The organism is Methylophaga sp. (assembly GCF_009711715.1).
Lineage (GTDB): Bacteria > Pseudomonadota > Gammaproteobacteria > Nitrosococcales > Methylophagaceae > Methylophaga.
This window is the reverse complement of sequence record NZ_VENF01000011.1, coordinates 112394-227736: the sequence shown is the minus strand read 5'-3', so window position 1 is coordinate 227736 and position 115343 is coordinate 112394. Positions and strand designations below refer to the sequence as shown.

The window sequence follows — 115343 nt, the reverse complement described above, 5'->3', positions numbered from 1 at the left end:
AACGGAAAACGTTATGGAACAGATGAATGACAGGGTTAGCGTTTGTAGCCATTTCATAATGAATTCCTTGTTTCAAATTCGCATTAAGCACTGACAGAATAATCATACAGTTGCACTTGCCTGTGCAATTCTTGCAAGCGCCAACGTGTCGGACCTGGATTGCTTACTTACGTTCGCAGTAACAATAAAGAGGCCGGTTGTCTGTCGCCTGAGGCCTTGTCTCTAGTCAACGACAGGCTTCGGGCAGCTCAGACTCAACACACAAGCCGTCATTGCGAGCGGAGTGAAGCAATCCGCTGCCGGAGTGAGGCAGTGCAGCCGTTAAGAACTGCAGGACAACATGGAGCAACCGGGGCGGTTGCGCGCCCAATCGGGTCGCTTGGCCGCATACTGCTGGTATTTAGGCTGCTCGTCATAGGGCTGTCTCATCACATCCAGTAATTCATCGACCAGTGAATAATCGCCTTGTTCCGCTTTATCAATCGCCATTTGTGCCAGATAGTTTCGCAGCACATATTTGGGATTGACCCGGTTCATTTTTTCTTTTCGCGTTTCATCATCAATGCCGTCCTGTTTGACGCGCTCGAGGTAACGTTTTAACCAGGCCGTAAAATCATTTTTATCGGCTTTGCTGAGACTATCCGGTGCGTAGAAAGCAATCATCAGCGGGGCCAGCAGTTTGTCCTCATCGGCGTTGATATCATCGACGCTGACATCAGCCAAATGACGATAGAACAGGGTCATATCGGTTTCCGTCAACTGCATGATTCTGTTCAGTTCCTGGTTGAGCTCTTCGTCTTCCGCCTTGAATTCGCTCAAGCCGAGCTTGTCAGCCCGCATCTGTTGCCATTTATCGGTGTAAACCGTGACGTAATCATTGAGGATATTGCGCAGCGCTTCAGCATCATCAATCAGCGGATAAATGGCATTGGCCATCTGTAATAAATTCCACTGGGCAATCTGCGGCTGTGCACCGAAGCGATATCGCCGGCCAACGGCATCGGTGGTATTGGGTGTCCAGTCCGGATCATAATCATCAATCCAGCCGTAGGGACCGTAATCAATCGTCAGGCCCAGCACTGAAGTGTTGTCAGTGTTGAAAACGCCATGAACGAAGCCGACCCGCATCCAGTCCACCACCATATCAGCAGTGCGTTCACAAATTTCCCGGAACCAGGCGAGGTAGGTGTCTTTACCGGGCTCACCCAGATGCGGGAAGTCAGTTTCCAGCGTGTAATCGACCAGCTGTCTGAGGGTGTCGATATCGCCACGCGAGGTGAAGATTTCATAGCTGCCCAGCCGCAGGAAGGACGGCGAAACACGGCAGACTACAGCACCGGGTTCGGCTTTGGGACGGCCGTCATAGAACATATCCCGGGTGACATCCTCACCGGTGGCGATGATGCTCAGCGCCCGGGTGGTGGGGATACCCAGGTGATACATGGCCTCGCTACAGAGGAACTCACGAATGGAAGAGCGCATCACGGCGAGCCCGTCTGCCATTCTGGAGTAGGGCGTTTCGCCAGCGCCCTTAAGCTGCAGACAAAAACGTTTGCCTTCCCTGTTAATCACTTCACCGAGATTGATGGCACGGCCATCGCCGAGCTGTCCGGCCCAGTTGCCGAACTGATGCCCCCCATAACATTGCGCATGCGGTTCCATGCCAGGCAGCAGTTCATTGCCGACAAACACACGGGTAAACTGTTCGCTCTGACATTCCGCTTCGGTGAGTCCCAGTTCGGCTGCCATTTCCCTGGAATAGGCAACCCGTTCAGGGGCTTTTACCTTGCGGGGTTTGACAAAGGAGTAGCAGGCACCGAGCACCTGGCGTCGATGGTTATCTGTTTCCGGATCGGCCGGTAATTCACGGACAAATTTATTGTCGAACCGGAAGTCGAGTTCACTGCTTGTTTCAGTGGCTGTTTGTGCTATATGTTCAGTCATAGGCCTCATTCTACCAACATAAAACCGGAGAAATTGATGTTAATCGGTGTACCCAGGGAAATTAAAAATAACGAGTACCGCGTTGGTTTGACACCGGCAGGCGTGCGAGAGTTGAGCAGTGCCGGACATCAGATCCTGATTGAGAAAGATGCCGGCACTGAAATCGGGCTCAGCGATGAAGACTACCGCCAGGCTGGCGCCGAACTGGTGGATGACCCGAAGGAAATATTCCGACGTGCTGAACTGATAGTCAAGGTCAAGGAACCGCTGGCAGCAGAGCGACAACAGCTCAGTGAGAACCAGACCTTGTTTACCTATCTGCATCTGGCGCCGGATGCAGAACAAACCCGCGATCTGGTGGCGTGTGGTGCCACCTGCATTGCTTATGAGACGGTGACCGATACAGCGGGCGGATTACCCCTGCTGGCACCGATGAGCGAAGTAGCTGGCCGGATGGCGATCCAGGCTGCCGCCCATGCCTTGGAAAAGACGCAGGGCGGCATGGGCGTGCTGATAGGCGGTGTGCCGGGTGTCGCCCCGGCCGATGTCTATGTGATTGGCGGCGGCGTGGTTGGTGTCAATGCCGCCCGTATGGCGATGGGGCTCGGGGCCAATGTCACGATTCTGGATAAATCCATTCCCCGGCTGAAAGCTCTGGATGAGCAGTTTGGTCCGCAACTCAAAACCATTTACTCCACTTCGGAATCGATAGAACAGGCAGCAAAAACAGCCGACATTATGATCGGTGCCGTATTGTTGCCGGGCGCGAAAGCACCCAAGCTGATTTCCAGCGCGATGCTGAAACAAATGAAAAACGGCGCCGTGCTGGTGGATGTTTCCATCGATCAGGGCGGCTGTTTTGAGAGTTCACGTCCGACGACGCATGATGAGCCAACCTATCAGGAACAGGGCGTCATTCATTACTGCGTGGCCAATATGCCCGGGGCGGTAGCCAGAACCTCGACTTTTGCCCTGACCAACGCCACTCTGCCTTTTGTGCTGGCACTGGCGAATAAAGGGGTAGAAAAAGCGCTGAAAGAAGACCCGCACTTACTCGCCGGATTGAATATTTATCGTCGCCAGGTGACCTACCAGGCCGTAGCCGAAGCGCATGGCTATGAGTACGTCAGCCCTGAAACTGTGCTGAGATAGACTGATGGAACCAAATGAGCAAGGAGGGCGCAGGGTGAATAAAAAGCCATCCGCAGATTTCGCTGATTTGCGCAGATTAGAAGTGGTCCAACGAAGAAGTTGTTTAACAACATGACTTCACGCTTGTGAGCAGCGCCGCCTCTACTTAATGTAATCTGTGTTCATCAGTGTAATCTGCGGATGATGATTCTAAAAGCTCTGTGACCTCTGTGCCTCCGTGGTTAATAACTAGCGATTAAACCCCGGCCCGAAATCAAACTGCACCGCCGGGTTCCATATCCGCTGCCAGACCCAGCGGATACCCTGTTCGCGGTTGGACTCGACTCTGACACGATTTGGCGTGGCGGGCACAATGCCATGACCGTGATTCTCAGCCAGATTGAAACGGAAAAAGTAGGCGGGCTCCATACCCATTCTGAGATCGGTCGCTATAATCTGCTCTCCTTGTTTTTCCAGCTTGAACAGACCGTTGGTAAACCAATCTATACGCTGAAAGGCAGGGAGTTGCTGAGTAGCTTCAATTAAATCGCCACCGCGATCGTAGCGGCGGAAAGTCAGTTTCTGACCGTCATCAAACAGCGAACGGAACCCCTCGTAATAATAGTCATCGCCGACCACGATAATGCGCCACAGCAGCGTATTAAAAGCGGTGGCCGAGACCTGCATATTTTCATATTCGATATTTTGCTGAGCGAGCGTCTGTTCGGTTTGCTGCATTATCCATTGTTGTGCGCCAAGACCCCAGAGCAGATAGACACAGCTGAATGCAAACCCATAGCGCATGATGTTGTGGCTGCGTCGACGCTGCGGCCAAAACAGGATGACGATAAAGCCGGCCAGCAGCGGCAGGGTATAGGTCGGATCGATAATAAAGACACTGCCACCGGAAACCGGGGGTGGCATAAATGGCCAGAACAACTGCGTGCCATAAACGGTTAAGGCATCCAGTCCGGCATGCGTGACCAGTACCAGCCAGATCATTAACCACCAGAGAGCGAAACTGAATGTTTTATCAAAGCGATGCAGCAGCGCGGCCATCACCGGCGCCACCGCGGTGTGAACCAGCCAGGAGTGGGTCCAGCTGCGGTGAAAAGTCATCGAATCGAGATCATTATCGTAGGGGATAAAGACATCGAGATCCGGCAGCACCGCGATACCGGCGCCCCATAGCATGGCTTTTCTGCGGGAATGCTTCCCGCCTACGGCATAACCGACAGCGCCGCCCAACAGGGCCTGAGTGATCGTATCCATCTGATTTTCAGTTAACTATTCTGTCTTTGTGCAGTGCATCTATTGAGAATGGCATATGCACGGTTGCGGGAAAAAATTCCCTGATATACATTCAGGGTTTGATTAAAGCAGGCTCAAGACCTGTACCGCCAACCTGCAAAGCCAGACTCACCATGAAAAAGAATGCGCAACTGAGACAACCAACGCAAGCAGAAATTCAACCGGTTCTGAATGCACTCAATAACGGCCAGCTGGCCGTGGCCGAATCCACCGCCAGAAAAATGCTCAAGCAGTTCCCCAATGCGTTTGTGTTGCATAACCTCTATGGTAATGCGCTGGCAGGGCAGAATAAGTTCAGGGAAGCGGTGGACGCCTTCCGTAAAGCACTGAAAATCGATCCGGGGATCGCCGAATTGCATTTTAATGTCGGTATTCTGCTGACCAATCTCAATCGCACTGAAGAAGCGATTCAGAGTTATAAAAAAACCGTCAGCCTGAAACCGTCTCTGGTCGATGCGCATTACAATCTGGCTGCAGCCTATCAGAATCAGCGCCAGTTTGAGCTGGCTGCCAGCAGTTATCAGAAAGCGGTTGAACTTGAGCCCGGTTTTTATGAAGCGATGGCGAACCTGGGTGTGGTGTTACAGGAACAGGGACAGTTGGTCGAAGCGGTTGAAGCCTATCGACGCGCCCTGGCCATTCATGAAGATGCACAGACCTGGTTCAATCTGGGCACCGCACTGAAAAATCAGGGCAAACTCGGTGACGCGATTGATGCCTATAATCACGCCCTGGCGATCAATCCCGATTACCCGGAAGTACACAGCAATATCGGTGAAGTGCTGCGTGAACAGGGACGCTACGATGAATCAGTCAAAGCCTATCAGCATGCGCTTTCGCTTGATCCGGCACTGCCGCTTGCCAATTACAGCCTGGCAGTTTACCTCTACGATAGCGGCGATCTGGAAGGGGCATTAAAACACTTCCAGCAATCGCAATATGCCGACTGGCAGGAGCGGTCGCTGTATTGTCTCTATAAAACCGGTCAGTTTGATGCCTTCAGGCAGGGGCTGGATGAGCTTAAACGCAGCAAGGATAACTCGCCGTTTCTGGCAACGCTGGCAGGGCACTACGCGGAAAACTTCGGCGTTGAGAATGACTATAACTTCTGTAAAAATCCGCTGGATTTTGTCTTCCACACCGAAATAGCTGAACTCAAAGGCGACAGCGAGCTGTTGAAACAACTGCTGCACGATATTGAAACCTGCGACGCTGAAGAAAAATCCCAGGGCAGGCTCTATAACGGTGTGCAATCTTCCGGCAATTTATTCAAACGTCCGGAAGCCTCTTTCAGAAAACTGGCGGAATGTGTAGCGGATGCGGTAGAGCGCTATCGTCAGACTTTCGCTGGGGAAAACTGCCAGTTTGTTAAAGCTTTCCCAAAAAACACCGAATTTGCCAGCTCCTGGTATGTGCGGATGAAAATCGGCGGCCATCTCAACTCGCATATTCATGAAGAGGGCTGGGTCAGTGGTTCACTGTATTTGTCACTGCCGACCAATAAACAGCACGAACACGAAGGCAGTATCGAGCTCAGCACCCATGGCGATGAATACCCGAAGAAGCATGATAACTTTCCTACCAAGACCATCGCGCCTGAAGTCGGCGACCTCGTTATGTTTCCGTCCTCGGTATTCCACAGAACCATCCCATTCAGTTCTGATGAAGAACGCATTTGTATTGCGTTTGATCTAAAGCCGGCGGTGTAGGTTGGGGTGAGCTTTTACGAAACCCAACAATAATGCTGACATTGGGCTTCGCGCCTCAGCCCAACCTACGGCAGTTTGAATAATCTGAAGACTTATCGCCACTTCAGAGCCTGCTACAATCATCGCGCCTGTGCGCGAAACACAACAAAACAATTCAGAAGGATAGCTAGATGACAAATTTTGGCCTGCTCAGAAAAAATAATTTGACTCCGGCCGAAATCATTCTGGCAATCGTATTTCTAATTGCCCCGTTTTATTATCATGACAACATTGGCGGTACGGGCCTGAACCTTCCTACTAATATTACGGTCTGGGCATCGGTCAGCGTTTTTATCTGGTTAGCCGTCAAAAAAGTGCTGCAGCAATCGGAATTGCTGCTGCCACATAGCGTAATGTTGCTACTGGCCTTTCCTGTGCTTGCCACAATCAGCGGTTTTATATCTGGGGTAGCTGAGCCGATTGAGTGGGCTTTCAGGCTGCTGTTTATTTGGGGTGGTGTCTTTTTCCTGCTGGGCCTTTTCCAGTTTGACTTCAACCGCGCCCAAAAAGACAAACTTTTATTCCTTTTGATCATAGCCGGGCTGCTGCATGGTCTCGTCGCCTGCGTGCAATACTTTCAGCCTGAGGGCATGACCATTTTTCTCCCCACCTCCAAAGGGACCAATATTGCCACCGGTGTTTTCCAGCAGATTAATATTCATGCCTCTTTTCAGGCGACAGTGGTGCTCATTGCCTGGTATTTGATCAATCGACCTTTGGCGAGATTTAACACAATCGTAAAAGGCCTCATTCTTGTCACAGCCTTTGTCTCGACATTTATCGTTCTCAGCAGTGGTTCCAGAGTAGGGTTCTTGTCTCTGCTGATAGGCTTGATTCTGCTACTGATGATCTGCTGGCCAGTGATTAAACGAAATAAGAAAAACAGTTTAATGATGTTGGCAGTCGTGGCGCTGGCATTATTGACGAGTCTATTTAGTGATGGCTTCAGCCGTCTCGCAGACAAATCTGCAGAGGTTCATACAGAATATAAAGCCAGTGAAAGAATTGGTATTTTCCTGATTTCTGCAGAACTGGTGAAGCAGGCGCCCCTAGTCGGCCATGGTCTGGGAAGTTTCGAGTCAGTCTGGCAATATCAGAAAGCGGATTTTCAACAGCGACATCCTGATTATGAGCTGATTGATGATTATGTCAGCCATCCACACAACGAGCTTTTGTTCTGGCAGGTTGAAGGCGGTCTGCTGGCGAGTGCAGGAATTCTGGTTAGCTTCTTCACCATTTTGCTCATTGCCTGGCAGTCTAGAGCAAGATATGCGATAGCCTTGCTATTTCCTTTTGCCTTTCATAACCAGGTGGAATTACCGTTTCATATTTCAGCCACAGCCTGGTTTGCTTGTCTGTTTCTGATCTTTATCGCCTTATCGCACTCAACCAAAAATACCTATAAGGAATTTTTATCAGTGCCAATGACAAAGGCGATGAAGCTGGTGAATCATATTTGGTTGATACTGGCGATCTTATTCTACGGTCACACTGCCTGGGCTAATTATCAACTTGAACTAGCCACCACACCCAATGGCAATGCCAATCTTACGATTCCTTTGATGAATCCGTATTTCACTAAAATTGCTGAAGATTTCCGGATGCAACAAATATTCAGAATGAGTTCTATTGAGCGAAACGTGGACATGATGCGCGTTTTTAACCAGTGGCAGCAGGAAAGCATTTTGGTGCGCCCGACAGATTTTAATTTCAAAATGCTGATTGCTTCTTATCAGAATCTGAAAAATAGAGAGCAGGCCTGTAAAACTGCTGAAATAGCCAGCGATATGTATATTGATAACGAAGAGTTCAGGCTTTACCGGGAGAGCTGCCAGAAGTGACAAAAATTGTCAGGAAGTGACCAATTTCTTAGTGGTAAAGTTTGAAATTAAAATTAATTCAATAAATATCAATATCTTAATAACTGGTATGAATGCTGCTTATAGCTCTCTTGCAATTAATTGCGTTTCTTTAAAGGAGTAGAAAATGAAACAAGTTCAAAAAGGTTTTACCTTGATCGAACTGATGATCGTTGTAGCGATTATCGGTATTTTGGCGGCGATCGCGATTCCGGCTTACACTGACTACATTACCCGTTCTAAATGGGCTGATACAGTGTCTTCAGTTGCTTCAATGAAAACAGGTTTGGCGGAATGTATTGAGGACCACGCTAAAAATCCTGATGGGAATTGTGAAGCAGCTGCCGATGTTGCTGAATACGGAATCAGTGCGGACGCCTTTACTGCGGGCAATTTAACCACAAAATATGGTGCGGTAGTTACTATTGACGCTACCCCATCTCATGGCAGTGTTGCTATCCAGTTGGACGCAACTAATGCTACAGAGTTAGGTACTGAGGGATGTATCTTTGAACTTATACCAACATATAAGAGCAATACTTACATTGAGTGGGTCCCGGTTGAAGCAAATAATGACACAACATGCTTCAAATATGTCAAAGGTGCTTCAGATGGTTCAGCTATCTAATGATAAGCTATGAAGTCAGACGCTAATCAATGGGTCAGACACGATTGATTTAGCTTTGACCTGAAAGATGCGAAAGAGCCTCGGTGTAACAACCGGGGCTTTTTTGTTTGTAGGCGAAGCGCTAAGTTTTTATCGAATGTTTCAAAAGGATTTGAGCATGGAGTTTCTCAAGGTTTGAGATATTGGGGCAACCGCAACATGTTATTGTCCACAGCAGCAATCGCCGGAGTATTTTTGTTGCTGATATTGATAAGGTTCTTTATCTGGTAATTGGCTAGGGCGTATCGGTGATATAAAGTCGAGCCAGATTCTGATGTGCGTTAGATCGGCTATTTAAAGGTAAAGAGAATACCGACCCAATAGCCTGTCATCGCGAGAAACCGTGGCGGTCCAGTCCTGATTCAGAAGGGGGATAGATTGCTTCGTCGCAGTCTCCTCGCAACGACAGACCAGTGCGGGTTAATGCGCTCCCTGTGCCTCTAAGATTTAATCCAGAATCACTTAACCCGCATACCCGGCTGTGCACCGTCATCCGGGTTCAGAATAAAGAGATCCTTGCCGCCGGGACCGGCCGCCAGCACCATGCCTTCTGACAGGCCAAACCGCATCTTACGCGGTGCCAGGTTGGCGACCATCACGGTCAGTTTGCCGATCAGGTCTTCCGGCGCATAAGCCGATTTAATACCGGCAAATACCTGTTTTTCTCCCAGCCCGATATCCAGCGTCAGTTTCAGTAATTTATCGGCGCCCTCGACATGCTCGGCGTTAACGATTTTGGCGATGCGCAGATCAATTTTGGCAAAATCATCAAACTGGATTTCATCGGCAATCGGATCGAACTGCTCAGATTGGGCAGCGGGTTCAGCTTTGGGTTGTTCTGCTGCCATCGATTGTTTTGAGTCGGCCACAATGGCGTCCAGTTTGTCTTGTTCAATACGGGTCATCAGCGGTTTGAACTGATTGATTTGATGACCCAGTAACGGGCTTGATATATCAGACCATTGCAATGGGGCGATATTGAGGAAAGTTTCTGCCTGTTCAGCCGTGCGTGGCAGAACCGGTTTGAGGTAGGCAATCAGCACCCGGAAAAGGTTAATGCCCATACTGCAGATGGCCTGCACTTCATCCTCTTTACCTTCTTCCTTGGCAAGCACCCAGGGTTTCATTTCGTCGATATAGACGTTGGCGCGGTCCGCCAAAGCCATAATTTCACGCATGGCCTGACCGAATTCACGGGCTTCATAACGCTTGGCAATGGCTTCAGCCTGATTAGCGAAGTCTCTGAACAAAGCAGGTTCACTCAATTCATCTGCCAGTTGGCCATCAAAGCGTTTGCTTAAGAAACCGGCACAGCGGCTGGCAATATTGACGACTTTACCGACCAGATCGGAATTGATGCGGGTCTGGAAATCTTCAAAGCTCAAATCGATATCATCAATACCGCTGCCCAGTTTGGCGGCAAAGTAGTACCGCAGGTATTCCGGATTTAAATGGTCCAGATAAGTGCGGGCTTTGATGAAGGTACCGCGCGATTTGGACATCTTCTTACCGTCGACGGTGAGAAAGCCGTGGGCATAGATATTATCCGGCTGACGGAAACCGGCACCTTCCAGCATGGCGGGCCAGAACAGGGCATGGAAATAGATGATGTCCTTGCCGATAAAGTGCACCATTTCAGTGTCACTGCCGGGCTTCATAAAGCTGTCGAAATCAACGCCTTCGCGGTCGCAGTAATGCTTGAAGCTGGCAAGATAGCCGATGGGCGCATCCATCCAGACATAGAAAAACTTGTTGTCAGTATCAGGGATTTCAAAGCCGAAGTAGGGCGCATCGCGGGAGATATCCCAGTCCTGTAATCCGCTGTCGAACCATTCGCCCAATTTGCGGGTAACTTCCGGTTGCAGATGATCGCTGTGGGTCCATTCCTGCAGGGTTTTTTCAAAATCGCCCAGTTTGAAGAAGTAGTGCTCGGATTCTTTGGTAATCGGCGTCGCGCCGGAGACAGCAGAGACCGGGTTTTTCAGCTCGGTGGGCTCGTAAGTGGCACCGCAGGCTTCACAGTTATCGCCATATTGATCGGCGGCCCCACATTTAGGGCATTCACCGCGGATAAAACGATCCGGCAGGAACATTTCTTTTTCCGGGTCATAAGCCTGGCTGATAGTGCGGGCTTCAATATGACCGGCATCACGGTTGGCCAGGTAAATCCGGCTGGCCAGTTCACGATTTTCGTCACTATGGGTGCTGTGGTAATTGTCAAAGCCAATCGCGAAGTCGGCGAAATCAGTCTGGTGTTCTTTACTGACTTCACTGATCAGTTGTTCCGGCGTGATCCCCTGATTTTGTGCCCGCAGCATGATGGGCGTACCGTGAGCATCATCGGCACAGACATAATGCACTTCATGGCCACGCATTTTCTGAAACCGTACCCAGATATCGGTCTGAATATATTCAACCATATGGCCCAGGTGAATCGAGCCGTTGGCATAGGGAAGGGCACTGGTAACCAGAATTTTTCTTTGCATGGTGGGGGCCGTGTTTTTCGCGATGGGAAAAACGACAAAAGATACCAGAAATCGGGCGCTGACACCATGTAAGCAACGTTAGATGAACCACAAAGGCACAACAAACACGGAAAATAATTTTTTGCTTATCAGGACCACTGCTTTGGAGAACAAGCATGTGATTGAAAGGCACGAATCACCGAAGCATTTAGGTCAACTTGCGGCTTCGGGGACTGGATTGCTTCACTGCATTCGCAATGATGTGCGGGTGGAGAGCGGTCATACACTTATTAAAACTTCGATCACAAGCCACAACGGAAACTTTATTTATGTTGTAAGGAACGAAGCAATCCAGCATTGTTCTCAATCAGCACGGCAGACTCAATGGATTTGATCTCTGTGAGCCCGGTGCCCCCGAGGCGAATTTATGATCCAGAGCTATTGAAAGTTGCCCGGCTTTAGTCTAGATTGAACTAAACAACTCTTATATAAGACTTGCAGTTTGTGAGGGATTTGATGGAGCTAGACCTACACGATATACACCCCGATTCTATTGAGCTTGCGCTTGATAAGGCTCGTCAGTATCGCTCTCTGCACGAGCCTGAAATTGCCGAGAGTATCTGCCTCGATATCCTGCATATAGAGCCGGAAAATCAAAAAGCGCTGGTGCTTTATATTCTGGCGCTCAGTGATCAACTGCACCATGCCGGCAAGAAAACCCAGGTACAGGCGATTGAGCAGGCGATTCAGAAACTGCAGAGTCGTTATCAGCAGCATTACTACACCGGGCTGCTTCATGAGCGCCGCGCTCGCTTTATGTTGACCCAGAGCATGGCCCGGGTGTTTGCCTATGACTATTTCATCGAAGCCCTGCAGTTTTATCAAAAAGCAGAGAAAATCCGCCCCGAGCACAATGATGAGGCGATCTTGCGCTGGAATAGCTGCATACGCACCATTGAAAAAGAGAAGCTGAAACCGCGACCGGATAATAAAGACGCCAGACTGGATATGGAAAGTTAAGTCATGACGCTATTGCAACTCAGAAAACGCACGATGACGTTGGCGGGCAGTGTGATGACCGCTTATCTGATTTTCCATATGCTGACTAACCTCAGCTTTTTTTCTGCCCCTGCTTTTGAACAATTCTATGCGTTCTACAATCAGGTCTGGATTCGCTGGCCGTTGCTGGCTCTGGTGCTGATTGCCCTATTCATTCATGTCAAAGCCGCCATGGCGATTCGAATCAAGAACAGCCAGGCCAGGCAGGTCGGCTATAAAAAGCATGACAAACTGCATATTCCGGCACCGTTGGTGTCACTGAGCATCGTGCTGCTGCTGATTTTTATTCTGGTGCATATCGGCCAGACGTTAATGCTGGATACCAGTCAAGTCAGGCAAGCCATGCTGGACTGGTTCAGCTCCGGCTGGATGCTGTTGTTTTATCTGGCGGGTCTACTGATTCTGGCCATGCATTTACTGCATTCACTGGTCAATGTGTTGCAGACATTAGGCATAAGCTCCAGCATGCATCGACTGTCAATCAGTTCCGGCGTCGTGCTGCTGACAATCGGATTTGCCGCCGTTCCACTTTATATCTGGATCACCGCATGAGTGAATTTGAACTCGACAGTCACGCGCCCAAGGGCCCATTGCAGGATCGCTGGAAACAGCATAAGTTCAATTCCCGCGTGGTGAGCCCGGCCAATCGTAAAAAATACACGGTAATTGTGGTGGGAACCGGGCTTGCCGGTGCCTCTGCCGCGGCTTCTCTGGGTGAGATGGGCTACAACGTCAAAACCTTCTGTTTTCAGGACAGCCCGCGCCGTGCCCACAGTATTGCGGCGCAGGGTGGTATCAATGCCGCCAAGAATTATCAGAATGATGGTGACAGTGTCTGGCGTCTGTTCTACGACACGATAAAAGGGGGAGACTTCCGGGCGCGGGAATCCAATGTGTTCCGTCTGGCCGAATTGAGCACATCCATCATTGATCAGGCTGTTGCCCAGGGCGTGCCTTTTGCCCGTGAATATTCAGGCTATCTGGCGAACCGTTCATTTGGCGGGGCTCAGGTGTCACGTACCTTTTATGCCCGTGGTCAGACCGGGCAGCAATTACTGCTCGGCGCCTATCAGTCGATGAGCCGCCAGATTACTGCAGGCAGTGTGACACATCGCTCACGCTGTGAAATGCAGGATCTGATCATGGATGGCGACCGGGCGATCGGTATTGTGACCCGTGATCTGGTGACCGGTGAACTGGAAAGTCATCTGGCAGATTGTGTCGTGCTATGTACCGGCGGCTACAGTAATGCTTTTTATCTTTCCACCAATGCCAAGGGATGTAATGCCTCAGCTATCTGGCGGGCACACAAAAAAGGCGCATTGTTCGCCAACCCCTGTTTTACTCAGATCCACCCCACCTGCATACCGCAGCAGGGTGAGTTGCAATCCAAGCTGACGCTGATGAGTGAGTCGCTGCGTAACGACGGCCGGGTATGGGCACCCAAAAATAAGGCTGATGCCGATAAGCGGCCGGAAGAGATTGCGGAAGACGAACGCGATTATTTTCTGGAACGGATGTATCCCTCATTCGGTAACCTGGTCCCAAGGGATATCGCCTCGCGGGCGGTCAAGCAGGTTTGTGATGAAGGACGCGGTGTCGGTGCTGAAATTGATGGCCAGAAGCTCGGGGTGTACCTCGATTTCGCTGACGCCATCAGGAATCAGGGGCTGGAAGCGATACGTGAAAAATACGGTAACCTGTTCCAAATGTATCAGCGGATCACGGCTGAAGATCCCTACCAGACGCCAATGCGGATTTATCCGGCAGTACATTACACCATGGGCGGGCTCTGGGTTGACTATAACCTGATGACCAGTATTGATGGTCTGTTTGCCGGCGGTGAAGCTAACTTCTCCGATCACGGCTCTAACCGGCTTGGGGCCAGCGCCTTAATGCAGGGCCTGGCTGATGGTTATTTTATACTGCCCACGACGGTTTCGGATTATCTTGCCCGGCACAAGCCCATCAAAGCGGATCAGTATCAGGCTCAGGCGAGTGCTGCAATTGAAGAGGCACAATCACGCATAACACGGCTGATGAATGCCCCCGATGCCTCTGTCACCGCAGACGATTTTCACCGCCAACTCGGCCAAATTCTCTGGGATGCCTGCGGTATGGCGCGTGAAAAGCACAGCCTGCTGGCGGCCATCGATAAAATCAAGGCACTCAGGGACGAGTTCTGGCAGAAAGTCAAAATTACCGGTGAGGCAGAGCAACTCAACCAGACCCTGGAACGGGCGGGACGCGTTGCTGACTTTTTTGAACTGGCCGAACTGATGTGTCTGGATGCACTGGACAGGGAAGAGTCCTGTGGTTGCCATGCCCGTGAAGAACATCTGACTGACGACGGTGAGGCCAGGCGCAATGATATGGATTATTCCTATGTCGCAGCCTGGCAGTACAGCGGTGATACCAGCCAGCCGGTGCTGTTCCGTGAATACCTGCATTTCGATTTTGTTCGACCCAGCATAAGAAATTATCAGTAATCCTGAAATCCTCAGTTGACCGCAAGACATGATGAAAGATACTGAATTAACAAACAGATACTGGTACGCAGATAATGACGCTGCCAGACAAATTTGTGCTGGCCCCAAAGTTGCAATACGGCGTTGCCGCTCCTGGCAAGGGGAGCGGCCCCTGCCTGCGAACGCCACCTTGTCTTGTCCACTTGGTTCTCAGCACAAGTATGGTGTTCAACAGAGGTTCTCAGGATGATATTTAAACTCAATATTTGGCGACAAAATGGCCCTGATGCCGAAGGCTTTTTCGAAGCACATGAAGTCGATGCCAGTGAGGATTCATCATTTCTGGAAATGCTGGATGCACTCAATGAGAATCTGATTCTGGCCGGCAAAGAGCCGGTGGCGTTTGATTTTGACTGCCGGGAAGGCATATGTGGTTCGTGCAATCTGGTTATCAACGGCACGCCGCATGGTAAACACAGGGCAACCACCACCTGCCAGCAGTACATGCGCGATTATAAAAATGACAAAGAACTGTGGGTCGAACCCTGGCGGGCTACGGCTTTTCCGGTCATTAAAGACCTGATCGTAGACCGAACCGCCTTTGATCGTATTATCCAGTCGGGCGGCTATATTCCGGTTCGAACCGGTTCTGCCTGCGAAGCCAATACGCTGCCAGTTGAAAAAGAAGTGGCTGATAAAGCTTTTGATGCTGCTACCTGTATAGGTTGTGGAGCCTGTGTCGCGGTCTGCCCTAATGCTTCGGCCACCCTGTTCGTGGCAGCGAAAGTGGCGCACCTGTCTACCTTGCCCCAGGGCCAGCTTGATAAGGAAAGGCCGGCCAAGCTCCTCAAGGCAATGGAAGAAGAGGGCTTTGGCAGCTGCAGTAATTACCGTGAATGTGAACGCGTCTGCCCCAAGGAAATCAAGGTGACGAACATCACTAAGATGAATCGTCTTCTGTACCGCGCAGGCTAGAGATTCTCTGCTGGCTATTTGCAGTGAAAATGCGTTAATCTCAGTTCAGGTTTCAGTATTCGCTAGGGAGAGTGTGGATGGAAGTGGCCCTCTTTATTCTTATTGTCGGTGTGCTTGCCGTTTATTTATTGCTTATACGTAAGAAAAAACCGGAATCCCCGGTACCTGAAATTCACAAGCATCCTTATGCTGCGGTACGAATCAAACCTCATCAGCATGCCTGTAATGCCGCGTTCGATATGTCTCACCGGGTGTTCCTGGTTTCAGAGGCACCGACCCTGCCGCTCAATGACTGCAATAAAGCCGACAGCTGCCGTTGTGGCTATGTGCACTATGACGATCGCCGCAATGGACACGATCGCCGTGGTGAGAGCATTGTGATGCGGGATGCCTACAGCAAAAAAGAAAGAAGAAACGAAGAACGTCAGGGCCGCCGCAAGAGAGACTGAACACCCTGTCTGCGCGTCAAATCGCCACCACAACAAGCCTGCTTCAGACCGCATTTTATTCACGCTGGCCGATGCCAGTGCTATCCTCGACATCAGAGACCTGTTTCCGGGAGGACAGACTGATGCTCAGGGTCATTTTTACACACCTCTATGTGATCGTGATGGCGATCATTGTCATCACCACCAGCCAGATTCTGGCTGACCGGTATGGCGATGATATCGTCAATGGCCTCAAAAACCTGGTCACCAGTGCCGACAGTGGCATGAACGAGATGCAGGAAAACGTCAAAGACTGGAATAAAAATATGTTGGACTGAGTCGTGAATAACAACAAGCAAGCACAAACACAACAAGCAGTGACCGTAGGTTGGCGCGAATGGCTTTCGCTGCCGCAACTGGGTATCGAACGCATCAAGGCGAAAGTGGACACGGGTGCCCGGACTTCAGCCATTCATGCCTTTGAAGTTACCCCATACGAAAAAGACGGTAAAACCCGGGTAAGGTTCGGTTTGCACCCCAAGCAGGGAGAAACTGAGACCGTTGTCTGGTGCGATGCCGAGGTCATTGATGAGCGTAATGTGACTGACTCGGGTGGCCATACGGAAAAGCGTTATGTCATCCTGACCGAGGTCAGTCTGGGTAATAAAACATGGCCTATAGAAGTCACGCTGACAAACCGCGATAATATGCTGTTTCGCATGCTGCTCGGTCGCACAGCGATGACAGCCGGCAATATTGTGGTTAACCCTGCCTTGTCATTTCTGGCCGGGCAGAGCAACGCTGAAGCGAATGTAGAACCACGCAAAGAAATCCTTGACGGAGAAAGTGAATGAAGATTGCCATCCTGTCGCGTAACTCGAAACTGTACTCAACCCGCCGACTGGTTGAAGCAGCAGAGGGACGCGGTCACGAAGTCCATGTGCTGGATGTTTTGCGCTGTTATATGAATATCACTTCCCTCAAACCGGAAGTGCACTACAAAGGCGACATTCTGACCGGTTACGATGCGGTGATTCCGAGGATTGGTGCTTCGGTGACATTCTACGGCACCGCCGTGCTCAGACAATTCGAGATGATGAGCGTTTATCCGTTGAATGAATCAGTTGCTATCAGCCGTTCTCGTGACAAGCTACGTGCCCTGCAGTTGCTGTCACGAAAAGGCATTGGTTTGCCGGTGACCGGTTTCGCTCATCGCCCTGACGATGTGGATGATCTGATCAAGATGGTCGGCGGTGCGCCGCTGGTCATCAAATTGCTGGAAGGCACGCAGGGTATTGGTGTGGTGCTGGCCGAGACGGAAAAAGCGGCAGAAAGCGTTATTGAGGCTTTCCTCGGCATGAATGCCAACATTCTGGTACAGGAATTTATCAAGGAAGCCGGTGGTTCTGATATCCGATGTTTTGTGGTTGGCGATAAAGTTGTGGCCGCAATGAAACGTCAGGGCAAGGAAGGGGAGTTCCGCTCTAACCTGCATCGCGGCGGCAGTGCCAACCTGATCCGTATTTCTCCGGCAGAGCGGGCGACCGCCGTTAGAGCCGCGAAAACAATGGGACTGAATGTCTGCGGCGTCGATTTACTGCGTTCAAACCACGGTCCGGTGGTGATGGAGGTCAACTCCTCGCCGGGACTGGAGGGAATTGAGAAAGCGACCGGGAAAGACATCGCGAATCAGATCATCGAGTTCATCGAAAAAAATGCCAAAGAGGGCAAAACCCAGACTCGCGGAAGAGGTTAGCCGTGGCAGAACCTTTGATTATTGCCGGTGAGGAAATCAAGCCGGGCCAGAATCGCACTATCGAAGTCCCCTTACCCGATCTCTATATGCACACGGCGCTGAGCATGCCGGTACAGGTAATCAGTGGTCGCCGTACAGGTCCGGTTATGTTTGTGTCCGCTGCGGTGCACGGTGATGAAATCAACGGTGTTGAGATTATCCGCCGACTGGTTAAAAGCAAGAGCCTGAAAGGTCTCCGTGGCACCCTGATTGCGATCCCGGTGGTGAATGTTTACGGCTTTTTGAACCAGTCTCGCTATTTGCCAGACCGGCGTGATCTCAACCGTTGTTTCCCCGGCTCGGATGAAGGCTCATTAGCTGCCCGTCTGGCGCATTCCTTTATGACTGAAGTGGTGCAGCACTGTACCCATGGTGTTGACTTGCATACCGCGGCCATTCACCGGGACAACCTGCCACAGATGCGGGCTGATCTGTCCAATCCGGATGTGGAAGCCATGGCCAGAGCCTTTGACGCGCCGGTGATTGTTAACTCGGGCCTGATAGAGGGGTCTTTGCGCTATGCGGCACTGGAAGCAAATGTGCCGGTAATCGTCTATGAGGCGGGCGAAGCGCTGCGTTTTAATGAGCTCGCCATTCGTGCCGGTGTGAAAGGCGTGATCGAAGTCATGCGTAAAATCGGTATGCTGGCGCCTTCCAGGCAAAAAGCCAAAAAAAGGGACCCGTTTGTAGCCCGATCCAGTGTCTGGGTTCGGGCACCACAAAGCGGTATTTTCCGGATGCTGGTGCCGATGGGAGCCAGTGTTACCAAGGGCGATTTGCTGGGCATGGTGGCTGCGCCCTATGGCAAGGATAATTCGGAGACGGAAGTCTTTGCCAGCAGCTCGGGCGTCATTATAGGCAGAACCAATATTCCCCTGGTGAACGAGGGCGAAGCCCTGTTTCACATTGCCCGTTTCAGCAAGCCTGACGAAGTGGCTGAGGGGGTTGAAGCCTTTCACTCGGGACTGAATCCGGCGACTGACAGCAGTATGCCAGAGGAAATGCCGATTATCTGATCTCTGTTTGGGCGCAAAAAAACCTCGCCGGTACCGGCGAGGTTGTTAAAAGGATGCATACAAGCCTGCATCATACCTCAGAGAGATGATGCAACTCAGATACCTATCAGGATACTTTGCTCACTTGGAATCTGTCACCACCCATTCTCGCGGTTGAGGAAAAGCTTTCCGGTAAAACCAAAGTCACCCGGCAACCACCGCTGGTGTTTTTTTCCAGTTCCAGGCGACCACCTATTTTGCCGGCTCGGGACTTCATGCTGTTAATGCCGTAGCCCCGGTCTATGGCTTCTGATTGTGGATTAAAGGTGCCGTCATCTTCTATGCTGATAATAAAATCCTGTCCCTCGCGGTAGGCGTTGAAGTCTATCTGGCTGGCGCCGGCATGTTTCAGAATGTTGGTAAAGGCTTCCTGCAAGATACGTAACAGGTGCAGCCCGGTTTGAGGTTTAATGCCAAGTTCATCGGGCTGCGCATCGATCTGCCAGTTAAGTTCAATATCCAGCTGCTCCAGCTTTTTGCTGGTGCGGTATTTGAAGTCGGCCAGCAAGGATCCCATCACACTGTTCTGCAGACTCAGCGAATGGATGATTAACCGCAAATCATTCAGGCACTCTGTTAATACTGCATGGATATTCCGATTGACCTCGGAGTCTTTCTCAAGCTCGAGTATGGCCAGTGAAGCAACCAGCTGACCACCAATGCCATCATGCATATCACGCATGATACGTTCGCGTTCTTCCAGAATTGCTTTACTGCGCTCCAAGTCGATGGTTTCCTGGCGTTGCTGGGCCAGCGCTTTATTTTTCTCGGACAGGGCTTCAACGGTGTAGCTCAAAGAGGCCGTGGCAGCATTCACTTTGTCCTGTAACTCGGCATCATTACGTTCCAGCGAATCGATCATGCTATTGAACGTGCGCTGGAAATTCAGCAGTTCGCCGCTGCCATTTTCTTTGACACGGGCAGCAAAATTTTTCTGTTCCAGTTTCTTGGCAGTGGTCATCAGAGCATTGATGGCATTACTCAGGCGACGGCTGAACAGATATACCAGCAAAATACCCAGCGCGAGAGCCAACAGGGAAATTCCCAGCACTTTGGTGTAAGCATCAAAGCGCTGTGTTTCAGCACTGTTATTGGTAAAGCCGATTTCGATACTGCCCAGCGGGACTTTGCTTATATTGCTGCCGCCGGCATCAGAAAAATCATCCAGATTGGGACCGTGTGAGTACACCGGAAATTGAAACTCTCTGACTTTTCCCTTGGCCTCATTGCCGGATTTTTCCAGTAATAACTGGCCGGTCGAGTCGATAAAACGGATGAAAGACAGCTCATGGGTTCTTATCATCAAATCAGCGACTTTATTCAGTGCATCGACATCACCGGTGTACAGCGGAAATTCAGACATTACAGAGGCCTGGCTGGCAATACTCTGACTCCGCTTGACCACTGCCGATTCAATATTCTCCAGTACATCAAACAGGATGAACAGGGACACTACTGAAATCGTCAGTAGCAGGGGGAGAATGGTGATAAGGAGTAACTGGGTCTTGAGTTTAGTCGGAAACATCAGTTGCAGCACCTTGCCTCATGCTATCTGGTATCTCAATTTCCAAGGCCCGGGCGATGTTGTCATTGATGGAAATACTGTAGGGAGGGTAAAAATGTCGCTCCTGCATCACCCAACCCTGATAATCATGCCAGTAGGTGATAAGGTTCGCCGTTTCCCTGACGGTATCAAACAGGCTGGCATAGACGGATATCAAGGCGCCCGCCTTGAGGAAGCTTTTTGAGTAACCCACTACAGGCACCTTGTATTTATAGCTTTGATACAACATCCATTTGGCGTGTTCACCCGACCAGACCCGTGAGTCACGAACCGCAATCAAGGCCCCCGCATTCTGCAGGACACTGTCAATAACCTTGGCCGGCTCCTCATCACGGCCCACGACCACGATGTCCAGCTGTATGCCGATGGGCGTGGATAGCCGGGCAATTTCGTCGCGTATCAGTTGATTGTCCTCCGCGACAGCGATCACCAGTCTGTTGTTAATGCCGCGCTCAACAATCTGGGTGGCAGTATCAAGCAGAAGTTGCAGCGGTTGATCCAGCAACACGGCGACCCAGTTATCTGAGAAATCAGCCTCAATGACTTTTTTATCTATAAAACTGTACAGGTGGCTGTTCTGCGGATACTGACGTTTACTAAGATGAACAGCTGCCTCGCCGATACTGACAATCAAATCAGAGGGGGCGACGCTCTTTGAATCCGTGCTGTCGAGTGTGTGGATCTGAGCTGTCGTGCGCAGTGTTTTGTTGCCAATGTGATTCTTGATGTCTTCGGCCAGCTGGTGGTAAGCCACATTGTCTTCAGACAACAGGATGTGCACGCTGTCCGCTTGCGCTGTCCCCAGCATAAAAAACAGCAGACTGATGACTGTCAGTAAACGTCTCATCGAGCGTAACGGGCCGGAACAGGGAAAACCTGGCGAGCTTTTAATCGGGGCAGGTGAACAACAGTCTGCTCGCTATGAATAATGTTTGTCATCTTTTGCCCTCCTAGCCGAACTCATATCTCTGAGCGCTGGTGCTGCTTCGATTATCAGCATGGTTATTTATGTCTGAAACACCGGCCCGGAAGTTCAGCCAGCCTGCCCAGTTCCATATCCTGCTGTTCAATATATTACACCTTGTTATCAATGGTCAGGATAACGTCTTTTATTTCATGAACATAAGTCAGTCATCGCGACAATCTTTTAATACTAAATAATGCCCAGTAAGGTGGCTTCACTGACAGCCTGCATTTTATTTTTTACCGAGAGCTTTTTATACACATTGGAGACATACTCCCTGACAGTGTAATAAGAAAGATCCAGGGTTTTGGCTATCTCTTTAGAGGTGTAACCCTTGCTGACAAGCAATAGTACTTCTTTCTCCCTGGGGCTCAGAATGCTGTCAGCGGGTTTTTCTTTTTCTGTTGCTGTCTCTGCCATCGACAATTCATTGAGCAAATAACGCGCAATGCTCGGACTGATGGGGGCACCGCCCTCAACCATTTGAGAAATGGCCTCGTTGATGTCCATAAAATTGTCGTCTTTCAGCAGATAACCCGAAGCGCCGGCTTTCAGTGCTTCGATCACGTGATAGCCATCACCGAATACGGTAATGACGATAGCAAGCTCGGTTCTCACCACAGGCAGGTTGATCAGCTTGATAAGATCGACACCATTGCCGTCCGGCAGATCAAGATCGGTCAGCAGAATATCCGGTGGTGTCTGGCGAATGAAGCTCAAAGCTTCATTATAGGTGCTGACCGAACCGATAAGTTCAAACTGCCCGCCCCCTGTTATCGCCTCTTCAAGACGATGACGTGTAGCTTCAGAATCTTCGACAATCAGTATGGTTTTCATTGTTCTGGAAATATCACTCTGATTAAGGGCAGAATACCCACCTGTAAGAAGTCTCCATCACGTTTGTTTAATACGCTGACAGATCAGGTCACATACACGCTAGAGTATCAGTTGGTCAGCATAACATTATCCCCTAGATTGAGGGGGGGGGGCGTCTCTGAAGCACCCTGCCGGGCTGGGCTGATGGGTCGATTGCCCGGCTGACAGGAACCGTCTCTAGGTATGCGCGGTCATGCTACTGTAAAGTGACATTTGTAATTTTGTAATTATTCTTTGCATTTTCCTGCCAAAGTAGTGAAAATCGCGCACTTTAATCATCACCATTAGGGAACGCCGCCGATGCAAAACCACCTCTCCTCAATGCTGGACAAAGACCTGGACTTGAGTGCTGAGTGGAGTGCCGAACATAGTGCCCGTTTATACGGTGTGCGTGATTGGGGCAGCGACTATTTTGATGTCTCTGAAGACGGAAATGCCGTTGTCTCTGTGCCGTTCGGCGAGAAAACGACACAGGTGCCGATCATTGATATCGTCAACGGGATGCGCGAGCGTGGTCTTGATATGCCGGCCGTGCTGCGCATCGAAAACCTGCTGGACCAGCGCATTACCCAGATCAATGAAGCCTTCGGAAAAGCCATCAGCGATGCGGGATACCAGAATCACTATCGTGGTGTTTTCCCGATCAAAGTAAACCAGCAATGCCACGTTATAGAAGAGATTGCTGATTACGGTAGCCGTTATCATCATGGACTGGAAGCCGGCAGCAAAGCTGAATTGATTATCGCGCTGTCGCAACTGCGTGATCATGACAGCCTGATTATCTGTAACGGCTATAAAGATGAAGAGTTCATTGAACTGGGTCTTTATGCCCGTCAGATGGGGATCAAGTGCTTCTTCGTGCTGGAAACCGCGATGGAGCTCGATATCATCCTCGAGCGCAGTCGGGCGCTGGGTATCGACCCGTTAATCGGTGTACGAATTCGCCTGGCTTCGATGGTCGAAGGTCACTGGAATGAAGACAGTGGTGACCGTTCAATTTTCGGCCTGTCCACCAATGCCCTGCTGGGTGTAGTAGAAAAGCTTAAGCAGGCCGATATGCTGCACTGCCTGCAGTTGCTGCACAGTCATCTTGGATCACAGATCCCCAATATCCGTAATATCCGCAGCGGTGTGATGGAAGCCTGTCGTTTTTATGCCGGCTTGATCGAAGAGGGCGCACCGATGGGCTATATCGACCTCGGTGGCGGGCTGGCTGTTGATTATGAGGGCGCCCGTAGCAACAGCACACACAGCATGAACTACGGTCTCGATGAATATTGCTACAACATTGTCGAAACCTTGCAGGAATGCCTGGACCCACTCGATATTAAGCATCCGATCATTATTTCCGAATCAGGCCGTGCCCTGGTGGCCTATTCATCGATGCTGCTGTTTAATATTCTGGAAGTGCGCGAACACAAACCGGGTCCCATCCCGGCCGAGCCGCCCGAAGACAGTCATGATCTGATTGTGAATCTGTACGGCGTGATGGACTACGTCAAGGTCGAGCATCTGCAGGAATGCTATAACGACGCCCTGTATTACCGTGATGAAGTCCGTGAACTGTTCCATCACGGCCAGGCCACGCTGCGAGATCGGGCCTTAGCAGAAAATGTCATGCTGGCGATACTGGAGAAAATCTCTAATCTGCTGCCGCAAGCCAGACGTGTGTCGCAGGAACTGGAATCCTTGCCGGAGCTGATGTCAGATATTTACTACGGTAACTTCAGCCTGTTCCAGTCACTGCCGGATATCTGGGCCATCGACCAGCTATTCCCGATTATGCCGATTCACCGGCTTAATGAAGCGCCCGTGCGTGATGGGGTGTTGGCCGATATGACCTGTGACTGTGACGGCAAGATTGACAATTTCATCTCACCGGATGGCGTACGTAAAACTTTACCGCTGCATCCATTAAAAGAAGGCGAGGAATACTACGTCAGTGTATTTCTGGTCGGTGCTTACCAGGAAACTCTGGGGGATCTGCACAATCTGTTCGGCGACACCAATGTGGTCAGCGTCCACATCAATGAAGATGGGAGCTTCGACTTCCGTCGTGAGTTCCATGGCGATAGCATTGCCGATGTCTTGAGCTACGTTGAATATGATCCGAAACTGATCCATGAACAGTTCCGTCGTATTGCAGAACAGGCGGTTCGTGACGGCCGGATTTCAGTGCCGATGCGCCAGCAGATGTTGCGTGCCTTCCGTGACAGTATGAACGGTTATACATTCTTCGAACGTTAAGATTCTCGGGTTTTCCCGAATAGTTGAACAGATAAGGAAAGGTTCTTGTTATGTCTAAAGTCGTGATTATCGGCGCCGGCGGCGTCGGCGGTGTGGTGACACACAAATGTGCGCAACTGCCGGAAGTGTTTTCGGAAATCGTGCTGGCCAGCCGAACCGAAGAAAAATGCAAAGCGATTGCAGCGCAACTGGACCGGCCGATCAGAACCGCCAAAATCGACGCTGACAATGTGGCTGAACTGACGGCTTTTCTGGAGCAGGAACAGCCGGATCTGGTGATCAATGTCGCGCTGCCCTATCAGGACCTGAGCATTATGGATGCCTGTCTGGCTGCCGGTATCGATTATCTTGACACCGCCAACTACGAGCCATTGGACACCGCCAAGTTTGAATACAAGTGGCAGTGGGCCTATCACGACAAATTCAAACAGGCCGGCCTGACCGCGTTGCTTGGTAGTGGCTTTGATCCAGGTGCGACCAATGTGTTCACGACCTGGATAGCCAAACATTACTTCGATGAAATTCATGAACTGGACATCATCGACGTCAACGGCGGTGATCATGGCTATCCGTTTGCCACCAACTTCAACCCGGAAATCAATATCCGTGAAGTCACGGCCGAATGCCGTCACTGGGAAGGCGGCGAGTTCGTGACCACGCCGGCGATGTCGAAAAAGGCAAGCTTCACCTGCCCGGATGAAGTTGGTACCTACAATATCTATCGCATGTATCACGAAGAGCTGGAATCGCTGGTCAAGCATTTCCCGACCCTGAAACGGGCCCAGTTCTGGATGAGCTTCGGTGATAACTATCTCAAGCATCTGGAAGTGCTGGGCAATGTCGGCATGACCGGCATCGAGCCTGTGGAATTCCAGGGCCAGCAAATCGTGCCGATTCAGTTCCTCAAAGCCTTGCTGCCGGATCCGTCAACGCTGGGGCCGCGTACCAAGGGCAAAACCTGTATCGGTTGCGTGGTCAAAGGCATCAAAGACGGCAAGGAAAAAATCGTCTACGTCTACAACATCAAGGATCACCAGGACTGCTACAAAGAAGTCCAGTCACAGGCGATTTCCTATACCACCGGTGTACCGGCCATGATTGGTGCCAAAATGATTCTGGAAGGCAAGTGGAAACAGCCGGGTGTCTGGAATATGGAACAGTTCGATCCGGATCCGTTCATGGAAGATATGAACAAATACGGCCTGCCCTGGCAGGTGGTTGAACTGGATAATTTCAATCTGGATTAATACAACCAAAGAGACACAGAGAACACAGAGCAGAATAAGTCATTGCGAGGCCGCAAGCCGAAGCAATCCAGTCCTGATGTGGTAAACGGACCTTATCCTTCGAGTGCCATGACTGCTATCTGTTTTTTCTCTGTGACCTCTGTGTCTCTGTGGTTTAAATTAGGTTAATCAATGCAATTCACCGATTTTTCCAAGCTGGATCTGTCACGCCTGCCATCGCCATGTTTTGTGGTCGATGAAGTCGCGGTTGAGCGCAACCTGCGGATTCTGAGCGAAGTCGCCGAGGCCAGCGGGGCCAAAGTATTGGGAGCGCTTAAGGCCTTTTCCATGTGGTCGCTGGGCGATTTGACCGGCAAATATCTGAGCGGTACCTGCGCCAGTGGCTTGCATGAAGCGCGGCTCGGTTATGAAGAATACGGTGGTGAAGTGCATGCCTTTGCTGCGGCTTTCAGCCAGGCTGATATTGATGAACTGCTGACTTTTGCGCATCACATTGTGTTCAATTCCTGCGGTCAGTGGCTGCGGTTTCGTGAGCAATGTCTGGCGGCGAGGGAAAAACGGCCTGAGCTTCATTTCGGGCTGCGAATCAACCCGGAACATTCGGAAGGCACGGTGCCGATTTACGACCCATGCTCACCGGGCTCGCGTCTGGGCATTCCACTGTCGCAGCTGGATGAGGCGGCGCTGGAGGGTATCACTGGCCTGCATTTCCATACGCTCTGCGAACAGGGCTTTGACCCCCTGGCCAGAACCGTCGCCGCAGTTGAAGACAAATTCGGGCATTTGCTGCCCAAAATGCAGTGGATTAACTTTGGCGGTGGTCATCACATTACGGCTGATGGGTACGATATCAATGGGCTGGTCGATCTGGTCCAGGCATTTAAACAACGTCACGATGTCGAGGTCTATATGGAACCGGGCGAGGCGATGGCGATCGGCACCGGGATATTGAGCTGTGAAGTACTGGATATTACCTGGAATCAACTCAACCAGGCGATTCTGGATACTTCGGCCACCTGTCATATGCCTGACACGCTGGAAATGCCTTATCGTCCGGATATCACCGGCGCCGGTGAAGCTGATGAATTTGAACATACTTATCGCCTTGGCGGTCTTACCTGTCTCGCCGGTGATGTGATTGGTGACTATAGCTTTCCTGAGCCTCTGAAAATCGGGCAACGACTGGTGTTTGAAGATATGAGCCACTACACCATGGTCAAAACCACTACTTTCAATGGCACCAAATTACCGGCCATCGCGATCTGGAACTCGGAAACGGATGCGCTGCGAGTGGTCAAACAATTTGGCTATCAAGACTTTAAACACAGGTTGTCCTGAAATGAAACAACTCGAATATCCCATTTTCCTCGGTTCGGAAATCGATCAGCCGGCACCGGACAAGGCGATGTTTCACGTGTTGCCGGTGCCGTTTGAAAAAACGGTATCTTACGGTGGCGGTACCGGTCTGGGGCCGTCTTCAATTCTGGATGCGTCATGGCAACTGGAACAGTGGGATGGTTACAGCAAACCCTGTGATGCCGGTATTTATACCTGTGAGCCCGTTGACTGCAGTGTCGATGCCGGGCAGGTTATCGACAATATCGCTGGTGCCACCGCTAACATTGTTCGCCAGGGGGCATTGCCGGTGGTTCTGGGCGGCGAACATACTGTTACTTATGGTGTGATTAAAGGCCTGGTGGACGCCGGATTAACTGATTTCGGTGTCGTTCAGATCGATGCGCATGCCGACTTGCGCCAGGCCTACGAAGGCGATTTACTGAGTCATGCCTCGGTGATGAAGCGCGTTGTCGATATGGGTATTCCACTTTACCAGCTCGGCATCCGCGCTTTCTGCGAAGAGGAAATGGGCTTTCGCGAAGAGTTTGGGGTGCATTTTAAAGACGCGGATGAGCTGGTTCAGAACAATATTCAGCACATCACGCTACCGGATGACTTTCCGCAGAAAGTCTTTTTCACGGTCGATATCGATGGCCTGGATCCGTCCGTGTTTCCATCCACCGGTACGCCGGTCCCGGGTGGCCTTGGCTGGTATCAGACACTGAACCTGTTCGAGTCGGTTGCCAAACAACGTGAAATCATCGGTTTTGATGTGATGGAATTTGCGCCAATCGAGGGGTTCCATGCCTATGATTTTGCCGCTTCGATGCTGACTTACAAACTGATGGGCATCGTGCAGCGCAATCAACGCTAGCTTTCTCATAAAGCAACCACAGAGGCACGGAGACCGCAGAGGAATAATTAAGCGAGTCATTGCGAGGTCCAAAGCCGGAGCAATCCAGTCCCGGATCGGGGGGATGTTCCAGATGCCCCGGCTTCTGCCCCCTGGTATGCACCTGCAGTCTGATTATCTCCGTGCCCTCTGTATCTCTGTGGTTAAGCAAATGGCCTTAAACAAAATTTATGCTTTTCATTGAAGCATTTACGAGCTAAAATCCGCCGTTTTTTCTCTTTGGGATTTTGACCATGAACCAAGCCACTGTAAAACTGCTGCAAGACTACTACGATGCTTTCAACCGTCAGGATATGGATGCCTTTCTGGCGATGCTGACTGATGACGTGATCCATGATGTCAACCAAAGTGGCCGTGAAGTGGGTAAGGAAGCCTTTTCCAAGTTCATGGATCGCATGAACGCGCATTACAAAGAGCAAATCGTTGATATCTCTATCACCACCAACGATGAGGGCGATCGTGCTGCGGTTGAGTTCACTGTGCTGGGTGAATACCTGTCAACCGACGAAGGTCTGCCGGAAGCAGCTGGTCAGACTTACCGTCTGCCTGCCGGTGCTTTCTTTGTGATTCGTGACGGTAAAGTTGCCCGCATCACCAACTACTACAACCTGGAAGATTGGATCGCGCAGGTCGCAGGTTAAATCTGCTGCAGTGCCTTTTTCGTCAGTGAAGACGGGAAAGGCACTACCGCTTGAAATGAAGATTGGAAAATTTATGCTGAAACTGGAACGACTCTCCGGCGATAAGCTGAACCAATATATTCCGGCGCTGGCAAGGCTCCGCATTCAGGTATTTCGTGACTGGCCCTATCTTTATGATGGCGATCTGGCCTATGAAGAAAAATACCTGAAAACCTATATCGAAGCCCCCGACAGCGTGATTGTGCTGGCTTTTGATGGTGACAAGGTGGTGGGTGCGTCGACCGGTATTCCGCTTAAGCACGAAACCGATGAGGTGAAGGCCCCGTTTATTGACGCCGGCTATGATGTCGACAGGATTTTCTACTGCGGTGAATCGGTGCTCTTGCCTGAGTATCGTGGTCAGGGTGCCGGTGTCGCTTTTTTTGAACATCGTGAGGAACACGCCCAGCAAGTCGGCGGCTTTGACTACAGTTGCTTCTGTGGCGTACAGCGTCCTGACAATCACCCACGTCGTCCGGCAGATTATGTGCCGCTGGATAATTTCTGGCGTAAGCGGGGTTATGAGAAATATAACGATCTCAATACGACCTTCAGCTGGAAAGAGCTGGATGAGGACACAGAATCGCCCAAGCCGATGACTTTCTGGATGAAGAAAATTTAATGAGTAAGCTAAAAGCAGCGGTCGCACAGTACGATATTGGCTATTTCAACCAATGGAGCGAGTTTGAAACCAAACTCACTCACTGGGTTAAGCAGGCCGCATCACACGATGCCAAGCTGCTGGTATTCCCTGAATATGGCAGTATGGAACTGGCATCTCTATTTGGTGAGGAGATCTACAAAGATCTGGGCAAGCAGTTGCATGCGATGCAGGACGTCTATCAGGATTACGAAGCTTTATATACGGAATTGGCGCGTCAGTTTGATGTGATGGTGCTGGCCAGTACCTTCCCGGTGCTGCAGGAAGATGGCAGCTTCCGTAACCGCGCGAATCTTTACGGTGTTGAAGGACTGATTGGCTATCAGGACAAACTGATTATGACCCGCTTTGAAAATGAGCAGTGGCTGATTCATGCAGGCACTGACATTAAAGTGATCGACACCGATGTGGGTCGCATCGGCATTAATATCTGCTATGACACCGAGTTTCCGTTGATTGCCCATCAGCAGGTTGAGGCGGGCGCCGATGTGATTCTGGCCCCCAGCTGCACCGATACCCAGGCAGGCTTTTACCGGGTCCGCATCGGTTGTCAGGCACGGGCGCTGGAGAATCAGTGTTATGTGCTGCAATCGCCGACTTTTGGCAATGCCGAGTGGTCAGAGGCTGTGGATTTTAATACCGGTCGTGCCAGCGTCTACACACCGGTCGATTATGGCTTCCCGGATAACGGTATTCTGGCAGAAGGCAGTGCTGAAACGGCACAGTGGGTTTATGCCGATCTGGATCTGACAGAAATCGCCCGCGTGCGTCAGGCCGGCCAGGTCTTTAATTATCGCGACTGGCCCTTGCAAAACAAACTTCGGGGCCCCAACTAGTTATTAAGAGCCGAAACGCCATCATTGATGGCGTTTTTTTTGCCCGCTGCAAAACCACAATAGCTGTATGGATGAAGCAGTCGTTGCCAACCGTTAAAATAGCGTTAACACGTATTTACAGTGCACGCACTGAACAGACAGGAGTGAGGAATGTTAGACAAAAGCCAAGTTCAGGAAATCATCAATGATTTCGTGGACCCCGCCACCGAGATCAAACTCGGCGAAACCAAACCTGCTATCAAACTGGAACAGGATGGCGACAAACAGCAAATCACTGTCACGCTTGGCTACCCGGTAAAAGGTTACGCCACCGAGTTGCAACAACAGCTCGCGGACAAACTGAACCAGGCTGGGGCCGATAATGCCCAGGTGACTGTCATCAGCAAAATCATCAAACATAAAGTCCAGCAGGGTGTTCCGGCGCTGGAAAATGTCAAAAACATTATTGCTGTCGCCTCCGGCAAGGGTGGCGTCGGCAAATCCACCACAGCCGTTAATCTGGCTCTGGCCCTGGCAGCAGAGGGCGCCAGTGTTGGGGTGCTGGATGCCGACATCTACGGTCCCAGCCAACCCAGGATGCTGGGTACGACCAAACGTCCTGAGTCCAATGATGGTAAAACCATTGAGCCGATCGAAAGTTATGGCGTGCAAAGCATGTCGATTGGCTTTCTGATAGATGAAGAAGAACCGATGATCTGGCGTGGCCCGATGGTGACCCAGGCGCTGCAACAAATGCTGGGTGATACCAACTGGAAACAGCTTGATTACCTGGTGATTGACCTGCCGCCGGGTACCGGCGATATCCAGCTGACGCTGTCACAGAAAGTCCCGGTCAGCGGTGCTGTTATTATCACCACGCCACAGGATATTTCACTGCTCGATGCCCGTAAGGCCTACAAGATGTTTGAAAAGGTCAAAGTACCGGTACTGGGCGTGATCGAGAATATGAGCACTCATATCTGCAGCCAGTGTGGGCATGAAGAGCATATCTTCGGCAGCGGTGGTGGTCAGAGCATGGCGGATCAGTACGGCATTAATCTGCTCGGCAGTCTGCCGTTGAATATCCGCATCCGTGAAGATGCCGATGGCGGCCAACCGAGCGTGGTGACAGACCCGGAAGGTGATATTGCCATGGCCTATCGCAATATTGCCCGTCGCCTGGCCGCTCGCCTTGCAATGCAGGGTAAGGATTATGCCAGTGCCTTCCCCAATATTGTAATTAAAAACGATTAGCAAAAGATCCGCAGATTTCGCAGATGAACACAGATTAGATTCGCTATTGCATCCCGGTAAATACCCGTTCGCGGGGTAGGCGTCGCAAGCCTAATGCAACATGCGAGATGGCTTGTTTCTCCGCCAGGGAGAGAAGGATTATATGTACGAACCTTCGGGTTCTTCGCGGCTTTCTGATCAGGTTCAATCTGCGATAATCTGTGCCATCTGCGGATTAAAATAAATGACTTCTGTTAAGTTGCTCATAAACGTTATCATTAACTTTTTTTACCAAGGCTAAGCGGCTCAATTATGATCAAATCGGACAAATGGATTCGCCGGATGGCGGAGCAGGGCATGATCTCGCCCTTTGAACCCGGGCAAATTCGTTATCATAACGATAACCGTATCATTTCCTATGGCACCTCCAGTTACGGTTACGATGTTCGTTGCTCCAATGAGTTCAAGATTTTCACCAACATCAACTCGGCCATTGTCGATCCGAAAAATTTCGATGAGAGCAGCTTTGTTGATGTCTCGTCCGATGTCTGCATTATCCCGCCCAACTCTTTCGCGCTGGCTCGCACGGTGGAAACCTTCAGGATTCCGCGCAATGTCCTGACGGTATGTCTGGGTAAATCGACCTATGCCCGCTGTGGCATCATTGTGAATGTCACGCCGCTGGAGCCTGAGTGGGAAGGCCAGGTCACGCTGGAGTTCTCCAATACCACGCCGTTGCCGGCGAAAATCTACGCCAATGAAGGCGTGGCACAGATGCTGTTTTTTGAGTCAGATGAGGTCTGTGAAACCTCCTATGCTGATCGTGGTGGTAAATACCAGGGTCAGTCCGGTGTGACCCTGCCGCGATCCTGAAAACGGGGCATGGAATACGGTAAATCAATTTCAAGATTTTTCAGGCTGTCCCTCGCCAGCACTCTGCTGATAGCCTGCAGCAGCGAAAAACCGCCACTGCAATCCTGGCAGCATAGCCAGTACGGCAACTATGCTGCCGCCTTCTCACCTGATAAACGCTTCGCGCTGGTGGGAGATATCGATTTACCGGCCAAACTCTGGGATATCGAGGCCGGTAAAATCCGTTACAGCTGGCAAAATCAGCCGGGTGAGGCGGCCACCGCCACCGATGTCGCTTTTTCGCCCGATGGCACTGTGGCCGCCACCTGCGAGTCCAATACCGTCGTACTCTGGCGTATGACTGACGGCAAACCCATCAGTCGTTTGCAGTTTCCGGTCACAGTGAAGGATATGGCCCTGTCAGCCAATGGCAGCCATATCCTGATGGCATTACAGGACCGTACAGCAGTCTATTTCGATGTCGGCGCTAATCAGGTACGGCAAATCTTTGAGCATGATGGTGCACCGGTAAATTCACCGATTAATCAACTGATTAACACCGTCGCCTTATCTGCTAATGGTAAGCTGGCCCTAACCGGCGGTGATGATCAGACTGCCCGCTTGTGGGATTTGCAGAGTGGTGAGCAAATCCGTCAATGGAAACACGGTAATACGGTGACGCTGGTCAGTTTCAGTCCGCAGGATGATTATGTGGTCACCAGTGCCGGCAATGATCAGACCCGCGTGTGGGCGTTGCCCAATGGTGAAGAAATCGCCGTACTCAATACCTCACCGGTTCCGGTCGATGGTCCGTGGGGAGATTTTCCGGTTTTCAAGACCACCACCACGGCGATTGGTTTTTCCAGTGACAATCGTTTTATTGTGACCGGTCATCCCAATCAGGAAATCTGTATCTGGCGCGCCAGAGACGGGGAAAACATCAGCTGCTGGCTGGCACCTCGCCGTGATTCGCTCAAGCCCGGGGTGCTATTGCAGGCGCTGACATTCAGCCCGGATGGACAATCAATCTATAGTGAGACCGGTAACGGTCTGGCACAGAAGTGGAGTTTTCAACATGACTGAGCCATTACTCAAATTGGTTTTTTTCGTACCTGAATCACACAAGGAAACGGTCAAACAGGCTATTTTTGCCGCAGGCGCCGGACGCTATGAAGGCTACGACTGCTGCAGCTGGGAAAGCCAGGGCAGGGGCCAGTTCCGTCCCCTGGAAGGTAGTGACCCCTTTATCGGCAGCCAGGGTGAAATTGAACGTGTTGATGAATTCCGGGTAGAAACGGTTTGCCCCGAGTCCCGCATTAAAAGCATTCTGCAGGCCCTGATCACGGCGCACCCATACGAAACCCCGGCCTATGAGGTCTGGTCTGTAAAAACATTAGACGATTTCTGAATCAAGAGCGTAAACCATGGATACTTCTACTACCGAAGCCTCGCCGAAGGTTACCTTACTGGCTGATTATCAAAAGCCGGCTTATCTGGTCGACCAGGTCCTGCTGCAATTTGATCTTGACAGTGCCAGGACCCGGGTAGTCAGCACCCTGACAATGCGTCGAAATCCAGAAGGGGCCGGCGGTGATTGTGTTCTTGATGGTGAACAGCTGGATCTGATTTCAGTCAAAATGAATGGCACGACATTGTCTGCCAGCCAGTTCCAGCGCTCAGACAGCCAGCTACTGATTCCCAATACGCCGGATAAGTTCGAACTGGAAATCACGACGGATATCCACCCGGATCAGAATACGGCACTGGAAGGCCTTTACCACTCCGGTCGCATCTTATGCACGCAGTGTGAGGCTGAAGGTTTCCGCCGTATTACCTACTACCCGGACCGGCCTGATGTGATGTCCGTATTCACCGTGACGATTGTCGCTAATCGCGAAAAATGGCCGGTTTTACTCGCCAACGGCAATCTGGAAGATCAGGGCAGATTTGACGACGGCCGTCACTGGGTACGCTGGCATGATCCACACCCCAAGCCCAGCTATCTGTTCGCGCTGGTGGCCGGGGATCTCTATGTTCAGCAGGATAAGTTCACCACCATGAGCGGTCGCGAAGTCGCGCTCAGGATTTATGTTGATCCGGAAAACAAGCATAAATGTGAGCATGCGCTGAATTCGCTGAAACAGGCGATGCAATGGGATGAGAAAGCTTACGGCAGGGAATACGATCTGGACGTATTTATGATCGTCGCCGTGAACGACTTCAATATGGGGGCGATGGAAAACAAAGGCTTGAATATTTTCAATGCTGCCTGTGTCCTGGCCAGTCCGGAAACCGCCACCGATCAGGATTTTTATACGATACAGAGCATTGTCGGCCACGAGTATTTCCATAACTGGTCCGGCAACCGTGTGACCTGTCGCGACTGGTTCCAGTTGAGCCTCAAAGAAGGCTTTACCGTGATGCGGGATCAGAGTTTCAGTGCCGATTTGAACTCTGCGGCAGTAGCCCGTATTGATGATGTCGATAAGCTTCGCAGCATGCAGTTTGCTGAAGATGCCGGTCCCATGGCACACCCAGTGAGACCGGATTCCTATATCGAAATCAGTAACTTCTATACGGTGACGATTTACGAGAAAGGAGCGGAAGTTGTCCGCATGATCAAAACCCTCGCCGGTGACGCTGGTTTCCGTAAAGGCACCGATCTATATTTTGACCGCCATGACGGTCAGGCAGTGACTACCGACGATTTTGTCAAAGCGATTGAAGACGCCAACGGTCTCGACCTGTCACAGTTCAGACGCTGGTACAGCCAGGCAGGAACGCCGGAACTGACGGTTGAAACCGACTACGATGCGGTTGAACAGCGACTGACAATGACCGTCAGTCAGCACTGTCCCGCGACACCCGGGCAGGATAAAAAACAGCCATTTCATATTCCTTTCGCCGTCGGGCTTCTGGATAAGGATGGTGACAGCCTGCCATTGCAACTTGCCGGCGAGGCCAGGCCTTATCCCGGTGAAACTCGCGTTTTGTCGGTGACCGAATCCAGCCAGACTTTTGAGTTTATCAACGTAAACAGCGAGCCGCTGGCTTCTGTATTGCGTGGCTTTTCTGCACCGGTCAAACTCAATCACAAACTCAGCAATCATCAGCTTGCGTTTCTGATGGCAAATGACAAGGACAGTTTTAATCGCTGGGATGCCGGGCAGAAACTGATAATTAACATCCTGCTGTCGCTGGTGGCCGATATTCAGCAGCAAAAACCGCTGACCCTGTCACCGCTGCTCGTCAATCAGTTTGATCAGGTGTTGACGGATAAAAAGCTGGATCCGGCGCTTATCGCCAAAATGCTGACTTTGCCAACTGAAAATTACCTGGCTGCCCAGATGGATACACCGGATGTTGATGCAATTCATCAGGCCCGTGAATTTGTTAAGCACCAGATAGCAGCGGCTTTGAAGGAACGGTTTGATCAAACCTATCAACGGTTGAGTTCAAGCAGGCCTTATGAATTCACTGCGACCGAAATGGCGCGTCGCAGTCTGAAAAACCTCTGCCTGTCCTACCTCGTTGCCAGTGGCGACCCGTTCCAGGTTCAGCGATGTCTGCGGCAGATGAAGCTGGCCGACAACATGACTGAACTGCTCGCCGGCCTCAGACTGATGGCCGATCAAATCGGACCGGAGCGTGAGCATGCTTTACGTGCTTTCTATGAGCAGTGGAAACACGACAAACAAGTGGTCGACAAATGGCTGGCAGTGCAGGCCGCTTCCAAGCTGCCTGACACGCTTATTCGCGTCAAAGGTCTGATGCAGCATGAAGCTTTCAATATCAAGAATCCGAATAATGTTCGGGCCCTGATAGGTATGTTCTGCCGCAACAATCCGGTCAACTTCCATGCGAAAGACGGCTCCGGTTATCAGTTTCTTGCTGAGCAGATCCTGATTCTGGACAAACTGAATCCGCAAGTGGCGGCACGCATGCTGGGGGCGCTGAACTCATGGCGCCGTTATGATGCCGGACGCCAGGCCCTGATGAAGCAGGCGCTGGAAAAAATTGCGGCAGAAAAATCCTTGTCTGCGGATGTCTACGAGATTGTGACCAAGTATCTGGCTGCCTGATATGTACGAGTTGCATCCGAAACTGGCACAGGACACCTTCAGCATCGGTGAGTATGAGCTCAGTGAGGTGCGCTTGATGAACGATACGCGCTATCCCTGGGTGATTCTGGTACCAAAGCGGTTTAATGTGGGGGAGATTTATCAGCTCAGTGAGGAAGAACAGCAGCGGCTGATTTATGAATCGAGCTTCACGGCACAGCAGATGATGGAACTGTTTTCAGCAGAGAAAATGAATGTGGCGGCGATAGGTAATATAGTCGAGCAATTGCATCTGCACCATGTGGCACGTTTTACCACTGACGTGACCTGGCCACTACCGGTCTGGGGCATTGGTGAAGCACAAGCCTATTCGGATGTCGCTGCCAAGGCGATGCTGTCGCAGCTTCGAAGAGTGCTGGATGACCTGCTGATTTAATTTATGACCGAGCTACGGTTTCGCCTGCATCTGCCGCGGCAAGAGGCACTTCGTTATTACCAGGGCCAGGTCAGCACGGTTGTTGTGCGCGCCCACAACGGTCAAACCATCAGTTTTCCTGCTTACCACATCCGCCCGTTTGTGGATGTCGCCGGTGTTAACGGACTGTTCCGGATTCGTTTTGACGAGAACCATAAGCTGCATTCTCTGGAAAGGATTGGGCCTTAGGTTCCTGACCTGGAGTTTGGATGCCCCATCCCAATCTTTCCCCGCAGGGGGAAGGAGTCAGAACCTGACCCGAAATTAAATATATTCTCTCGCCTCTTGCGGGAGAGGGCTGGGGTGAGGGGAAGCATTAAAACAATTCGCCAAGGCTGCTGCCATGCCGAGAATGCTGGGCTGCCTACCGCCCCACATCAGGACCTTCCACACAAATGCGAAGGTGATATGGTTTTGGACGAACTGAAATTTTTTAGGCTGAAATGACGCCTACTTCTTCTCAATCTTATGCACAATCAGCTGCGTGCCTGACAGCAAGTCATGCCAGCTCAGTTTGTCCTTGCTGAGCCACTGCCAGAGAAAGCCCAGTCCGAAACAAAGCCAGGACATGATGGCCACAGCAAAGCGAATCGATGCCTGCTTCCAGGTGATCTGCACCTGGGTCTGTCCGACCAGGTAAACCTTCCAGGCCCGCATGCCCAGCGTCTGGCCGCCGTGGGTCCAGAACCAGCCGTAGAAGAAAAGACTGACCATCAGCAGATAAAGCAGAAATATCGGGTTGCCTGCCTGGATGGCTTCGCCCTGATTCAGCGCGACAGGAATCACGGTGGCCAATAGCAGGGCAGAAAGCAGAAGCAGGATATCGTAAAGCATGACCATAAGCTGTCGCAACGGGCCGGGACGGGTATTTGTATCTGTCATATAAAACCTGAGAAAGACGCATTTTATTTGGGCGTTAAACCCCACTTAAAGTATCATTATCGCTTTAATTTATCTTTAATTGGGTTCCGCATGCTGCAATTGATTGGCCGTCCGGCTTTTTCTGCTTTCCGACTGGAGAAATTACTCAGCGCCGTTCAGGCGGAGGTCGCTGCTGTCAGCGCGATCAGAACTGAATATCGTTACTTCGTGGAAATTGAAGGCGAATGCATTCTGCCTTTGCCGGAACTCAAACTGGTTGAAGCCCTGCTGGAAGCCAAGGTCGGTGATACGGAGCCGGAAGCAGATGAAAGTTTTTTCCTGGTCACACCGCGCCCGGGCACCATTTCACCCTGGTCAAGCAAGGCGAGCGATATCGCCGAAAACAGCGGTGCGGCGGATATTCAGCGCATTGAACGCGGTGTTGCTTTTTTTGTTAAAAGCAGTCAACCGCTGACTGCCAGAGAAAGACAAAAAGTTGCCCGCCATCTGCATGATCGCATGATCGAATCGGTGTTCGAAAGTATTGATGATGCTGACCGCCTGTTTATGCACGGTGAATCGCGTCCGCTGGTGAGCGTCGATATTCTCAATGGTGGCCGTGAAGCGCTGGTTGCTGCCAATCAGCGCATGGGCCTGGCGCTGGCTGAGGATGAAATTGATTACCTGTTCGACAATTTCACTATGCTCGAACGTAATCCCAATGACATCGAGCTGATGATGTTTGCCCAGGCAAACTCGGAACATTGCCGTCACAAAATTTTCCGTGCTGACTGGATCATTGATGGCGAAACACAGCCGCACACCCTGTTCAACATGATCCGTAACACGCATGACAAAAACCCGGAAGGTGTGGTTACTGCCTACTCGGATAACTCCTCCGTGATTGAAGGGGCCCGCAGCCACCGTTTCCAGGTGGATATGGCGAATGGGCAGTATCACTACGAAGGTGAAGTTCAGCACATCATTATGAAGGTGGAAACCCATAACCATCCGACTGCGATTTCGCCGTTTCCGGGTGCTGCCACCGGTGCCGGTGGTGAAATTCGTGACGAAGGCGCGACCGGGCGTGGTTCCAAGCCTAAAGCCGGCCTGACCGGTTTTACTGTGTCCAACCTGGAGATCCCCGGCTTTGAACAACCCTGGGAAACCCCCTATGGCAGACCGGCCCGCATGGCCTCAGCACTGGAGATTATGACTGACGGGCCACTCGGTGGCGCCGCTTTTAATAACGAGTTCGGCCGTCCCAATCTGTGTGGTTATTTCCGTACCTTTGAAATGCAGGTGGAATCGAACCAGGGCTTTGAAGTCCGTGGTTATCACAAACCGATTATGGTCGCGGGCGGGATGGGCACCATTCGTCCGCAACACGTCAAAAAAGGCATTATGGACCCGGGCATGCAACTGATTGTGCTGGGTGGGCCGGCGATGCTGATCGGTCTCGGTGGCGGGGCTGCCTCGTCGGTGACTTCGGGCACCAGCGATGAGGGGCTCGACTTTGCTTCCGTGCAGCGAGGCAACCCGGAAATGGAACGTCGTTGTCAGGAAGTCATCGATCGCTGTGTCGCGCTGGGTGATGATAATCCGATCATTGCTATTCATGATGTTGGTGCCGGCGGTCTGTCCAATGCGTTCCCTGAACTGGTCGATGACAGCGGTCGTGGTGGTCGCTTCGAACTGCGCTTGATTCCCAATGACGAATCCAGCATGTCACCGATGGAAATCTGGTGTAACGAGTCACAGGAACGCTACGTGCTGGGCGTCCACCCGGATCGGGTCGATGAATTCCAGGCCATATGTGAACGTGAACGCTGCCCATGGGCCATTGTCGGTGAAACCACCGAAGAAGAGCATCTGCTGCTCGGTGACGCCGATAATGAAAACCTGCCCATCGACATGCCATTGTCCCTGCTGCTCGGTAAACCGCCCAAAATGCTGCGTGATGTCACGCATGTCGACAAGACTTACCCTGAGCTCGACTTCAGCGAGATTTCGCCTGAACAGGCGCTGGAGAGGGTGTTGAAACTGCCGGCGGTGGCCAGCAAGAACTTCCTGATTACCATTGGTGATCGTACGGTAACGGGGCTGGTGGCCCGTGACCAGATGGTGGGACCATGGCAGGTACCGGTGGCGGACTGTGCCGTGACGCTGGCGGATCACCATGCACTATTGGGCGAAGCCATGGCGATGGGTGAACGCACCCCTCTGGCCCTGGTTAATGGGCCGGCTTCAGGCCGCATGGCAGTGGGTGAAGCTATCACCAATATTGCGGCAGCCAGAATCGAGAAACTGAGTGATATCAAACTGTCCGCCAACTGGATGGCCGCCTGTGGTCACCCGGGTGAAGATGCCGTTTTGTATGACACTGTCAAAGCTGTCGGTATGGAACTGTGCCCGGAACTCGGTATTGCCATTCCGGTGGGTAAAGATTCACTGTCGATGAAAACGGTCTGGGAAGAAAAAGGCCAGACCAAAACCGTCACCTCACCGTTATCACTGATTATCAGTGCCTTTGCACCGGTCACTGATGCAGCCAATACCAGTACACCGCAATTGCGAACGGATCTGGGTGATACCGACCTGATTTATATCGATCTGGGCCGTGGCCGTAACCGTCTGGCGACCTCAGCACTGGCACAGGTATTCAAGCAGGTGGGCACTGAAGGGCCTGATCTCGATAATGCCACTGATTTGAAGAATTTCTTCAATGCGATTCAACAGCTTAAGGCACAGAATAAAATGCTTGCCTACCATGATCGTGGAGATGGTGGTCTGGTCGTGACTTTGGCAGAAATGGCTTTTGCCGGTCGCTGTGGTATCGATGTTGAACTGAAAGGATTGGGTGAAGCGCTGCCGGTGCTGTTCAGTGAAGAACTGGGTGCCGTAATTCAGGTTCGCCATGATGATCTTGATGAAGTGATGAACCTCCTGGCTGACAACGGCCTGGAGTCACTGTCCTTTGTGATTGGCCAGGCAACTGAAGAACAGCGTTTACGTATCAAGGTTGATGGTCACCAGGTCATCGATCAGTCACGTGTCACCCTGCAGCGCTTCTGGGCTGAAACCAGCTACCAGATGCAGGCATTGCGGGATAACCCGGAATGCGCCAGGCAGGAATTCGACACTATCCTGGATGAATACGATCCGGGCATGTTTGCCAAGCTGAGCTTTGATATGGCAGAAAATGTTGCCGCGCAGCTGATTGTCAGCGGTCAGCGTCCGAAAGTCGCCATCCTTCGCGAACAGGGGGTTAACGGCCAGGTGGAAATGGCGGCTTCATTCGACCATGCCGGCTTCTGTGCCATTGATGTTCATATGAGTGATGTGCTGGAAGGCCGGGTGCAACTGGCCGACTTTGTCGGTCTGGTCGCCTGTGGTGGCTTCTCTTATGGCGACGTTCTGGGCGCCGGTCGTGGTTGGGCCAGCACGATTCTGCATAATGATCGTGCCCGCAAGCAGTTTGCTGACTTCTTCCAGCGTAAGGATACCTTTGCACTAGGGGTCTGTAACGGCTGTCAGATGCTGTCTCAGTTGAAGGAACTGATTCCGGGCAGTGATCACTGGCCGCGTTTCTCTCGCAACCTGTCAGAGCAGTTCGAGGCACGTTTCTCTCTGGTCGAGGTGCTTGATTCACCCTCTGTACTGCTGCAGGGCATGGCGGGTTCTATCATGCCGATCGCGGTGGCACATGGTGAAGGCCGCGCCGATTTCTCAGAAACCGGCTCCGAATCACAGGCGATTGCTGCGATGCGTTTTGTTGACCACTACGGCCATGCCACTGAAACCTATCCATTCAACCCTAATGGTTCAAAAGGCGGCTTGACAGCACTGACCACAGAAGATGGTCGTGTCACGATTATGATGCCTCATCCGGAACGGGTAACCCGTGCTGTTCAGCACTCATGGCACCCGGATAACTGGAGCAAGGAAGGTCCATGGTCCCGCCTGTTTCAGAATGCCAGACGCTGGGTCGGTTAAAACGAATGATGCCTCGCAGATTTGCCCTGCGGGGCAGATTGTTTTTCATGCTGCTTCTGCTGTGGGGCGGGTTTGCATTCCACAGTGGCGCAGAGGCGGCCCAGCCACCGATGGATCTTGCCGAGCTGAACTGGGAGTATCGTTGGGGTGATCTTCCCTTAACTGACACCAGGCCCGATTTTTCCTCGGTGTCTTCCCAATGGCAGCCGATTGCCTACCCGGCCAATCCGCCAGAGCGCGATGAGCAACAGTATGTCTGGTTCCGCACGGTGTTACCCGAAGCCGATCTCTCTGAGCCGGTCATTTTCATTACCAGCATAAACCTGAATGTTGAGGCCTATCTCGACGACCAGTTGATTCACCGCTTCGGTGAACTGGCACAGGACGAGAAAAAACGCTTTATGGGCTGGCCCTGGCATCAGATTAATTTGCCTGAAGACTTTGCCGGTAAAACCCTGTATCTCCGCGTTTATTCCGATTACACCGATATCGGTTTATGGGGTGAAGCCAAGCTGATGGAACGCTCCAACATGCTGCTGCATGTCATCAGCAGTGGTCTGCATGAACTGATTGTTGCCGCTTTTTCTCTGCTGGTGGCTTTTGTAGCCCTGGTGTTTGCGCTGTTTCGAGGCACCAAAAAAGAATTTTTCTACCTCGGTTTATTTTCTCTGGCGACTGCCGGTGTGCTTATCGGGGAAAACCTGGCAATACAGCTGGTCATCCAGTGGCCATTAGTGAAAACCTACCTGGCTGCAGTCAGTTACTTCGCGATGCCGATATTTATCGCCATGCTGCTGTATTACTGGCTGAATGGGGCCAAAGGCAGCCGCTTACTCAAATTCGTGGCTCAGCTACACTTCGTTTATCTGACAGTGGCGGTATTGCTGTCATTAACGGGCGTGGTGAATCTTGCCATCTTTTTCCCGATATTTGATGCGCTGTTCGTGCTCTCCTTGCTCATTATGATGCGGGTTGTGCTGCAAATATCGACACAGGTCAACTACTCCCAGCAACTCGTGCTGGGGGCATTTGCCGTTTATGCCATCTTTTTGCTGGTTGATATGCTGGTGGCACACAGTTTCCTGCCATGGGTCGATTTCCCCATAGCTATAGGCGGCTTACTGTTTGCCCTGGTGCTGGTGGTGATTTCGATACGCAGTTATGTGCACACCAATCTGGCAATGGAACAACTGAATCAGCAACTTGAACAGCGGGTCATTGAACGCACGGCGGAACTGCATGCCTATGTTGATGCAGAACAAAAGCGCCGCAGGGAACTGGAACGGGAAAATCAGTTCAGTGCGGAACTGGAGAAATTCAATGTAGCGCTGCAATCCTGCCAGAATCTTGATGAAGCCAAAACATTGATGCGAGAAAAGCTGAGCGGTGTTTTCAGCCCGACTCGGGTGCAGGTCAGTCTGGATGGCGACATCATCAATACACTGCCGGATGCACAAATCCGGTTGCAGCAGTTGGAAGGGGGCAGCCATGTTCTGGCTTCACTGACACTGGATGGTGGTGATGAGGTCTTATCCAAAGATCGTCTGGCAGACTTCATACGCCGCGCTTCGCAGCGGCTAACAGTGACCCTGGGCAATATCAAGCTGCGTGAAGATTTGCAGCGTTATTCCTTTGAAGACTCCCTGACCGGTTTACGTAACCGTCGCTTTTTTGATGATGCGCTGGCACGAGATATTCAACTCGCCAAGCGTAATCAAACTCCCTTGTCGCTGTTGGTTTGCGATATCGATCATTTCAAACGCTTTAATGATGAGTTTGGTCATGATGCCGGCGATGCGGCCTTGCAGGCTGTAGCAGAGACACTGCAGCAATACTTCCGTGAAAGTGATATTCCCTGCCGCTTTGGGGGCGAGGAATTTGTAGTATTGATGCGTGATGCCGAGCCCGAAGATGCCAGAGCCAAAGCAGAGAAGCTCAAAGAGGCGGTGCAGGCGCTGGATATTCGTTATCGCGGAGAGAAACTCTCACATCTGACCATTTCAATTGGTATTGCCTCTTTGACTGATCGTGATATGGATGCGGAAACTTTGCTGCGACAGGCTGACCAGGCACTCTATGCTGCCAAGCAGGGTGGACGCAATAGAGTGGTCAGTCACAATGAGCAATTCAAACAGTCTCAGGCAAATTGATGGATAAGGCCGGTTTTGATTCGCTGAGCCGTTACATCGACATGCTGCTCGATGCGATTTGTGTTGTCGATAATGAAGGGCATTTTGTCTATGTCAGCGCGGGTGGCGAGCGCATTTTCGGCTATAAACCAGAAGAGATGATAGGCCTTCAGATGCTGGACATGGTGCATCCGGATGATCGTGAACGGACCTTGCAAACGGTGGCTGAAATCATGTCCGGCGTAGCCAAAGTCGATTTTGAGAACCGCTACATCCGCAAGGATGGCCGGGTGGTGAACCTGCTCTGGTCGGCACGCTGGTCGCCAGATGATGGAATTCGTATTGCCGTTGCCCGCGATATTACCCAGTTGAAGCAGACCGAAGCGCGTCAGTCCGCCCTGATCAGCATCTCCGAGGCGGCGCATACTGAACAGAGTCTCACCGATTTATACAAACGCATTCATGACATCATTGCCGGCCTGATATCAATGCAGCAGTTTGTTATTGGTTTGTTTGATGAAAAAAGCGCTGTAACTGAACTGGTCTATCACTGTGGCGCCAGCGAGCTTAAAAATCAGGAAAAAGTACTGGAAACGCTCTGCAGCCAGGTGGCAAGAAGGGGAGAGAGCTGGCCGAAGTCGGACTGGGAAAAAAACGCCGTGCTGGACTGGCTGGCTGTGCCGCTCAAATCCCAGGATGGCATTGTCGGTGCCTTGATGGTCAAAACGGATTCCGATAATAAAGCAGAGAATGTCGATGAACGGGAGTTGCTGGAGTTCGTGTCTACCCAGATTGCAGCAGCGATAATGCGCCGGAAGATGCTGGAAAGCCTGCATCAGCTGGCGATGTTTGATCAGCTGACCGGCTTGCCCAATCGCCGTCTGTTCCATGATCGTTTTCAACAGGTACTGGCGCGGGCTAAGCGTAATCAGGAGTGTTTTGCGGTGCTCTACCTTGATCTCGACAAGTTCAAACAGGCAAATGATCATTTCGGCCATGAAGCCGGGGACCGCATATTGCGACAAACGGCCCAGCGTCTGAATAGCTGCCTGCGTGATACCGATACCGTCGCCAGAATGGGCGGTGACGAATTTGTCATGATTCTGGATCGTATCGACCCAAAAGATGTTCAGGAGGTTGTTGATAAAATCAGGGTCGAGCTGTCGCTGCCCTATCAGCTCGACGATACCATGCTGAGCATGGCGGCCAGCATCGGCGTGGCCTGCTTTCCTGAGCATGGCGAGACACAGATGGCGCTGCTGCAGCAGGCTGATAATGATATGTACAGGGTGAAGCGGTCTGGTTAGCATCAGACACGGTCCTGACTGACCTGTGAAATATGAGTTGATTCACAGTTTTTATTACTCGATTGAATTAACGGTTATTTTCAATCGAACTCATCGGTGATGGTCCTGTCCTACTAACGAACCAAACGACAGGAGGTTACATGAAAAAATTCACTTCGATACTAACTGCGTTGTTATTCACCGGTCTTCTGGCCGCGGGCTCAGCGATGGCTGCAGACCACAGCGTGCAGGCACAGGGCATGAAATTTTCCCCCATGATCATCACGATAGAACCGGGTGACACCGTTTCCTGGGAAAATATGTCCACACACAATGTGCATATGATGGAAGGGCTGATTCCGGAAGGGGCAGAAGCCTTTGTTTCTCCGATGAGTGAAGATGTAAGCCATACTTTTGAAAATGAGGGTATCCACATCTATCAATGTGACCCTCACATTGGTGCCGGAATGGGCGGTGCTGTCATCGTCGGCAAACCGGGCAACCTGGAAGCCATTAAGTCTCAGGACGTTTCCGGTGGTTTAGGCCGGGTTGTCGACAAAGCTATCGAAAAAGCTGAAGGAATGTAATCAGTAACCCAGCGTAGAATTAAACCGGCTGCATCTGCAGCCGGTTTTTTTATGGCCTGTTATCAGCTAAAAAACACAGCTAGCCAGATGGTCGGCTGTTCAGAATCGGTTCTGAGAACCTTGTGCCGCTGGTGCGCCGGAATCAATAAATAGTCGCCTGCATTGAGCTCGATTTCATTCTCATCCTCAAACAGCAAGGTGCCGGAACCGCCCAGCACAATGACCCATTCATTTTCATCCTGATCATACCAACCTGATTCAGGAGACCGCTGTCCATAAGAGACGATGCGCTCTATGCGAACATTTTCGCTGGTCAGGATGTCTGCAAAGACTTCCTTATCAATTGATGTCGGCAAGTGCGAAAAAATATTGTTTTTAGTCATTGTTTGATGGCACTGCTTCAATTTCATCCAGATTCTCAGCCGGGCCGGCCTGTTTTCGGCGCCAGGCCTCCATCAGGCGGGAAGTGACCAGATCCCCGGTCACATTAACGGCAGTTCTTGACATATCAAGAATACGATCAACCCCCATAATCAGCGCAATACCGCTGGGCGGAATACCCACGGTCGTCAGCACCATTGATAGAATCACGATGCCAACACCGGGAGTCGCTGGTGAACCAATAGAGGCACCTACTGCCATCGCCACAACCAGTGCCATACTGGCCATACTCAGATCGATGCCATAAGCCTGTGCCAGAAAGATTGTAGCGACGCTTTGATAGAGCGCTGTGCCGTTCATATTGATGGTGGCACCCAGAGGAATAACAAATTGTGCAATTGACGGCCTGACGGCCAGCTTCTCCTGCGCGGTACGGATCGACAGTGGCATCACCGCGGCGGAACTTGAGGTGGAAAAAGCGAGCAACAGTACATCCCGACAATGTTTGAGAAACTGAACCGGATGCTGCCCGGCCAGCAATCTCAACAGCAGCAGATAAACAATCATCATGAGTAGAAGGCCTGTCAGCACGGTAAGGACATAAGAGGCCATGCCCAGCAAAGCACTGAGGCCGATACTGGTAGTGAGTTGAGCCATAAGACCAAAGACGGCATAGGGCGCCAGCCGCATTGCCCAATGAACTACGGTCATGCATATTTGTTGCAGGGAACGCAGCAAGTCCAGCATTGGCCGTGATTGTGCAATTGGCATAGAAACCATTGCCACGCCGACAATGATGGAGAAAATAACGACCTGCAACATCTGACCCTGAACCATCGCATCAAGTGGATTACCCGGCAACAGGCCTAACATCACATCAGGCAGTGTGCTCAGATCCGGTATAGTCGCCGATGGCATCTGACTGCTGTCCTCTCTGGGCAAGGCGATGCCCTGCAACAGTTTACCCGGGCTAAACAAATGCCCGACCCACAAACCGATGGCAGCAGCCAATGCCGTGGTGGCAGTAAAGAACAGGACGACCCTAACCCCAACCTTTCGCAGTTGTTCCATATCTTCGGTGGCTGCAAGTCCGCGCACCACTGAGGCGATGACCAAAGGAATAACGATCATTTGAATGGTGGCTATAAACAAGTGGCCCGGGAAAGCCAGCCAGTTACCGATAATAGTGCCGGTGGCCGGTTGAACCAGCCCTACTGAAGGTCCGAGCATAATCCCGGTTATCAAGCCCAGAAACATGCCTATCAAGACTTTCAGCCAGAGTCGATGCTGGACCAGGCCAAATAAGTAGCTGCTCAGTGAACGACGGGGTGTTAAAGCGGGTTTCTTATCCGGCTCTTGGCTTATTTTTTCTGACATTACGCGTCCCTGATCTGATATTTGAATCTGTCGTGAAAGCTATCCCAAATTCAAAATAGCACAACAAAAGCCATGCTGGCTTGCTCAACCAAGTGGGTTCGATAGCAGCAAGAATTGCGTCATGAGCCTGATTCTGTTCAACTTGGGCGCTAGGGCTTGTTGGTCTCTCATCTTCAATACTGAAAGATCTACAAGCCCTGGGTGTGTGCCACAATACGCACAACATTTCTGGGTGGTCAAAAGGACAATTTGAGTATGACCTTGCGGGCAATTTTTAGTGACTGGGCTGAGCGTTACTTCTCTGATGAAGAAGCGGTAATCATGCTGATTGTGCTTGTGCTCGGCTTTGCTGCTGTGATCTGGTTCGGTCGCATGCTGGCTCCGTTCTTTACTGCGCTGGTGCTGGCGTTTTTGCTTCAGGGTGTTGTGAACTTGCTGACCCGCAGACATATACCGGAGAAGCTCGCCATTGGTATCGTCTTCCTCGGCTTTATCGGTGCCATGCTGGCGCTGGCTTTTCTGCTCATGCCATTGCTGTGGAACCAGTTGGTTAACCTGGTACAGGAAATTCCGAAGATGTTGTCCAGCGGCCAGCAATGGCTGGACGAACTGCAACAGAAATATCCCAATTTTGTCACTCAGGACCAGATCCAGACCTGGATTGATGCCATCAGTCGCGAATTCAATCTCTATGCACAACGTGCGTTGACTTTGTCTCTGGCTTCTCTTGGCAGTGTGATCGGCTTGATTGTCTATCTGGTACTGGTGCCGATTCTGATCTTTTTTATGCTCAAAGACCGTGAAAAACTGGTTGGCTTTACTTTGTCAGTGTTGCCGGAAAAACGTGGACTGATGAGCCGGATCTGGAATGAGATGGATGATCAGATTGCCAACTATGTGCGCGGAAAAGTCGTTGAAATAATTATCGTTGGTTCCGTCACCTTCGTGACTTTTGCCCTGTTCGGCCTGCCTTATTCGGCACTGCTTGCGGTGCTGGTTGGCTTCTCCGTATTAGTCCCGTTTATCGGGGCGGCTGTCGCTACCTTGCCGGTTGCCGCAGTGGCCGGTTTTCACTTTGGTCTGACCAATGAGTTTCTCTATGTGGTGATCGCCTATGGCGTTATTCAGGCTCTGGATGGGAACGTACTGGTACCCGTTTTATTTTCCGAAGCGGTCAATCTGCACCCGGTATCGATCATCCTTGCCGTGTTGTTTTTTGGGGGAATTTGGGGCTTCTGGGGTATTTTCTTTGCCATTCCACTGGCGACGCTGTTAAAAGCCCTGATGAACGCCTGGCCTCGCAGCCTCAAACGCAGTCAGCAACCGTCTTCGCCTTCATCGTGAGGTCCCAGTAAGTCGTTTCACGACTTAAGGGACAGGCTTGCAGTTATAAATAGGTAATTTAAATACCTGATTATTGAATTATCTGTAATATAAGCGTAGTTTGATATTAACGCTTACTGTAGAAAAGATAAAAAGCCATTAACTATTAACATGTTACACACCGTTCCTAAGAAAGCGTTAATACAAATTGCAGAGCAAGCGCGTGCGTATGTTGCGCTGACCGCTATCGGGAAATCGGCACATAGCGGGCCTGATTGCTTCTCGATAAAACATAAAAATACTTTACGCTGCCATCCATCTTTTTGATGAGCTGGAGTTGTAACTGACTCCAGTTATCAGGCACGTGCGTTATCACAAAAAGGAGTGAGCTGATGACAAACGTAAAAAAACTCTGGCTGTTTCTGGCGCTGCTACTGGTCGTTTCTTTTGCTGTCCTGATCTGGAGTGGTAACCAGATTTACCAGAAAGCACCTCCAATGCCTGACAAGGTGGTCAGCAGCAATGGTGAATTAATTTACAGCCGTGACGAGATCGAACGCGGCCGCCAGGTCTGGCAATCATTCGGGGGCATGCAACTGGGCTCAATCTGGGGTCATGGCGGTTATGTCGCGCCGGACTGGAGCGCTGACTGGATGCATCGGGAAATGATAGCGCTACTCGATATCTGGGCCAGTAGGGAGTATGGCCTCGACAGCTATGAGCTGGCCAGCACAGAACAGCAGGCCGCACTGGAAGGTCGTCTGAAATCCCGTGTCAGAAACAATAGCTATAATCCCGATACCGGTGTGATTACGCTCAGTGAGGACCGGAGACAGGCAATCAGCCAGGTGGCCGGGCATTATCAAAGTCTTTTCAGTGACGATCCGGCAACCGCTGAACTGCGTGAAGCATACGCCATGAAGGACAACACGGTAGCGACAGCAGAAAACCGTCGTGTTCTGTCCGCCTTTTTCTGGTGGACTGGCTGGGCCACCATGACCAATCGGGTTGATGATGATACGACTTACACCAATAACTGGCCCAGCGAACCATTGATTGGCAATGAACCACCGGCCAGCATGTTTCTGTGGTCAGTGTTCAGTATCACCTTTCTGCTGGCCGGTATCGGTCTGATGGGCTGGTATTACGCGGTGTCTCATGACAAAGAGGAAGCAACCGGTCAGTTACCGGAAACCGACCCGATGCGGGATCTGCAACCAACGCCTTCGATGCTGGCAACGGCAAAATATTTCTGGGTGCTGCTGGCCCTGTTCCTGGTGCAGATTCTGCTTGGGGCGATTACCGCTCACTATCAGGTGGAAGGGCAGGTGATGTACGGCTATGAATTGGCCGATATTCTGCCTTACTCGATAACGCGAACCTGGCATACCCAACTGGCAGTGCTTTGGATCGCACTAGCCTGGCTGGCAACGGGGCTGTATATCGGTCCGGCTGTATCCGGCTATGAGCCGCCTTATCAACGGCTCGGTGTGAATGTGTTATGGGTTTGTCTGCTGGTGATTGTGGTCGGCGCATTTGCCGGTCAATGGCTGGCAATCAATCAGACCCTGGGCCTGGAGCATAATTTCTGGTTCGGCCACCAGGGATGGGAATATGCGGATATCGGTCGTTTCTGGCAATGGTTTCTGTTTATCGGCCTGTTGCTCTGGCTGTTTCTGGTTGGTCGTGCCTTATGGCCGACCTTGCGGCAACCGTCTGAAAACCGTTCCATCATCGGTTTGTTGTTTCTATCCACAGTCGCCATCGGTTTATTTTTCGGTGCGGCACTGGTCTGGAATGAGCATACCCATATTTCGATGGTCGAGTACTGGCGCTGGTGGCTGGTGCACCTCTGGGTAGAAGGCTTCTTTGAGGTGTTTGCGACGGCAGTTATCGCCTTTCTGTTTACCCGGCTGGGTTTAATACCGGTCAAAACCGCCACGGTCGCGGTTTTATTCGCGACCATTATCTTTATGTCCGGTGGTGTGATCGGGACCCTGCATCATCTCTATTTTGTAGGCTCACCGACACCGGTGCTGGCGCTGGGGGCCAGCTTCTCAGCACTGGAAGTGGTGCCACTGGCCTATATCGGTTTTGAGGCCTACCACAACTACCGGTTGGGCAAAGCCACCGAATGGATGAAGCGATACCGCTGGCCGGTGATGTTTTTCGTTGCTGTGGCGTTCTGGAATCTGGTCGGGGCCGGCCTGTTCGGCTTTTTGATTAATCCGCCTTTATCCCTGTATTACATGCAGGGCCTCAACCTCACCCCGTTACACGGACATACGGCTTTATTCGGTGTCTACGGTATGCTCGGTATCGGGCTGGCACTGTTTTGTCTGCGCGGCATTAAACCCAACCTTGTCTGGCGCGAAGGCATACTGAAATCCAGCTTCTGGTGTCTGAATATCGGTCTGGCCCTGATGGCACTGCTCACGCTTTTGCCGCTCGGCGTACTGCAATTATTCGCCAGTCTGGAGAAAGGCTATTGGTATGCCCGTTCAGCCGAATTCATGCAGCAACCGCTGGTGGATTTACTGGTCTGGATGCGTGTGCCCGGTGACACTATCTTTGCGATTGGTGCCTTGCTGCTGGCCTGGTTTATCGCCAGCCTCTGGATTACGCCGAAATATGACAACGCAGAGCGTCAACGCTAAGAAAGTCGGGGGTAATCCATTGTGACGGAGTTCTACAGCGAGGTCAGGCTGGTGCATATGCTGATGGCAGTAGCCAGCGGCAGTCTGCTGTTCATCCAGGGGCTCATCTCTATGCCTCACGCCGATGGCTGGGTGTACAAGTCAATGCGATACCTGCGCTACGGAGTCGATACCGTCTTAATCACAGCGGCGCTGATGCTGACTAATATCGTGCAGCAGTATCCGTTTATCAATAGCTGGCTCAGTGTGAAGTTTGTGTTGCTGTTGGTCTATCTCTGTCTGGGCCAGCTGCTGTTCTATACCGCAGGCTCCCCTCAGCAACGCTTTACTGCCTGGGGCATGGCTTTACTTACCTTGCTGTATATTTTCAGCGTAGCAACAACGCAGCAAGGCTGGGGTGTTTTCAACCTTGGACTTGGTTATGCTGTTGACGTTACAGCCAGTTAAACAGGACAGCCATGTCGACCCTAGTCGTACAAATTGTTATTCAGCAATGGGATAAAGGGCAGCAATCAGAGGCGGATATCAGCGCCCGAGCAGAGAGTCCGGATCGCTACCCGGTCACCGACCCCGATGCCCGTTATCTGTTTGATCATCAGGTCGTGCTCGATCAGCATGGGGACGATGTGATGGGCAATCGCATTCAGTATGAACTCAGTGATGACGGTCGTTTTATTATTGACCGCTTTCGTTTTGATCTGAATCGCAAGCTGCTCGAATACATTGCTCAGCCTGATTCCATGTTACCGACTGAGCCGGTCGCCGATCTCAGTGATGGCTGGGTTCAGTGCCGTTATCAATGGCGCTACAAAGTCTATGAAGGGGGCTTTTATTACTGGCTCTATGAGGCGATTATCGTTAATGCCGGTTTTGTCGAGAGCCTGAAGCAGGATGTGTTCACCGGCTCGGAACCGACCTTGGTATTTGAGCCTTGAGCAATAAAAAAGAACCGGCCGATCGGCCGGTTCTTTCTGTTTGAGCCGGTTTACTTAATCACACCACAGGCAAGGCGGGCACCGCCACCACCCAGTGGCTTGGGATGATCGGAATAGTTATCTCCATCCACATGAACCATTAGAGACCGGTTTCTGATTTCCTTCAGCGTCAGTTTTGGCGCCAGTACCGGTTGTGTAGCCATACCGTTTTTATCAACGTACAAGGCCGGTAAATCACCGGCGTGGCCGTGTAAGTCCCAGGGTTCAGCATGGCGTCCGGTATTGGCCGGATCAAAGTGACTGCCAGCGGCACCGCCCGGTACCATTTCTCCATCTTTCTGCTTGGGACCACAGGATGCAATTTCATGGACATGGAAGCCATGATTACCTGCCGACAGGTTACGCATATCCGGTGTAAAGACCGTACCAAACGGGTGCTGGCTGATAGTGACTGTCCCGGCTGATTCACCGGTCTGCAGATTTTTCATATCGACCGTGATGGAGTCAGCCGCAAAAGCACTGGAAGTCAGCAACAGCGATGAGAGTAGGGCGAGTTTTAACTTCATACAATCTCCTTTTTCATGAGTCATTTCAGGTTATTAATCTGGACTCTGTGAAAGAGGAGATGTTCCTATAAAAGGCAGCCAGGGTTGAATGCACTCAAACCCAGCCTGCCAGTCAGGCCAAGTTAAGTGATGCGGCGCCACAGTTATCAGGATTAACCTCTGACAGCGGCCTCGATGGTGGCGATATCGATTTTGTGCATCTCCATCATGGCATCAAATGCCCGTTTGGCTGCCGCAGGGTCGGGATGGGTGATGGCTTCTGACAACACGACAGGTGTTATCTGCCATGACAAACCCCATTTGTCTTTACACCAGCCACAGGCACTCTCCTGACCACCATTATCGACAATGGCATTCCAGTAACGATCCGTCTCGGCCTGGTCATAAGTGGCAACCTGAAATGAAAAGGCCTCGTCGTGGGTAAACGCCGGTCCGCCATTCAAACCCAGGCAGGGAATCCCCATCACGGTGAACTCAACCGTCAGGACATCACCCTTTCTGCCTGAGGGGAAATCACCGGGGGCAGTATGAACAGCGTCCACAGAAGAGTCAGGGAAAGTCTCGGCATAAAATCGTGCAGCCGCTTCGGCATCACCATTAAACCAGAGGCAGATTCTGTTTTTGGCCGATATCGTCATATCGATTTTCCTTTTTTACTGAAATGGTCAGTTATTTGGGCATCAACTCGGCCTGGATCGGTTGATTTGTCCTTCACTGTTTAGTTGAGTTCTGGAATCAGCGGCAGTGCTGAATAAAATAAGCAGTCCGGCCAGGGCAGAAATCAGTGAAGCCAGGAAGATGCCAACCTTGGCACTGTCAATGAGATTATCAGGGAAGGCAATATTGGCTATAAACAGTGCCATCGTGAAACCGATGCCTGCCAGAAAGCTGCCGCCAGTCATCAGGCGCCAGTTCAGTTCCTCTGGGCGTATAGCAATATGTGAGCGTAAAGCCAACCAACTGAAAGACAGAATGCCGATTGGTTTGCCAAGCGCGAACCCGAGGAATACGGCGAGTGTGAGCGAGCTTTCAAGCTGATTGAGATCCAGTGACAAGCCGGCGTTAGCAAAGGCGAACAATGGCATGATGAAAAAAACCACCCAGGGATGCAGGGCAATCTCAAGGCGCTCCAGAGGTGAAAGTGTCTCGCGCGAGGCAAATTCTGCCATCTGCAAGGTTTGACGATCTTCCGTGTCACCGCTTCCCTGGCTGGCTGATGGATGTGCGATAACCTGCTCCAGTATGGCATAGAGTTGCTCGTCACTGACCCATCGGCGTGCTGGTGTCATCAGCCCGAGTATGACGCCTGTGATGGTGGCATGAATGCCGGATGCATCGACTGCAAGCCAGACGAAACTACCCACGATAAAGTAAATCGGAAAACCCCGGAAACCAAGCATGGCCATTCCACGAATAAATAACAGGCCAAGTAGCGCCAGGACCACAGGCCACCAGTCAATCTGGCCGCTGTAGCCGATAGCAACGACAAGGATGGCACCAATATCATCAACAATCGCCAGAGACAGCATGAATACCCGCAAACTTTGGGGAATACGTGTGCCAAGTAGGGCCAGGCAGCCAATAACAAATGCGGTGTCAGTGGCCATGACCGTGCCCCACCCATGTTCACCGGGTTGTCCATGCTGCATTAACAGATAAATTGAAGCAGGTACCAGCATGCCGCCCACTGCGCCGGCAATCGAAAGCATCGCCATGCGAGGTGTTTTCAATTCTCCGAGTACTAATTCACGCTTAAGTTCGAGTGCCACAAGAAAGAAAAAAAGCGTCATCAGACCATCATTGATCCATTCGCGTATGGAGCGAGAAAAGTCCAGTGCCCCGGCTTCGATGCCAAGCTGTGTTTCCCAGACATGCTCGAAAGCATCAGCCCACGGCGAGTTGGACAGAAACAATGCGCCAAGAGTGAATAACAGAAGAATCCCGCCACCTGCTGATTGAATATGCAAGAAGCGAATAAAAGGGCTCATCAATCGATCGGCTAAAACCTTTGGAAGCCTACCTGCAAGCAGGGAATTGTGATGATCAGTGGTCACGAAAAAGTGACCTGAAAGCAAGCGACGCGACCACCACCAGGCTGGTTTTGTCATGGTGCTTGTTTAATTTATTCATGTCGCATACCACAGAATTGCAAAGTAGTGGCATGTGGTACCTCCCATAACAAACAGGTGCCAGATGAAGTGCCCGTAATACAATCTGGAATCAGTGGCGAAGAAGATCACGCCCAATGTGTAAAACAGACCACCCGCCAGCAACCAGATAAGGCCATTTAGGGGCATCAACATCAGTAATGGATCGATGGCGAACAGGATAAGCCAGCCCATCAGCAAATAGAGGCAGGTTGACAGAATCGGGTGCGACTGGCGTTGAAATATTTTCAATGAAACACCCAGGGCCGCCAGGCCCCATACCAAACCAAACAGTGTCCAGCCCAGGCCACCGTTCAATATACCCAGCGTGAATGGTGTGTAGGTACCAGCGATAAGCACAAAGATTGCTGAGTGCTCAATCATCCGCCACCGGTGTTTGGTTCCACCTGCAGGCAGGGCATGATAAATAGTGGAGGATGAATAAAGGAATATGGCACTGGCCGAAAATACCATTGTGCCCAGTAACTGAAGCGAACTCTGTTCACTCGCACTGATAAGGAGAAACGGGGTGCCAATCAGCACGGCAAGCAGCGATATGCCGTGGCTGATGCAGTTTGCGAACTCTTCACCTCTCGATTGCACACGTACTGGGTTTCTCATTATCTGCATGACATTGTCATTCATAACAAGCACTCTCCTTGGGGGACAAGGGACGTCAAACAGTACGGGCTCTGTTGCTCTGATAAGCCACCCGCGGACTTTTGAGAGATAGCGATTCTGATCTGTGATTAATGACTATGACCCGGGGTTCCGCCATCATCTACTGTTGCCGTGAAAAAAGCGACACGGCAGTACTTTACCAAAGCGAATATTGCTTTTCAGTATCGGCTTCTCATCCCCTCGAACTCCAGCTCAAGCTTAACTTTATTGTGATGAGAATTCAGGCGGGATGGCAAGGCTACGAGCAGAGCTATTCTAATCAGTGCTTAAGCCACTCATATGCCATCTGTCTGGCTGTCCGTTCAGCCAGCTCCGGCCCAAGAAAGCGGGATACCAGATGAAGGCTCATATCGATGCCCGCCGAGATACCGCCTGAGGTAATGAACTTACCCTCATCAACCCAGCGTTGCGCTTCAATGACCGTCAAATCAGGGTACGTTTCCCGAAGCGCGTCAATATCTTCCCAGTGCGTCGTGACCCTGCGCCCGGCAAGCAGGCCTGCTTCAGCAAGGATAAATGCACCGGTGCAGACAGAGGCGACGACCTTCGCTTTTTCAGCAGTTCTGGCTACCCAGTGTATGACATTGGATTTGTTCAGCTCCCGGGTGTGAACGCCGCCGACAACGATAAGCAAGTCAATATCAGGATGGTTGCTCAGGTCGTAATGTGGGTTAACGCTGAAACCACCCCTGGCAATAACAGGTGCTTTTTGCTCAGCAATAAGGAAAACCTCAAAGGCCTTGTTTGAATCAGCTAGCCGGTTGGCCGTTGAAAACACCTCAAAGGGGCCGGAAAAATCCAGCACCTCGGCATTGTCATAAATGTAAATTCCAATGTTCAAAATCTGGCTCTTATGATCCTGGTTGCGTCGGGGCTATCTGCTCATTATTGACTGACCGAGTAGCAGCTTGAGATATCCGGCCATTGTTCGGTTTTGATGGTCGTGTAGTGGCTCCAGAACGCATTGTCGATGGCCTGCAACTGGGCGGGCGTATCATCGCGACGGTATCGTGCCAGGTGTCCCGGACCGCCGTTATAAGCGGCATAGGTTGCCTTTATCAAATTGTCATCACCGCCGGGCTGCTCGTGCTCGCCAAGCCGGATCGCATAATCAACCAGGTAATGGGTCAGAATATCGATACCGGCATTCACATTGTAGTCGACCTCATTAACGAGGCGGTCAAGATCGTAGACCTTACGCCAGACCCGGCCATTGATCTGCATCATGCCCACGGCACCACCGGGTGAACGCAACACCTGGGGCTCGCTACCCGAGCCTGAGAAATGGCGCCAGCAGGATTCTTTCCATGCAGTAGCACGAACCAGGGGATCGAGCCGCTCTGTCAGCCGGTCAGGCAGGCGATTATTTTTGTCCAGCCAGGCGCTGGCCTGTTCCTCCAGCAAGCTGGCGACCAGCTTCAGGTAAGCATCAAGATTGTCCGGTTGCGGGACCAGCCCCTTTAAAGCCTCGGCCGGGGTGATACTGTCGGCATGCGCGGCCGGCAACAGCCAGGCTCCAAACCGGCCAAAACCCCCGGCGATTTGTTGGGTCAACGCGACGGTGGTGAATTCGGCCTCTTCTCGGGTCTCAAATCCAAACAAATCGCGAAATTCTGGATCGACCTCCAGCGGCAATGGGGTAAAACTCGGTGGCGCCGATTCGGCCATCAGTAAGCGGGCCAGCCTGCGCAGCCCGTCACGCGTGATTTCCAGACCATATTCCGGTCCCAGGGCATCAAGTGCCCGCAGTGCGTCACCGCCTGCCAGAAACGCGGCAAGCCGGAAGTCTACTTCCAAACCTGGCGTTTCCAGGCCTTCAAGTATGCCCATCAATGGCCGCAAACGATCCCATGTGGTCAGGAACAGTTCGCGAACCGGATCATGTTCCGGGTCATCGACTGTCAGCGCCTCGGCAATCGCGTGTCTCGCATCCAGTAGCACAGCGAATAACTCAAGCCGCAAGGCACGGGAATCAGTAGATTGGGCCAGCATCGTAATGATGGTGGTCAGAAAGCCGTCTAACTCATCTTCAAGCGTTTGCCATTCAGCCAACTCGCTGGCGTCCAGAATGGGCTCGGGGACTTGCTCGACCGGTTCAGGAGGGCGAACCTGGAAAGCCAGCCAGGCCCTGACGCCGGTTTCTTCAGTCTGGAGGCGGGCAATGTGGGTTCGCTGCACCAGGGACGGCACATCATTCTGGCCCAGCAATTGTTCGATCAATTCATCCAGGCTGTTCAGTGGCCCGGCCAGGTCAATTTGCATGGTTTTGATGCGTGGCAGCACCAGCGCATCGGCAATGATCTGAACGGGTTTGCTCAAAAGGCCGGGACTACTATCCGGGCGCGACAACTGGATCGAATCAGGTACAAACTCGATGGCCAGACCCGATGCCGTTACCTGCGGCGTCAATTTAAATGCAAGACGTCCCTGCCACGGTTTCGGCCCCCGGCAGGCACCGAAAACGTGGGCACCCGTCGTGGCGGTCAGTGCCATGTCGACAGACAGTTGAGCATCCTCAGTCATCACCCGCACATCAGACAACTCAAGCTGGTTGCAGAGGTCGTTGCGAAGCAAGCTCTGCCCATTCTCATCGATTTCAAGGACACGGCTAATCGCAGACTGCAGATGAGTCGTTTCTGCTAGCAAAGGGATTTCAACTTCGCCCGCGGACAGCGCGTTCGAACTGTATAAGACGAAAAGCAGCCACCCAATGTGTTTCATTCGATGTTCCAGTGGTTAAGAGCGAGATGACTCGCGGGGGTGTGCCAGTTCCTGATTCTGGGCTGCGATATTATCCGCGCTTTTTAAATCACTGTCATAAAATTTAGCGTTGGATGTCCTCAACGCTCATTGTCGCCTCGGAAGAGGGCGGGGGACAAGCAAGATACTGAATTTAAAACCTAAACTTGTAAGCAGCCATTAGCTGATTTTCGAAATTAATTGGCGAACCTCGTCAGCCTTTAATGGCCTCACCAGACGATCCACTTCCTTACCCTCATGCAGGAGTATCAACGTCGGCCAAAGCTTTACCTTAAATGCACGCCCCAGTCGTTTGCCTTTGCCGTCATAGATTCTGATATGACGTAATTCTGAATGTTCTGAGAGTGCTTCTTTTATGGCAGGCGTGGCGGCCTGACAATGTCCACACCAGGGGGCGCCGAACTCAAGTAGCGTGTCACCTGATAATTCGCCAATTTGATCAAGTGTGAAGGTTTCTTCTGAGTAATCAGCGTTAAAACCAATCATTGGTCCTATACCTTTCATATTACCAACCATGAATTTCTAGAATGCCCAATGCAGAGATTGCAACAATGAGTTAATTAGACCGAAGGTCTAAAAATAATCGTTAGCGTGAATGGACCATAATTCGAGAGAAATTAACAAGTACACGTAGCAGTTGTTTAGGTGGGATGGATATCCTGTCTTCTGGTGTTTCCATGACTTCACCTCCCACTTTACATAATGGTTGAGAACATTTAGTTATGTTCTACGCCCACCCGTTACACCAAGGATGGCCAGTCGAGATTTAAGGTAATACTCTTGGAGGAGAGGCTCACCTTATTAACCATTTTTGTGAGTCGAGTAGTCAATTAAATTTAATAATGACTGATAGTCTTCACCATCGATGAGGCAACTGTCTCGGCAGGAATTCAACAATTTAAGAGTCCGTCTGTAATAGGATATTGAGACTATAGTAGTCTCAATATGTTTATGGAATTCGTTAAGGATTGAGCAAAGCTCTAGAACTGATTCCTTACATTGGATGTAGAAATGTCGATTCTTATCTTGCTCACTGAATTCTGTAATTGATTTTCGTATTTTAGGTGGAAGTGCTAAAGAAGATGAGTTCTCTGTTTGCAATCCAAATATTTTTATATCATTTATTCTCTCGTGCAATTGATACAGTGTAATTGGCCCACCCAGAAGTTTAGGAATCGGAATTTCTTGTGAGAATAAGTCATTAGCTATCGAATATTGATACTCAAACGCATCCTGTAGCTCTTTCCTTCTTGCCTGTTTCAACTGAAGGTTGTGATTTAGTTCATGAGTGGTTTTTGTTTGTTCAAGTGCCGCGGCACTATTAGCTAATTCTTCTCTACTCGCTTTAAGCTGCTCGTTTGTTGACCGAAGCTCTCTAACTTGTATTGTTATTGACCAAACCAGCAAAAATATTGTGAGAAAAGTCAGAAATGGATTAAGAACCCCGCCTACAAAATCCCCGAACTGCCCGAAAGTTTCTTGCTTCCCGAATCCATTATTGAAGTTTGAAAAATATATCATTAAGACCAGAGCTATCGAAAAGAGGGCCAGGTAAAGGATTAACTTTATTGGCTTTGGGAGTAAGTCTTCTTCAGATCTGGATTTAGTATTCTCGGTCATACTTACTCCAAATATTTGCCCAATTTCTCTTTAGCATAATTCACTGCCAACTGCTTTGATATTGTAAAAATGGTATCGAGTGACTCTTCCTTGAACTCTGTTTTAATTACTTCCCAGACATTATCTTTCTCAATAGCAGCAATAAATTCATGACCACGCGCTGTTGTTCTCACTTGAACGCCAGCTATGGAAACATGCCCATCAAGAGATCTGTTTATGCCTGTGTGGTTACCCAATGGTTCAATAAATCCGTAGTCGAGGAGAAGCTCTTAGTGAAGAACAAACTGATCATCAACGTTTGGCTGTGAAGAGGTGTCTTCATAAAATGCTGAGGCAATTTCAATCACGGTGTGAGTAGCTGATTTTACTTACTCTGCAGCAAGTAGCAGTTTTCTTATATAACTGGGATCCATTTTCATTGTTAAAGCTCCATTTATTCAATTGCGATGTAAGTAGATCTAATCATCGCGCCCAAACCATCTTGTAAATCAGCCTTGCCTGCAGCAATCAAGGGGGGGGCAGCGAACTTGATTATTGGCGACAAAAAATTAATCGTGAAACATTCACCGTAAATTTTGGAATTATGTTGAGCGAAATTCCTCTTCAACATGATCAATTCCATGCGCTACCGTTTGTTCATTCCTAATCTACAAAGTCTGTGGCTGCTCCTGATGTTGCCGTTTAAGTAAAACATACAACGCCCCGGTGCCACCATCTTCCACCGTCGCGCTGCAAAAGGCGAGCACAGACGGACTTTGCCGCAGCCAGTAATTGATTTTGCTTTTGAGAATGGGCTTGTTGTCCCTTGAACCCCAGCCCTTGCCGTGGATGATACGAACGCAGCGGAGTTGCTGTTGCTGGCAGAGTTCCAGAAACTGACCCAGAGCGGGTTCTGCTTTGATGAGGGTCATACCATGGAGGTCGAGTTCGGCTTCCAGGTGCACTTTGCCGTTTCGGAGTTTGGAGAAGAGTTTGTGTTGAATGCCGGGGCCGCGATATTCCAGATATTCCTCATTGCCCACGGTGTCGGGTGCGAACATATCGGAAAAGGCCTGGCCGGTGACTTCATGCTCGATGCTGCGTTTGCGGCGTGTTTTGACTTCGGGTTTGGGACGGTCGATCAACTGGCTGTTGTGACGGATCGGGGTGGCATCGCGCATTTCCTGTCGAAACAGCGCGAAGTCATCTTTCTCCTTGTCTTTGTGCCTGTCAGCCATGGTTTATGAGCTATGTCGGAATCGGTATTTGTCAGTGTGATTATTATGCCAGATAAGGGTGGGTTGTGTTTTTTGGGGGGTTGAGATCCCTCGGCTGCGCTCGGCATGACAAGTAACAAAGCTCGGGATGAAATCCAAAAGCGCTTGGGATGACCTGTAATCGTGCTCAGGATGATATGTGCCTGGGATGAGATGGTTGGAGTTGGACAAGGGAATGAGCACCGCCTGGGCAGTAATACTTAGAATTTGCCCCCGTGCCCTTGTAGAAGTAACGGCTTTTGATTTACCATGCCAGTCACTTGTCGGGGTGCCCGAGCGAAATGTTTCGCGGAGGCTGAGATGAAACCCGTTGAACCTGAAGAAGTTAAGACTTCCGTAGGAAACAAGCAGGATAACTGCAAACACCCTTGGTGTATCTAAACACAGTATCCGCATCTTGTTCGCATTCCGCGCAACGATCTCATCTTCCCCGACGTTGGTTTTCAGACAGGGGGAAGTGACGTGTCCACACAAGCTACAAGCAAAGTAATCAACCTCAAAGATCGCACCGGTATTACCACCGAGCCATTACCGGGCAGCGAAAAATTCTATCTCAAAGGCAGCCGTGATGATTTGCTGGTGCCATTCCGCCGTATCAATCTGACCGATACACCTAATGCCGATCCGAGCCTGCCGGGTACACCGAATGAGCCGGTCGTGGTTTACGATACATCCGGTTTGTACACCGATCCGACTGCTAAAATCGATATCGAGGCCGGTCTGCCGCTGATTCGTCAGAAGTGGATTGAAGAGCGGGGCGACTGCGAGCAACTGGAAGCGTTCAGCTCGCATTACACCCGTGAACAGGATGCACAGGATTTTGATATTCCGCTGTTCGAGCATCGTCGTCTGCCGCGTAAAGCCAAGCCGGGCAAAAATGTCTCGCAGATGCACTATGCGCGTCAGGGCATTATCACCCCGGAAATGGAATACATTGCCATTCGTGAAAGCATGGGCCGTGAAGCACTGGCTCAGCGTGGTGAACTGCCGGATGATATGGAGCACTACATCACTGCCGAGTATGTGCGTAAGGAAGTCGCTGAAGGCCGTGCGATTATTCCGGCCAACATCAATCACCCTGAATCCGAGCCGATGATTATCGGCCGTAACTTCCTGGTGAAAATTAACGCCAATATTGGTAACTCGGCAACCACTTCCTCGATTGAAGAAGAAGTCGAGAAAATGGTCTGGAGTACCCGTTGGGGTGGTGACACCATCATGGATCTGTCCACCGGTAAACACATTCACCAGACCCGCGAGTGGATCATCCGTAACTCACCGGTACCGGTTGGTACCGTACCGCTGTACCAGGCGCTGGAAAAAGTGAACGGCATTGCCGAAGACCTGACCTGGGAGGTCTATCGTGACACCTTGATTGAGCAGGCCGAGCAGGGCGTGGATTACTTCACCATCCATGCTGGTGTGCGTCTGGCGCATATCCCGCTGACCGTGAACCGAACTACCGGTATCGTATCGCGGGGTGGTTCGATCATGGCTGCCTGGTGTCTGGCGCATCATGAGGAAAGCTTCCTTTACACCCATTTCGAAGATATCTGTGAAATCATGAAAGCCTACGATATCTCGTTCTCGCTGGGTGATGGTCTGCGTCCGGGTTGTCAGGCCGATGCCAACGACGAGGCGCAGTTTGCCGAGCTGAAAACGCTGGGTGAACTGACACAGATTGCCTGGAAACACGATGTGCAGGTGATGATTGAAGGGCCGGGCCATGTGCCCATGCACAAGATTAAGGAAAACATGGATCTGCAACTGGAGTGGTGTCATGAAGCACCGTTTTACACGCTGGGCCCTCTGGTCACCGATATTGCCCCCGGTTATGACCATATTACTTCCGGTATCGGCGCGGCAATGATCGGCTGGTATGGCACCGCCATGCTCTGCTACGTGACACCGAAAGAGCATTTGGGGCTGCCCAATAAGGATGATGTGAAGACCGGCATTATTACCTACAAAATTGCGGCGCATGCAGCCGATCTGGGTAAAGGTCATCCGGGTGCACAGATTCGGGACGATGCAATTTCCAAAGCCCGTTTCGAATTCCGCTGGGAAGATCAGTTCAACATCGGTTTCGATCCGGATACGGCCCGTGCTTATCACGACGAAACACTGCCACAACCGAAAGCCAAAGTGGCGCATTTCTGTTCCATGTGCGGACCGAAGTTCTGCTCAATGAAGATTTCTCACGATGTGAAAGCGGCATTTGCCGAGAAGTCGCAGGAGTTTAAAGAAGCCGGTAGCAAGATTTACCACGAAGTTTAATCCTGCGTCTTTGCATCCAGCGCGTTATTGCCGTCGCGTCTCAATCCAATCGTGTATGCCAATACACTCATAGAATTCGAGGCGTGACGGTTTAGCGCTGAAAGCAAACACTGTGGATTATATGAGCAGCTGAAATGAATCGTTATCTGATAATCGGAAGTGGCCTGATCGGACGCCTGACAGCCTGGCGTCTGCTTCAGGCCGGCCACCAGGTCGCACTGCTGTCGAAAGATGATAAGCAGGGGAGTGACAGTGCCGGTTATGTCGCGGCATCGATGGTGGCCCCTGCCACGGAGGCGATTAGCGCCGAACCCATGGTGAAAACTGTGGGTTTGCGCTCCTACGCTTTATGGCCGCAGTGGCTGAAAGAGCTGACAGAGCCGGTTTATTACCAGAATGAAGGCACGCTGGTGGTCGCCCATGCCGGGGATCAGGCCGATATGGCCCGGTTTCAGCGGCGGGCGTCGCATGTGCTGGATGCTTCTGACTTTCAGCTGCTGGACCAACAGGCATTGCAGGAACGTGAGCCGGAACTGGCGGATAACTTTTCCCAGGCGATGTGGTTCGAGCAGGAATCCTGTATTGATAACCGTCAGCTATACCGGCAGTTGTCGGCCATGCTGGATGAACATTGTGACTGGGTGCAGACCGAAGCTATCGGCGAACTCAACCCGGCTGAAATCGACCGGCTTTGTCAGCAGTATCTGAACTGTAATGCTGAGCATTTTGATGCCGTGATTGATTGCCGTGGTAATGGGGGGAAAGAGAATCTCACTAAGCTTCGCAGCGTGCGCGGCGAGGTGATTCGGGTGCAGGCACCGGAAGTGAATTTCAAACATGCCATACGTTTGATGCACCCCCGTTATCCGTTTTATCTGGCGCCCCGGCCCAATAATGAATATGTGCTCGGTGCGACGGTGATTGAAAGCGATGACCGTTCCCCGATTACGGTGCGTAGCGGGCTGGAATTGATGTCAGCTTTGTACAGCCTGCATAAAGGTTTTGCTGAAGCCAGAATTATGGAGATGACGGCACATTGTCGCCCGGGTCTGCCGGATAATATGCCGACCATTAAACGCACCGACTGGGGTTATATCATCAATGGCTTTTACCGCCACGGATACCTGTTCGGTCCTGCCGTGGTTGAGGATTTGACGCAATTACTGGCGGGCAGACAGGCGCAGGTACATTTCGGAGAGTTATATGACATCTAATCAGCAACAGATTCAGTTTAACGGTGAACCGCTGTCGATTGATCAGACACAGACGGTCTCGGCTTTTCTTGAAAGTCAGGCCGTCGGTGGGCGGTTTATCGTCGTCATCAATGATGAAGTCGTGCCCAAATCCAACTGGGATCAGCATGCTATCCAGGCCGGCGATCAGATTGAAATTATGTCTCCGATTAGTGGAGGTTAAACACACATGAAAGCATCCAACTGGACAGTCTACGGACAGGAACTTGGCAGCCGTCTGTTTATCGGCACCGCCCTGTATCCCTCGCCCAAAGTCATGGTCGATGCGATTCGTGCCTCACGGGCCGAGGTCATTACCGTTTCTCTGCGCCGTCAGTCTGCCAACCAGGCCCATAGTGGTGAACAGTTCTGGCAGATGATTGAAGAACTGAACTGTCATCTGCTGCCCAATACCGCCGGCTGCTACAGCGTCAAGGAAGCGGTCAAAACGGCTCACATGGCGCGTGAGCTGTTTGGCACCGACTGGGTAAAGCTGGAAGTGATGGGTGACAGCTACAACCTGCAACCTGATCCCTTTGCACTGGTGGAAGCCACCAGAATTCTGATTGAAGATGGTTTTAAGGTCTTTCCTTACACTACCGACGATCTGGTGCTGTGTCAGAAACTGGCAGATCTCGGTTGTGAAGTGCTGATGCCCTGGGGCGCACCGATTGGTACCGGTCAGGGTTTGCTGAATCCCTATGCCTTGAAAACATTGCGTGAACGTCTGCCCGAGCTGACCTTGCTGGTCGATGCCGGTATCGGTAAACCCTCCGATGCGGTGCAGGCCATGGAGCTGGGTTTTGACGGTATTCTCCTGAACACCGCCATTGCCGAAGCCTTGGAGCCGGAAACCATGGCCTATGCTTTTGCTGATGCGATTAATGCCGGCCGTCTGGCCTATGAGGCCGGGATTATGCCTAAACGGGATAATGCCAAGCCCAGTACACCGACTTTGGATCAGCCGATCTGGCAACAGGGTTAGAAGACTGAGCGGAAACCGTCATTGTGAGGAGGTGACGGCGAAGCAATCCAGTCCGCTGCATTTTTCAGGGCTGCGGCCTATCGGCCTCGCGATGACAAATCTTTTTTATAACAACACGCATTTACAGATAAACGGTCAATGACAACTGAAACCAAACCTGCAGTATTACTCATCGGTGGCCTGGACCCGCAGGGCTGCGCCGGCATCGCGGCCGATATCGCGACGGTAAAGCATCACGACTGTCATGCATTGCCTTTGATTACCGGGATGACCGAGCAGACTTCTGAAGGCTTGACTGAACTCGGTGCAGTCAGCCCGGAAAAATTGCTGGCCCAGTTTGAAAACTGCAGGGCCGATTTTGATATTGCCGCCGTCAAAATCGGCTTGATTCCCAATCTCGCGATTGCTGAATGCATTAAACAGATTCTGCAGCAGCTCGAAGGTATTCCCGTCGTGCTGGACCCGGTGCTGGCCAGTAGCAGTGGTGGTGAGCAGGTAGCCGCTGAAGTCCAGGACTATATTTCTACAGCGCTGTTGCCTCGCGTGACTTTGCTGACACCGAATCTGCCGGAACTGAACTTGTTGGTCGGAGTGAAAGAACCTGAACAGGGTGCTGATGAGCTTCGTAAAGCCGGTCTCCATGCTTGCCTGGTAAAAGGCGGCCACAGTGATAGCCAATTTGCCAGTGACTATTTTGTTTTTGAAGAGACCGGATTTTATTGCTACCAGGAAAAACGGGATAAGCAAGTGCGCGGTACGGGCTGTGTGATGGCTTCATCGATCGCAGCCCATCTGGCGAGTGGTCAGGATATCCGTGATGCGGTGGTGCTGGCCAAGGCCTATGTCTCCCGAGGTATTCGATTATCCGAAAAAGCCGGGCCTTATCAGGTCATTACCCACAGCCGTGAGCCGATGAAGCTGGAAGATATCCCCAGGCTTTGTTACCAGTCGGCGCTGATTGGCAAACAGTTTGAATTTCCAGCCTGCCCGCAGCGGCTGGGTATTTATCCGGTAGTAGATAGCAATGAGTGGATTAAAAAGCTGGTGGATGAGGGCATTCAGACCATTCAGCTGCGGGTGAAAGACCGCAACGAGACCGAAACCTGGCGGGAAATTAAGCAGGCGCTGTCGCATCTGAATGGCAATCAGGTCTGCTTTTTTGTGAATGATCACTGGCAGCTGGCGATTGAGGCCGGTGCATATGGCGTGCACCTGGGGCAGGAAGATCTGCATGATGCCAATTTGCAGACAATTGCCGAGGCTGGTCTGAGACTGGGGATTTCAACGCATTCCTACTGGGAACTGGCACGGGCTTTGGCTGTAAATCCGAGTTATATCGCGCTGGGACCGATTTATGAAACAACCAGCAAACAAATGCCATTTTCACCGCAGGGCATTGAGCGTCTGCAACAGTGGGTGGATATTTTGTCTGATCGCTATCCGGTCGTGGCGATTGGCGGCATTAATCATGAACGTGCGCGTGAATTACAAGCTACCGGCGTTGGCTCCGTGGCGATGATTACCGCCATTACCCTAGCCGAGGATTACCGTGCCGCGACGCAGGAACTGCTGTCGCTGTGGCAATAACTCAGCTGTCGCTGCCGTATTCGTCAAAGTCGCCCCATTTGGGTTCCAGTTCCGGCTGGGGGGCGCCTGATCCGCTTTCCCGGTAGTAAAGCGGAATATCATCGCTGTTGACCAGCTGCTCGTCATTAATGATGGCATCGGGATTAGTATTATCGATTTGCCGGGTTTTGGATTTTAAGGCTTCATTTTCTTTTGCCAGTGCTTCAACCCGTTTGATGAGCATCTGATTTTCTTCCTGCAGACCGGCCATTTGCTGCTGTAAAGCAACCAGTTCAGACAGAATTTTTGTCGTCGGCTGTGTCACCGGTGAGCTCACGGCTGACGCACCTGTCGCCGCCAGGCCCACGGCCGGGTTGAACTCACTGGCATTATCCGCGCTGGGTTCTTCAGCGGTTTCGTCTGAGGGGACCTCAGGCAAGACGATCGTGTCTTCTGTGTTGCTGCTTTCGGTCTCTGATTCGGTCGGCGCTGCTTCAGCTTCCGATTCACTCTGCGTGGTTTGTTCCGTGTCTTCAGTATCCACATCGGCCGATTGAGACAGGAAAAAGAAGCTGACAATCAGGGCAATCAGCACCACCCCGAGACCGGCAGCAATTTTAATCAGCAAAGCGGTTGATAGCCCTTTCTTTTTAGCCTGGGGTTCTTCGCCTGAGCCTTCTTCAAGAATATCGTCTGCGCTGTTTTCTGCCATTACGGTATTTGTCCTGCCTGTGTCCGGTAGGGTTATCGGACACAGCTAGCATTGCTTTACTTTTAATCAGCTTGGCAGACGATTTTCGTCCAGGTTGCCATTCTCATTCGTCGGTCCCTCGGTTTGTGCCGGGTCGCTATCATCCTGAACCAAAGAGACGACGGTCCAGCCGGTTTCCGGAGAGGGTGATTCCGCTGCCGTGAAGAAGCGCAAACGCTTACGCGGGTTAAATGCAAACAGGGGGGTCACACGACGACCATGCTGTTGCAGATAATCTTCAAAGCTGAAGTTTTCAGTCAGCTTGGTCTGTTTGATTTTAGCGCCACGCGAAATCAGGCTGGCCAGCTTGGCATAGGTGATTTCATTGCCAAACAGGGTATGTGAATCGTGGCTTATAGCCTTGCGTGATTTAGCTTCATTACGTTCTTTATCTTTTTCTTTCTCGGTAGAGAGAAAGTAAACCTGATTACTGCCAAATTCCGCTTTGTAGCGCATACCAGCCAGGGCATTAAGCTCACTTTGCGGTGTCAGCGCCAGAACCTGGCCCAGTCCAATCAGATCCAGATGCCGGTCAGCATGCTCTGAGACGGCATTACCGTAATAAGTATCGAGACCACTCATCCGGGCTGCTTTGACATTGGTCCAGCTGCCATCGGTGAGGCGGGTTCTGAAGCCATTCTCATTCAGGGCCTTAGCCACTGTTCGTGCCACCAGATTCGCCCCCACAATCAGAAAGCCGCTGTCTTCCGGTTCGGCAACGCCCAAACGCTTGGCAATAAATTTTGCCGTGGAGCCCTGTACCAGTACGGTACCGATGATGATGGCAAAAGCCAGTGGTACCAGCAGTTCGGCGTTTTCCATACCGATGTCCTGCAGACGCAGTGCAAACAGGGCGGTGACCGCCGCTGCAACAATACCGCGGGGCCCGATCCAGCTGATCATGGTTTTTTCCTGCCAGCTCAGATCCGAGCCGATTGTCGACAGAAAAACTTTTACCGGGCGGGCGATAAACTGAATGAAGAGGAACAGCAGTACCGCCCCCATGCCCAGTTGCTCAAATGAGGCGAAGTTGAGTCGTGCCGCCAGCAATATAAACAGGCCGGAAATCAGCAGAATACTCAGGTCTTCCTTGAAGTCGAGAATATTCTCCACCGACACGTTTTTCATATTGGCGAGCCAGATCCCGAGAATGGTGACGGTCAGCAGGCCGGATTCTTCAGAGATTTCATTGGAAATGGCAAAAGTACCGAATACCAGTGCCAGGGTGCTGACGTTATGCAGATATTCAGGCAGCCAGTGACGGCGCAGTACAATGCCAAACAGATAGCCTGCGACGGCACCAATGACAACACCGACAGCAATGGTCTTGCCAAACATGTAAAGCGTATGGCCGATCGACACGTGACCCTGCAGCTGGATAGACAGCAGTACTTCAAAAACCAGTACCGCGAGAATGGCACCCAGAGGGTCAATAACAATGCCTTCCCAGCGCAGGATATTGGAGATTTTGGCATTAGGCCGCACGGTGCGGAGCATGGGCACAATCACCGTCGGACCGGTCACAACCATGATCGCACCGAACAGGATCGATAAACCCCAGGAAAAGTCCAGCAACAGGTGGGTTGCGACCGCAATCAGGCTCCAGGTAATCAGTACACCGACAGTGAGAATATTGCGGACCACACGCTGCAGCCCGCGTATGTCCTCGAATTTGAGGGTCAGACTCCCTTCAAACAGAATCACGGCCACGGCGAGCGAGACCATCGGAAACAGAAGATCACCGAACAGCGCTTCAGGATTGAGCCAGCCGGTTAAAGGACCCAGCACGATGCCGGCAATCAGCAGGAAAACAATCGCAGGGAGTTTTATCCACCAGGCAAACCACTGACAGAGGATGGCGACGATTCCGATGACTGATAGCGCGACGACGGCTTCCTGATTCATTCCTTACCCTGGCTCATCCGAGCATAGTTAAAACAGTCTGCAATGGTGACATTAAATGCCTTCAGCGGGAAGGGGTAAGGCTCAGCGGAGCAGCGTAATCTCGGCCCGGCGGTTTCTGGCCCGGCCCTCGACGGTCTTGTTGCTGGCAGCCGGTTTGTGGTCAATAAATGACTGCACGCGGATCAGCTCAGCCGGGAGTTCATGTTCCTTCAGAAGATAGGTTTTGACCGCATGCGCCCGTGCGTCTGAAAGCGGTTCATTGACTCTCTTGCGGCCGTAATTGTCAGTATGACTGCTGATACGGATTTGGCGGATGCTGTCATCCAGCTTCACATAATCCGCCAGACGGTTAAGCGCTTTTTTGCTGGCAGCATCCAGCGTGGCTTTGCCCAGCGGGAAATAGACCGTGAGCTTGCTGATTTCTTCAAAGCTATCCGGATGCAGGTTTTGCAAACATTGCTGGAAAGCGGGCAGGGAATCATTAAGCCGGATCGTCGATAACATCACCCTGATGTTTTTTGAAAATGACTGCGAGCGGTATTCAATCAGAGGAAAACGGCCCTCCTGCAACTGGGCCAGCGCTTCCAGAGCCACATTGCCTTCAACCTGAAAGCGGGTCTGACCTGCTTTAGTTGGCAAGCTTGTCAGTGTCTGGGTTTCATCGCTGTTCTGCCATGGCGCCGGGGCTACCAGGAACTGCACCTGGTTCTGCTCGGCAGGTTGTGAGTGCGTATTAAAGGTGAGTTGCAGCGAAGAGCCGTTGCGGCGATAAAAGCCGGCTTCGCCATAGCCCGGAATAGCCTGGGTCAGAGAACATTCCAGCGGTGATTCCACCACCTGCCAGCGCGTGTCGGTGACCGGTGCCTGAAACTGTTCGGCGAGCAAAGACTGGGATAAGAGACAGGTCAGTAGCAGCAGGAATTTTTTCATTGGTATTGAATCAGTGAGTGCAGAGGATATTGGCCGAGCTGTTCGCGACCGCCGAGAAAGCCAAGTTCCATCACAAAGGCACAGGCGATGACTTCACCACCCAGCATTTCCACCAGTTCACAGCTGGCTCTTGCGGTGCCACCGGTAGCCAGTACATCGTCAATCAGCAGAATTCGGTCGCCGGGGCTGATGGCGTCGATATGGGCTTCCAGCGAAGCATTGCCATATTCCAGATCATAATCCACGCGTTGAACGTCGTAAGGCAGCTTGCCCGGCTTGCGTAGCGGAATGAATCCGACACCCAGTTCCCAGGCGGCGAGAGAACCGAATATAAATCCGCGGGCTTCCATACCGGCCACGGCGGTAATGTTCTCCTTATGGTAGGGAGCAATCAGCGCCGCAATACATTCTTTTAATGTAGCCGGGTCCTTGACCAACGGTGTGATATCTTTGAACACCACGCCAGGCTTGGGAAAGTCGACAATATCTCGAATTTTGTTTTTCAAAGTTTCCATCAGGCATGCATTGAGTCTGGTCGAAGTGGCCGTTTATTATATCGGCAGCGTTGCTTAAGTTTTTAGCCTGTCTTAAACCAGCCATCCATAAGGAGTCATTTTGAAAGCCCCGATAACCGTTTTCAAACTCATCTTGCTGCTCAGTCTGACCACGCTGCTCAGTGCCTGTTTCAGCTGGGGTGGCGGCGATGAGGAATCCGAAACGCCACGCTATTATGTGGTGGATGTGGACCGCGGCGTGGTGGCCCAGGAATTTGCCCAGGACCGGGTTTTATTACTCAAGCCGGTCAGGGTGGTACCGCATTTTCGTGACAAAACCATCGTATTCCGGGTGAACGACAGTGAATACCAGGCACAACCACCGCATGAGCTGTTCACCGAACCGGAAGAGATGTTCACGGCCCAGCTCAAACGCTGGCTGCAGAAATCAGGCATGTTCAGCCAGGTCGTGACAGATGAATCCGTCGAAGCCGATCTGGTGCTCGAATCAGCCGTCACGGCGCTTTATGGTGAGAAACGACCTGAGTATTCGCCCCAGGCCGTGCTGGAGATGCAGTTCTTCATGACCTCAGCCGATGACAAAAAAAACCTGTTCCAGACCGGACTTAGAGTGGATGTCGATATTGAAAAAACCACGCCGGGAAATGTGGTAACAGGATGGAAACAAGGGCTTGAGGAGCTTCTCGCGACTTTGGAGCAGGATTTGAGCGCTTATTTTGCCAAAGTCGATGCTAGGTAGCAGTTAGAGATTAGCGTGCAGGAAATCGCCGTTGGTGGTAGGATTAACGCTTTGGTGGATAAGTTCACCTGTTGCAGATAGCTAAGCTTTAACTGGACGAATAATCAATGAGTGAAATTGCCTTAGAACTGGATTCGATAGGTATCGAAACCGAGATGAAGCAATCGTACCTCGATTATGCCATGAGCGTAATCGTAGGACGGGCGCTGCCGGATGTTCGCGATGGTCTGAAACCGGTTCACCGCCGGGTTCTCTATGCAATGCGGGAATTGGGTAATAGCTGGAACAGCCCATATAAAAAGTCTGCCCGTATCGTCGGTGACGTTATCGGTAAATATCACCCGCATGGTGATACTGCTGTCTACGACACCATGGTGCGGATGGCGCAACCATTCTCGATGCGTTACATGCTGGTCGACGGCCAGGGTAACTTCGGTTCGGTGGATGGCGATTCACCAGCGGCGATGCGTTATACCGAAGTGCGCATGGCCAAAATCACTCATGAAATGCTGGCCGATCTGGAAAAAGAAACGGTCGATTTCATTCCCAACTACGACGAGTCGGAAACCGAGCCGGCTGTTCTGCCAACCAAAATTCCTGCACTGCTGGTTAACGGTTCCTCCGGTATTGCGGTGGGTATGGCGACCAATATTCCGCCACATAACCTGACGGAAGTGCTTAATGCGGCGATCGCGATGATTGATGATCCGGCTATCGGCATTCCAGAGCTGATGGAATATATTCCAGGCCCGGACTTCCCGACTTCAGCCATTATCAACGGTGCCCGTGGTATTGCAGAAGCCTATGCTACCGGACGTGGCCGGGTTCATATCCGTGCCCGTGCCGATATTGAAACTAATGAAGCGACCGGTCAGCAGAGCATTGTTGTTAATGAACTGCCCTACCAGGTCAATAAAGCCCGCCTGCTGGAAAAAATTGCCGAGCTGGTCAAAGACAAGAAGATCGAGGGTATTTCAGCCCTGCGTGATGAGTCCGATAAGGAAGGCATGCGCATGGTTATCGTGCTTAAGCGCGGTGAGGTGCCCGAAGTTATCCTTAACAATCTCTATCAGCAGACCCAGATGCAGACGGTGTTCGGCATCAACATGGTCGCGATTGTTGATGGTCAGCCGCGCACACTGAATCTGAAAGAAGTTTTACAGGCGTTCATTCGTCACCGTCGTGAAGTGGTGACGCGTCGTTCTATCTATGACCTGCGTAAAGCCCGTGAACGTGCCCATATTCTGGAAGGGCTGGCGACTGCACTGGCCAATATTGATGAAGTGATTGAACTCATCAAGTCTTCACCGAATCCGGCTGAAGCCAAGCAGGCACTGGTTGCCAAGGGCTGGGCATCCGATCTGATTCAGGAAATGCTCGGCGCTGCCGGTGCTGAAGCCTCCCGACCAGAAGATTTACCTGCCGAGCTGGGACTGGTTGACGGCCTGTATTACCTGTCACCGGCCCAGGCCCAGGCGATTCTGGACATGCGCCTGCATCGCCTGACGGGGCTGGAGCAGGACAAAATCCTCGATGAATATCGTGAAGTGCTGAGCCTGATTGCCGAACTACTCGCTATTCTCAGCGATCCGGATAATTTGATGGCGGTAATTCGTGATGAACTGATTGCGGTCAGAGACGAATACGGTGATGAGCGCCGTACCGAAATTCTGGCTAATCATCTGGATCTGACGCTGGAAGATCTGATCAGCGAAGAAGAAATGGTGGTCACCTTGTCGCACGCCGGCTATGCCAAAACCACCCAGCTTGATACTTATCAGGCACAGAAACGGGGTGGCAAGGGTAAAGCCGCGACGGGAATGAAAGATGAAGACTTCGTCGAGCATCTGTTTGTAGCTAATACCCATGACACACTGCTGTGCTTCTCCAGTTTCGGTAAGGTCTACTGGAAAAAAGTCTATGAATTGCCTCAGGGTGGCCGCACGGCGCGGGGTAAACCTATCATCAACCTGCTGCCGCTGGAAGAAGGTGAACGCATCAATGCCGTTCTGCCAATCCGCGAGTACGAAGCCGACAAGTTTATCTTTATGGCCACCGCTTCCGGTACTGTGAAGAAAACCCCGCTGGTGGATTATTCACGACCACGTTCAAGCGGCATTATCGCTGTCGATCTGAAAGAGGATGACCGACTGGTCGATGTGGCAGTAACTGACGGTCACTCCGATGTGATGCTGTTCAGCTCTGCCGGTAAGGTCATCCGTTTTCCTGAGACTGATGTACGGTCTATGGGGCGTGTTTCCCGTGGTGTCCGTGGTATGCGGATTGCTGAAGATGAACGCATTATTGCGCTCATCATTGCCCAGGAAGAAGGTGCCATTCTGACTGCGACCGAGTTTGGTTACGGTAAACGAACCGATCTGGCTGAATACCGGGTTCAGGGACGTGGCGGCCAGGGTATTATTTCGATTCAGACTTCCGCCCGGAACGGTAGCGTTGTAGGTGCGGTACAGGTCCGCGACGAAGATCAGATCATGTTGATCACCAACGGCGGTACGCTGGTACGTACGCCGGTTAAGGATGTATCACTGGTTGGCCGTAACACCCAGGGCGTGCGTCTTATCAACCTCAGCAACGATGAAAAACTGGTCGGTGTGGAACGGGTGATTGAAGATGAAGAAGATGCCGAACTGCCGGTGGGTGATGACGAAGACACAGCAACAACAGCAGAAGAGTAACTTTGAGAGCGTATAACTTTAGTGCCGGCCCGGCCATGCTGCCGGATGCCGTGATGAAACAGGCCCAGCAGGAAATGCTGGACTGGCGGGGAACGGGCATGTCAGTGATGGAAATGAGCCATCGCGGTCCTGAGTACACTTCGATTGCCGAAAAGGCTGAAGCCGACTTGCGGGATCTGATGGCGATTCCGGATGACTACGCTGTGCTGTTCCTCCAGGGCGGCGCTTCATTGCAGTTCCCGATGATTCCGATGAATCTGCTGCGGGGCAAGACCAGGGCGGATTACTTCAACACCGGAGCCTGGTCGGGCAAAGCGATTTCAGAAGCCAGACGTTTTTGCGACGTGAATGTGGCCACGGATTCCAGCAGCAATCGATTCAGCACGGTGGCTGATCCCAGTGAATGGCAGCTGTCGGATGATGCCGCCTATGTGCATTACACGCCTAATGAAACGATTCATGGCCTGGAAATACATGAGGTGCCGGAGGTGGGTGATGTGCCGCTTGTTGCGGATATGTCATCAACGATTCTGTCGCGTCCCATTGATGTCAGCAAGTTCGGTCTGATTTACGCCGGTGCCCAGAAAAATATCGGCCCGGCCGGTCTCTGCATTGTCATTGTACGTAAAGACCTGATGGGTGAGGTTTTGGCTGGTACGCCGACCATGCTCAATTATAAAACCCATGCTGATAATGGCTCGATGTATAACACGCCGGCCACTTACAGCTGGTATCTCGCTGGTCTGGTGTTTGAGTGGCTGAAACAGCAGGGCGGTTTAGAGGGTATGGCAGCAATCAATAAACGTAAGGCTGACAAGCTCTATCGTGCGATTGATGAGAGTCCGTTCTATGCCAACCCGGTCGACCCACGTTATCGCTCCTGGATGAATATCCCGTTCACTCTGGCCGACAGCAGTCTTGAAAAAACTTTTCTGCAACAGGCGGCTGAACAGCAATTGCTGACTTTGAAGGGGCACCGTGATCTGGGTGGTATGCGTGCCAGTATCTACAACGCGATGCCGGAAGCAGGAGTTGATAAACTGATTCAATTCATGCAACAGTTTGAGCGTCAATACGGGTAAGCGCCGCAGATGAACGAACAAGAGCAAAAGGCCCTTGAAGCGATTCGCCAGCAGATAGACGAGACGGATCAGCAAATCCAGCATTTGCTGAATCAGCGTACTGCCATGGCGCAGGAAGTGGCCCGGATCAAAATTGAAAACGGTGAAAAAGCGGATTTCTACCGTCCTGAGCGTGAAGCGATGGTGCTTCGCAATGTCATGGCCCGCAATGAAGGCCCACTGTCATCACAGGAAATGGCGCGCCTGTTCCGTGAAATCATGTCTGCCTGTCTGGCGGCAGAAAAACCTTTACAGGTTGCCTATCTGGGACCTGAAGGGTCTTTCACCCAGGCCGCAGCACTAAAGCATTTTGGTGGCTCGGTGGAATTGCAGTCGGTCAGCACCATTGCCAATGTATTCCGGGCAGTTGAAACGGAAAATGCCTGTTATGGTGTGGTGCCTGTTGAGAATTCCACTGAAGGGGTCGTCAGTCATACGCTGGATCGCTTTATCTCTTCATCACTCAAGATCAACGGCGAAGTCACACTGCCGATTCATCATTACCTGCTGGGTCGGGCCGAGTCACTGGAGGAAGTGCGCCAGGTTTTTGCCCATCCTCAGGCGCTGGCACAATGCCGTCAATGGCTGGGGGATCAATTGCCCCAGGCTGAGCTGATTCCACTGGACAGTAACTCCGAGGCGGCCAAACGTGTATCTGCTATGGATGCCGGTGCTGCGGCGATTGCGGCCAGTACCGCCGCTGCGATTTACGGATTAAAAGTGCTGGCCAACAATATTGAAGACGAATCCGATAACACGACCCGTTTCCTGGTTATCGGCCGCCAGCATGTCGGTCCATCCGGTGTCGATAAAACGGCACTGCTGGTGGCCACCAAGAACAAACCGGGCGCTTTGCAGTCTCTATTAAAACCGCTGGCCGAAAGCGGTATCAGTATGACGCGGATTGAGTCGCGTCCTTCCCGCAAAGGGATCTGGGAATACGTATTTTTTATCGACATCGAAGGTCACGCTGACGAGCAGGCCGTTGCCGAGGCACTGGCCCGGCTGGAACAGGAATCATCGATGTTCAGAATTCTGGGGTCATATCCCAAGGCAGTCCTTTAATGAAACAGCTAGTACTGGCAAACCCTCGCGGTTTCTGTGCCGGGGTCGACCGTGCGATTGATATTGTCGAACGGGCACTTGAGCTTTTCGGTGCGCCTATCTATGTACGTCATGAAGTGGTTCATAACCGTTTCGTTGTAGACGACCTGCGTAATAAAGGCGCGGTGTTTGTTGAAGAACTGGATGAAGTGCCGGATAACAGCACGGTGATTTTCAGTGCACACGGTGTTTCCAAGCAGGTTCAGCAGGCCGGTACACAGCGCGGTTTGAAAGTGTTTGATGCCACCTGTCCACTGGTGACCAAGGTGCACATGGAAGTGTCACGCTATGAAAAGCAGGGAATGGAGTGCATCCTGATTGGTCATGAAGGCCATCCGGAAGTCGAAGGCACCATGGGCCAGTACACCTCGGAAGAGGGCGGTATGTACCTGGTCGAATCTCCACAGGATGTGGCCAGACTGAAGGTCAAAAATCCGGAACGACTGGCATTTGTCACCCAGACCACGTTGTCTGTCGATGACACTTCGGTCGTCATTGATGCCCTGCGCGAATATTTCCCCAATATCACGGGGCCCAGCAAGGACGATATTTGTTACGCCACCCAGAACCGTCAGGATGCGGTGAAAAAACTGGCTAATGAATGTGATCTGGTGCTTGTGGTCGGCTCGGTCAACAGCTCCAACTCAAACCGTCTGCGTGAACTGTCTGAAAAACTGGGCACCTCGGCCTACCTGATTGATAATGCAGATGAAATCCGGGCTGAGTGGTTTGATGACAAACAACGGATAGGCCTGACTGCCGGGGCCTCGGCACCGGAAGTACTGGTGCAACAGGTCGTCGCCAGGCTCGCTGAACTGGGCATTAAGAATGTGCAGGAAGATGATGGATTACGTGAAGACATCGAGTTTTCATTACCGAGAGAACTTAAGATTGATGTGAGCAGTCTGACAAAATAAAAAATAAGGCCCCACATGCCCTTTTTGCCCGTATTTCTCTGGACAGACATACTGATTTTTCTGCTACTGGCAGTGGTGGCCGCAGGCGTTATCTATATTCGCCGACGTCCGCATCTTCGTGCTCCCTGGAAATCTGTTATTCAAAGCCGTCGCGGCATGATCTCTATCATGGTGCTGAGCTGTTATGTAGTTATCGGTCTGCTCGATTCACTGCATTACCGGCCGGCGCTGGAAGCCAATGGTGACTCGATCAACACCCATTACGCTACCGAAGTTATCAGCGTATTTGACCATCTGGTGCAGCCGCTGCGTCAACAGGTTGAGAAAACCTATTCCGCACCTTTCGCACACCGACTTTACGTCAAGGAAATGCAGACGGCGGAAGATGGCTCCCTGGTCTATGACTATCCGCGGCTGAAATACGGTGGCAGCCATCTGCAAGACCCGCACAGTAAAATCCAGGACATTACCAGCACGATAATTACAGCCAGCTTATTCAGTCTGTTGCTGGTTGTTGTGGTATTTGTCCTGCATTGTCTGCTCCGTCGCTGGCGACTGGGTGGCAGTGTCATAAGTCAGGCGGGCCGCATTGTCCGCGGCAAGTCTGATTACCCGTTACGAACCTTTTACCTGATGCTGTTCCTGCTGACTTTGACTGCATTCAATCTGATTGCATTGAGTGCGGATTATCATGTCTTCGGCACGGATAAAGTGGGGCAGGATGTGCTGTATCAGGCACTGAAAAGTGTCCGCACCGGGCTGGTTATCGGCACACTGACCACGCTGGTGATGCTGCCGCTGGCGATTATGCTGGGTATTGCTGCCGGCTATTTCCGTGGCTGGATTGATGACATTATTCAGTACATCTACACCACAATGAACTCGATTCCCGGTGTACTGTTGATTGCTGCCGCCGTGTTGATTCTGCAGGTATACATGAACAACAATCCGGAGCAGTTTGAAACGATTGCCGAGCGCGCCGATATGCGGCTGCTGTTCCTTTGCATTATTCTCGGTGTCACCAGCTGGACGGGGCTCTGTCGCATTCTCAGGGCAGAAACGCTGAAGCTGCGCGAAGCTGAATACGTACTGGCGTCACGCTCACTGGGTGCCAGCAACTTCAGCATTCTGCATAAACACATTTTGCCTAATCTGATGCACCTGGTACTGATTGCCGTGGTACTGGATTTCAGTGGCCTGGTACTGGCGGAAGCGGTGCTTTCCTATGTCGGCGTCGGTGTTGACCCCTCAATGATAAGCTGGGGCAATATGATTAACAGTGCCCGACTGGAAATGGCCCGTGACCCGGTAGTCTGGTGGTCGCTCACCGCCGCTTTTATCTCGATGTTTATTCTGGTGCTGGCAGCGAATCTGTTTGCTGACGTGGTCAGGGACGCCTTTGATCCAAGAATGCAGGGGGCAAGATGACAGAGACCCTGCTTGAAGTCCGCGGTCTGAAAACCTGGTTTGGCCATGATGAGAATCCCGCCCGTGCGGTCGATGGTATCGATTTCACTATTCACCGTGGTGAGACGTTTGCCCTGCTGGGAGAGTCGGGTTGCGGCAAGTCAATGACTGCGCTTTCGCTGCTCAGGCTCAATCCGCACCCAGCCAGCCGTATTGTTGCCGGTCAAGTGCTGTTGTCAGGGCATAACCTGTTGCCGCTGTCTGAGACAGAAATGGAAAAGATTCGTGGCAGACGCGTTTCAATGATTTTCCAGGAACCACAAAGCTCACTGAACCCGGTGCTTTCCGTCGGCCAGCAGATTGGTGAAGTACTCAACTGGCACTTCAATATGGATCAGCAAAGCATTCATGATCGTTCCATTGAGTTACTGAAATCCGTTGGCATCCCCGATCCGCAACAGCGAATCAAGGAATACCCACATCAACTCTCCGGGGGGATGAAGCAGCGGGTCATGATCGCGATGGCGCTGGCCGGTGAGCCGGAACTGCTGATAGCCGATGAACCCACCACCGCACTGGATGTCACTATTCAGGCCCAGATACTGGATCTGCTTAAGGATATTCAGCAAAAAACCGGCATGGCGATTATGCTGATAACCCATGATTTGGGGGTGGTCGCCCAGATGGCGGATCATGTGGCGGTGATGTATGCCGGCCAGATTGTCGAGACGGCCAGCCGTCAGCAATTTTTTAATGATACCCAGCATCCTTACACACGAAAATTATTCGAGGCGCTGCCCTCAGAGCAGAAGCGTGAAGAGAAACTCACGGTTATCAAAGGCAGTGTGCCGCCGCTGAACCAGCCGTTTAATTGCTGCCGTTTTTCTGATCGCTGTGACTTTGCCTGGCAGCATTGTCATGATGTGGCACCACGCTGGCTGGAAACCGAAGGCCATGGCGTTCGCTGTCACTTGTACGACCCGGATGTATCAGCAGAACGGGTCAAGCCGGAACTGGCCGTCACCAGCTCTCGCCTGTCGGAAGTTGTGCCGGCAGATAAAGCGCTGCTGCAGGCGGACAGGCTGAAAGTGCATTTCCCGATTAAGAAAGGCATTTTGCAACGCGTTGTCGGTCATGTTAAAGCCGTCGACGGTATCAGCCTGGACTTGCGACCGGCGGAGACTTTAGCTCTGGTAGGGGAGTCAGGCTGTGGCAAAACCACAGTCGGTAAAGGTATTCTGCAACTGGTGCCGATCACTTCGGGTCAGGTCAGCTTTCGCGGCAGGGACATGACCCGCCTCCCTGAGCGTGAGCTTAAGGAAGTCCGTTCTGCAATGCAGATCATCTTTCAGGATCCGTTCTCTTCAATGAACCCACGCATGACCATCACCCAGGTGATTGAAGAGGGCATGCTGACCTCGTCGATTAAAGACCCGGCTGAGCGAGCCAGAAAAGTGGACGAATTGCTGGAAAGGGTGGGTCTCAGACCGGATATTAAATACCGCTACCCACACGAGTTTTCTGGTGGTCAGCGTCAACGGATTTGTATCGCCCGGGCGTTGGCTGCAGAACCGGAAGTGATTATCTGTGACGAACCGACCAGTGCACTGGATGTGTCAGTCCAGGCGCAAATTCTGAATCTGTTGCGTGATATTCAGCATGAGTTCGGTTTGTCGTACCTGTTTATTACCCACAATATTGCAGTGGTGGATTATCTCGCTCACCGCGTGGCGGTGATGTATCTGGGCCGGGTGGTCGAAGAGGGACTGCGGGATGAAGTGCTGAACTCGCCCAAGCACCCATACACCCAAGCTTTATTATCGGCGGTGCCCAAAATTGACACTGAAACCCGACAGGAGAGCGTTAAACTGGAAGGGGAGTTGCCTTCACCGGCGAATCCGCCCAAGGGCTGTCACTTTCATCAACGCTGCCCGCATGTGATGCCGATTTGCCGGGAAACTTACCCGGATTTAAGTCAGCTCAGTCGCAGTCACACTGTTAAATGCTATTTATATGAGGATAACTATGGATCAACAGACTCAAATTGAACTCGAAGCGGCCGCCTTTCGTCGTCTGCTGGAACATCTGCAGGCTAATACCGATGTTCAGAATATCGATTTGATGAATCTGGCCGGCTTCTGCCGAAACTGTTTATCGAAATGGTATCTCGCTGCCGCTGAAGACAAAGGGATAGAGATGGACTACGACCAGGCAAGGGAATATGTCTACGGAATGCCATACAGCGAATGGAAAGATAAGTATCAGACCGGGCCTAAGCAATAACTGTCAGTTAATTAATAAGTACAGGGGCGCAGAGGACACAGCATTTTTGATTTATCCGCAGATGACGCAGATGGCCACAGATTATTGTAAGAAAAGGCAGCGTCGGGCTTCCGGCAAAAGTAAATGTTGCGCTATGACTGCGCCGGAACCAGTTTAATCTGTGAAAATCCGCGGATAGCTATTTTGATTCACTGGGTCCTTTGAGCCTCTGTGGCTCAAATCCACCTACGCTAAGATAGAAACCACGCTCAGGACTCTGTTTTTGAGAGCATACGCAGCTTTTCCGCCAGTGCCTGAGTATCCGTGTCATGCTGCTCCTGAGGACGCAGAATATTGACTGTGCTGATAGTCTGCCGAATCTGCTGCAGGTAGCGGCGGCAGCAGCTGCAATACACCAGGTGCAGGAACAAGCCTACCCGTTTACCCAGTGGCAAATCACCATCCAGGTAGTTACTGGCTTCTTCAGCAACATCTTTACACTCAAACATTTATCTAGCTTTCCTGATACTTTTCAATACTGTGGTGCAATGCTGTCCTGGCGCGATGCAGCAGGACTCTAGCATTAGACGCGGAGATGTCGAGAATGTTACAGATTTCTTTCATCTCCAGACCTTCCATATCGGCCATGGTTAGAACGGCACGCTGCTGGGGTGGCAGCTTTTGATAAGTGGTCTCTATTACCTGCCTGAGCTGTTCGTTTTCCAGCAAGGCATCGGGTGTGTCGATATTCCAGGGTAATACATCATCAATCCGGTGGCCGCGTTGATCGAATTTGTAGTCAGGTTCAGCCTGCCAGCCGTCATCCAGGGATAATTGCCGGCTTTCCCGCCGCAGTCGGGTTTTGGCACCGTTGCTGGTAATTTGCAAAAGCCATGTTTTGAGCGAAGCCCGGCCTTCAAAGCGGGGCAGGGCTTTGATGGCCGAGACCCAGGCATCTTGTACCACCTCGTCAGCGAAAGCTTCACCAATAATCGCTCTGGCCACTGACAGCATGATGCTGTGATAACGATCCACAACAAATTCAAATGCAGCTGCATCGCCCTCAATCAGCTTGTCGATCAGCGCTTTCTCGTCCAGTTGATTGAGCGATGCAACTTTTTTCATTCCGTTTGTAACAATCAGCGAACACAAAAGTCTATGGTAGCAGGACTGGCTCAAGCGTGGCCGGTTGTTTTTTGTTTCATAACGAGAGAAGGATATAACGATGGCTACTACGAAAAGAACTTCATTTTCAATTGCTGCGGGCGCGGCTTTGACTGCAGGTCTGGCCCTGTCTCCAAACATCGCGAGTGCAGAAAACCCATTCGCTGCCCAGGAACTTTCTAACGGCTACATGCAACTGGCTGAGCATCACGCTGAAGAAGGCAAATGTGGTGAAGCCAAATGTGGCAGTGAAATGAAAAAAGAGAAAATGGAAGAAGGCAAAGGCGGTGAAGCGAAATGCGGCGCTGACAAAAAAGCTGAAGAAGGCAAATGTGGCGGCGAAATGAAAAAAGAGAAAATGGAAGAAGGCAAATGCGGTGAAGCGAAATGTGGTGGAAACAAATAAACCACTCGCCCACCGTCTGAAGGACTGGATAAGGGCTCAAATGAGCCCTTATCCTTTCAGAAGGATAACATCATGATGTCGCTGACAAGTCTGGGCTGCAGCCTGAAAAATCTTTTGGATAAGACCCGTAGCGTGGATTTTCTGGCTCCGCTGTTACTGAGGCTCTATCTGGCTCCCGTTTTCTGGGTGGCTGCCAACAACAAATGGAACCCGTTTGATGCTGACAGCTCGCTGGAAAATACCATTAACTGGTTTGCCAACCCGGATTGGGGATTAGGTCTGCCTTTCCCCGAAGTCATGGCCTATCTGGCCTGGGGAGCAGAGTATTTCGGTGCCATCGCATTGATTCTGGGTCTGGCAGTACGCTGGGCGGCAATCCCCTTAATGGTCACGATGATAGTTGCGGCAGTCACAGTGCATTGGCACAACGGCTGGCAGGCGATTCACGACAAGATGAGTGCTTTTCCCTCTGACAATGTGGATGGTGCCTTGGAAAGACTGGAACGGGCACGCGGCATCCTGCAGGAACACGGCAATTATGACTGGCTGACCGAAACGGGCAGTTTCGTTGTTCTTAATAACGGGATTGAATTTGCCGCCACTTATTTTGTCATGCTGCTGACCCTGTTTTTTATCGGTGCCGGCAAGTATTTGAGCCTGGATTACTGGATAACACGCCAGTATCAGCCAAACTGAGGTAATGACATGTTTATCAAACGCAGAAAATCCTGGGACCTGCCGGAGTCAGAAGTGACTGATTACCAGGTCTATAAAAGTCGCAGACAGTTTCTAAACACCGCTATCTCGGTGGGGCTGGCCAGTGCCTTGCCATCGGTTGGGCTTGCCAAACCGCTTGACGAGCTCAAAGTGTATGACACGCTGAAAAAAAGCCAGTTTTCCACTGAGGAAGAGAAAACGACTTTCGAAGCAATCACAACCTATAACAACTTCTATGAATTTGGCACCAGTAAAGAAGCCCCTTCATTGTATGCCACTGAGTTTCCCGATGAGTCCGAGCCGTGGCGGGTGGAGATAGACGGCGAGTGCGAGAATCCGGGCGTTTTCGACTATGATGCCCTGGTCAAACCTTTCACTCTGGAAGAACGGATTTACCGGATGCGCTGTGTTGAAGGCTGGTCGATGGTGATTCCGTGGATTGGTTTCCCGCTCGGGGAATTGCTGAAACAGGCCAGACCGACCTCCAGAGCCAAATATGTCGAATTCACAACTTTATATGACCCGGAACAGATGCCGGGACAACGTCGCGATGTACTGGAGTGGCCTTATGTAGAGGGTCTGCGCATTGATGAAGCGATGCATCCTTTGACCATTCTGTCTGTAGGACTCTATGGCAAGGAGCTGCTGGGTCAGAACGGCGCGCCGATCCGCCTCGTGGTGCCCTGGAAATATGGCTTTAAAAGTATCAAGTCGATCGTCCGCATTCGTTTTGTTGAAAAAATGCCGCATACCGCCTGGGTCAAAGCCAATTCCAGTGAGTATGGTTTTTATTCCAATGTGAATCCGGATGTCGATCATCCACGCTGGAGTCAGCGCAAAGAGCGTCGTATCGGCGAGTTCCTCAAGCGCGATACGCTGATGTTTAACGGATATGGTGATGATGTTGCTGAACTCTATACAGGCATGGACCTCAAACGCTATTTCTAGCAAAGACAAAAGCAGCATGATCAAATTCAGCCACCTCAAGGTGCTGTTGTTTCTGGTTTGTCTTTATCCGTTTATCTTTATGCTGTGGGGCTTTTTTACCCATCAGCTCGGGGCTAACCCGATTGATACCGTTACCCGCCTGAGCGGACTGTGGGCATTACGCTTTCTGTTAATCACTTTGTGTGTGACACCGCTGCGCTGGTTGACCGGATTCAATCAGCTGGTTCGTTTCCGGCGGATGCTGGGCTTGTTTGCCTTTTTCTATGCGACGGTGCATATGCTGCTGTATCTCGGTCTGGATCAGTTTTTTGACTGGAGTGAAATCTGGCGTGATATCGTTAAACGCCCGTTTATCACGGTCGGCTTTATTAATTTTGTGGCGCTGCTGCCACTGGTCGCGACTTCCACCAATAAAATGGTCAAACGCCTCGGCGGCCGTCGCTGGAAGAAGCTGCACAGACTGACGTATTTTGTTGCGGCGGCGGCCTGTCTGCATTTTCTGATGCTGGTTAAAGCTGATATTCGCGAACCGGTCATTTATATCATTATCCTGACCGGTCTGCTGGGTGTGCGTTTGTTGCATGCTGGCCGTCACAAACAGCTCAGTCGTCAGTAACATTCCGTTTCATCAGCTGCTTTCCAGTCTGGAAGCATCACCAAATCCTTAAATTAAGCAACGCTGTTTATACAGGCAAAAAATCTCAATAAATTTAAGCGTTGTTGAGAATCGCTTTTGTTTGGTAAATATTTGCCAGTAAAGATTTTTCTTAAATATCACCGCAGTTCACCTGCCGGGGGCGGGGGCGAGTGGAGATGATTTCGAACAAAAACTGTTACAATGTCCCGCTGATACTCATCGCGTAATGATTAAAGAAGGTATTTATGACTGATTTTGTCGATCATGATCCACAGGAAACTCAGGAATGGCTTGATGCACTCGAGTCTGTGATTGAGGCCGGTGGTGACGAAAAAGCGCACTATATCATCGAAAAACTGATTGATATGGCACGCCGCACCGGCATCAACCTGCCGTACAGCGCCAACACCGCCTACGTCAATTCGATTCCGGTCGATCAGCAAGAACGCATCCCTGGCGATCAGGCGATGGAACATAAATTAAGATCGTACATCCGTTGGAATGCAATGGCGATGGTGGTGAAAGCCAATATGAAACCCGGTTCCGTCGGTGGTCATATTGCCAGCTTCTCATCTGCCGCCACCCTGTATGACGTGGGTTTCAACCACTTCTTCAAGGGTGACGATTACGGCAACGGTTCCGATATGGTCTTTTTCCAGGGACACTCGGCACCCGGTATTTATGCCCGCTCATTCCTTGAAGGTCGCCTGACCGAAGAGCAACTGGAAAACTTCCGTTTTGAAGTTGACGGCAAAGGTCTGTCTTCTTATCCACACCCCTGGCTGATGCCGGATTACTGGCAGTTCCCAACGGTATCGATGGGACTGGGCCCGATCCTCGCCATCTATCAGGCGCGCTTCATGAAATACATGCAGCACCGTGAAATCGTGGCGACTGAAGGCCGACATGTCTGGGCTTACCTGGGTGACGGTGAAATGGACGAACCGGAATCTTTGGGTGCGATTACACTGGCCGGTCGTGAAAAACTCGACAATCTGATTTATGTTGTTAACTGTAACCTGCAGCGTCTTGATGGACCGGTTCGCGGTAATGGCAAAATCATTCAGGAACTGGAAGCCCTGTTCCGTGGTGCCGGCTGGAATGTCATTAAAGTGATTTGGGGCAGTGGCTGGGATCAGTTACTGGCCCGCGATACTAAAGGCTTGCTGCTCAAGCGCATGGAAGAAGTGGTTGACGGTGAATACCAGAACTACAAAGCCAAAGACGGTGCATATGTGCGTAAGCATTTCTTCGGTAAATATCCTGAGCTGCTGGAAATGGTCTCCGATATGACCGATGAGGATATCTGGCACCTGTCCCGTGGTGGCCATGATCCTCGCAAGATCTATGCTGCTTACAAGCGGGCTGTCGAGCATCAGGGACAGCCTACCGTTATCCTGGCGAAAACCGTTAAGGGTTACGGCATGGGCGAGGCTGGTGAAGGTCAGAATACCACTCACCAGCAGAAGAAACTCGAAATCGAACAGATGAAACGCTTCCGTGACCGATTCAATATTCCGGTTTCGGATGAAGATATTGATGAGATCCCGTTCATCAAGCTCAAAGACGACAGCCCCGAGAAGAAATACCTGTTGCAACGCCGTGAAGAGCTGGGCGGTTTCCTGCCTAAACGTAATCATGATGCACCGGCACTGGAAGTACCTGATCTGAAGATTTTTGATGCGGTACTGAAATCCAGCGGCGACCGTGAGCTCTCCACCACGATGGCCTTTGTCCGGGTACTGACAGCGCTGATTCGCGACAAGAAAATCGGCAAGAACATTGTGCCAATCGTACCGGATGAGGCCCGTACCTTCGGTATGGAAGGTCTGTTCCGCTCGATCGGTATTTACTCCTCTTCCGGTCAGAAATACGAACCGGAAGATTCCGGTAAAGTCATGTGGTACCGCGAAGACACCAAGGGGCAGATCCTGGAAGAGGGCATCAACGAAGCCGGTTCCATGGCCGAGTGGGTGTCTGCGGCAACCGCCTATGCCAACTATGGCGTCAACATGGTGCCGTTCTACATCTACTATTCGATGTTTGGTTATCAACGTGTCGGTGACCTCTGGTGGCTGGCCGGCGATATGCAGGCGCGCGGCTTCCTGATCGGCGGCACGGCCGGTCGTACCACCCTGAACGGTGAAGGCCTGCAGCATCAGGATGGTCATAACCTGCTGATGGCTAATGCAATTCCTAACTGTGTCAGCTACGACCCGACTTATGCCTATGAAATGGCGGTCATCGTGCATAACGGTATGAAACGTATGTACGAGAAGCAGGAAAATGTTTTCTATTACATCACCGCGATGAACGAAAACTACCAGCATCCTGAAATGCCGAAAGGGGCCGAAGAAGGCATTATCAAAGGCATGTACAAGCTCAGACAGGGCGGTAAGCATAAGCTGAAAGCACAACTGCTGGGCAGCGGCACTATCCTGCGTGAAGTTGAAGCAGCTGCTGAACTTCTGGAAAAAGACTGGAAAGTGGCGGCTACCGTCTGGAGTGCAACCAGCATCAATGAACTGACCCGTGACGGTCAGGAAGTGGATCGCTACAACCTTCTGCATCCAGGCGCTGAGAAGAAACGCAGCTATGTCTCTGAGTGTCTGGATGATGAGCCGGGCGTGGTCGTGGCCGCTACCGACTATATCCGGGTTTATGCCGAGCAGATTCGCCCATGGATCAAAGCACCTTACACGGTACTGGGTACTGACGGTTTCGGCCGTAGTGATACCCGTGAGAAACTGCGTAGTTTCTTTGAAGTCGACCGCTACCATGTTGTTGTGGCTACCTTGAGCACATTGGCAGACCAAGGCGATATCAAGCCTGAAGTTGTCGCTGATGCTATCAAGAAATATGACATCAACGCAGATTCAGTGAACCCGGTTAAGGCATAAACAATGGCAGATTTGATTGAAATTAAAGTACCCGATATTGGTGACTTCGAAGACGTTGAAATCATTGAAGTACTGGTGGCCGAAGGCGACAGTATTGATGCGAATCAGGAAGTCATCACGGTAGAGTCTGACAAGGCGATGATGGAAATCCCGGCTGACAAGGGCGGGGTGATCAAGGAACTGAAAGTCGCTGTCGGTGACAGGGTCAGTGAAGGCACAGTGATCGCCCTGGTTGAAGCGGCTGAGGGTGGTGCCGAAGACAAGCAGGAGGAAAAACCTGCTGAGCAACCCAAGACAGAAGAAAAATCTGCTGAACCTGCTAAAGCCGAAGCACCCAAGCAGGAAGAAAAGCCGGCGCCGACGACGGCTGAAGCGGGTAGTGTTTCTCAGGAACCACAGCTGAAAGAGCCTATTCCTTACGCCCCGGATAATAAATCCGGTATCCGTCGTGCGCATGCCTCACCTTCAGTACGCCGTTTCGCCCGTGAACTGGGCGTAGTACTGACTTCGGTGACCGGCAGCGGTCCCAAGGGTCGTATCACCAAGGAAGACGTGCAGGGCTACGTTAAGAATGCGCTGACCCAGCCAGCTGCGGCACCCGCGCAGACGGGCAGTGCCATTCCACCGGTACCGACGGTTAATTTCGAACAGTTCGGCGATATCGAAACGCAGGAATTGTCACGTATCAAGAAGATCTCCGGTAAGCATCTGCATGCCTGCTGGCTGAATATCCCTCACGTGACCCAGTTTGACGAAGCCGATATCACTGAACTGGAAGATTTCCGTCAGGAAAACAAGCAAATGGCGAAAGACCGTGGTGTCAACCTGACGCCGCTGGTGTTCATCATGAAAGCCGTCGTAGCCTGTTTGAAAGCCTATCCGGAGTTCAATGCTTCACTGAGTGAGGATAAAGAAAGCCTGATTCTGAAGGAGTACTACAACATTGGTGTCGCCGTAGATACACCGAATGGCCTGATGGTGCCGGTGATTAAGGATGTCGACAAGAAAGGCTTCCTGGAACTGGCCGGTGAGTTGGGTGAGATCAGTAAGCGTGCCCGTGACGGTGCACTCAGCGCCAAGGATATGCAGGGCGGCACGTTCTCGATTTCGAGCCTGGGCGGTATTGGCGGTCAGTTCTTTACGCCGATCATTAATGCTCCGGAAGTCGCGATTCTGGGTGTCAGCCGTCACAGCATGAAACCGGTCTGGAACGGTAAAGAGTTCGAGCCGCGTCTGATGCTGCCATTATCCATCTCCTACGATCACCGTGTCATTGATGGTGCTGCCGGTGCCCGCTTCACGGTGATGTTGAGCCAGATGTTGTCAGATATCCGAAAGGTATTACTATGAGTGTGATCGAGGTTAAAGTCCCCGATATCGGCGATTTTGACGCCGTTGAAATTATTGAAGTGCTGGTCAGCGAAGGCGAAGAAGTTAGCGAAAACCAGGACATTATTACCCTGGAATCTGACAAGGCTGCGATGGAAATTCCATCCACTGCCAGTGGTAAGGTGGCCAGTCTGAAAGTCAGCGTCGGCGACAAAGTCAGTGAGGGTGACGTGATTCTGACCCTGGAAGTGGCCGAAGCGGAACAGCCTGCTGAAGAAAAAGCCGAAGCCAGGCAAGAAAGCAAAACTGAAACAAAAGCGGAATCCAAGCCCGCCCCTAAACCGGCGGCTGCGCCGGCTGGTGATGCCGATATGCACGCTGAGGTGCTGGTGTTAGGTTCCGGCCCCGGTGGTTATACGGCCGCCTTCCGCGCAGCGGACCTGGGTAAAAATGTGGTTATGGTCGAACGACATCAACGTATTGGTGGTGTTTGCCTTAATGTCGGCTGTATTCCGTCCAAGGCGCTGTTGCATACCGCGCAAATCATCAATGAAGCCGATGAAATGGGTGGTCATGGTATCAAGTTCGGCAAACCAGAAATTAATCTGAAAGAGCTGGCCGGCTGGAAAGACAGCGTGGTCAAACAACTGACCGGTGGTCTGCAGGGCCTCGCCAAGCAGCGTAAGGTCAGCATCGTTCACGGTGAAGGCAGCTTCACCAGCCCGAATACATTGCAGGTTGAGGGTGAAGACGGTACCAAGACCATTTCCTTCGACAACTGTATTATTGCGGCAGGCTCACGCGTCACCAAGATTCCGGTATTCCCGCATGATGATCCACGCATGATGGACTCCACCGATGCACTGGAACTGGAAGATGTGCCGGAAAGATTGCTGGTCATCGGTGGCGGCATTATCGGTATGGAAATGGCCACCGTTTACGATGCGCTGGGATCGAAAATTACCGTGGTGGAAATGCAGGACAGCCTGATTCCGGGTGCCGATAAAGATATCGTCAAGCCGTTGCTGAAACGGGTGCAGGATAAATACGAAAATATTTACCTGAGCACCAAGGTAGCAAGCATCGAACCACAGAAAAAGGGTCTGAAGGTTAAATTTGAAGGCAAAGATGCGCCTGAAGAAGATACCTTTGACAAGATTCTGGTGGCAGTCGGTCGCACACCAAACGGCAAGCTGATCAACGCGGAAGCGGCTGGTGTTGCTGTCGATGACTGGGGCTTTATTGCCACCGATGGCCAGATGCGTACCAATGTCCCACATATCTTTGCTATCGGCGACATCGTCGGTCAGCCTATGCTGGCGCACAAAGCTACCCATGAAGGCAAAGTGGCGGCAGAAGTGATTGCTGGTCAGAAATCGGTATTTGAACCGATGACAATTCCTTCTGTGGCTTATACCGATCCGGAAGTTGCGTGGATGGGCCTGAGTGAAGACGAGGCCAAGAAACAAGGCATTGATTACGTTAAAGGCGCTTTCCCATGGGCCGCCAGTGGCCGTAGCCTGAGTCTGGGCCGTGATGAGGGGCTGACCAAAGCGCTGTTCGAGAAAGACAGCGGCCGCCTGATCGGTGCTGGCATCGTCGGTCCGAATGCCGGTGAACTGATTGCTGAAGCAACACTGGCACTGGAGATGGGCGCGGATGCTGAAGATATCGGTCTGACGATTCACCCGCATCCTACCTTGTCGGAAACCCTGTGTTTTGCCGCGGAAATGGCCGAAGGCAGTATCACTGATCTGATGCCGCCACGTAAAACGCTGCATTCCAAGTAATGCGTTGGGTCACTGGCCTGTGCCAGTCTGAATGAAAAAGAGGGCATGCCTGCGCCGTACGTGAGCATGCCCTTTTTTTGTGTGATAGTTTCTTTAAGCCATGGCCGCAAAACCAGAACAATCTCAACAACTGAAACCGCCGCTCAAGTGGGCCGGAGGCAAACGCTGGTTAATCCAGACGCTGCAGCGCTACTGGCGACAGCATCAGCATCGTCGTCTGGTCGAGCCGTTTTGCGGCGGCCTGTCAGTGGCTTTGGGCCTGAATCCGCAACAGGCGCTGCTCAATGATCTCAATCCGGCCTTGATTAACTTTTATCAGCATCTGAAACAGGGGCTGGTGATTGATATTGAGATGGTCAATAACGAGCAGGTCTATTACAAAAGCCGTGAAACCTTTAACCGCCTCAACGGCGATCCGGCTTCCAGGCTGATGGCGGCGCAGCTGTTCTATTATCTGAACCGGACCGGTTATAACGGCCTGTGTCGTTTTAATAAAAAGGGCGGTTATAACGTCCCGTTCGGACGTTACAAAACCATTAATTATCAGGATGACTTCAGTCATTATCGGCCGGTGCTGTCGAAATGGCAGTTCAGTAATGTCGACTTTGAGCAGCTTGATGTCGCTGATGAGGATTTCATCTATGCAGATCCGCCCTATGACACGCCGTTTCGTCAGTATTCTCAGCAGGGCTTTGATTGGGACGATCAGGAGCGGCTGGCTGAGTGGCTGAGCCGGCATCCGGGACCGGTAGTGTTATCCAACCAGGCCACGGACCGTGTCCAGAGGCTCTATCGCAAGCTGGGTTTTCGGCTGCGATTTCTCGACGCGCCACGACTCATCAGTTGCAAAGGTAATGAGCGACAGGCGGTGAAAGAAGTGCTCGCGCTGAGGGGACTTTGATACAATAGCGCCTCATTTTAATTCAAGAAACGCGCCGGTCGACCGCTAACTCTGGTAACAGGAAAAGGGTAGCCGGGCCACAATTTACAGGAATCATTTTTGCCCATGTCTAAGATTAATAAAGTCGTGCTGGCCTACTCAGGGGGCCTTGATACTTCAGTTATTTTGAAATGGCTGCAGGATAAATATGACGCCGAGGTGGTGACCTTTACTGCCGATCTGGGACAAGGTGAAGAAGTTGAACCAGCCCGTGCCAAGGCAAAAACGCTGGGCATCAAAGAAATCTTCATTGAAGACCTGCGCGAAGAGTTTGCCCGCGATTATGTTTTCCCGATGTTCCGGGCCAATGCCATCTATGAAGGCGAGTATTTGCTGGGCACCTCGATTGCCCGTCCGCTGATTGCCAAGCGTCTGATTGAGATTGCCAGTGAGACCGGGGCGGAAGCGGTTGCTCATGGTGCGACCGGTAAAGGTAATGATCAGGTCCGTTTCGAACTGGGTGCTTATGCACTGAATCCCGGTATCAAAGTTATCGCGCCATGGCGTGAATGGGATCTGCTGTCACGCCAGAAACTGCTGGATTATGCAGAGCAGCATGGTATTCCGGTAGAGATGAAACAGGGCAAAAAATCGCCTTATTCCATGGATGCCAACCTGCTGCATATTTCCTACGAAGGCGGCATTCTCGAAGATCCGTGGGCTGAACCTGAAGAATCCATGTGGCGCTGGTCAGTATCACCGGAAAATGCACCGGACGAGCCGACTTATCTGGAACTGAGCTACGAGCAGGGCGATATCGTCGCTATCAATGGCGAACGGATGACGCCGGCAACGGTCATGAGCTATCTGAACAAAGTGGCAGGCGATAACGGCATTGGTCGTCTGGATATCGTCGAAAATCGCTATGTAGGTATGAAGTCACGTGGCTGCTACGAAACGCCGGCTGGTACCGTGATGTTGAAAGCACATCGTGCGATCGAGTCTTTAACCCTGGACCGTGAAGTCGCTCACCTGAAAGATGAATTGATGCCGCGCTATGCCCAGATGATTTACAACGGTTACTGGTGGGCACCGGAACGCGTCATGATGCAGGCGATGATTGACGAGTCACAGAAAACCGTTAACGGTGTTGTCAGAGTGAAACTGTATAAAGGTAACGTGATTGTGGTTGGTCGTGCCTCTGAGACAGACAGCCTGTTTGATGAGTCGATCGCGACTTTTGAAGATGATGCCGGTGCCTATGATCAGAAAGATGCCGAAGGCTTCATCAAACTCAATGCACTGCGTCTGAAAATCGCCGGCAACAAGAAACGTTAATTTAGGTCGAGGAAAGACTGGATGGACTACAGCGAATTATCAGACAAAGCCGCAGAATACATGCGACTGGCGTTGCCGCTGATGAGAAAGCACGGTGTACCGATGACACCGGATAATTACGCTGTCTGGTATGAGCATGTGTCGGGTGCCAATGCCAAACTGTCTGAACAAATCCAGTCTATGCTTGCAGTCAATCCCGAGCTGAGCCAGGCACAGTGCAAGACACTTCATGACCAGTTTTTCAATCTGGAAAAAGATCGTCAGGAAGTGATTGAGTTGCGCCTCGAGCTCGCCCGGCTGTTGCGCGAAGTCGTGAACTTTGTCTGCAGCAGTGTGGCGCACAATGACAAGGTTAATCAGCACCTGAACACGCTGATGGGCAAGGTCAACCGCGATATGAGTCCGCAACAGATTCACGAGATCGTTGATGAGATTCTGAATGAGACCCGCCTGGCCATCAACAATGGTGAGTTGCTGACCGAGCGTCTCAATACCGCGATGGTGGAAGTTAACAAGCTCAAAAAAGAGCTGGAAGTCACCAAGCGTGAGGCGAAAACCGATACCTTAACGGGTCTGGCAAACCGCAAAGCTTTTGATGATCTGGTGGCTAAAGTCACTGAAGATGCTGACGGTAGCGGTCTTGATGTGTGCCTGCTGTTCTGCGACCTTGATAATTTCAAAGACATTAACGATCAGCACGGACACCTGGTAGGTGATCAGGTGTTGAAAGTGATTGCGAACGCCTTGAGAGACAGTGTCAAAGGGCGGGATCTGGTCGCACGTTACGGTGGTGAAGAATTCTCAATCATTCTGCTCAATACCAGCCTGCAGAATGCCAAGACCGTGGCGGATAATATCCGTCAGGAAATCGCTTCCAAGCGCATTCAGCGTAAGGATACCCATGAATCGCTGGGTCAAATTACGATTTCCTTCGGTGTTGCCCGCTATGTCCCCACCGAAGGTGTCGAAAGCTTTATGCAGCGCGCTGATCGTGCCTTGTATATGTCCAAACGGAAAGGGCGCAACTGTGTTTCAGAAGCGCCACCACCCATTATCTAAACCTGCCTCAGCATAACGGTGCAAGAAAGCGCTATCCGCAATCCGGCTGTTATTGGTTATTACCCGGGAAACGGTCGGTAAAGAATACTTCTTCCAGCGGTAACTGACCGGCGCGAGGACGCGCATCCTGGATTTTCTTACCAATCGTGATCATCATCACGATGATGTGATCATGTGGCAGGTTGATGACCCGTGCGACTTTATCGAAGTCGAAACCATCCATCGGGCAACTGTCATAGCCCATTTCACGTGCCATCAGCATGATGCTGGTTGCGGCAATACCGGCAGAGCGGATGCACTCATCACGCATGCCCTGATGATGGTTGGTGTAATAGTTCTCGATGGCCGGCAGCATGAAGTCCTGGACTTCCTTCGGTGCATTACGCCAGTAGCGTTGTGGATCTTTCTCCCAGGCATTGAGGTCGGCACACAGGACCAGCAGCATGGAAGCGTCAGTTACCTGTGACTGGCCCCAACTGGCGATTTTGATCTGTTCACGCTTGTCCTTGTCGACCACATTGACGAAGCGCCAGTGCTGCAGATTAAAAGCGGTTGGTGACAGAATGGTATGTTCCATCAGTTCCTGAACTTCAGCTTCGGTCATCTCATGCTCAGGGTCGTAATGTTTCACAGACCGTCGACTGACGATCGCTTCTTTCACATTCATATTGGCTCTTGCTTAATTGGATAATTCGATTTTCAGATACAAAATTTGCTGCTGTTCGCCGTGACTGCGGTAGCTGGTAACACCCTCGCGTTGCTGCTCCGCGTTTTCGGTGATGCGGCCGATTTCCAGCCATTCACCGGTTTGTCCCACGACCGTAGTGATGACTTCACTACCGCGAATATCGCCATCGACCCGCGACAGCTTACTGAAGAAAGGATGTATTTCAACCCTGACCTGGCCGTCGGGCAACAGATAGGGCACAGCCTGAAAGCCGTTGGCGGTACTGATATATCGCGTTTCATTGGCAACCGCGACACCACGGGGTCCGACAAATACCAGCTGTTGTTGCTGAGGCGTATCTTCACCCAGTGAGATAGAGACCGGGTTTCCGCTGATGGTGCGTGCACGGTAGTGTTGATCGCGATCATCGCTATTTTTTGTCGACCAGCGGTTAATATTTACTGAAGCCTGGATATCTTCATCGGCCTCAAGCTCAAGCTGATCCTGCCTGCCGCGCTGATGAGAAAGGTCTTCCGTGCTGCGGGTTACCGTGACGATCAGGCTTTGCTGCGGTTTATCCAGTTGCTCAAGGAGCTGCTGCACATTGGCGAGCGTGGCCCGGTCCGATTTCAGAATCAGCACATTGTCATAAGCACGGATCGTTGCGGTTTCCGGCAGGAACGCTTCAATTTGGGGCAGGATTTCTGCTGCCAACCGGTGTTTGAGATTGATGGTATGGATTTGCGTTTCGGCAAAAACCGAGACGGATAGCAGCAGGGCAGATAACAGCAGGACGATTCTCATAGGTTCAGCCGCCTTGTATTGATATCCGGTTTACTGTGATTCCAGATTTCCTCGAAGTCCTGCTGCATTTCCCTGACCGCTGCGGGGGCGTGCATTTCAGCCCGGCCCTGGTAACGTTCGGCAACAGGGCAAAAAAGATAGGCTTTGCCATCGACCAGCATATATTGCTGGCGCAGATCCCGGTGTTTGCTGCCGGCGATATGAATGTCAATCGAACTGGTGAGCTTCTGTGCCAACGGCAGCAGGCGATGACTGTTGACCACATTTTTCTGTGTATCGTTCACAACAATACGAATACGGGTGCGTGGACTGCGCCGGGCAAACTCGCTCAGTTTTTCCGCAGCTGCATCGTTATCGAACAGTACCGGATCAATCAGCGGCCCGAAGAAACAGATTTCCTGGCGGGCCTTGTTGATGAGGTCCAAAGCCAGTTTGGCAGCCTGATCCCGACTGTCGAAAGTCAACAGTGTGCCATTATCTTCAGTCGGGATATTCTCAGTCATTGTTAACCGTTTCTGGCTTGGTCCGCCGCATTACCAATATAGCTGGCCGGTGTCATCGCTTTGAGGCTGGCTTTGGCGTCTTCCGGCAGTTCCAGTCCGTCGATGAAGTCCTGCATGATGTCTCTGTTAACACGTTGACCACGTGTCAGCTCTTTGAGTTTCTCATACGGGTTCTCGATGCCATAGCGACGCATCACGGTCTGAATCGGCTCGGCCAGCAGTTCCCAGTTGGCATCCAGATCGGCGGCCATCGCTTCCGGTGCCGGTTCCAGCTTGCCAATACCTTTCAGCGCCGAGCTGTAGGACAGCAGGGAGTGCGCAAAACCGACGCCCAGGTTACGCAGGACGGTAGAGTCGGTCAGATCACGTTGCCAGCGCGAAATCGGCAGTTTCAGGGCCAGATGATCGAAGACGGCATTGGCAATGCCAAGATTACCCTCAGCATTTTCAAAATCGATGGGATTCACTTTATGCGGCATGGTGGAGGAACCGATTTCGCCCTTAACGGTTTTCTGCTTGAAATAACCGATAGAGATGTAGCTCCAGACATCACGGCAGAAATCGATCAGCACAGTATTAAAGCGGATCATGGCCTGGAATAATTCAGCCATATAGTCGTGTGGCTCAATCTGCGTCGTGAACTGATTCCAGCGCAGACCCAGGCCAGTGACAAAGGCATGGGCCATCATCGGCCAATCGACTTCCGGGTAGGCGGCATAGTGAGCATTGTAGTTACCTACAGCACCGTTCATTTTGCCGTAGAGTAAAACCGCTGCAACATGGGTACGCTGCAATTCCAGACGCTGGACAACGTTCGCCAGTTCTTTACCCAGGGTGGTGGGTGAGGCGGGCTGACCATGGGTACGCGACATCATCGGTGTGTCAACGTGTTGCTGGGCCAGTTTGCGAATGGACGCAATGATGTTGTCCATTTCCGGCAGAATGACCTGCTCACGGGCATTTTTTAGCATGATGCCGTACGCCGTGTTATTAATGTCTTCTGAAGTACAGGCAAAGTGAACGAATTCACTGACCGCATTCAGTTCGTCATTCGCTTTGAATTTTTTCTTGATGAAGTATTCGACCGCTTTGACATCGTGATTGGTCGTACGCTCGATGTCTTTAATTTCTGCTGCATCTTCAACGGAGAAATTGGCAATCATGTCGTTGAGAAAGGTTTCCGCCTCACCGCTCAGTTTAGGGACTTCTTTGATGTCAGCATTGTTACCGAGCAAATGCAGCCAGCGCAGTTCGACTTCGACGCGGGCACGCAGTAAACCATATTCACTAAAGAACGGGCGCAGGGCTTCGGTTTTGGAAGCATAACGACCATCAACCGGCGAAATCGCGGTTAAAGCGGTTAAATCCATGAATACTCCGATGAAACTGTGTTAATTGGATTAGTTAGAAAATTGAGCCAAATTATATCAGAGTTCGCCGTGCCCAGATGCTTTCAGGTAAAATGCCTGCATCTGATTTAAGAAACTTTTGGGGTGACTATCTGTGCTAACTGAATATCAATCACATGTCGAGGAACGTGCCCAGCAAGGGCTGCCACCATTACCGCTTAATGCCGAGCAGGTATCGATTCTGGTCGAACAGCTGAAAGCCGGTGATGAAAACAGCGAAACCTTACTGGACCTGCTGATCCATCGGGTACCGCCCGGTGTCGATCAGTCTGCCTATGTCAAAGCCGGTTTCCTGACCGATATTGCTAAAGGCAATACGCAATGCGATTTGATTACGCCAGTCCGTGCCACCGAATTGCTGGGTACCATGATGGGCGGTTATAACGTCCAGTCGCTGATTGATTTGCTTGATATTGAAGAAACAGCCGCTACAGCGGAACAGGCGCTTTGCAAAACCCTGATGGTGTATGACCTCTACCATGATGTGGTGGAAAAAGCTGAAACCAACGACTATGCCAAGCGGGTATTACAGTCCTGGGCCGAGGCTGAGTGGTTTACCTCGCGTCCCAAAATGGAAGATAAAATCACACTGACCGTATTCAAGGTACCGGGTGAGACCAATACTGATGATTTATCACCGGCTACCGAGGCCTGGAGCCGTCCGGACATACCGCTCCACGCTAAAGCGATGTTGCAGAGCAAAATGGATGATCCTATTGCCGACATTGAGAAGCTCAAACAAAAAGGCTATCCGCTGGCGCTGGTTGGTGATGTCGTTGGCACCGGTTCCTCACGTAAATCAGCTATCAACTCTGTGCTCTGGCATATGGGCCACGATGTGCCTTACGTGCCTAATAAGCGTCAGGGTGGTGTGATTCTGGGCAATAATATCGCGCCGATTTTCTTTAACACCGCCGAAGATTCCGGTGCCATGCCGATCGAATGTGATGTGCAGCATATGGAAAGCGGTGATGTGATCACCATCTATCCTTATGAAGGCAAGATTGTGAATGAAGCGGGTGACACGATCAGTGAGTTCACCATGCGTCCGACGACGCTGGCTGATGAAGTCCGTGCCGGTGGCCGCATCCCGTTGATTATCGGCCGTGGCCTTACCGACAAGGCCCGCGAAACGCTGGGCATGGGCCCGTCTGACGTCTTTGTGCGTCCGGTTGATCCGGTCGATACCGGCAAAGGCTTTACCCTGGCGCAGAAAATGGTTGGCCGCGCCTGTGGGGTTGATGGTGTTCGACCTAATACTTACTGCGAACCGAAAGTCACCACAGTGGGTTCACAGGATACAACCGGTGCCATGACCCGCGATGAGTTGAAAGAACTCTCCTGTCTGGGCTTTTCTGCTGATCTGGTGATGCAGTCTTTCTGTCACACCGCGGCTTATCCGAAACCGGTTGATATCAAACTGCAACACGAACTGCCGGACTTTATCAGCACCCGTGGCGGTGTTTCTCTGCGTCCGGGGGACGGCATCATTCACTCCTGGCTCAATCGCATGATTCTGCCGGATACGGTTGGTACCGGTGGTGATTCGCATACCCGTTTCCCGATTGGTATCAGCTTCCCGGCCGGTTCCGGTCTGGTCGCTTTTGGTGCTGCACTGGGCGTGATGCCGCTGGATATGCCGGAATCGGTACTGGTTCGTTTCAAAGGCGAAATGCAGCCGGGTATCACTTTACGTGATCTGGTGAATGCCATTCCATATGCGGCGATTCAGCAGGGACTGCTGACGGTGGAAAAGAAAGGCAAGAAGAACATCTTCAACGGCCGTGTGCTGGAAATTGAAGGCCTGCCTGATCTCAAAGTCGAGCAGGCATTTGAACTGTCCGATGCCTCTGCCGAGCGCAGTGCCAACGGTTGTACCGTGCGCCTGAACAAAGAGCCGATTATCGAGTTCCTGAACTCCAATATTGCGCTGATGGAATGGATGATTGCCGAAGGTTATCAGGATGCCCGCACGCTGCAGCGTCGTATCGACTCGATGAAAGAGTGGCTGGATAAGCCGGAACTGCTGGAGCCGGATGCAGATGCTGAATATGCTGCCGTGATTGATATTGATCTGAACGAAATCACCGAGCCGCTTCTGGCCTGTCCGAATGATCCGGATGATATCAAACCACTCTCAGCAGTGCAGGGTGCCAAAGTCGATGAAGTCTTTATCGGTTCCTGCATGACCAATATCGGTCATTACCGTGCGGCCAGCAAAGTGCTGGAAAACATGAAGAGTCTGCCGGTGAAACTGTGGATTGCGCCACCAACCAAAATGGATAAGCATCAGCTCACCGAAGAAGGTGTATACAGCACTTTCGGCCGCGTTGGTGCCCGTACCGAAACACCGGGTTGTTCATTGTGTATGGGTAACCAGGCAAGGGTGGCGGATGGTGCCACGGTAGTTTCAACCTCGACCCGTAATTTCCCTAACCGTCTGGGCAACAATGCCGATGTCTATCTGGCCTCTGCCGAGTTGTCTGCGGTGGTGGCCAGCATCGGTAAAATCCCGACAGTGGCTGAATATATGGAAGCCGTTTCAGGTATTCAGCCGATGGCCGCGGATATCTACCGTTATCTGAACTTCCATGAATTGGATGAGTATCGCCAGGCGGCGAGCTAATCCCGCATTTTAAAGCACAAGAGGCTGTTTTCCTTACGGGAAACAGCCTTTTTTATAATGAACGAAACCATACAAGTCATACCCCCCATCAAGCTGGCACTGGCCTTTGTGCCGGTCTTGCTGGTTATCGGCATTATGTGGCACTGGTCACTGCAGGCCGGTAATGCCGTCTATGCCCTGATCAGGATGCTGATTCAGTTGCTGTTGGTCGGTTATATTCTGATGACGATTTTTGCTGCCGAGCAAGCCTGGATAGTTGTCACAGTGATGCTGGTGATGGTACTGGCGGCGAGCTGGATTGCGCTGGGCACAGTCAAGCCGAACCGCACAAGGTTATTCAAACATGCTTTTGTCAGTATTTTAGCGGGAGGCGGGTTGACGCTGCTGTTGGTCACCCAGCTTGTTATCAGTCTCGAACCCTGGTTTGATCCGCGCTACATGATTCCATTGGCAGGGATGATTTTTGCCAACTCAATGAACAGCGTCAGTCTGGCAGCTGAACGGCTGGCGACAGAACTGTCACGTCAGCTTTCTTTCAGGCAGGCGCGCAATGATGCGTTTCAGGCCGCGTTTATCCCGACTATCAACAGTATGCTGGCGGTGGGACTGGTCTCGCTGCCAGGGATGATGACCGGTCAGATATTATCAGGCGTGTCACCGATTGTGGCAGCGCATTACCAGATCGTGGTGATGTGCATGATTTTCGCCTCAGCGGGTCTGTCGACCGCTTTGTTTTTGCAAATCAGTAAAAAACTGTTTATTCAGCAAGCGGCGTAAAGTTCTTCAGCGGCAGCGAGGATCTTGTTGCTCTGAAACAGGAACTGCCAGCGGCGGCCGCCTTTTTGACGCCACAGAACTGCTGCACGGATACCACTTAGCAGCAGGGCACGAACTTTATTGACGTTATCCGGTTGCTGCAGATAATTCGGATCGCCGTAAACCTGTATCTGTGGTTTAAGCTGGCTCAAAGTACGATGATAAATATCGGCAAAACGGGCAATCACCTGCGGTGCCATAATCTCGCCGAAGTATTCTATCTGCTGCGGCACCTGTTCCAGTTCCAGACCGATGGTATCCATCATTTTCGGATTTTTGGCCAGTTGCCGTTCCAGATGCAGCAGGCTGATAACGTAACGCAGCAACACCACATCCTTTTGCTCTTTCTTTTTTGACAGTTGCTGGCTCAGTTCACGCAGTCCGGGACGAAGGTTGCCGATACCGCCGAATACCGCCTCGGTGGTCGGCGCATCTTCTACCAGCAGACTCTGCAAAAGAGTTTCGATATCGGTCGCGCTGGCCTGACCGCTTTCGGCGATATGCTGCACCAGCATGGCCGATTGGACGACCGCTGCGAGGGCGATGGTTCTGTCACGCTGGCGATCAGACAGGCTCATGGGTGCACCCCGGGTGCATCAGTGGAGACAATAATGCCACCGCCGAGGCAGTCATCACCCTGATAGAAAACGACCGACTGACCGGGGGTCACAGCGCGTTGCTTGTCATCGAATTCGACGTGGATTAAACCATCATCATCCTGCGTAATGGTGCAGGGCTGATCAGGCTGACGATAACGGGTTTTAGCCGCGGCACGGCAAGGGAAAGCCGGTGCTTCGCCTGCCACCCATGACAATTGTTCGGCTTTCAGGCTCTGACTCCAGAGCCAGGGGTGATCACCCTGCACCACATACAGCGTGCGGCTATCCATATCTTTACCGGCGACAAACCAAGGCTCGCCAGTGCTGTTTTTACGTCCGCCGATACCCAGACCCTGGCGCTGACCCAGGGTGTAATACATTAAACCGGCATGTTCGCCGATATATTCGCCTTCCGGCGTACGCATCTCGCCGGGCTGGGCCGGAATGTAACGGCTCAGAAACTCGCGGAACTGACGTTCGCCGATAAAGCAGATACCGGTGCTGTCTTTTTTATCGTGGTTGATAAACCCGGCTTTCTCAGCGATTTCCCGTACCTCGGTTTTGGGCAACTCGCCCAGCGGAAACAGCGTGCGGGAAAGCTGTTCCTGACCGAGGGTATAAAGAAAGTAACTCTGGTCTTTTTTATCATCCTTGCCCTTGAGCAGGTGGAATTGACCGTCACGCTCCTGCACGCGAGCGTAGTGACCAGTCGCAATCAGCACACCGCCCAGTTCCATCGCATGGTCGAGGAAGGCTTTGAACTTGATTTCGCGGTTGCAGAGAATATCGGGGTTGGGTGTGCGGCCGGCCCGGTATTCATCCAGGAAATGCTTGAACACATAATCCCAGTATTCCATCGCAAAATTGGCTTCGTGGAAGTCAATGCCGACGGTTTCCGCCACTGACATGGCGTCTTTACGATCTTCCTCAATCGTACATTCACTCTCATCAGCAAAATCGACCCAGTTTTTCATAAACAGGCCTTCGACTTTGTCATGCTGCTGTTTAAGCAGCAGCGCTGCGACTGAGGAATCGACACCGCCGGAAAGTCCGACGACTACTTTTTTCTGTTCTGCCATATCAGTTACGTAATAAATCCAGTGAATAGCGATGACCTGCCAGGTAGTCCTGAAAACATTGCAGCACAAGTGGGCTGCGATGTTCGGCCTGTCTAGCTTCAATCTGTTCCAGCGTCATCCACAGGGCGCGGTGAATATCCCCGTCCAGTTCCTGTTCCGGATTATGTTGGGCGACCTGGCCGCAAAAACAATAGCGGATATAGGTTTCGTTCTTGAGTGGATGCACCCAGCGATAGATGCCGACCAGTGCCTCGGGCTCAAACTGCCAGGCTGTTTCCTCGTCCGTTTCCCGAATAACAGCCTCAATCAGGCTTTCGTCTGGCTCGAGATGTCCGGCGGGCTGGTTGAGTGTCATTTTGCCGTTGATTTCTTCCTCGACCAGTAGAAACTGGTTGTTGCGCTCGACGACGGCGGCGACGGTGGTTCTTGGTTTCCAAATCATCACGCCATTTTATCACGACTGCCTCGTCTATCGCTCGCCATTGTCCGGGCTGCAGCCCGGACAGTTGCCATGGACCAATCGCCACGCGAATGAGCCTCAGAGTCGGGTGTCCGACGGCGGCAGTCATTCTGCGGATCTGGCGGTTACGACCCTCGCGAATGGTCAGTGAAAGCCACTGTGTCGGAATTTGCTGCCGTTCCCTGATGGGCGGGTTGCGGGGCCAGATAGCTGGTGGCTCGATCAGACTGACCTCGGCAGGCAGAGTGGGGCCGTCTTTCAGTGTGATGCCTTCGCGCAGCTGTTGCAGCGCGGTTTCATCGGGGATATTTTCAACCTGAACCCAGTAAGTTTTAGCCAGTTTGAAATGGGGATTGGCAATCAGTTGCTGCAAGGCGCCATCATCGGTCAGTAGCAACAGTCCCTCGCTATCGCGGTCCAGACGACCTGCGGGATACACACCCTCGACCTCGATAAAGTCTTTTAAAGTCTGGCGGCCCTCAGTGTCAGTGAACTGGGTGAGGATGTTGAATGGCTTGTTGAACAGCAGCAGTTGGCTCATATTAGTCGTCATTGGGTAATGGTGTTAGAATGCTCGGTTTTCAGCATGTAACCCAGTCTTAATCGGTGTTTGAGTATATCAGTGTAAGCAATCAGGTCACTGCAGCATTGGGTTGGCTGGAAAAAATATGACAAATCCGTCATCATTAGACTATCAGCAGACAGGCTATCGCACATCCGGGCTGCTAACGCTGCCACGGATGAGTCGTTGCCGGTGTCTAGGACGCTGTGTCAAACTCACAGCCCTGTTGTGAAATGGCTGAAGCCATTGGCGTCAATGCCTCAGGTTGTAGTGAAGAAGCTGCAGCTGTAATCCAAAACATCCAAGTAGAGGAAATTCAATGAAAGTTGCAGATAATACAGTCGTTGTTATCGATTACACACTCAAAGATAACGACGGTAGCGTCATCGACAGCTCGGAAGGTGCGGGTCCGCTGGCTTACCTGCATGGTGCCGGCAATATTATTCCTGGTCTCGAAGAAGCACTGTTGGGTAAAGAAGCAGGTGATGCAGTTCAGGCCAGCATCGAACCGGCCAAGGCTTACGGTGAGCGCCATGAACAACTGAAACAGGATGTGCCGCGTGAACTGTTCAGCGGTGTTGACAACGTTGAAGTGGGCATGCAGTTTCAGTCTGAAACCGAGCAGGGTCCGGTACTTGTGACGGTGACTGATGTTAAAGATGAAAGCGTCACGGTTGATGGTAATCACCCGCTGGCAGGCGTTCATTTGAATTTTGATGTGACCATTCGTGAAGTACGTGAAGCCAGTGAAGAAGAACTGGAACACGGTCACGTTCATGGAGAGGGTGGTCACCAGCACTAATCGGGATGTCTGACTGAATTCAGTTCAGCCATGTCTTAGGAAAGACGGGCGTTCCAGCCCGTCTTTTTGTCTGGAAAATGTCTCATGCAGGATCTCAATACATTAAATCGCATTTTCGGGCGCGACGATAAGGTCAGTTTTGTAGAGGGCCCGTCTGGTATGCCCCTGATTCAGGTCTCGACAGCTCGCGCTGAGGCCAAGGTTGCGCTTTATGGTGGTCAGATGTTGTCATTCAAACCGGCACGTGCTGAACATGATCTGTTCTACCTGAGTAAGAAAGCGATTTACCAACAGGGTAAAGCGATACGTGGCGGCGTGCCACTGTGCTGGCCCTGGTTTGGTGATGATCCGGGTGATCTGGGACGTCAGGCGCATGGCTTTGCCCGGAACCTTTTCTGGGAAGTGCTCGACAGTCAGCTGCATGACGACAATGTCGAAATCACACTGGGTCTGGAGTCCACAGCAACGAGTAAGCAGTGGTGGCCCAGCGAGTTCCGTCTGCGCAAGAAAATTCATATTGGCGATCAGCTTAATATTTCGCTAACTACAGAAAACAAGGGTGAAATTCCCTTCAGTGTCTCCAAGGCACTGCACAGTTATTTCCGCGTCGGTGATGTCAAACAGACCCGTGTCAGTGGCCTGGACGGCGTCGACTACCTTGACAAGACACTGGGCTTTGCCCGGCAGAAGCAGGATGGCGATATCACCACTGAAGGTGAGACTGATCGGGTTTATCTCAATGCCCCAAGCAAAGTATCGATAGTCGATCCCAGCCTGAACCGCCGTATTGAGATTGAGCATCAGGGGGCTGACAATTTTGTGGTCTGGAACCCCTGGGACAAGGCGGCACAGCTCAATGATATGTCTGCAGAAGATTATGAGCAGTTCATTTGTGTGGAAACGGCCAATGCGATCGCCAACAGCATTATTGTGGCACCCGGAGCGGTGCATCACATGCAGGTCAGTTACCGTATCAGTCCGGACAGCTGATTAACAGAGCTGAAGCTGCCTATGCAGTCATTGTTGAGAGTGTTTGAGGATCTGTTCGATAGCATTTGGGGAAACGAAACCCTGCTAGTGATGCTGGGACTCGGCTCTCTGGTTTTTTTTGTCGCATCCCTGTTTCTGATTCCGTTTCTGGTGGTCAGAATTCCAGTCGATTACTTCGCCGAGAGCAAACGGCATACTACCCCCTGGGCCGAGCAGCACTTCGTGGTTCGATGGACTGTGCTTGTCGTTAAAAATATATTTGGCCTGATTTTCGTTTTACTGGGTTTAGCTATGCTGGTGCTGCCGGGGCAGGGTCTGCTGACTTTGCTGATCGGCGTGTTATTGCTGAACTTTCCCGGTAAGTATACGTTTGAGCGCTGGCTGATTCAGCGCCCTTCAATTTATCGTGCAGTGGCGTGGCTGAGAAAACGGGCAGATCAACCGCCCTTGCACTTTGATTAAGGTGTCAGCGCCAACGCTGACGGAGCTCAGTGCGGTTAAGTGCCAGCCATTGAATGGCAATGATCGGGATCGCTGACTCAATGCGGCCGTTTTCCAGCAGTTGCCAGACTTCTTCAAAGGGCAGACTACTGACAGCGATATCCTCATCCTCATGATCGACGCCGTGAACGCCGCCGACTTCACGGGTGTCGACCCGGCCACAGAACAAGGTCAGATATTCTGAGGTGCCACCAGGTGAGGTGAAAAATTCGCGGATTTTTATCATTTCCTGCACTTCACAACCGGCTTCTTCCATCGCTTCACGACGCGCCACATCTTCAGCAGTCTCACCCGCCTCCATGGCACCGGCGACAATTTCCAGCAGCCAGGCTTCTTCCTGGCTGGATTTCAGAATAGCCCCTGCACGAAACTGTTCAATGATGACGACTTCATCACGTTCCGGGTCGTAAAGTAGGACGGCAACACAGTTACCGCGATGGAAAACTTCGCGAACAATTTGACTGCTCCAGCCACCATTGTAGAGCGTGTGCTCAAGCGTGTACTTCTTGATGTTGAAAAAGCCTTTAAAAGGCATTTCCTCTTTTACAATACGGAAACGTTTGTCACTCATGGTTGCTCAATTGTTTGGCAGGTTGTAGTGAGGTAAAGGCCTGTTCAGTATCGATACCCTGCAGACGCCGCAACACGGCTGTGAACACGGCTTCATCTTCGACATGCTCCAGTTTCACCGGCAGATAACCCAGTGCCGGCGCACACCACAGTGTGGTTTCACGGTCATTGGGTTTTTCGCGGTGGCGGGTCAGCTTGATGGTTTCGATCTGTCCCATCGGTGTTGTGATGGTTTCCCTGGCCAGGACTTTGATTTCGTAAGTTTTAAGATGGCCGCCATCGGCGATGAGATAGTCAACCTGCTTGATGCCCTTGTTCAGATCCCGCATCAGGCTGATCTGATACACCAGTTTATCCAATACGCCGGTCTTAATGTCGAGTTCCCAGGGGTGCTCACGGTCATCAATACTGACCTGTTTCTGCCGCCAGTTGAACTGCATCTGCAGGAATTTATCTTTCTTGCCACCGGTACGCTGATAGCGGTAGCGCTGGGGTGTGACACGGTCATCAACCAGCTTCCAGACACTAGTCTCTTCGATGACATCGGGTTTGAAGAAAGAAAAGACCCCCTTGGCCTGTGATACCGAGCTGAATTTACGCAGCCCGTTTTCCTGCGTCGTAAGCGTGCGTTTGAGCTCTCCGGCCTGTATGCCGTTCAATCTGACCAGGTAATTGGCAGAGAAGTCAGGAATATCACTGGCCAATGCCGGATTGCTGAGGCAAAAAAGCAGGATATAACTGAACAGTCTGAGCATATTTATTCCGTTTGTTGTGACACCAGCTTCTGTATGGCAGCTGGATAAAGCAGATGTTCCTGCTCCAGCACCCGGGCCGCCAGCGTATCGGCATCATCGTCAGGCAATACCGGCACGCGGGCCTGTAATATTACCGGACCATCATCCAGCTCTGCTGTGACAAAATGCACACTGGCGCCATGCTCGGTTTCGCCAGCTTCAATCGCTCGCTCATGGGTGTGCAGCCCCTTGAATTTAGGCAGTAGGGAAGGGTGAATGTTGAGCAGGCGGCCGCTGTAGTGCTCGACAAAATCGGCTGTCAGAATTCGCATAAAACCGGCCAGGATGACAAAGTCCGGCTGGTAAGCGTCGATGGCCTCAGCCATGGCGGAATCAAAACGCTCGCGGCTGTCGAATTGTTTGTGATCAATCACCTCGGTGTTGATACCGGCCTGTTGGGCGAATTCAAGGCCTGCCGCATCAGGACGGTTGCTGATGACTGCGGCAATATCAACAGCGAGTTCGTTTTTGCTGGCTGCTTCAACAATTGAGCGCATATTGCTGCCACGGCCGGAAATCAGGATCACCAGTCGTGCTTTGGAACGAGGTTCAGTCATCTCAGTTGATTACCACACTATCTTCGTCAGCAGCGCGGTTTTCAATCTGCCCAATCAGGCTGGCTTCTTCACCCAGACCATGCAGCAGGCTGAGCGCGGTGTCCGCCTCTTCCGCTGCGACAATAACGACCATGCCAATGCCGTTGTTGAAGGTGCGGTACATTTCCTTGTCTTCAACATTGCCCTGTTCCTGCAGCCAGTCAAATACAGCAGGACGTTGCCAGCTGTCGGCACTGATAACCGCTTTCTTATCTTCAGGCAATACCCGTGGAATGTTTTCCAGCAGACCGCCGCCGGTGATATGCGACAAAGCATGAATACTGATTTTGTCATTCAGTTCAAGCAGAGACTTAACGTATATCCGGGTGGGCGCCAGCAGTTTTTCACCCAGTGTGCTTCCGTCGAAATCATCATTCATCGACTGACCACTGCGTTCCAGAATTTTACGGATCAGGGAGTAGCCGTTGGAGTGAGGACCGGAAGCGGCGAGACCGATCAGTTTGTCACCGGTAGCGACTTTGCTGCCATCGATAACGCCGTCTTTTTCGACGACGCCAACACAGAAACCAGCCAGGTCATAATCACCGTCTTCATACATGCTGGGCATTTCCGCTGTTTCGCCACCGACCAGTGCAGCGCCTGCCTGCAGACAGCCTTCAGCAATACCGGAAACCACGGATTCAGCAACATCGACATCCAGTTTGCCGGTGGCATAGTAGTCAAGGAAGAACAGCGGCTCGGCGCCCAGGACGGCGATATCATTGGCACACATGGCGACCAGATCAATACCGATAGTGTTGTGAATACCGGCTTCAATGGCGAGGCGCAGTTTGGTCCCTACGCCATCGGTGCCTGATACCAGAACCGGCTGCTTGTAACGATCCAATGGCAATTCAAACAGACTGCCGAAACCACCCAGGCCGGCCATTACGCCGGGACGACGGGTTTTCGCCGCGTGGGGTTTGATACGATCCACCAGTGCATTACCGGCCTCGATATCAACACCGGCATCACGATAACTGAGAGAAGTGCGAGAAGAATCCGCGCGATCGGTCATGGTTTGTTCCTGAAAATTTATACTGGTTGCAGACGCTTAACAGCTCGATCCCGACAGACCGGCCTGCAGGTCGTCACACGTTGAAAACAGCGTGTTAGAATACCACAATGCATCGATTATTTATTGCCCTAATTTTGCTCAGTTTAACCTTTGGCAGCCAGGCTGCCGAGGTGGATAATCTTTACCAGGCCTCGACACCGGTCAGCTCGCGCGACCAGCAGGAAAGGGCAAAGTTGATGCCACAATTACTACAGCAGGTGATGCTTAAAGTCGTCGGTAACCAGGCCCTGCTGGAAACAGCGCCACTGGCCCCCGTACTGTCCAGGGCTGAGCAGTTTATGCAGCAGTACGAATACCGGCGTACCAACATTATCGGCGCGGATTTAACTCAGCCTGATGAGCTCTCCCTGTCTATGCGATTTGACCCGGCAGCGGTTAATCGCGCCGTTAAAGAACTTCAGCTGCCTGTCTGGGGCAATAACCGACCCGATATTTTAATCTGGGCAGTCGTCGACAATAATGGCGAAGCCAGTATCCTTGGACTGGAAAGCTCACCGATGGGCGTTTTCAGACCGCTGAACCAGGCCGCAGATCAACGCGGTTTACCGATTTTATTGCCATTGATGGATTTACAGGATCAGGGGGCTTTATCGGTCGCCGATATCCGTGAAGACAATCAGGCAGCGATTGATGCCGCTTCTGATCGTTATGGTGCTGATATCGTCATGACCTCCGTGATGCAGTTTAATGGTGATCAGGTACAGGTTCAGTGGCAGGCAAATGGAGCGGGCATCAATACCTCCTGGCAGTCGCAGGGATCGGTGCGCGAGGCATTTGCTGCAGGCATGGGCCATCTGGCTGATAATCTGGCGCTGCAGTTTGGCCAACTGGTCGACAACGGCAGTGAATCACAGCGACTGACCATGCAAATCAACGACGTGCTGAGCTACGCCGATTTCAGCCGATTGATGGCTTATCTGGAAAAGCTTGAACTCATCAGCGATATTCGTGTCATCAACCTGGGAGCGCAACAACTGGATCTGGATATCGCCTTTCGAGGCAGTATGGATGTGTTGCAGAAAACGCTGGCCGTTGGCAGTTTACTGATCGAAGAGCCGCAATCTGAAACCAGCGACACCAAACAGTATCGGTTATTACATTGAGTTTGAGAGATATCCCCAATCTGATTTCATTGCTGCGTATCGTGCTGGTTGCACCTGTGGTGTGGGCGCTGGCAACGGAGCAGTTTGAGCTGGCTTTGCTGTTGTTTGCCGTCGCCGGTATCTCAGATGGTCTGGATGGCTTTCTGGCCAAACACTTCCACTGGGAATCGCGGCTGGGTTCAATTCTTGATCCGATTGCTGACAAGCTATTGCTGGTTGCTACCTTTGCCAGCTTAACCTGGCTAGGCCTGCTGCCACTTTGGTTGTTGTGGCTGGTGCTGGGGCGTGATCTCATCATTATCGGCGGTGGGCTGGCTTATCATTATTATCTCGGGCAATTTGATCTCAGTCCGTTGTGGAGCAGCAAAATCAACACCACCCTGCAGATTGCACTGGTATTGCTGGTGATGGTTCAGCAACAGTGGCTGCCGGGACTGGACAAGGTAGTCACGATTGGCATCTGGCTGGTTGTAGCGAGTGTCATTAACAGCGGCACGGAATATGTTCTGGTATGGGGAGCGAGAGCATGGCGGCAGATCAAACAAAAACGATGAGCGATACCAATAAACTGATAGTCCTGGTCAGTCTGATTGCCGGGGGCTGGTTACTGTTTCAGCTGTCAGCAGTGTTGATGCCTTTTTTTATTGCCGCTTTGCTGGCCTATCTCGGTGATCCCCTGGTGGACAGACTGGAAAACTGGAAACTGTCGCGCGGAGTGGCAGTGACCGTGGTATTCGCTGTCTTGTTTATAGCCATGATCATCCTGTTGCTGGTTCTGTTGCCGATGCTGAGCGGTCAGGTGACCAAATTGTTTACCAACCTGCCGGGCTATCTGAATATGGCACAAAAAGCGCTGGAGCCGTTACTGACCAGCGCCGGTCTGCCCAGTGATGTTTTCAATCTGCAAACCCTGAAACAGGCGCTGAATAATTACTGGTCTGAAATGGGCAATGTGGCCGGCGGCGTCTTCAGTTATGTGACTCAATCCGGTATGGCACTGCTGCAGTGGGTCGGGAATCTGGTATTGATACCGGTGCTGACATTTTATCTGTTACGCGACTGGGATTTACTGGTAGCGCGTTTCCGAGAACTGCTGCCACGGCGATATTCGGGCAAAGTCATTGAAATGTCACTGGAATGTGACGACATGCTGGCTGGCTTTATCCGTGGCCAGTTGATGGTGATGCTGTCACTGTCCATCATTTACACAATCGGCCTCAGTCTGATTGGTCTGGAACTGGCGCTGTTGCTGGGTGTGATTGCCGGCCTGGTGAGTTTTGTGCCTTATCTGGGGTTGATTGTGGGTATTGCACTGGCCGGCCTCGCTGCTTTTTTCCAGTTCGGTGAATGGTTGCCGGTGTTCTATGTTGTGATTGTATTTACTGTGGCGCAATCGATAGAGGGCATGTTGCTGACGCCCCATTTTGTCGGCGAGCGCATTGGTCTGCATCCGGTGGCGGTTATCTTTGCAGTACTGGCTGGCGGCAAATTATTTGGTTTTACCGGCGTATTGCTGGCATTGCCCGTAGCGGCGGTTGTGATGGTACTGTTGCGGCATGCGCATCAGCGCTATGTCAGCAGTCATCTTTATTCCTGAGTTAATTCATTATCATGACTGTTGCCCAAACCCAGTTAACCCTGCGCCTGACGCCACAGGAAATTTATCGCCTGGATAATTTCCTGTTTGCCAAACCTGAGACCGAACAGGCATTACAGGCTTTCTGTGAGCTCGACAATCTCGATTTTCTCTATCTCTACGGCGAAGGCGGTACCGGCAAGACCCACTTATTGATTGCCTGTGCCGAACGCGTTCAGCAGCTGGGCTACCGTGTAATCTATTTGTCACTGGCCGAGTTGATTCAAACCGCTCAGCCCGCCGTGCTGGAGTCGCTTGAGCAGGCTGATTTACTCTGTCTTGACGATCTGGAAGCAGTCGCCGGCAAACGCGAATGGGAAGTGGCACTTTTTCATTGTTTCAACCGGCTGCATGATGTCCGGGGACACTTGCTGGTTGCGACCGAACATAACCCGGCCAACATCGCCATCGAGCTACCTGATTTGCGCTCACGTCTGGCCACCGGCCTGGTCTATCAACTGACCACAATGAACGATGAACAGAAACAGCAGGCTTTGATATTGCAGTCACAAATCCGCGGTCTGACCATGACGGAGGAGGTGGCCCAATATCTGTTACGACATTATGGCCGCGATATGCCGGCACTGATGACCGTGCTGCAACGGCTCGATAAAGCGTCATTGCAGGCTAAACGGAAATTGACGATACCCTTTGTCAGGCAGGTGCTCAACGATGGCTAAGGCCCGTCTGAGCCTGGTGCTGCCTGACTATGCTATTTTCTTTGCTAATGAACTTAATCGCGGCCTGGTGCCTGAGTCTGTAAACCGCTGTCTTAAAAAAGCCCGTTTCCACGCCGATGACAGTCCTTATTACCGGCGGCTATTATCCTTATTTGCTGAGCAGAAGCTTAAAGGCACAGATTTGCCCATTGCTCGATTGCGGGGAGGCAGTCAAAACAGTCTCTGTGCCGATCCCTGTTATCTCCACCCGGACCGGGATCAACTGTTGCTGTTTTACCGGGATCTGGATTTAAGTATCGATGAAGCAGAGGCTATTGCCAGCCGTGTACAGCCTTTACTGAATGAATTTGATGCCCGACTCACAGTTCTGGAAGCCGATAAATGGCTGCTTGAATGCAATGAACTGCCGCTCGTGGATTTGGCTGCCAAAGAGGGGCTGCATGGGCGCCCCGTCTCCGGTTACATGCCCAGCGGAGAGGGCGCGCAGGACTGGATTCGGCTATGGAATGAAATTCAGATGCTGTTATTTGATTGCCCGGAAAACCAGGCACGGGAAGCCGCCGGCAAAGTCCCGATCAATAGCCTCTGGTTCTGGGGCAAAGGAGCGCAGCCGTCCTGGCGAGCCTGGCCGCACGTGTCTGGTGAAGCACCGCTGTTGAAAACACTGGCTGTTGAAACCGGCTCAGATTACCAAAGCGGTATGTCCGAGTTCGAACAGATTAGCGCCAGACAGGCGGTACATGTTCTCGCCTTTGATCCAGAAAGTGACTGGGATCAACAATGGCAGACGCTCGCCCAAAACTGGCTGTTACCGGCCATGCGGGCATTGAAATACTGGCGTCTTGGCGGGTTAGAACTGATTATTCCGGAGTGGGGCGATTATAAACTGACTCCCTTATCAAGCTGGCGGTTCTGGTAATGACAGCAATGAGTATCAAACAGCGCGACAGCAGTGGCTGGGAACAGCTGCCGGCCAATTGGCCGGATTGTCTGCGACGGGTGCTCGCCGCCAGAGGTATTAAGGAGGCAGAGACGCTTTTCTTTGAACTCAATAATCTGCCACGACCCGAGCAGATGCTGGGAATGAATAAAGCAGTGGCTCTTCTGACGCAAGCTTTGCAGCAGCAATGGAAAATCACCGTGGTCGCTGATTTTGACAGTGACGGTGCTACCAGTTGTGCACTCGCTATACGCGGTCTTCGCGCCTTTGGCCTGCAACATATCGATTTTATTGTCCCCAATCGCTTTGTTCACGGTTACGGTCTGACTCCGGAGCTACTCAATGAAATTCCGCAACAGCAGCAGCCGGATTTATTATTGACTGTGGATAACGGCATTGCGGCCATCGCCGGCGTCAGCGCCGCAAAAGGACGGGACATCAAAGTCCTGGTTACCGATCATCATCTGGCCGGTGAGATGCTGCCTGATGCCGATGCGATCGTTAACCCCAACCAGCCCGGCGATACTTTCCCATCCAAAAACCTTGCTGGTGTCGGTGTCTGCTTTTATTTGCTGTTAGGGCTGAGACAGGTCCTGCGTGAACAGAACTGGTTCGAACAGAAGGGCATTAAAGAACCCAATGTCGCCGACTGGCTGGATATTGTGGCACTGGGCACTGTGGCCGATGTCGTGCCACTGGACCAGTTGAACCGGACTCTGGTGGATCTGGGCCTCAAGCGGATGCGGCAACGCCGCGCCTGTGCCGGCATCCTGGCGCTGGCTCAGGTAGCCGGACGTGAAGCGGCTAAACTGGCCAGCCCTGACCTGGCTTTCAGCGTGGCGCCCAGACTCAATGCCGCCGGCAGAATGGAAGATATGGGCCTCGGTATCAATCTGCTACTGACCGATAACTGGCAGCAGGCTTTAATGATGGCAGCGCAGCTGGATCAAATTAACCTGGAGCGGCGCGCTGTTGAACAACAGATGCAGCAGGATGCGCTGCAGATGCTCGACAAACTGTCGCTGGAAACGGAAGAGCAGGCACCGGGTTACTGTCTCTATGACGCAGACTGGCATCAGGGTGTCATCGGTCTGCTGGCATCGCGAATCAAGGAAAAACTGCATCGGCCGGTGATTGCTTTTGCGCCCGGTAATGAAGGC

At 51.7% G+C, this 115343-nt stretch carries 108 protein-coding genes and 1 riboswitch (2 of these 109 running past the window's edge); of the genes, 69 read left to right on the top strand and 39 right to left on the bottom strand.

Translation table 11 applies throughout. The features are described from left to right. Together FH755_RS09340 and FH755_RS09335 are read right to left on the bottom strand one after the other, a co-directional pair. Positions 1-57 carry the 5' portion of a PQQ-dependent sugar dehydrogenase gene (locus FH755_RS09340; RefSeq protein WP_292440842.1) on the bottom strand. Its footprint begins 1059 nt before the window's first position, so the window shows 57 of its 1116 coding nt (coding positions 1-57); it begins with the start codon at positions 55-57; the stop codon falls past the left edge of the window. A 264-nt stretch (positions 58-321) separates the two neighbouring features. Next, positions 322-1944 carry a protein adenylyltransferase SelO gene (locus FH755_RS09335; RefSeq protein ID WP_292440841.1) on the bottom strand — a complete coding sequence of 541 codons (1623 nt, stop codon included), beginning with the start codon at positions 1942-1944 and terminating at the stop codon, positions 322-324. A gap of 36 nt (positions 1945-1980) precedes the next feature. Between FH755_RS09335 and ald the strand changes: the two genes are divergently transcribed. Continuing rightward, the gene (gene ald / locus FH755_RS09330; RefSeq protein WP_292440840.1) at positions 1981-3096 is read left to right on the top strand and encodes an alanine dehydrogenase; all 1116 of its coding nucleotides are present in this window, start codon (positions 1981-1983) and stop codon (positions 3094-3096) included. A 228-nt stretch (positions 3097-3324) separates the two neighbouring features. Here the strand turns inward: ald and FH755_RS09325 are convergent, their stop codons facing one another. Further along, positions 3325-4347, bottom strand: coding sequence for a metal-dependent hydrolase (locus tag FH755_RS09325; RefSeq protein WP_292440839.1), 1023 nt, complete (start codon positions 4345-4347; stop codon positions 3325-3327). 152 nt (positions 4348-4499) lie between these two features. Between FH755_RS09325 and FH755_RS09320 the strand changes: the two genes are divergently transcribed. Then, entirely contained in the window at positions 4500-6095 is a 1596-nt protein-coding gene (locus tag FH755_RS09320; protein WP_292440838.1) for a tetratricopeptide repeat protein, read from the top strand. Positions 6096-6652: 557 nt separating this feature from the next. On the opposite strand, the gene FH755_RS09315 is transcribed toward FH755_RS09320, so the two are convergent. After that, positions 6653-6796 (bottom strand): hypothetical protein, encoded by a 144-nt coding sequence (locus FH755_RS09315; protein WP_292440837.1) that lies wholly within the window; start codon positions 6794-6796, stop codon positions 6653-6655. Between the two features lie 21 nt (positions 6797-6817). On the opposite strand from FH755_RS09315, the gene FH755_RS09310 reads away from it, so the two are divergent. Then, on the top strand, positions 6818-7975 hold the full coding sequence (locus tag FH755_RS09310) for a Wzy polymerase domain-containing protein (RefSeq protein WP_292440836.1): 1158 nt from the start codon (positions 6818-6820) through the stop codon (positions 7973-7975). 145 nt (positions 7976-8120) lie between these two features. Continuing rightward, positions 8121-8621 (top strand): prepilin-type N-terminal cleavage/methylation domain-containing protein, encoded by a 501-nt coding sequence (locus FH755_RS09305; RefSeq protein WP_292440835.1) that lies wholly within the window; start codon positions 8121-8123, stop codon positions 8619-8621. Positions 8622-9118: 497 nt separating this feature from the next. Here the strand turns inward: FH755_RS09305 and metG are convergent, their stop codons facing one another. Further along, the gene (metG, locus tag FH755_RS09300; protein ID WP_292440834.1) at positions 9119-11146 is read right to left on the bottom strand and encodes a methionine--tRNA ligase; all 2028 of its coding nucleotides are present in this window, start codon (positions 11144-11146) and stop codon (positions 9119-9121) included. A 495-nt stretch (positions 11147-11641) separates the two neighbouring features. On the opposite strand from metG, the gene FH755_RS09295 reads away from it, so the two are divergent. The 9 genes from FH755_RS09295 to FH755_RS09255 all read left to right on the top strand — a co-directional run bounded on the left by FH755_RS09295 (position 11642) and on the right by FH755_RS09255 (position 18866). Next, complete coding sequence (locus tag FH755_RS09295; protein WP_292440833.1) at positions 11642-12145, top strand: hypothetical protein; 504 nt, start codon at positions 11642-11644, stop codon at positions 12143-12145. Positions 12146-12148: 3 nt separating this feature from the next. Further along, positions 12149-12736: a succinate dehydrogenase gene (locus FH755_RS09290; protein ID WP_292440832.1), complete on the top strand. Its 588-nt coding sequence runs from the start codon at positions 12149-12151 to the stop codon at positions 12734-12736. Continuing rightward, positions 12733-14673 carry a fumarate reductase/succinate dehydrogenase flavoprotein subunit gene (locus FH755_RS09285; RefSeq protein ID WP_292440831.1) on the top strand — a complete coding sequence of 647 codons (1941 nt, stop codon included), beginning with the start codon at positions 12733-12735 and terminating at the stop codon, positions 14671-14673. Before FH755_RS09290 ends, FH755_RS09285 begins: the two co-directional genes overlap by 4 nt. A gap of 225 nt (positions 14674-14898) precedes the next feature. Next, a complete protein-coding gene (locus FH755_RS09280) occupies positions 14899-15627 on the top strand; it encodes a succinate dehydrogenase/fumarate reductase iron-sulfur subunit (RefSeq protein WP_292440830.1) in 729 nt (242 codons plus the stop codon). A gap of 77 nt (positions 15628-15704) precedes the next feature. Continuing rightward, positions 15705-16076 (top strand): hypothetical protein, encoded by a 372-nt coding sequence (locus FH755_RS09275; RefSeq protein WP_292440829.1) that lies wholly within the window; start codon positions 15705-15707, stop codon positions 16074-16076. Positions 16077-16198: 122 nt separating this feature from the next. Next, a complete protein-coding gene (locus FH755_RS09270) occupies positions 16199-16393 on the top strand; it encodes a hypothetical protein (RefSeq protein WP_292440828.1) in 195 nt (64 codons plus the stop codon). A 3-nt stretch (positions 16394-16396) separates the two neighbouring features. Next, positions 16397-16909 (top strand): ATP-dependent zinc protease, encoded by a 513-nt coding sequence (locus FH755_RS09265; protein ID WP_292440827.1) that lies wholly within the window; start codon positions 16397-16399, stop codon positions 16907-16909. Continuing rightward, entirely contained in the window at positions 16906-17811 is a 906-nt protein-coding gene (rimK, locus tag FH755_RS09260) for a 30S ribosomal protein S6--L-glutamate ligase (RefSeq protein ID WP_292440826.1), read from the top strand. The genes FH755_RS09265 and rimK overlap by 4 nt, the downstream gene beginning before the upstream one ends. 2 nt (positions 17812-17813) lie before the next feature. Next, the gene (locus FH755_RS09255) at positions 17814-18866 is read left to right on the top strand and encodes a succinylglutamate desuccinylase/aspartoacylase family protein (RefSeq protein WP_292440825.1); all 1053 of its coding nucleotides are present in this window, start codon (positions 17814-17816) and stop codon (positions 18864-18866) included. A gap of 106 nt (positions 18867-18972) precedes the next feature. Here FH755_RS09255 and FH755_RS09250 read toward each other — a convergent pair whose 3' ends face one another. From FH755_RS09250 to FH755_RS09240, 3 genes are all read right to left on the bottom strand, one after another. Further along, a complete protein-coding gene (locus FH755_RS09250) occupies positions 18973-20430 on the bottom strand; it encodes an ATP-binding protein (protein ID WP_292440824.1) in 1458 nt (485 codons plus the stop codon). Next, positions 20417-21316 carry a hypothetical protein gene (locus tag FH755_RS09245; protein ID WP_292440823.1) on the bottom strand — a complete coding sequence of 300 codons (900 nt, stop codon included), beginning with the start codon at positions 21314-21316 and terminating at the stop codon, positions 20417-20419. The genes FH755_RS09250 and FH755_RS09245 overlap by 14 nt, the downstream gene beginning before the upstream one ends. Positions 21317-21622: 306 nt before the next feature. After that, positions 21623-22270 (bottom strand): response regulator transcription factor, encoded by a 648-nt coding sequence (locus tag FH755_RS09240; protein WP_292440822.1) that lies wholly within the window; start codon positions 22268-22270, stop codon positions 21623-21625. Between the two features lie 339 nt (positions 22271-22609). On the opposite strand from FH755_RS09240, the gene speA reads away from it, so the two are divergent. The 14 genes from speA (at position 22610) to FH755_RS09170 (ending at position 37020) form a co-directional block, all read left to right on the top strand. Beyond that, complete coding sequence (gene speA / locus FH755_RS09235) at positions 22610-24556, top strand: biosynthetic arginine decarboxylase (RefSeq protein ID WP_292440821.1); 1947 nt, start codon at positions 22610-22612, stop codon at positions 24554-24556. Between the two features lie 50 nt (positions 24557-24606). After that, the gene (locus FH755_RS09230; RefSeq protein ID WP_292440820.1) at positions 24607-25803 is read left to right on the top strand and encodes a saccharopine dehydrogenase family protein; all 1197 of its coding nucleotides are present in this window, start codon (positions 24607-24609) and stop codon (positions 25801-25803) included. A gap of 171 nt (positions 25804-25974) precedes the next feature. Beyond that, entirely contained in the window at positions 25975-27141 is a 1167-nt protein-coding gene (nspC, locus tag FH755_RS09225; RefSeq protein ID WP_292440818.1) for a carboxynorspermidine decarboxylase, read from the top strand. A gap of 1 nt (position 27142) precedes the next feature. Next, on the top strand, positions 27143-28015 hold the full coding sequence (gene speB, locus FH755_RS09220; protein WP_292440816.1) for an agmatinase: 873 nt from the start codon (positions 27143-27145) through the stop codon (positions 28013-28015). Positions 28016-28287: 272 nt separating this feature from the next. Then, positions 28288-28695 carry a ketosteroid isomerase-related protein gene (locus FH755_RS09215; RefSeq protein ID WP_292440814.1) on the top strand — a complete coding sequence of 136 codons (408 nt, stop codon included), beginning with the start codon at positions 28288-28290 and terminating at the stop codon, positions 28693-28695. Positions 28696-28768: 73 nt separating this feature from the next. Continuing rightward, a complete protein-coding gene (locus tag FH755_RS09210) occupies positions 28769-29356 on the top strand; it encodes a GNAT family N-acetyltransferase (RefSeq protein WP_292440812.1) in 588 nt (195 codons plus the stop codon). Then, positions 29356-30231, top strand: coding sequence for a carbon-nitrogen hydrolase family protein (locus FH755_RS09205; protein ID WP_292440810.1), 876 nt, complete (start codon positions 29356-29358; stop codon positions 30229-30231). The genes FH755_RS09210 and FH755_RS09205 overlap by 1 nt, the downstream gene beginning before the upstream one ends. A gap of 150 nt (positions 30232-30381) precedes the next feature. Beyond that, positions 30382-31464 carry an iron-sulfur cluster carrier protein ApbC gene (gene apbC / locus FH755_RS09200; protein ID WP_292440808.1) on the top strand — a complete coding sequence of 361 codons (1083 nt, stop codon included), beginning with the start codon at positions 30382-30384 and terminating at the stop codon, positions 31462-31464. 288 nt (positions 31465-31752) lie between these two features. Then, entirely contained in the window at positions 31753-32316 is a 564-nt protein-coding gene (gene dcd, locus FH755_RS09195; protein ID WP_292440894.1) for a dCTP deaminase, read from the top strand. Between the two features lie 9 nt (positions 32317-32325). Next, a complete protein-coding gene (locus FH755_RS09190; RefSeq protein WP_292440806.1) occupies positions 32326-33378 on the top strand; it encodes a WD40 repeat domain-containing protein in 1053 nt (350 codons plus the stop codon). After that, positions 33371-33703 carry a YqfO family protein gene (locus tag FH755_RS09185; RefSeq protein ID WP_292440803.1) on the top strand — a complete coding sequence of 111 codons (333 nt, stop codon included), beginning with the start codon at positions 33371-33373 and terminating at the stop codon, positions 33701-33703. Before FH755_RS09190 ends, FH755_RS09185 begins: the two co-directional genes overlap by 8 nt. 16 nt (positions 33704-33719) lie before the next feature. Then, positions 33720-36377 carry an aminopeptidase N gene (gene pepN / locus FH755_RS09180; protein ID WP_292440801.1) on the top strand — a complete coding sequence of 886 codons (2658 nt, stop codon included), beginning with the start codon at positions 33720-33722 and terminating at the stop codon, positions 36375-36377. A gap of 1 nt (position 36378) precedes the next feature. Next, a complete protein-coding gene (locus FH755_RS09175) occupies positions 36379-36792 on the top strand; it encodes an HIT family protein (protein WP_292440799.1) in 414 nt (137 codons plus the stop codon). A gap of 3 nt (positions 36793-36795) precedes the next feature. Continuing rightward, positions 36796-37020 carry a DUF2835 domain-containing protein gene (locus FH755_RS09170; RefSeq protein WP_292440797.1) on the top strand — a complete coding sequence of 75 codons (225 nt, stop codon included), beginning with the start codon at positions 36796-36798 and terminating at the stop codon, positions 37018-37020. A 261-nt stretch (positions 37021-37281) separates the two neighbouring features. Here the strand turns inward: FH755_RS09170 and FH755_RS09165 are convergent, their stop codons facing one another. After that, entirely contained in the window at positions 37282-37713 is a 432-nt protein-coding gene (locus FH755_RS09165; RefSeq protein ID WP_292440795.1) for an RDD family protein, read from the bottom strand. A gap of 90 nt (positions 37714-37803) precedes the next feature. Between FH755_RS09165 and purL the strand changes: the two genes are divergently transcribed. The 4 genes from purL to FH755_RS09145 all read left to right on the top strand — a co-directional run bounded on the left by purL (position 37804) and on the right by FH755_RS09145 (position 45690). After that, positions 37804-41688 carry a phosphoribosylformylglycinamidine synthase gene (purL, locus tag FH755_RS09160; protein WP_292440793.1) on the top strand — a complete coding sequence of 1295 codons (3885 nt, stop codon included), beginning with the start codon at positions 37804-37806 and terminating at the stop codon, positions 41686-41688. A 5-nt stretch (positions 41689-41693) separates the two neighbouring features. Next, the gene (locus FH755_RS09155) at positions 41694-43838 is read left to right on the top strand and encodes a diguanylate cyclase (RefSeq protein ID WP_292440791.1); all 2145 of its coding nucleotides are present in this window, start codon (positions 41694-41696) and stop codon (positions 43836-43838) included. Then, entirely contained in the window at positions 43838-45124 is a 1287-nt protein-coding gene (locus FH755_RS09150) for a GGDEF domain-containing protein (RefSeq protein WP_292440789.1), read from the top strand. Before FH755_RS09155 ends, FH755_RS09150 begins: the two co-directional genes overlap by 1 nt. A 140-nt stretch (positions 45125-45264) precedes the next feature. Beyond that, positions 45265-45690: a plastocyanin/azurin family copper-binding protein gene (locus FH755_RS09145; protein WP_292440787.1), complete on the top strand. Its 426-nt coding sequence runs from the start codon at positions 45265-45267 to the stop codon at positions 45688-45690. Between the two features lie 62 nt (positions 45691-45752). Here the strand turns inward: FH755_RS09145 and FH755_RS09140 are convergent, their stop codons facing one another. Then, positions 45753-46073, bottom strand: coding sequence for a cupin domain-containing protein (locus FH755_RS09140; RefSeq protein WP_292440785.1), 321 nt, complete (start codon positions 46071-46073; stop codon positions 45753-45755). After that, positions 46066-47448, bottom strand: coding sequence for a dicarboxylate/amino acid:cation symporter (locus tag FH755_RS09135; protein WP_292440783.1), 1383 nt, complete (start codon positions 47446-47448; stop codon positions 46066-46068). The genes FH755_RS09140 and FH755_RS09135 overlap by 8 nt, the downstream gene beginning before the upstream one ends. 255 nt (positions 47449-47703) lie before the next feature. On the opposite strand from FH755_RS09135, the gene FH755_RS09130 reads away from it, so the two are divergent. The 4 genes from FH755_RS09130 (at position 47704) to FH755_RS09115 (ending at position 52363) form a co-directional block, all read left to right on the top strand. Next, positions 47704-48792, top strand: coding sequence for an AI-2E family transporter (locus FH755_RS09130; protein ID WP_292440781.1), 1089 nt, complete (start codon positions 47704-47706; stop codon positions 48790-48792). 371 nt (positions 48793-49163) lie between these two features. Beyond that, complete coding sequence (locus FH755_RS09125; protein ID WP_292440779.1) at positions 49164-51428, top strand: nitric-oxide reductase large subunit; 2265 nt, start codon at positions 49164-49166, stop codon at positions 51426-51428. Between the two features lie 21 nt (positions 51429-51449). Beyond that, entirely contained in the window at positions 51450-51875 is a 426-nt protein-coding gene (locus FH755_RS09120) for a SirB2 family protein (RefSeq protein WP_292440778.1), read from the top strand. An 11-nt stretch (positions 51876-51886) separates the two neighbouring features. Next, positions 51887-52363, top strand: coding sequence for a hypothetical protein (locus tag FH755_RS09115; RefSeq protein ID WP_292440776.1), 477 nt, complete (start codon positions 51887-51889; stop codon positions 52361-52363). A gap of 50 nt (positions 52364-52413) precedes the next feature. On the opposite strand, the gene sodC is transcribed toward FH755_RS09115, so the two are convergent. The 10 genes from sodC to FH755_RS09065 form a co-directional block, all read right to left on the bottom strand. Then, a complete protein-coding gene (gene sodC, locus FH755_RS09110; protein ID WP_292440774.1) occupies positions 52414-52929 on the bottom strand; it encodes a superoxide dismutase [Cu-Zn] SodC in 516 nt (171 codons plus the stop codon). 152 nt (positions 52930-53081) lie between these two features. Then, a complete protein-coding gene (locus tag FH755_RS09105) occupies positions 53082-53567 on the bottom strand; it encodes a VOC family protein (RefSeq protein ID WP_292440771.1) in 486 nt (161 codons plus the stop codon). A gap of 42 nt (positions 53568-53609) precedes the next feature. Continuing rightward, positions 53610-54917, bottom strand: a complete 1308-nt coding sequence (gene nhaA, locus FH755_RS09100; protein WP_292440769.1) for a Na+/H+ antiporter NhaA — start codon at positions 54915-54917, stop codon at positions 53610-53612. A 138-nt stretch (positions 54918-55055) separates the two neighbouring features. Beyond that, positions 55056-55721 (bottom strand): hemolysin III family protein, encoded by a 666-nt coding sequence (locus tag FH755_RS09095; RefSeq protein WP_292440767.1) that lies wholly within the window; start codon positions 55719-55721, stop codon positions 55056-55058. A 295-nt stretch (positions 55722-56016) separates the two neighbouring features. Then, entirely contained in the window at positions 56017-56598 is a 582-nt protein-coding gene (locus FH755_RS09090; protein ID WP_292440765.1) for a DJ-1/PfpI family protein, read from the bottom strand. Positions 56599-56642: 44 nt separating this feature from the next. Then, on the bottom strand, positions 56643-58478 hold the full coding sequence (locus tag FH755_RS09085; RefSeq protein ID WP_292440763.1) for a lytic transglycosylase domain-containing protein: 1836 nt from the start codon (positions 58476-58478) through the stop codon (positions 56643-56645). A gap of 198 nt (positions 58479-58676) precedes the next feature. Further along, entirely contained in the window at positions 58677-59021 is a 345-nt protein-coding gene (locus FH755_RS09080; protein WP_292440761.1) for a thioredoxin family protein, read from the bottom strand. A gap of 297 nt (positions 59022-59318) precedes the next feature. Then, entirely contained in the window at positions 59319-60137 is an 819-nt protein-coding gene (locus FH755_RS09075; RefSeq protein WP_292440759.1) for a hypothetical protein, read from the bottom strand. Between the two features lie 2 nt (positions 60138-60139). Further along, complete coding sequence (locus FH755_RS09070; RefSeq protein WP_292440757.1) at positions 60140-60373, bottom strand: hypothetical protein; 234 nt, start codon at positions 60371-60373, stop codon at positions 60140-60142. Positions 60374-60784: 411 nt separating this feature from the next. Next, positions 60785-61354 (bottom strand): Smr/MutS family protein, encoded by a 570-nt coding sequence (locus FH755_RS09065; protein WP_292440755.1) that lies wholly within the window; start codon positions 61352-61354, stop codon positions 60785-60787. Between the two features lie 293 nt (positions 61355-61647). Further along, positions 61648-61753, top strand: a riboswitch (TPP riboswitch). 129 nt (positions 61754-61882) lie between these two features. Here FH755_RS09065 and thiC point away from each other — a divergent pair. The 5 genes from thiC (at position 61883) to thiE (ending at position 67474) form a co-directional block, all read left to right on the top strand. Continuing rightward, positions 61883-63670, top strand: coding sequence for a phosphomethylpyrimidine synthase ThiC (gene thiC / locus FH755_RS09060; RefSeq protein WP_366658752.1), 1788 nt, complete (start codon positions 61883-61885; stop codon positions 63668-63670). 134 nt (positions 63671-63804) lie between these two features. Next, on the top strand, positions 63805-64884 hold the full coding sequence (locus tag FH755_RS09055) for an FAD-dependent oxidoreductase (RefSeq protein ID WP_292440752.1): 1080 nt from the start codon (positions 63805-63807) through the stop codon (positions 64882-64884). Beyond that, a complete protein-coding gene (gene thiS, locus FH755_RS09050) occupies positions 64874-65086 on the top strand; it encodes a sulfur carrier protein ThiS (RefSeq protein ID WP_292440750.1) in 213 nt (70 codons plus the stop codon). The genes FH755_RS09055 and thiS overlap by 11 nt, the downstream gene beginning before the upstream one ends. A gap of 6 nt (positions 65087-65092) precedes the next feature. Further along, complete coding sequence (locus FH755_RS09045) at positions 65093-65887, top strand: thiazole synthase (protein ID WP_292440748.1); 795 nt, start codon at positions 65093-65095, stop codon at positions 65885-65887. A gap of 138 nt (positions 65888-66025) precedes the next feature. Next, positions 66026-67474 carry a thiamine phosphate synthase gene (thiE, locus tag FH755_RS09040; protein WP_292440746.1) on the top strand — a complete coding sequence of 483 codons (1449 nt, stop codon included), beginning with the start codon at positions 66026-66028 and terminating at the stop codon, positions 67472-67474. A 1-nt stretch (position 67475) separates the two neighbouring features. Here thiE and FH755_RS09035 read toward each other — a convergent pair whose 3' ends face one another. The 4 genes from FH755_RS09035 to FH755_RS09020 all read right to left on the bottom strand — a co-directional run bounded on the left by FH755_RS09035 (position 67476) and on the right by FH755_RS09020 (position 71554). After that, the gene (locus FH755_RS09035) at positions 67476-68165 is read right to left on the bottom strand and encodes a hypothetical protein (RefSeq protein WP_292440744.1); all 690 of its coding nucleotides are present in this window, start codon (positions 68163-68165) and stop codon (positions 67476-67478) included. A 66-nt stretch (positions 68166-68231) separates the two neighbouring features. Continuing rightward, positions 68232-70109, bottom strand: coding sequence for a sodium:proton antiporter (locus tag FH755_RS09030; protein ID WP_292440742.1), 1878 nt, complete (start codon positions 70107-70109; stop codon positions 68232-68234). 81 nt (positions 70110-70190) lie between these two features. Beyond that, positions 70191-71039 (bottom strand): OmpA family protein, encoded by an 849-nt coding sequence (locus tag FH755_RS09025; protein WP_292440740.1) that lies wholly within the window; start codon positions 71037-71039, stop codon positions 70191-70193. Further along, positions 71036-71554, bottom strand: coding sequence for an adenine phosphoribosyltransferase (locus FH755_RS09020; protein ID WP_292440738.1), 519 nt, complete (start codon positions 71552-71554; stop codon positions 71036-71038). The genes FH755_RS09025 and FH755_RS09020 overlap by 4 nt, the downstream gene beginning before the upstream one ends. A gap of 100 nt (positions 71555-71654) precedes the next feature. Here FH755_RS09020 and FH755_RS09015 point away from each other — a divergent pair, with 100 nt between their 5' ends. The 8 genes from FH755_RS09015 to FH755_RS08980 all read left to right on the top strand — a co-directional run bounded on the left by FH755_RS09015 (position 71655) and on the right by FH755_RS08980 (position 81821). Next, complete coding sequence (locus FH755_RS09015; RefSeq protein ID WP_292440736.1) at positions 71655-72293, top strand: ABC-type transport auxiliary lipoprotein family protein; 639 nt, start codon at positions 71655-71657, stop codon at positions 72291-72293. Between the two features lie 107 nt (positions 72294-72400). Beyond that, on the top strand, positions 72401-74989 hold the full coding sequence (gene gyrA / locus FH755_RS09010; protein ID WP_292440735.1) for a DNA gyrase subunit A: 2589 nt from the start codon (positions 72401-72403) through the stop codon (positions 74987-74989). 2 nt (positions 74990-74991) lie between these two features. Next, positions 74992-76071, top strand: a complete 1080-nt coding sequence (serC, locus tag FH755_RS09005) for a 3-phosphoserine/phosphohydroxythreonine transaminase (protein WP_292440733.1) — start codon at positions 74992-74994, stop codon at positions 76069-76071. 9 nt (positions 76072-76080) lie between these two features. Beyond that, positions 76081-77175: a prephenate dehydratase gene (pheA, locus tag FH755_RS09000; protein ID WP_292440731.1), complete on the top strand. Its 1095-nt coding sequence runs from the start codon at positions 76081-76083 to the stop codon at positions 77173-77175. Further along, positions 77175-78131: a 4-hydroxy-3-methylbut-2-enyl diphosphate reductase gene (gene ispH / locus FH755_RS08995; RefSeq protein WP_292440729.1), complete on the top strand. Its 957-nt coding sequence runs from the start codon at positions 77175-77177 to the stop codon at positions 78129-78131. Before pheA ends, ispH begins: the two co-directional genes overlap by 1 nt. 15 nt (positions 78132-78146) lie before the next feature. Then, positions 78147-79559, top strand: coding sequence for an ABC transporter permease (locus FH755_RS08990; RefSeq protein WP_292440727.1), 1413 nt, complete (start codon positions 78147-78149; stop codon positions 79557-79559). Beyond that, the gene (locus FH755_RS08985) at positions 79556-81586 is read left to right on the top strand and encodes an ABC transporter ATP-binding protein (RefSeq protein ID WP_292440724.1); all 2031 of its coding nucleotides are present in this window, start codon (positions 79556-79558) and stop codon (positions 81584-81586) included. The genes FH755_RS08990 and FH755_RS08985 overlap by 4 nt, the downstream gene beginning before the upstream one ends. Continuing rightward, positions 81564-81821: a DUF1244 domain-containing protein gene (locus FH755_RS08980; protein WP_266237058.1), complete on the top strand. Its 258-nt coding sequence runs from the start codon at positions 81564-81566 to the stop codon at positions 81819-81821. Before FH755_RS08985 ends, FH755_RS08980 begins: the two co-directional genes overlap by 23 nt. A 248-nt stretch (positions 81822-82069) precedes the next feature. Here the strand turns inward: FH755_RS08980 and FH755_RS08975 are convergent, their stop codons facing one another. Together FH755_RS08975 and FH755_RS08970 are read right to left on the bottom strand one after the other, a co-directional pair. Then, positions 82070-82309, bottom strand: a complete 240-nt coding sequence (locus FH755_RS08975; RefSeq protein ID WP_292440721.1) for a hypothetical protein — start codon at positions 82307-82309, stop codon at positions 82070-82072. A gap of 4 nt (positions 82310-82313) precedes the next feature. After that, a complete protein-coding gene (locus FH755_RS08970; protein WP_292440719.1) occupies positions 82314-82925 on the bottom strand; it encodes a sigma-70 family RNA polymerase sigma factor in 612 nt (203 codons plus the stop codon). A 100-nt stretch (positions 82926-83025) separates the two neighbouring features. Between FH755_RS08970 and FH755_RS08965 the strand changes: the two genes are divergently transcribed. The 10 genes from FH755_RS08965 (at position 83026) to FH755_RS08920 (ending at position 94968) form a co-directional block, all read left to right on the top strand. Next, the gene (locus FH755_RS08965) at positions 83026-83370 is read left to right on the top strand and encodes a low-complexity protein (RefSeq protein ID WP_292440717.1); all 345 of its coding nucleotides are present in this window, start codon (positions 83026-83028) and stop codon (positions 83368-83370) included. 72 nt (positions 83371-83442) lie between these two features. Further along, on the top strand, positions 83443-84066 hold the full coding sequence (locus FH755_RS08960; protein ID WP_292440715.1) for a DoxX family protein: 624 nt from the start codon (positions 83443-83445) through the stop codon (positions 84064-84066). A gap of 9 nt (positions 84067-84075) precedes the next feature. Continuing rightward, positions 84076-85035: a protein-methionine-sulfoxide reductase catalytic subunit MsrP gene (msrP, locus tag FH755_RS08955; RefSeq protein ID WP_292440713.1), complete on the top strand. Its 960-nt coding sequence runs from the start codon at positions 84076-84078 to the stop codon at positions 85033-85035. Positions 85036-85051: 16 nt separating this feature from the next. Further along, entirely contained in the window at positions 85052-85651 is a 600-nt protein-coding gene (locus tag FH755_RS08950; protein WP_292440711.1) for a protein-methionine-sulfoxide reductase heme-binding subunit MsrQ, read from the top strand. A gap of 266 nt (positions 85652-85917) precedes the next feature. Next, positions 85918-88572, top strand: coding sequence for a pyruvate dehydrogenase (acetyl-transferring), homodimeric type (gene aceE, locus FH755_RS08945; RefSeq protein ID WP_292440709.1), 2655 nt, complete (start codon positions 85918-85920; stop codon positions 88570-88572). Positions 88573-88575: 3 nt separating this feature from the next. Further along, on the top strand, positions 88576-89922 hold the full coding sequence (locus FH755_RS08940) for a dihydrolipoyllysine-residue acetyltransferase (protein ID WP_292440707.1): 1347 nt from the start codon (positions 88576-88578) through the stop codon (positions 89920-89922). Beyond that, a complete protein-coding gene (gene lpdA / locus FH755_RS08935) occupies positions 89919-91691 on the top strand; it encodes a dihydrolipoyl dehydrogenase (protein ID WP_292440705.1) in 1773 nt (590 codons plus the stop codon). Before FH755_RS08940 ends, lpdA begins: the two co-directional genes overlap by 4 nt. 100 nt (positions 91692-91791) lie before the next feature. Next, the gene (locus FH755_RS08930) at positions 91792-92592 is read left to right on the top strand and encodes a Dam family site-specific DNA-(adenine-N6)-methyltransferase (protein ID WP_292440703.1); all 801 of its coding nucleotides are present in this window, start codon (positions 91792-91794) and stop codon (positions 92590-92592) included. 105 nt (positions 92593-92697) lie between these two features. Beyond that, positions 92698-93909: an argininosuccinate synthase gene (locus tag FH755_RS08925; protein WP_292440701.1), complete on the top strand. Its 1212-nt coding sequence runs from the start codon at positions 92698-92700 to the stop codon at positions 93907-93909. 21 nt (positions 93910-93930) lie between these two features. Continuing rightward, positions 93931-94968 carry a GGDEF domain-containing protein gene (locus tag FH755_RS08920; protein WP_292440699.1) on the top strand — a complete coding sequence of 346 codons (1038 nt, stop codon included), beginning with the start codon at positions 93931-93933 and terminating at the stop codon, positions 94966-94968. 49 nt (positions 94969-95017) lie between these two features. Here FH755_RS08920 and FH755_RS08915 read toward each other — a convergent pair whose 3' ends face one another. Genes FH755_RS08915 through purB form a run of 4 tightly spaced genes read right to left on the bottom strand, consistent with a single transcriptional unit; the run spans position 95018 to position 98312 of the window. Next, entirely contained in the window at positions 95018-95635 is a 618-nt protein-coding gene (locus tag FH755_RS08915) for a nitroreductase family protein (protein ID WP_292440697.1), read from the bottom strand. Positions 95636-95647: 12 nt separating this feature from the next. Continuing rightward, a complete protein-coding gene (locus tag FH755_RS08910; protein WP_292440695.1) occupies positions 95648-96439 on the bottom strand; it encodes a secretin N-terminal domain-containing protein in 792 nt (263 codons plus the stop codon). Then, positions 96436-96942 carry a hypothetical protein gene (locus tag FH755_RS08905; protein WP_292440693.1) on the bottom strand — a complete coding sequence of 169 codons (507 nt, stop codon included), beginning with the start codon at positions 96940-96942 and terminating at the stop codon, positions 96436-96438. The genes FH755_RS08910 and FH755_RS08905 overlap by 4 nt, the downstream gene beginning before the upstream one ends. 2 nt (positions 96943-96944) lie before the next feature. After that, positions 96945-98312, bottom strand: coding sequence for an adenylosuccinate lyase (gene purB, locus FH755_RS08900; RefSeq protein WP_292440692.1), 1368 nt, complete (start codon positions 98310-98312; stop codon positions 96945-96947). Between the two features lie 133 nt (positions 98313-98445). On the opposite strand from purB, the gene acnB reads away from it, so the two are divergent. Together acnB and FH755_RS08890 are read left to right on the top strand one after the other, a co-directional pair. Then, the gene (gene acnB / locus FH755_RS08895; RefSeq protein ID WP_292440690.1) at positions 98446-100977 is read left to right on the top strand and encodes a bifunctional aconitate hydratase 2/2-methylisocitrate dehydratase; all 2532 of its coding nucleotides are present in this window, start codon (positions 98446-98448) and stop codon (positions 100975-100977) included. A 57-nt stretch (positions 100978-101034) separates the two neighbouring features. Then, complete coding sequence (locus tag FH755_RS08890; protein WP_292440688.1) at positions 101035-101754, top strand: ABC transporter permease; 720 nt, start codon at positions 101035-101037, stop codon at positions 101752-101754. Here the strand turns inward: FH755_RS08890 and hflD are convergent. Genes hflD through FH755_RS08870 form a run of 4 tightly spaced genes read right to left on the bottom strand, consistent with a single transcriptional unit; the run spans position 101739 to position 104472 of the window. After that, complete coding sequence (hflD, locus tag FH755_RS08885) at positions 101739-102371, bottom strand: high frequency lysogenization protein HflD (protein ID WP_292440687.1); 633 nt, start codon at positions 102369-102371, stop codon at positions 101739-101741. The genes FH755_RS08890 and hflD overlap by 16 nt on opposite strands. Beyond that, positions 102368-103471: a tRNA 2-thiouridine(34) synthase MnmA gene (gene mnmA, locus FH755_RS08880; protein ID WP_292440685.1), complete on the bottom strand. Its 1104-nt coding sequence runs from the start codon at positions 103469-103471 to the stop codon at positions 102368-102370. Before mnmA ends, hflD begins: the two co-directional genes overlap by 4 nt. 1 nt (position 103472) lies before the next feature. After that, entirely contained in the window at positions 103473-103853 is a 381-nt protein-coding gene (locus FH755_RS08875) for an NUDIX hydrolase (protein WP_366658751.1), read from the bottom strand. Further along, on the bottom strand, positions 103774-104472 hold the full coding sequence (locus FH755_RS08870) for a pseudouridine synthase (protein ID WP_292440683.1): 699 nt from the start codon (positions 104470-104472) through the stop codon (positions 103774-103776). The genes FH755_RS08875 and FH755_RS08870 overlap by 80 nt, the downstream gene beginning before the upstream one ends. A gap of 340 nt (positions 104473-104812) precedes the next feature. On the opposite strand from FH755_RS08870, the gene slyD reads away from it, so the two are divergent. The 3 genes from slyD to FH755_RS08855 all read left to right on the top strand — a co-directional run bounded on the left by slyD (position 104813) and on the right by FH755_RS08855 (position 106747). Further along, complete coding sequence (gene slyD / locus FH755_RS08865) at positions 104813-105295, top strand: peptidylprolyl isomerase (RefSeq protein WP_292440681.1); 483 nt, start codon at positions 104813-104815, stop codon at positions 105293-105295. 84 nt (positions 105296-105379) lie between these two features. Next, entirely contained in the window at positions 105380-106285 is a 906-nt protein-coding gene (locus FH755_RS08860) for a D-hexose-6-phosphate mutarotase (protein ID WP_292440679.1), read from the top strand. Positions 106286-106306: 21 nt separating this feature from the next. Next, positions 106307-106747 (top strand): PGPGW domain-containing protein, encoded by a 441-nt coding sequence (locus FH755_RS08855; protein WP_292440677.1) that lies wholly within the window; start codon positions 106307-106309, stop codon positions 106745-106747. A gap of 4 nt (positions 106748-106751) precedes the next feature. On the opposite strand, the gene FH755_RS08850 is transcribed toward FH755_RS08855, so the two are convergent. From FH755_RS08850 to purM, 4 genes are read right to left on the bottom strand one after another with little or no spacing between them, the layout of a single operon-like run. After that, positions 106752-107357 (bottom strand): NUDIX domain-containing protein, encoded by a 606-nt coding sequence (locus FH755_RS08850; RefSeq protein ID WP_292440675.1) that lies wholly within the window; start codon positions 107355-107357, stop codon positions 106752-106754. Further along, the gene (locus FH755_RS08845) at positions 107350-108111 is read right to left on the bottom strand and encodes a DUF3108 domain-containing protein (RefSeq protein WP_292440673.1); all 762 of its coding nucleotides are present in this window, start codon (positions 108109-108111) and stop codon (positions 107350-107352) included. Before FH755_RS08845 ends, FH755_RS08850 begins: the two co-directional genes overlap by 8 nt. A gap of 2 nt (positions 108112-108113) precedes the next feature. Further along, complete coding sequence (gene purN, locus FH755_RS08840) at positions 108114-108707, bottom strand: phosphoribosylglycinamide formyltransferase (RefSeq protein WP_292440671.1); 594 nt, start codon at positions 108705-108707, stop codon at positions 108114-108116. Between the two features lies 1 nt (position 108708). After that, positions 108709-109764 (bottom strand): phosphoribosylformylglycinamidine cyclo-ligase, encoded by a 1056-nt coding sequence (gene purM, locus FH755_RS08835; RefSeq protein WP_292440670.1) that lies wholly within the window; start codon positions 109762-109764, stop codon positions 108709-108711. 107 nt (positions 109765-109871) lie between these two features. Here purM and FH755_RS08830 point away from each other — a divergent pair, with 107 nt between their 5' ends. The 6 genes in view from FH755_RS08830 to recJ are tightly spaced (at most 14 nt apart) and all read left to right on the top strand, a layout consistent with a single transcriptional unit that may run on beyond the window. Next, on the top strand, positions 109872-110927 hold the full coding sequence (locus tag FH755_RS08830) for a DUF2066 domain-containing protein (RefSeq protein ID WP_292440668.1): 1056 nt from the start codon (positions 109872-109874) through the stop codon (positions 110925-110927). After that, complete coding sequence (locus tag FH755_RS08825; protein ID WP_292440666.1) at positions 110924-111481, top strand: CDP-alcohol phosphatidyltransferase family protein; 558 nt, start codon at positions 110924-110926, stop codon at positions 111479-111481. The genes FH755_RS08830 and FH755_RS08825 overlap by 4 nt, the downstream gene beginning before the upstream one ends. Further along, positions 111454-112524, top strand: a complete 1071-nt coding sequence (locus FH755_RS08820) for an AI-2E family transporter (RefSeq protein WP_292440664.1) — start codon at positions 111454-111456, stop codon at positions 112522-112524. Before FH755_RS08825 ends, FH755_RS08820 begins: the two co-directional genes overlap by 28 nt. Positions 112525-112538: 14 nt before the next feature. Further along, positions 112539-113243 carry a DnaA regulatory inactivator Hda gene (gene hda, locus FH755_RS08815; RefSeq protein WP_292440662.1) on the top strand — a complete coding sequence of 235 codons (705 nt, stop codon included), beginning with the start codon at positions 112539-112541 and terminating at the stop codon, positions 113241-113243. Then, positions 113236-114162 carry a hypothetical protein gene (locus FH755_RS08810; protein WP_292440660.1) on the top strand — a complete coding sequence of 309 codons (927 nt, stop codon included), beginning with the start codon at positions 113236-113238 and terminating at the stop codon, positions 114160-114162. The genes hda and FH755_RS08810 overlap by 8 nt, the downstream gene beginning before the upstream one ends. 8 nt (positions 114163-114170) lie before the next feature. Then, positions 114171-115343 carry the 5' portion of a single-stranded-DNA-specific exonuclease RecJ gene (gene recJ / locus FH755_RS08805; RefSeq protein ID WP_292440659.1) on the top strand. Its footprint extends 555 nt past the window's final position, so the window shows 1173 of its 1728 coding nt (coding positions 1-1173); its start codon is at positions 114171-114173; the stop codon falls past the right edge of the window.

Coding starts and splice junctions, on each gene's coding strand:
- FH755_RS09325 (WP_292440839.1), bottom strand. CDS start 4,347: ATGGATACGATCACTCAGGCCCTGTTGGGCGGCGCTGTCGGTTATGCC.
- FH755_RS08890 (WP_292440688.1), top strand. CDS start 101,035: ATGAACGAAACCATACAAGTCATACCCCCCATCAAGCTGGCACTGGCC.
- apbC (WP_292440808.1), top strand. CDS start 30,382: ATGTTAGACAAAAGCCAAGTTCAGGAAATCATCAATGATTTCGTGGAC.
- FH755_RS09290 (WP_292440832.1), top strand. CDS start 12,149: ATGACGCTATTGCAACTCAGAAAACGCACGATGACGTTGGCGGGCAGT.
- FH755_RS09285 (WP_292440831.1), top strand. CDS start 12,733: ATGAGTGAATTTGAACTCGACAGTCACGCGCCCAAGGGCCCATTGCAG.
- FH755_RS09170 (WP_292440797.1), top strand. CDS start 36,796: ATGACCGAGCTACGGTTTCGCCTGCATCTGCCGCGGCAAGAGGCACTT.
- FH755_RS08810 (WP_292440660.1), top strand. CDS start 113,236: ATGGCTAAGGCCCGTCTGAGCCTGGTGCTGCCTGACTATGCTATTTTC.
- FH755_RS09150 (WP_292440789.1), top strand. CDS start 43,838: ATGGATAAGGCCGGTTTTGATTCGCTGAGCCGTTACATCGACATGCTG.
- ald (WP_292440840.1), top strand. CDS start 1,981: ATGTTAATCGGTGTACCCAGGGAAATTAAAAATAACGAGTACCGCGTT.
- nhaA (WP_292440769.1), bottom strand. CDS start 54,917: ATGAGCCCTTTTATTCGCTTCTTGCATATTCAATCAGCAGGTGGCGGG.
- FH755_RS08965 (WP_292440717.1), top strand. CDS start 83,026: ATGGCTACTACGAAAAGAACTTCATTTTCAATTGCTGCGGGCGCGGCT.
- pheA (WP_292440731.1), top strand. CDS start 76,081: ATGAACGAACAAGAGCAAAAGGCCCTTGAAGCGATTCGCCAGCAGATA.
- FH755_RS08960 (WP_292440715.1), top strand. CDS start 83,443: ATGATGTCGCTGACAAGTCTGGGCTGCAGCCTGAAAAATCTTTTGGAT.
- rimK (WP_292440826.1), top strand. CDS start 16,906: ATGAAGATTGCCATCCTGTCGCGTAACTCGAAACTGTACTCAACCCGC.
- FH755_RS09280 (WP_292440830.1), top strand. CDS start 14,899: ATGATATTTAAACTCAATATTTGGCGACAAAATGGCCCTGATGCCGAA.
- FH755_RS09185 (WP_292440803.1), top strand. CDS start 33,371: ATGACTGAGCCATTACTCAAATTGGTTTTTTTCGTACCTGAATCACAC.
- FH755_RS08910 (WP_292440695.1), bottom strand. CDS start 96,439: ATGAGAATCGTCCTGCTGTTATCTGCCCTGCTGCTATCCGTCTCGGTT.
- sodC (WP_292440774.1), bottom strand. CDS start 52,929: ATGAAGTTAAAACTCGCCCTACTCTCATCGCTGTTGCTGACTTCCAGT.
- FH755_RS09240 (WP_292440822.1), bottom strand. CDS start 22,270: ATGAAAACCATACTGATTGTCGAAGATTCTGAAGCTACACGTCATCGT.
- FH755_RS08820 (WP_292440664.1), top strand. CDS start 111,454: ATGGCGGCAGATCAAACAAAAACGATGAGCGATACCAATAAACTGATA.
- FH755_RS09315 (WP_292440837.1), bottom strand. CDS start 6,796: ATGAATATTAATCTGCTGGAAAACACCGGTGGCAATATTGGTCCCTTT.
- thiE (WP_292440746.1), top strand. CDS start 66,026: ATGACAACTGAAACCAAACCTGCAGTATTACTCATCGGTGGCCTGGAC.
- FH755_RS08850 (WP_292440675.1), bottom strand. CDS start 107,357: ATGAGTGACAAACGTTTCCGTATTGTAAAAGAGGAAATGCCTTTTAAA.
- FH755_RS09045 (WP_292440748.1), top strand. CDS start 65,093: ATGAAAGCATCCAACTGGACAGTCTACGGACAGGAACTTGGCAGCCGT.
- pepN (WP_292440801.1), top strand. CDS start 33,720: ATGGATACTTCTACTACCGAAGCCTCGCCGAAGGTTACCTTACTGGCT.
- FH755_RS09095 (WP_292440767.1), bottom strand. CDS start 55,721: ATGAATGACAATGTCATGCAGATAATGAGAAACCCAGTACGTGTGCAA.
- FH755_RS09135 (WP_292440783.1), bottom strand. CDS start 47,448: ATGTCAGAAAAAATAAGCCAAGAGCCGGATAAGAAACCCGCTTTAACA.
- FH755_RS08905 (WP_292440693.1), bottom strand. CDS start 96,942: ATGACTGAGAATATCCCGACTGAAGATAATGGCACACTGTTGACTTTC.
- FH755_RS09215 (WP_292440814.1), top strand. CDS start 28,288: ATGAACCAAGCCACTGTAAAACTGCTGCAAGACTACTACGATGCTTTC.
- FH755_RS08860 (WP_292440679.1), top strand. CDS start 105,380: ATGCAGGATCTCAATACATTAAATCGCATTTTCGGGCGCGACGATAAG.
- FH755_RS09155 (WP_292440791.1), top strand. CDS start 41,694: ATGATGCCTCGCAGATTTGCCCTGCGGGGCAGATTGTTTTTCATGCTG.
- mnmA (WP_292440685.1), bottom strand. CDS start 103,471: ATGGCAGAACAGAAAAAAGTAGTCGTCGGACTTTCCGGCGGTGTCGAT.
- FH755_RS09205 (WP_292440810.1), top strand. CDS start 29,356: ATGAGTAAGCTAAAAGCAGCGGTCGCACAGTACGATATTGGCTATTTC.
- gyrA (WP_292440735.1), top strand. CDS start 72,401: ATGAGTGAAATTGCCTTAGAACTGGATTCGATAGGTATCGAAACCGAG.
- lpdA (WP_292440705.1), top strand. CDS start 89,919: ATGAGTGTGATCGAGGTTAAAGTCCCCGATATCGGCGATTTTGACGCC.
- FH755_RS08975 (WP_292440721.1), bottom strand. CDS start 82,309: ATGTTTGAGTGTAAAGATGTTGCTGAAGAAGCCAGTAACTACCTGGAT.
- FH755_RS08920 (WP_292440699.1), top strand. CDS start 93,931: ATGGACTACAGCGAATTATCAGACAAAGCCGCAGAATACATGCGACTG.
- FH755_RS09165 (WP_292440795.1), bottom strand. CDS start 37,713: ATGACAGATACAAATACCCGTCCCGGCCCGTTGCGACAGCTTATGGTC.
- FH755_RS09275 (WP_292440829.1), top strand. CDS start 15,705: ATGGAAGTGGCCCTCTTTATTCTTATTGTCGGTGTGCTTGCCGTTTAT.
- FH755_RS09025 (WP_292440740.1), bottom strand. CDS start 71,039: ATGAAAAAATTCCTGCTGCTACTGACCTGTCTCTTATCCCAGTCTTTG.
- speA (WP_292440821.1), top strand. CDS start 22,610: ATGCAAAACCACCTCTCCTCAATGCTGGACAAAGACCTGGACTTGAGT.
- FH755_RS09175 (WP_292440799.1), top strand. CDS start 36,379: ATGTACGAGTTGCATCCGAAACTGGCACAGGACACCTTCAGCATCGGT.
- FH755_RS09125 (WP_292440779.1), top strand. CDS start 49,164: ATGACAAACGTAAAAAAACTCTGGCTGTTTCTGGCGCTGCTACTGGTC.
- FH755_RS09085 (WP_292440763.1), bottom strand. CDS start 58,478: ATGAAACACATTGGGTGGCTGCTTTTCGTCTTATACAGTTCGAACGCG.
- FH755_RS09065 (WP_292440755.1), bottom strand. CDS start 61,354: ATGGCTGACAGGCACAAAGACAAGGAGAAAGATGACTTCGCGCTGTTT.
- FH755_RS09105 (WP_292440771.1), bottom strand. CDS start 53,567: ATGACGATATCGGCCAAAAACAGAATCTGCCTCTGGTTTAATGGTGAT.
- slyD (WP_292440681.1), top strand. CDS start 104,813: ATGAAAGTTGCAGATAATACAGTCGTTGTTATCGATTACACACTCAAA.
- FH755_RS08855 (WP_292440677.1), top strand. CDS start 106,307: ATGCAGTCATTGTTGAGAGTGTTTGAGGATCTGTTCGATAGCATTTGG.
- FH755_RS09145 (WP_292440787.1), top strand. CDS start 45,265: ATGAAAAAATTCACTTCGATACTAACTGCGTTGTTATTCACCGGTCTT.
- FH755_RS08915 (WP_292440697.1), bottom strand. CDS start 95,635: ATGAATGTGAAAGAAGCGATCGTCAGTCGACGGTCTGTGAAACATTAC.
- FH755_RS09075 (WP_292440759.1), bottom strand. CDS start 60,137: ATGACCGAGAATACTAAATCCAGATCTGAAGAAGACTTACTCCCAAAG.
- purM (WP_292440670.1), bottom strand. CDS start 109,764: ATGACCGATCGCGCGGATTCTTCTCGCACTTCTCTCAGTTATCGTGAT.
- thiS (WP_292440750.1), top strand. CDS start 64,874: ATGACATCTAATCAGCAACAGATTCAGTTTAACGGTGAACCGCTGTCG.
- FH755_RS08940 (WP_292440707.1), top strand. CDS start 88,576: ATGGCAGATTTGATTGAAATTAAAGTACCCGATATTGGTGACTTCGAA.
- FH755_RS08930 (WP_292440703.1), top strand. CDS start 91,792: ATGGCCGCAAAACCAGAACAATCTCAACAACTGAAACCGCCGCTCAAG.
- FH755_RS09140 (WP_292440785.1), bottom strand. CDS start 46,073: ATGACTAAAAACAATATTTTTTCGCACTTGCCGACATCAATTGATAAG.
- metG (WP_292440834.1), bottom strand. CDS start 11,146: ATGCAAAGAAAAATTCTGGTTACCAGTGCCCTTCCCTATGCCAACGGC.
- FH755_RS08830 (WP_292440668.1), top strand. CDS start 109,872: ATGCATCGATTATTTATTGCCCTAATTTTGCTCAGTTTAACCTTTGGC.
- purN (WP_292440671.1), bottom strand. CDS start 108,707: ATGACTGAACCTCGTTCCAAAGCACGACTGGTGATCCTGATTTCCGGC.
- FH755_RS09080 (WP_292440761.1), bottom strand. CDS start 59,021: ATGAAAGGTATAGGACCAATGATTGGTTTTAACGCTGATTACTCAGAA.
- FH755_RS09035 (WP_292440744.1), bottom strand. CDS start 68,165: ATGGCAGAAAACAGCGCAGACGATATTCTTGAAGAAGGCTCAGGCGAA.
- purB (WP_292440692.1), bottom strand. CDS start 98,312: ATGGATTTAACCGCTTTAACCGCGATTTCGCCGGTTGATGGTCGTTAT.
- speB (WP_292440816.1), top strand. CDS start 27,143: ATGAAACAACTCGAATATCCCATTTTCCTCGGTTCGGAAATCGATCAG.
- purL (WP_292440793.1), top strand. CDS start 37,804: ATGCTGCAATTGATTGGCCGTCCGGCTTTTTCTGCTTTCCGACTGGAG.
- FH755_RS09245 (WP_292440823.1), bottom strand. CDS start 21,316: ATGAGACGTTTACTGACAGTCATCAGTCTGCTGTTTTTTATGCTGGGG.
- FH755_RS08950 (WP_292440711.1), top strand. CDS start 85,052: ATGATCAAATTCAGCCACCTCAAGGTGCTGTTGTTTCTGGTTTGTCTT.
- FH755_RS09250 (WP_292440824.1), bottom strand. CDS start 20,430: ATGTTTCCGACTAAACTCAAGACCCAGTTACTCCTTATCACCATTCTC.
- FH755_RS08845 (WP_292440673.1), bottom strand. CDS start 108,111: ATGCTCAGACTGTTCAGTTATATCCTGCTTTTTTGCCTCAGCAATCCG.
- hflD (WP_292440687.1), bottom strand. CDS start 102,371: ATGAGCCTGTCTGATCGCCAGCGTGACAGAACCATCGCCCTCGCAGCG.
- FH755_RS09030 (WP_292440742.1), bottom strand. CDS start 70,109: ATGAATCAGGAAGCCGTCGTCGCGCTATCAGTCATCGGAATCGTCGCC.
- FH755_RS09335 (WP_292440841.1), bottom strand. CDS start 1,944: ATGACTGAACATATAGCACAAACAGCCACTGAAACAAGCAGTGAACTC.
- FH755_RS08985 (WP_292440724.1), top strand. CDS start 79,556: ATGACAGAGACCCTGCTTGAAGTCCGCGGTCTGAAAACCTGGTTTGGC.
- FH755_RS08980 (WP_266237058.1), top strand. CDS start 81,564: ATGGATCAACAGACTCAAATTGAACTCGAAGCGGCCGCCTTTCGTCGT.
- nspC (WP_292440818.1), top strand. CDS start 25,975: ATGCAATTCACCGATTTTTCCAAGCTGGATCTGTCACGCCTGCCATCG.
- FH755_RS09055 (WP_292440752.1), top strand. CDS start 63,805: ATGAATCGTTATCTGATAATCGGAAGTGGCCTGATCGGACGCCTGACA.
- FH755_RS09270 (WP_292440828.1), top strand. CDS start 16,199: ATGCTCAGGGTCATTTTTACACACCTCTATGTGATCGTGATGGCGATC.
- FH755_RS09210 (WP_292440812.1), top strand. CDS start 28,769: ATGCTGAAACTGGAACGACTCTCCGGCGATAAGCTGAACCAATATATT.
- hda (WP_292440662.1), top strand. CDS start 112,539: ATGACTGTTGCCCAAACCCAGTTAACCCTGCGCCTGACGCCACAGGAA.
- FH755_RS08870 (WP_292440683.1), bottom strand. CDS start 104,472: ATGAGCCAACTGCTGCTGTTCAACAAGCCATTCAACATCCTCACCCAG.
- FH755_RS09305 (WP_292440835.1), top strand. CDS start 8,121: ATGAAACAAGTTCAAAAAGGTTTTACCTTGATCGAACTGATGATCGTT.
- FH755_RS09320 (WP_292440838.1), top strand. CDS start 4,500: ATGAAAAAGAATGCGCAACTGAGACAACCAACGCAAGCAGAAATTCAA.
- FH755_RS09020 (WP_292440738.1), bottom strand. CDS start 71,554: ATGGAAACTTTGAAAAACAAAATTCGAGATATTGTCGACTTTCCCAAG.
- FH755_RS09230 (WP_292440820.1), top strand. CDS start 24,607: ATGTCTAAAGTCGTGATTATCGGCGCCGGCGGCGTCGGCGGTGTGGTG.
- FH755_RS08990 (WP_292440727.1), top strand. CDS start 78,147: ATGCCCTTTTTGCCCGTATTTCTCTGGACAGACATACTGATTTTTCTG.
- FH755_RS09295 (WP_292440833.1), top strand. CDS start 11,642: ATGGAGCTAGACCTACACGATATACACCCCGATTCTATTGAGCTTGCG.
- FH755_RS09190 (WP_292440806.1), top strand. CDS start 32,326: ATGGAATACGGTAAATCAATTTCAAGATTTTTCAGGCTGTCCCTCGCC.
- ispH (WP_292440729.1), top strand. CDS start 77,175: ATGAAACAGCTAGTACTGGCAAACCCTCGCGGTTTCTGTGCCGGGGTC.
- FH755_RS08925 (WP_292440701.1), top strand. CDS start 92,698: ATGTCTAAGATTAATAAAGTCGTGCTGGCCTACTCAGGGGGCCTTGAT.
- FH755_RS09115 (WP_292440776.1), top strand. CDS start 51,887: ATGTCGACCCTAGTCGTACAAATTGTTATTCAGCAATGGGATAAAGGG.
- FH755_RS09130 (WP_292440781.1), top strand. CDS start 47,704: ATGACCTTGCGGGCAATTTTTAGTGACTGGGCTGAGCGTTACTTCTCT.
- aceE (WP_292440709.1), top strand. CDS start 85,918: ATGACTGATTTTGTCGATCATGATCCACAGGAAACTCAGGAATGGCTT.
- msrP (WP_292440713.1), top strand. CDS start 84,076: ATGTTTATCAAACGCAGAAAATCCTGGGACCTGCCGGAGTCAGAAGTG.
- FH755_RS08970 (WP_292440719.1), bottom strand. CDS start 82,925: ATGAAAAAAGTTGCATCGCTCAATCAACTGGACGAGAAAGCGCTGATC.